Origin of the sequence: Streptomyces sp. NPDC018045, from assembly GCF_044327445.1 — a bacterium.
Taxonomy (GTDB): domain Bacteria; phylum Actinomycetota; class Actinomycetes; order Streptomycetales; family Streptomycetaceae; genus Streptomyces.
Window position 1 is genome coordinate 1 of record NZ_JBIRFL010000022.1, and the last position, 110,446, is coordinate 110,446.

At 72.6% G+C, this 110,446-nt stretch carries 83 protein-coding genes and 1 pseudogene; 34 read left to right on the forward strand and 50 right to left on the reverse strand.

What is annotated here, in order from left to right; genetic code table 11:
• Nucleotides 1-49: 49 nt before the first annotated feature.
• The 4 genes from ACH4EB_RS30855 to ACH4EB_RS30870 form a co-directional block, all read right to left on the reverse strand.
• Entirely contained in the window at nt 50-340 is a 291-nt protein-coding gene (locus tag ACH4EB_RS30855) for a hypothetical protein (RefSeq protein WP_398351328.1), read from the reverse strand.
• Nucleotides 313-495, reverse strand: a complete 183-nt coding sequence (locus ACH4EB_RS30860) for a helix-turn-helix domain-containing protein (RefSeq protein WP_358976314.1) — start codon at nt 493-495, stop codon at nt 313-315. The genes ACH4EB_RS30855 and ACH4EB_RS30860 overlap by 28 nt, the downstream gene beginning before the upstream one ends.
• A gap of 160 nt (nt 496-655) precedes the next feature.
• Nucleotides 656-1,762, reverse strand: coding sequence for a tyrosine-type recombinase/integrase (locus tag ACH4EB_RS30865; protein ID WP_398351330.1), 1,107 nt, complete (start codon nt 1,760-1,762; stop codon nt 656-658).
• Between the two features lie 254 nt (nt 1,763-2,016).
• The gene (locus ACH4EB_RS30870; RefSeq protein WP_398351332.1) at nt 2,017-2,487 is read right to left on the reverse strand and encodes a hypothetical protein; all 471 of its coding nucleotides are present in this window, start codon (nt 2,485-2,487) and stop codon (nt 2,017-2,019) included.
• 91 nt (nt 2,488-2,578) lie between these two features.
• Here ACH4EB_RS30870 and ACH4EB_RS30875 point away from each other — a divergent pair, with 91 nt between their 5' ends.
• From ACH4EB_RS30875 to ACH4EB_RS30890, 4 genes are all read left to right on the forward strand, one after another.
• Nucleotides 2,579-2,662: a hypothetical protein gene (locus ACH4EB_RS30875; RefSeq protein ID WP_398351442.1), complete on the forward strand. Its 84-nt coding sequence runs from the start codon at nt 2,579-2,581 to the stop codon at nt 2,660-2,662.
• 142 nt (nt 2,663-2,804) lie between these two features.
• Nucleotides 2,805-3,551, forward strand: a complete 747-nt coding sequence (locus tag ACH4EB_RS30880) for a phosphotransferase family protein (RefSeq protein WP_398351334.1) — start codon at nt 2,805-2,807, stop codon at nt 3,549-3,551.
• A 190-nt stretch (nt 3,552-3,741) separates the two neighbouring features.
• Nucleotides 3,742-4,293 (forward strand): FAD-dependent oxidoreductase, encoded by a 552-nt coding sequence (locus ACH4EB_RS30885; protein WP_398351446.1) that lies wholly within the window; start codon nt 3,742-3,744, stop codon nt 4,291-4,293.
• Nucleotides 4,203-4,592, forward strand: coding sequence for an FAD-dependent oxidoreductase (locus ACH4EB_RS30890; protein ID WP_398351336.1), 390 nt, complete (start codon nt 4,203-4,205; stop codon nt 4,590-4,592). Before ACH4EB_RS30885 ends, ACH4EB_RS30890 begins: the two co-directional genes overlap by 91 nt.
• Here the strand turns inward: ACH4EB_RS30890 and ACH4EB_RS30895 are convergent.
• Nucleotides 4,509-4,946 carry a RidA family protein gene (locus ACH4EB_RS30895; RefSeq protein ID WP_398351337.1) on the reverse strand — a complete coding sequence of 146 codons (438 nt, stop codon included), beginning with the start codon at nt 4,944-4,946 and terminating at the stop codon, nt 4,509-4,511. The two genes, ACH4EB_RS30890 and ACH4EB_RS30895, sit on opposite strands and share 84 nt — an antisense overlap.
• Before the next feature lie 41 nt (nt 4,947-4,987).
• The gene (locus ACH4EB_RS30900; RefSeq protein ID WP_398351339.1) at nt 4,988-5,818 is read right to left on the reverse strand and encodes a phytanoyl-CoA dioxygenase family protein; all 831 of its coding nucleotides are present in this window, start codon (nt 5,816-5,818) and stop codon (nt 4,988-4,990) included.
• Nucleotides 5,819-5,915: 97 nt separating this feature from the next.
• Here ACH4EB_RS30900 and ACH4EB_RS30905 point away from each other — a divergent pair, with 97 nt between their 5' ends.
• A complete protein-coding gene (locus ACH4EB_RS30905) occupies nt 5,916-6,587 on the forward strand; it encodes a TetR/AcrR family transcriptional regulator (RefSeq protein ID WP_398351341.1) in 672 nt (223 codons plus the stop codon).
• A 64-nt stretch (nt 6,588-6,651) separates the two neighbouring features.
• Here ACH4EB_RS30905 and ACH4EB_RS30910 read toward each other — a convergent pair whose 3' ends face one another.
• Nucleotides 6,652-7,950, reverse strand: coding sequence for a flavin monoamine oxidase family protein (locus ACH4EB_RS30910; protein WP_398351342.1), 1,299 nt, complete (start codon nt 7,948-7,950; stop codon nt 6,652-6,654).
• Between the two features lie 269 nt (nt 7,951-8,219).
• Between ACH4EB_RS30910 and ACH4EB_RS30915 the strand changes: the two are divergent.
• Together ACH4EB_RS30915 and ACH4EB_RS30920 are read left to right on the forward strand one after the other, a co-directional pair.
• A pseudogene (locus tag ACH4EB_RS30915) lies at nt 8,220-9,974 on the forward strand (glycoside hydrolase family 15 protein).
• 221 nt (nt 9,975-10,195) lie between these two features.
• Nucleotides 10,196-12,910: an AAA family ATPase gene (locus ACH4EB_RS30920; RefSeq protein ID WP_398351343.1), complete on the forward strand. Its 2,715-nt coding sequence runs from the start codon at nt 10,196-10,198 to the stop codon at nt 12,908-12,910.
• Nucleotides 12,911-12,974: 64 nt separating this feature from the next.
• On the opposite strand, the gene ACH4EB_RS30925 is transcribed toward ACH4EB_RS30920, so the two are convergent.
• The 11 genes from ACH4EB_RS30925 to ACH4EB_RS30975 form a co-directional block, all read right to left on the reverse strand.
• Nucleotides 12,975-14,336 (reverse strand): NADase-type glycan-binding domain-containing protein, encoded by a 1,362-nt coding sequence (locus tag ACH4EB_RS30925; protein WP_398351344.1) that lies wholly within the window; start codon nt 14,334-14,336, stop codon nt 12,975-12,977.
• The gene (locus tag ACH4EB_RS30930) at nt 14,333-14,890 is read right to left on the reverse strand and encodes a phage tail protein (RefSeq protein ID WP_398351346.1); all 558 of its coding nucleotides are present in this window, start codon (nt 14,888-14,890) and stop codon (nt 14,333-14,335) included. The genes ACH4EB_RS30925 and ACH4EB_RS30930 overlap by 4 nt, the downstream gene beginning before the upstream one ends.
• A gap of 28 nt (nt 14,891-14,918) precedes the next feature.
• Complete coding sequence (locus tag ACH4EB_RS30935) at nt 14,919-16,877, reverse strand: putative baseplate assembly protein (RefSeq protein WP_398351347.1); 1,959 nt, start codon at nt 16,875-16,877, stop codon at nt 14,919-14,921.
• Nucleotides 16,877-17,344: a GPW/gp25 family protein gene (locus tag ACH4EB_RS30940; protein ID WP_398351349.1), complete on the reverse strand. Its 468-nt coding sequence runs from the start codon at nt 17,342-17,344 to the stop codon at nt 16,877-16,879. The genes ACH4EB_RS30935 and ACH4EB_RS30940 overlap by 1 nt, the downstream gene beginning before the upstream one ends.
• 69 nt (nt 17,345-17,413) lie before the next feature.
• A complete protein-coding gene (locus tag ACH4EB_RS30945; RefSeq protein WP_398351350.1) occupies nt 17,414-19,357 on the reverse strand; it encodes a VgrG-related protein in 1,944 nt (647 codons plus the stop codon).
• Entirely contained in the window at nt 19,357-20,079 is a 723-nt protein-coding gene (locus tag ACH4EB_RS30950; RefSeq protein WP_398351352.1) for a LysM peptidoglycan-binding domain-containing protein, read from the reverse strand. The genes ACH4EB_RS30945 and ACH4EB_RS30950 overlap by 1 nt, the downstream gene beginning before the upstream one ends.
• Before the next feature lie 34 nt (nt 20,080-20,113).
• A complete protein-coding gene (locus ACH4EB_RS30955; protein WP_398351353.1) occupies nt 20,114-20,536 on the reverse strand; it encodes a phage tail protein in 423 nt (140 codons plus the stop codon).
• 3,709 nt (nt 20,537-24,245) lie between these two features.
• A complete protein-coding gene (locus tag ACH4EB_RS30960) occupies nt 24,246-24,404 on the reverse strand; it encodes a DUF6760 family protein (protein ID WP_398351354.1) in 159 nt (52 codons plus the stop codon).
• Nucleotides 24,401-24,907, reverse strand: a complete 507-nt coding sequence (locus ACH4EB_RS30965; RefSeq protein ID WP_398351355.1) for a hypothetical protein — start codon at nt 24,905-24,907, stop codon at nt 24,401-24,403. The genes ACH4EB_RS30960 and ACH4EB_RS30965 overlap by 4 nt, the downstream gene beginning before the upstream one ends.
• Complete coding sequence (locus ACH4EB_RS30970; protein ID WP_398351356.1) at nt 24,907-25,350, reverse strand: phage tail protein; 444 nt, start codon at nt 25,348-25,350, stop codon at nt 24,907-24,909. The genes ACH4EB_RS30965 and ACH4EB_RS30970 overlap by 1 nt, the downstream gene beginning before the upstream one ends.
• A gap of 65 nt (nt 25,351-25,415) precedes the next feature.
• Nucleotides 25,416-27,011 (reverse strand): phage tail sheath subtilisin-like domain-containing protein, encoded by a 1,596-nt coding sequence (locus tag ACH4EB_RS30975; RefSeq protein WP_398351357.1) that lies wholly within the window; start codon nt 27,009-27,011, stop codon nt 25,416-25,418.
• 325 nt (nt 27,012-27,336) lie between these two features.
• On the opposite strand from ACH4EB_RS30975, the gene ACH4EB_RS30980 reads away from it, so the two are divergent.
• On the forward strand, nt 27,337-28,734 hold the full coding sequence (locus ACH4EB_RS30980) for a hydrolase (RefSeq protein ID WP_398351358.1): 1,398 nt from the start codon (nt 27,337-27,339) through the stop codon (nt 28,732-28,734).
• Nucleotides 28,735-28,771: 37 nt separating this feature from the next.
• Here the strand turns inward: ACH4EB_RS30980 and ACH4EB_RS30985 are convergent, their stop codons facing one another.
• The 5 genes from ACH4EB_RS30985 to ACH4EB_RS31005 form a co-directional block, all read right to left on the reverse strand.
• Nucleotides 28,772-30,808 (reverse strand): ATP-binding protein, encoded by a 2,037-nt coding sequence (locus ACH4EB_RS30985; RefSeq protein WP_398351359.1) that lies wholly within the window; start codon nt 30,806-30,808, stop codon nt 28,772-28,774.
• Nucleotides 30,805-31,482, reverse strand: a complete 678-nt coding sequence (locus ACH4EB_RS30990; RefSeq protein WP_398351361.1) for a DUF4255 domain-containing protein — start codon at nt 31,480-31,482, stop codon at nt 30,805-30,807. The genes ACH4EB_RS30985 and ACH4EB_RS30990 overlap by 4 nt, the downstream gene beginning before the upstream one ends.
• A 163-nt stretch (nt 31,483-31,645) precedes the next feature.
• Entirely contained in the window at nt 31,646-32,302 is a 657-nt protein-coding gene (locus tag ACH4EB_RS30995) for a LuxR C-terminal-related transcriptional regulator (protein ID WP_398351363.1), read from the reverse strand.
• 723 nt (nt 32,303-33,025) lie between these two features.
• Nucleotides 33,026-33,580 (reverse strand): FABP family protein, encoded by a 555-nt coding sequence (locus ACH4EB_RS31000; protein WP_398351365.1) that lies wholly within the window; start codon nt 33,578-33,580, stop codon nt 33,026-33,028.
• 433 nt (nt 33,581-34,013) lie between these two features.
• Complete coding sequence (locus tag ACH4EB_RS31005; RefSeq protein WP_398351366.1) at nt 34,014-34,805, reverse strand: sirohydrochlorin chelatase; 792 nt, start codon at nt 34,803-34,805, stop codon at nt 34,014-34,016.
• Nucleotides 34,806-35,026: 221 nt separating this feature from the next.
• Between ACH4EB_RS31005 and nirB the strand changes: the two genes are divergently transcribed.
• The 3 genes from nirB to ACH4EB_RS31020 all read left to right on the forward strand — a co-directional run bounded on the left by nirB (nt 35,027) and on the right by ACH4EB_RS31020 (nt 39,949).
• Nucleotides 35,027-37,921: a nitrite reductase large subunit NirB gene (nirB, locus tag ACH4EB_RS31010; protein ID WP_398351368.1), complete on the forward strand. Its 2,895-nt coding sequence runs from the start codon at nt 35,027-35,029 to the stop codon at nt 37,919-37,921.
• 111 nt (nt 37,922-38,032) lie between these two features.
• Complete coding sequence (locus ACH4EB_RS31015; protein WP_398351370.1) at nt 38,033-38,836, forward strand: alpha/beta fold hydrolase; 804 nt, start codon at nt 38,033-38,035, stop codon at nt 38,834-38,836.
• Nucleotides 38,837-39,490: 654 nt separating this feature from the next.
• Entirely contained in the window at nt 39,491-39,949 is a 459-nt protein-coding gene (locus ACH4EB_RS31020; protein WP_398351372.1) for a hypothetical protein, read from the forward strand.
• A 33-nt stretch (nt 39,950-39,982) separates the two neighbouring features.
• Here ACH4EB_RS31020 and ACH4EB_RS31025 read toward each other — a convergent pair whose 3' ends face one another.
• Both ACH4EB_RS31025 and ACH4EB_RS31030 read right to left on the reverse strand, forming a co-directional pair.
• Nucleotides 39,983-40,369, reverse strand: coding sequence for a VOC family protein (locus tag ACH4EB_RS31025; protein WP_398351373.1), 387 nt, complete (start codon nt 40,367-40,369; stop codon nt 39,983-39,985).
• Nucleotides 40,366-40,659 (reverse strand): ArsR/SmtB family transcription factor, encoded by a 294-nt coding sequence (locus ACH4EB_RS31030; RefSeq protein ID WP_398351375.1) that lies wholly within the window; start codon nt 40,657-40,659, stop codon nt 40,366-40,368. Before ACH4EB_RS31030 ends, ACH4EB_RS31025 begins: the two co-directional genes overlap by 4 nt.
• A 116-nt stretch (nt 40,660-40,775) precedes the next feature.
• Here ACH4EB_RS31030 and ACH4EB_RS31035 point away from each other — a divergent pair, with 116 nt between their 5' ends.
• Together ACH4EB_RS31035 and ACH4EB_RS31040 are read left to right on the forward strand one after the other, a co-directional pair.
• Nucleotides 40,776-41,795 carry a helix-turn-helix transcriptional regulator gene (locus ACH4EB_RS31035; protein ID WP_398351376.1) on the forward strand — a complete coding sequence of 340 codons (1,020 nt, stop codon included), beginning with the start codon at nt 40,776-40,778 and terminating at the stop codon, nt 41,793-41,795.
• A gap of 122 nt (nt 41,796-41,917) precedes the next feature.
• The gene (locus ACH4EB_RS31040; RefSeq protein WP_398351377.1) at nt 41,918-43,156 is read left to right on the forward strand and encodes a multidrug effflux MFS transporter; all 1,239 of its coding nucleotides are present in this window, start codon (nt 41,918-41,920) and stop codon (nt 43,154-43,156) included.
• A 128-nt stretch (nt 43,157-43,284) separates the two neighbouring features.
• Here ACH4EB_RS31040 and ACH4EB_RS31045 read toward each other — a convergent pair whose 3' ends face one another.
• Both ACH4EB_RS31045 and ACH4EB_RS31050 read right to left on the reverse strand, forming a co-directional pair.
• Nucleotides 43,285-44,502 (reverse strand): FxsB family cyclophane-forming radical SAM/SPASM peptide maturase, encoded by a 1,218-nt coding sequence (locus ACH4EB_RS31045; RefSeq protein ID WP_398351379.1) that lies wholly within the window; start codon nt 44,500-44,502, stop codon nt 43,285-43,287.
• The gene (locus ACH4EB_RS31050; RefSeq protein WP_398351381.1) at nt 44,495-44,713 is read right to left on the reverse strand and encodes a YxD-tail cyclophane-containing RiPP peptide; all 219 of its coding nucleotides are present in this window, start codon (nt 44,711-44,713) and stop codon (nt 44,495-44,497) included. The genes ACH4EB_RS31045 and ACH4EB_RS31050 overlap by 8 nt, the downstream gene beginning before the upstream one ends.
• A gap of 144 nt (nt 44,714-44,857) precedes the next feature.
• On the opposite strand from ACH4EB_RS31050, the gene ACH4EB_RS31055 reads away from it, so the two are divergent.
• Together ACH4EB_RS31055 and ACH4EB_RS31060 are read left to right on the forward strand one after the other, a co-directional pair.
• Nucleotides 44,858-45,544, forward strand: coding sequence for a 2'-5' RNA ligase family protein (locus tag ACH4EB_RS31055; protein ID WP_398351382.1), 687 nt, complete (start codon nt 44,858-44,860; stop codon nt 45,542-45,544).
• A gap of 33 nt (nt 45,545-45,577) precedes the next feature.
• Nucleotides 45,578-46,375, forward strand: coding sequence for a MerR family transcriptional regulator (locus ACH4EB_RS31060; protein WP_398351383.1), 798 nt, complete (start codon nt 45,578-45,580; stop codon nt 46,373-46,375).
• Between the two features lie 134 nt (nt 46,376-46,509).
• Here ACH4EB_RS31060 and ACH4EB_RS31065 read toward each other — a convergent pair whose 3' ends face one another.
• The 4 genes from ACH4EB_RS31065 to ACH4EB_RS31080 form a co-directional block, all read right to left on the reverse strand.
• The gene (locus ACH4EB_RS31065; protein ID WP_398351384.1) at nt 46,510-47,607 is read right to left on the reverse strand and encodes a methyltransferase; all 1,098 of its coding nucleotides are present in this window, start codon (nt 47,605-47,607) and stop codon (nt 46,510-46,512) included.
• Between the two features lie 139 nt (nt 47,608-47,746).
• The gene (locus ACH4EB_RS31070) at nt 47,747-48,634 is read right to left on the reverse strand and encodes a helix-turn-helix domain-containing protein (protein WP_398351385.1); all 888 of its coding nucleotides are present in this window, start codon (nt 48,632-48,634) and stop codon (nt 47,747-47,749) included.
• Between the two features lie 171 nt (nt 48,635-48,805).
• Nucleotides 48,806-49,765 (reverse strand): alpha/beta hydrolase family protein, encoded by a 960-nt coding sequence (locus ACH4EB_RS31075; protein WP_398351387.1) that lies wholly within the window; start codon nt 49,763-49,765, stop codon nt 48,806-48,808.
• Nucleotides 49,766-50,379: 614 nt separating this feature from the next.
• Nucleotides 50,380-50,748: a helix-turn-helix transcriptional regulator gene (locus ACH4EB_RS31080; protein ID WP_398351388.1), complete on the reverse strand. Its 369-nt coding sequence runs from the start codon at nt 50,746-50,748 to the stop codon at nt 50,380-50,382.
• Nucleotides 50,749-51,013: 265 nt separating this feature from the next.
• Between ACH4EB_RS31080 and ACH4EB_RS31085 the strand changes: the two genes are divergently transcribed.
• Together ACH4EB_RS31085 and ACH4EB_RS31090 are read left to right on the forward strand one after the other, a co-directional pair.
• Nucleotides 51,014-51,862, forward strand: coding sequence for an ANTAR domain-containing protein (locus tag ACH4EB_RS31085; RefSeq protein WP_398351390.1), 849 nt, complete (start codon nt 51,014-51,016; stop codon nt 51,860-51,862).
• A 186-nt stretch (nt 51,863-52,048) separates the two neighbouring features.
• A complete protein-coding gene (locus ACH4EB_RS31090) occupies nt 52,049-54,697 on the forward strand; it encodes a SpoIIE family protein phosphatase (RefSeq protein ID WP_398351391.1) in 2,649 nt (882 codons plus the stop codon).
• 109 nt (nt 54,698-54,806) lie between these two features.
• On the opposite strand, the gene ACH4EB_RS31095 is transcribed toward ACH4EB_RS31090, so the two are convergent.
• Nucleotides 54,807-55,619 (reverse strand): AraC family transcriptional regulator, encoded by an 813-nt coding sequence (locus ACH4EB_RS31095; RefSeq protein ID WP_398351392.1) that lies wholly within the window; start codon nt 55,617-55,619, stop codon nt 54,807-54,809.
• A gap of 6 nt (nt 55,620-55,625) precedes the next feature.
• Between ACH4EB_RS31095 and ACH4EB_RS31100 the strand changes: the two genes are divergently transcribed.
• The gene (locus ACH4EB_RS31100; protein ID WP_398351394.1) at nt 55,626-56,198 is read left to right on the forward strand and encodes a class I SAM-dependent methyltransferase; all 573 of its coding nucleotides are present in this window, start codon (nt 55,626-55,628) and stop codon (nt 56,196-56,198) included.
• 39 nt (nt 56,199-56,237) lie between these two features.
• Here ACH4EB_RS31100 and ACH4EB_RS31105 read toward each other — a convergent pair whose 3' ends face one another.
• A complete protein-coding gene (locus ACH4EB_RS31105; RefSeq protein WP_398351395.1) occupies nt 56,238-56,486 on the reverse strand; it encodes a TipAS antibiotic-recognition domain-containing protein in 249 nt (82 codons plus the stop codon).
• 49 nt (nt 56,487-56,535) lie between these two features.
• Nucleotides 56,536-56,988, reverse strand: a complete 453-nt coding sequence (locus tag ACH4EB_RS31110; protein ID WP_398351444.1) for a winged helix-turn-helix transcriptional regulator — start codon at nt 56,986-56,988, stop codon at nt 56,536-56,538.
• A gap of 102 nt (nt 56,989-57,090) precedes the next feature.
• Here ACH4EB_RS31110 and ACH4EB_RS31115 point away from each other — a divergent pair, with 102 nt between their 5' ends.
• Nucleotides 57,091-58,422, forward strand: coding sequence for an MFS transporter (locus ACH4EB_RS31115; RefSeq protein ID WP_398351397.1), 1,332 nt, complete (start codon nt 57,091-57,093; stop codon nt 58,420-58,422).
• Between the two features lie 81 nt (nt 58,423-58,503).
• On the opposite strand, the gene ACH4EB_RS31120 is transcribed toward ACH4EB_RS31115, so the two are convergent.
• The 12 genes from ACH4EB_RS31120 to fabG form a co-directional block, all read right to left on the reverse strand.
• Nucleotides 58,504-59,040 carry a hypothetical protein gene (locus tag ACH4EB_RS31120; protein ID WP_398351399.1) on the reverse strand — a complete coding sequence of 179 codons (537 nt, stop codon included), beginning with the start codon at nt 59,038-59,040 and terminating at the stop codon, nt 58,504-58,506.
• A gap of 185 nt (nt 59,041-59,225) precedes the next feature.
• Complete coding sequence (locus ACH4EB_RS31125) at nt 59,226-59,897, reverse strand: hemopexin repeat-containing protein (RefSeq protein ID WP_398351401.1); 672 nt, start codon at nt 59,895-59,897, stop codon at nt 59,226-59,228.
• A 257-nt stretch (nt 59,898-60,154) separates the two neighbouring features.
• On the reverse strand, nt 60,155-60,910 hold the full coding sequence (locus ACH4EB_RS31130; protein ID WP_398351402.1) for a 2-hydroxychromene-2-carboxylate isomerase: 756 nt from the start codon (nt 60,908-60,910) through the stop codon (nt 60,155-60,157).
• Nucleotides 60,907-61,896: an acyl-CoA thioesterase gene (locus ACH4EB_RS31135; RefSeq protein WP_398351403.1), complete on the reverse strand. Its 990-nt coding sequence runs from the start codon at nt 61,894-61,896 to the stop codon at nt 60,907-60,909. The genes ACH4EB_RS31130 and ACH4EB_RS31135 overlap by 4 nt, the downstream gene beginning before the upstream one ends.
• A gap of 158 nt (nt 61,897-62,054) precedes the next feature.
• A complete protein-coding gene (locus ACH4EB_RS31140; protein WP_398351404.1) occupies nt 62,055-62,927 on the reverse strand; it encodes an alpha/beta fold hydrolase in 873 nt (290 codons plus the stop codon).
• Nucleotides 62,924-63,853 carry a beta-ketoacyl synthase N-terminal-like domain-containing protein gene (locus ACH4EB_RS31145; RefSeq protein WP_398351405.1) on the reverse strand — a complete coding sequence of 310 codons (930 nt, stop codon included), beginning with the start codon at nt 63,851-63,853 and terminating at the stop codon, nt 62,924-62,926. The genes ACH4EB_RS31140 and ACH4EB_RS31145 overlap by 4 nt, the downstream gene beginning before the upstream one ends.
• Entirely contained in the window at nt 63,850-64,989 is a 1,140-nt protein-coding gene (locus tag ACH4EB_RS31150) for a beta-ketoacyl-[acyl-carrier-protein] synthase family protein (protein ID WP_398351407.1), read from the reverse strand. The genes ACH4EB_RS31145 and ACH4EB_RS31150 overlap by 4 nt, the downstream gene beginning before the upstream one ends.
• Nucleotides 64,964-66,106, reverse strand: coding sequence for a beta-ketoacyl synthase N-terminal-like domain-containing protein (locus ACH4EB_RS31155; RefSeq protein ID WP_398351409.1), 1,143 nt, complete (start codon nt 66,104-66,106; stop codon nt 64,964-64,966). The genes ACH4EB_RS31150 and ACH4EB_RS31155 overlap by 26 nt, the downstream gene beginning before the upstream one ends.
• A complete protein-coding gene (locus ACH4EB_RS31160) occupies nt 66,103-67,311 on the reverse strand; it encodes a beta-ketoacyl-[acyl-carrier-protein] synthase family protein (RefSeq protein WP_398351410.1) in 1,209 nt (402 codons plus the stop codon). The genes ACH4EB_RS31155 and ACH4EB_RS31160 overlap by 4 nt, the downstream gene beginning before the upstream one ends.
• Nucleotide 67,312: 1 nt before the next feature.
• Nucleotides 67,313-67,570 (reverse strand): acyl carrier protein, encoded by a 258-nt coding sequence (locus ACH4EB_RS31165; RefSeq protein WP_398351411.1) that lies wholly within the window; start codon nt 67,568-67,570, stop codon nt 67,313-67,315.
• Entirely contained in the window at nt 67,567-68,583 is a 1,017-nt protein-coding gene (locus tag ACH4EB_RS31170; RefSeq protein ID WP_398351413.1) for a 3-hydroxyacyl-ACP dehydratase FabZ family protein, read from the reverse strand. Before ACH4EB_RS31170 ends, ACH4EB_RS31165 begins: the two co-directional genes overlap by 4 nt.
• On the reverse strand, nt 68,580-69,344 hold the full coding sequence (gene fabG, locus ACH4EB_RS31175) for a 3-oxoacyl-[acyl-carrier-protein] reductase (protein ID WP_398351414.1): 765 nt from the start codon (nt 69,342-69,344) through the stop codon (nt 68,580-68,582). The genes ACH4EB_RS31170 and fabG overlap by 4 nt, the downstream gene beginning before the upstream one ends.
• A gap of 542 nt (nt 69,345-69,886) precedes the next feature.
• On the opposite strand from fabG, the gene ACH4EB_RS31180 reads away from it, so the two are divergent.
• From ACH4EB_RS31180 to ACH4EB_RS31195, 4 genes are all read left to right on the forward strand, one after another.
• Nucleotides 69,887-71,374: a UbiD family decarboxylase gene (locus ACH4EB_RS31180; protein ID WP_398351416.1), complete on the forward strand. Its 1,488-nt coding sequence runs from the start codon at nt 69,887-69,889 to the stop codon at nt 71,372-71,374.
• Nucleotides 71,375-71,449: 75 nt separating this feature from the next.
• Entirely contained in the window at nt 71,450-72,211 is a 762-nt protein-coding gene (locus tag ACH4EB_RS31185; protein WP_398351417.1) for a hypothetical protein, read from the forward strand.
• 140 nt (nt 72,212-72,351) lie between these two features.
• Complete coding sequence (locus tag ACH4EB_RS31190) at nt 72,352-73,752, forward strand: hypothetical protein (RefSeq protein ID WP_398351418.1); 1,401 nt, start codon at nt 72,352-72,354, stop codon at nt 73,750-73,752.
• Between the two features lie 518 nt (nt 73,753-74,270).
• Complete coding sequence (locus ACH4EB_RS31195; RefSeq protein WP_398351419.1) at nt 74,271-74,879, forward strand: hypothetical protein; 609 nt, start codon at nt 74,271-74,273, stop codon at nt 74,877-74,879.
• A gap of 273 nt (nt 74,880-75,152) precedes the next feature.
• Here ACH4EB_RS31195 and ACH4EB_RS31200 read toward each other — a convergent pair whose 3' ends face one another.
• On the reverse strand, nt 75,153-75,800 hold the full coding sequence (locus tag ACH4EB_RS31200) for a class I SAM-dependent methyltransferase (protein WP_398351421.1): 648 nt from the start codon (nt 75,798-75,800) through the stop codon (nt 75,153-75,155).
• A gap of 483 nt (nt 75,801-76,283) precedes the next feature.
• On the opposite strand from ACH4EB_RS31200, the gene ACH4EB_RS31205 reads away from it, so the two are divergent.
• From ACH4EB_RS31205 to ACH4EB_RS31225, 5 genes are all read left to right on the forward strand, one after another.
• Complete coding sequence (locus ACH4EB_RS31205) at nt 76,284-76,979, forward strand: dienelactone hydrolase family protein (RefSeq protein ID WP_398351422.1); 696 nt, start codon at nt 76,284-76,286, stop codon at nt 76,977-76,979.
• Nucleotides 76,969-78,318: an erythromycin esterase family protein gene (locus ACH4EB_RS31210; protein WP_398351424.1), complete on the forward strand. Its 1,350-nt coding sequence runs from the start codon at nt 76,969-76,971 to the stop codon at nt 78,316-78,318. The genes ACH4EB_RS31205 and ACH4EB_RS31210 overlap by 11 nt, the downstream gene beginning before the upstream one ends.
• Nucleotides 78,319-78,375: 57 nt before the next feature.
• The gene (locus tag ACH4EB_RS31215) at nt 78,376-79,152 is read left to right on the forward strand and encodes a phosphoribosyltransferase (RefSeq protein WP_398351426.1); all 777 of its coding nucleotides are present in this window, start codon (nt 78,376-78,378) and stop codon (nt 79,150-79,152) included.
• Nucleotides 79,153-79,476: 324 nt separating this feature from the next.
• Entirely contained in the window at nt 79,477-81,168 is a 1,692-nt protein-coding gene (locus ACH4EB_RS31220) for a glycoside hydrolase family 13 protein (RefSeq protein WP_398351427.1), read from the forward strand.
• A gap of 191 nt (nt 81,169-81,359) precedes the next feature.
• A complete protein-coding gene (locus ACH4EB_RS31225) occupies nt 81,360-82,997 on the forward strand; it encodes a carboxylesterase/lipase family protein (protein ID WP_398351429.1) in 1,638 nt (545 codons plus the stop codon).
• Nucleotides 82,998-83,043: 46 nt separating this feature from the next.
• Here the strand turns inward: ACH4EB_RS31225 and ACH4EB_RS31230 are convergent, their stop codons facing one another.
• Nucleotides 83,044-85,458, reverse strand: coding sequence for an excinuclease ABC subunit UvrA (locus ACH4EB_RS31230; protein WP_398351430.1), 2,415 nt, complete (start codon nt 85,456-85,458; stop codon nt 83,044-83,046).
• A gap of 260 nt (nt 85,459-85,718) precedes the next feature.
• On the opposite strand from ACH4EB_RS31230, the gene ACH4EB_RS31235 reads away from it, so the two are divergent.
• On the forward strand, nt 85,719-86,852 hold the full coding sequence (locus ACH4EB_RS31235; RefSeq protein WP_398351431.1) for an amidase domain-containing protein: 1,134 nt from the start codon (nt 85,719-85,721) through the stop codon (nt 86,850-86,852).
• Nucleotides 86,853-87,046: 194 nt separating this feature from the next.
• Nucleotides 87,047-88,321 carry a hypothetical protein gene (locus ACH4EB_RS31240; protein WP_398351432.1) on the forward strand — a complete coding sequence of 425 codons (1,275 nt, stop codon included), beginning with the start codon at nt 87,047-87,049 and terminating at the stop codon, nt 88,319-88,321.
• A gap of 111 nt (nt 88,322-88,432) precedes the next feature.
• On the opposite strand, the gene ACH4EB_RS31245 is transcribed toward ACH4EB_RS31240, so the two are convergent.
• Together ACH4EB_RS31245 and ACH4EB_RS31250 are read right to left on the reverse strand one after the other, a co-directional pair.
• Entirely contained in the window at nt 88,433-90,478 is a 2,046-nt protein-coding gene (locus ACH4EB_RS31245) for a transglycosylase domain-containing protein (RefSeq protein ID WP_398351433.1), read from the reverse strand.
• Nucleotides 90,479-90,916: 438 nt separating this feature from the next.
• Complete coding sequence (locus ACH4EB_RS31250) at nt 90,917-91,444, reverse strand: hypothetical protein (protein WP_398351435.1); 528 nt, start codon at nt 91,442-91,444, stop codon at nt 90,917-90,919.
• A gap of 169 nt (nt 91,445-91,613) precedes the next feature.
• Here ACH4EB_RS31250 and ACH4EB_RS31255 point away from each other — a divergent pair, with 169 nt between their 5' ends.
• The 4 genes from ACH4EB_RS31255 to ACH4EB_RS31270 all read left to right on the forward strand — a co-directional run.
• Nucleotides 91,614-92,267, forward strand: coding sequence for a response regulator transcription factor (locus ACH4EB_RS31255; RefSeq protein WP_398351437.1), 654 nt, complete (start codon nt 91,614-91,616; stop codon nt 92,265-92,267).
• A gap of 11 nt (nt 92,268-92,278) precedes the next feature.
• On the forward strand, nt 92,279-93,529 hold the full coding sequence (locus ACH4EB_RS31260; RefSeq protein ID WP_398351438.1) for a sensor histidine kinase: 1,251 nt from the start codon (nt 92,279-92,281) through the stop codon (nt 93,527-93,529).
• A 215-nt stretch (nt 93,530-93,744) separates the two neighbouring features.
• Nucleotides 93,745-104,781, forward strand: a complete 11,037-nt coding sequence (locus ACH4EB_RS31265) for an amino acid adenylation domain-containing protein (protein WP_398351440.1) — start codon at nt 93,745-93,747, stop codon at nt 104,779-104,781.
• Nucleotides 104,769-110,446, forward strand: a 5,678-nt coding sequence (locus ACH4EB_RS31270) for an amino acid adenylation domain-containing protein (protein ID WP_398351441.1), incomplete at its 3' end; no start/stop codon positions are given. The genes ACH4EB_RS31265 and ACH4EB_RS31270, both read left to right, overlap by 13 nt.

Consider the following 110,446-nt stretch of genomic DNA (forward strand, 5'->3'; position numbering starts at 1 on the left):
CCAGGAACCAACCGCGCCTCAGATCCCATCAGCATCACGTTCTCACAGTTCACAAAAACGTGTCTATTGCAATGAAACAGGAGAAAACGACCTCTAAGAGGGCATTCGCAATCAGCGGCATGGAACCGACCCCCCCTGCTGCCTCCACCGCGCCGCGCGCGTGAAGCACGAGTTCGCTGACGTTTTTGCCCCCTCGCAAGGCCAAGCTGCCCAACTGATTGAGACCGCCGAACTGCTCCAGTCCGCTTCCGGCCGCGATCACCCGGACCTCGTACCACCGTGGTGGACGCTCATCAAAGAGATCAGCTCTGACTACTCCATTTTTTGCTGTTGCACCCATGCCTGAACATCAGTCACTTTGAACTGAATCTTTGCGTTCCGTCCACGTCCGAACTTGTATGGAACCAAACCTGAGCGTGCGGCATCTCGGTACAGCCAGGTTATCGACATGTTCAAGTATTCGGCGGTCTGTTTCGCGTCCATGAAGTGCGTCATTTGTCCTCCCTTTGGTGCCGTGCTCACTGGTCAGGTGGGCGAGCCGCGGCAAGTAACCAGTGTGGGAGGGAACGCCGGTTTGGCTAACCGGCGATCTGCTGCTATGTAGGGATCGTGCGGGCCGTGGAGCGCCCTGTGCGTCGTGCAGGTGTGGACCTACTCAAGCCGCCAACCCGACGTTGAGGATCTTCGCCGCTCTGCCGATCGACCCCGGCATCAAGAACCTATAAGTCTTGAAGGTCACTTCGATGGAGCTGTGCCCCATCCATTCCGCCACGTCTGTGATGGGTATGTTATTCGAAAGGCAATTCGAAGCGAAGTAGTGGCGCATTGAATACAGGCGTAGGTCGTCGGGCAACCTCGCGGATTTCCTCGCCTTCCTCCACCGGAGGCTTGTGATGCTATTGGTCCAATAGTTGTCGCGTGTTGTGCGTAGGAGGAAGCCGTCTTCGTCGATCCCGAAATCTTCAGCATAGCGAAGTATGGACTGCCGTGTTTTGTCCGGCAGTGGCACTTCGCGAAAATCGCCTTTGCTGCGGTGCTTCAACGGTGCTCGTACCCCAGACTTGCAGCTGATCTGCTCGGTCACGCGATACACGTCATCAGCCACGATGTTGTTGACGTTCACCGCACATGCTTCCGCGGTCCTGAGGCCGCAACCGGACATGATGTCTACGAGGAGCTTGACCTCTGCGTCGCCGTGCTCACGCACCCGGGACAGCTCCTCGAAAGAGGGGATGGTCACCCTGTCGGGGGTGTACCTGGGAGGCATGACTCCCTTCATCACGCCCGGAGCCGTGGCTCCTTGCTGTTCGGCCGCCCTGAGTACGGCTCTGAGTGTCTGGAAGGACCGCGATTGCACGCTGGCGCTGGCCCGTTCTCGTTCGAGCCCGAGAAGGAACGATTCTGCGACGCGAGGCGTAAACGTGTTCATGCGTCGGCTCCCCAGTCGGGGAATGAGCCAGTTGTGAAGAGACGGTTTGACGACTCGGTGCGAGCCCTCCGAGAGGTGGCGCTGCCGTTCCCACCATTCTGTAGCGAATGCGGCGAACCGCATCTCGCCGAGTTCCCGTCGCTGCTCGACGACATCCGCAGGCGTGCTGCGCTTCTCCGCGTATAGCGCATTGAGTCGCGCAATTGCCTCGTCTTGGGTGCTGTACCCGCCCTCTTCGCGCTGCTTCCCGGGTGCGTCCCGATACCTGATCACGTACGAGTGGGGGCACCGGGTGGGGGCTGAGCAGTGGCAGTTCTTACGGAACGTGCCCATGCCGCGGGCGAGCTTCTTGCTGGCGATGCTGACTACCTCCGGACCGATGCTGGCATTTTGCTGACCTGCTGACCCGAAACTGTTCTCTGACCTGCTGCTTTGCCACTGTAACGGGCAATGCGGGGGATCGTCCGACTCAGGCGGGTACGGGGTCGGTCACGCGCCGGTGATCTGCCCCGGCAGGCGCGTGGTCACGAGGCGCGTTCCCTTCCGTGGCAGCGTCCGCCGTCCCGTCCTTCTCGTTTTCGCGCAGGTCAGAGGGGCCGCTGGTGCGATCTCGCATCGTATTCGAAGAAAGGTCGGCGGCGCCGGCGCCCGCTCGTCCGGGCGGAGTGCAGCGCCGTGGGGTGCAGCGCAGACAGGCCATCCGCGACGCGGCCGAGGCGCTCGCCGTGCGCGGCCATGAGACCGCCACTCTCAAGGCGATCGGTCAGCGGGCGGGTGTTCCGACCGCCTCCGTTCACCCCTACTTCCCCGACCGGCATCAGGTCGAGGCCGGGCTGCTGCGGCGTCAGGCGCACGACCTGGACGAGCGCATCGGCGCTGCCCTGGACGATCCGGAGCTGCGCATCCTGCGCGACGCCGTGGACGCCGTCATCGACCCCGTACTCGACCACTTCCGCCGGCACCCGAGCTGCGCCGAACTGTGGTTCCCCGGACGCCGGAAGACGCTCGACGACCTGATCCGCGCCTTCGACGAGAGGCAGGCGGAGAAGCTCTGGCACACCCTCGTCGGGCGAGACCTCGCCCCCGCCGACGCCCCCCCCCCGCCTCGTCCTGCGGATCGCCCTCGAAGTCGGCAACCGGCTCTTCGACATCGCGTTCCGCCGTGCACCGCCCGGCGACGACCTCACGATCGCCGAGGCCAAACGCCTCGTCACCGCCTACCTTGCGACCTAGCCGCACAAGGGCCGACGCCGCGCGACTGACGCGGGCGATCCGTCAAGGAGCCGGCCGGTCCCGGGGCGCACGGCCGGTCGGCCGCGCAGGCGCGCACGATAATCCCGGGCGGCGTGGACGGTCTTCCTGGATCCTGTGCGCCATGGATGAGGTCGAGGTTGTCGTCGCCCATTCCGAGCGCGCGACTCTGCGCGTCGGCGACGTGTTCCTGAAGGTGGACGCCGATCGGGCGCGCATCGATGTCGAGGTCGAGGCGATGGCCCTGGCGCCGGTCCCGACCCCGGAGGTCCTGTGGCGCGAGCCGCCCGTGCTCGCGATCGCCGCGGTCCCGGGGACGGCGCTCGGCCGCCTCGGCGAGCCGTCGACCGCGTCCCCGGCGGCGTGGGCCACGGCGGGTGCCGCCATCAGGAAGCTGCACGACGCGCCGTTGCCGCCCTGGCCCGGCCGGGCCGGCCGGAGCCTCGACGCGTTGGCGGCGGAACTCGACGGCGAGTGCGAGTGGCTCGTGGCGAACGGCGTCCTGCCCGCCGGCCTGGTCACCCGCAACCGTCAGGTCGCCGAGGCCACGTTCCGGCCGTGGACTGCGATGTTCACACACGGCGACCTCCAGGTCACTCACGTGTTCGCCGACGGCGACGAGATCACCGGCATCATCGACTGGTCCGAGGCGGGCCAGGGTGACGCCCTGTACGACCTCGCCACCTTGACGCTCGGACACGAGGAGCGCCTCGGTGACGTCATCGCCGGCTATGGCGCCGACGTCGACCTCGACGTGATCCACGGGTGGTGGTCGTTGCGAAGCCTGCTGGGCGTCCGCTGGCTGGTCGAGCACGGCTTCGACCCGTTCGCGCCGGGCTGTGAGGTCGACGTGCTGAGATCCCGGATGTGAGGCCGCGCGGGTTCGACTGCTGCGAGTGCGTTCCGGGAGTGCGTTCTGTGACATCGAGTGGGCCTCCTGCTGGAGCGCATTGCCTGCCCTTGCTCCCTGCGAAGTGCGGTGGCGCGGTCGTCGTCGGCGGATGACGGCGCGGCTGAGGGTGATGAACGGGTGTGGAGGGCGTCGCGGAACTGGTGCGGTGTTGACAGGGGCGGAGGGCGGAGCCTTGAATTCGAACTCGATTCGAGGTCGCGGCGCCGATGTCGTCCTTCTGGAGTCCGGCTTCTGCGGCTGGGGCGGCAGCTCGCGCGACGCCGGTTGTCTGACGAACGCGCTGGCAGGCGGCCCGCAGCTCCTGAACGCGCTGCACGCGCGCCGCCTGCCGGATCTCATCCGCTACGCGGACAGGGCGGCTCATTTCACCGGGAAGCTGATCGGACGGCTCGACGTCGACTGTGAGTACGAGCCGACGGGCAACGTCATCGCCGCCGTCACACCGGGACAGCTCCGGCGCGCCGGCTGGACGAGGCGCATCGGCATCGTCACCCCGCACGCGATCCTGGAGAATGACCGGCCCACACAGCGCGGCACGCTCATGTTCGGCACCCGCCGGCTGCGTCGGCGCGCGGAGCGCTGGGCGCCCGCGAGGCGGACGACGCGGTCGTGGCCGACCTTGTCCGCGGCTTCCACGAGCGTTTTCCGTCGCTCGGCGACGTCGCGCCGCAACGGGCCCGGGGCGGGTGGGCCGCGATGACGCCGTCCCTGTTGCCGGTCGCCGGAGAGGCGACGAAGAACGTCTTCTACGCCATCGGCTGCAACGGCCACGGCCTCGCCCGGTCGCCTTACCTCGGAACGCCGATCGCCGACCGGCTCGCCGGCGATCAGATGCACGAAGACCTCGCCGCCGTATGGCTGGACGTACGCCAGGGCATCCGTGCACACCCAACCGCCGCCCACCGCCGTCCGCCGTCAGTAATCGGTGTGGACGTGCGCGCCGGTGCGAGAATCGGCGCCGCTGCCGGCCACGGCGACGGCGCGGATCTCGACCAGTAGTTCGGAGAGGGCGAGCTGGGTGACTCCGACCGCGGTCCACGACGGGTAAGGGCCGTTGATGTACTCGTCCTTGACCCGGCTGAATTCCGGCATGTCGCCCCGGAGATCGGTGTGGAACGTGGTCAGTTCGACGATGTCATCCAGGCTCGCTCCCGCGGCTTCGAGGACGGTCCGTACACCTTCGAACGCGAGCCGGGCCTGGGCGTCCATGCCGTCGGCGGGCGTCATGCTGGTGGTGTCGACCCCGACCTGGCCCGACACCCAGATCATGTCGCCGGCGCGGGTCGCCTGCGAGAAGTGCAGCCGGTCGTACAGCGCTTCGGCGCGAGGCGGATTGACCGATCGGCGCTTCATGGTGGGGATTTTCATGTCTCGGTCCTCATCGCCGGGCCTGGTCAGACGAGTTGTCGGAAGACGGGGGAGCGGAACGGGTCGCCCGGACTCAGCTTGGCCATCTCCTCGACGAAGAGGAGGCCGTTGCGGGCGAAGTGCTGGTTCTTCTCCGGAAGGGGGCGGAATGTAGCGTCGTCACCGAAGAAGCGCAGGACCAGCGTGTGGCGGTCCGGGCACGCGGCGTCGACGTGCGCGCCGCCGTGCAGCGCGCGGGGGTGGAGGGCGACGACATCGCCGGGCTCGGTCGCCCAGGAGAGCACTTCGTAGGCGTCGGGGTCGAGCGCGCGCTCGGCGTCGATGTCCGGCAGGCGAGGCAGGACACCGCCGCCGTGGAGGGGTTCGGTCGGGTCGTCGGGGTTCGCGAAGGTGGTCCCGTCGTACTGGGTGCCGCGGTGGGAACCGCGGATGATTTCCAGCGAGTTGACCTTCGGGAGCGGTTGGAAGCTGATCCAGGCATTGGCCCAGTGCTCGCCGGCCCACGGCAGATACGCGGTGTCCTGGTGCCAAGCCGTGCGGCCGCCGTGTCCGCCGGCCTTGAGGAATATCTCCTCGGCGAAGTACCAGACGTGCTGCGAGCCCCACAGGTCGGCGAACAGTCGGCCGAACGGGATCGATGACACCAGGTCGTCCAGGCGGGACTTGGCGAGCGGATTGGCGTTGTCGACGTGTGATTGCTGCCGGGTGCCGTTGAACATCCGGGTGGCGTGCGGGCCGTGGTTCTCGACCGCCCACTGGTACGCCTCCTGGCACCGCGCCAACTGCGCTGTGTCCAGGCAGCCTTCGAGGAGAACGGCGCCGTCGTCGCGGAATGCTTCCCTTGCTGGCTCCTGCATGGGTGTTCCTCCCGTACGTCAGGTGGTGGAAGGACCGTAACGGGCCCCAGTCATTTACACAACGCTCGTTACGGTAATTCTGTGGCAGAATCGCGGGGTGTCCGAGAATTCGACCCGACGAGTGCGCCGCGATGGTGGAACGGCGGCGGTCGTGCGGCGGGGCCGCCCGACGGGCGACCGTGCGGCGAAGCGAGCCGAACTGCTGGCGGCGGCGGCCTCGGTGATCGCGCAGGAGGGCTACGCCAACACGTCACTGCGGAAGGTGGCCCAGCGTGCGGGATGCACGACCGGGGCGGTGACGTACTACTTCGCGAACAAGGAGGAGTTGGTCACCGCGTTGGCCGAGAGCCGGTTCGACAGTTTCGACGCCATGCTCGCGACCGAACGGTCCCAGCCCGACATCAGGGCCATCCTGGAACGGTGGCTGTTCCGGAACACCGGCGATCCCGAGTTCTGGCCCGTGATGTCCCAACTGCTCGTCCACGCACGGCACGAACCGGCGTTCGCCGCCGTCATCGAGCGGCGTTACGCCCGCCTCCGCGACGTGCTCGCCGCGCTCCTCGCGACCGGGCAGGCGCAGGGGACCGTCCGCGACGACATCCCCGCCGACCTGCTCGCCGACCAAGTCGGCGCCCTCGGCGACGGCTGGATGCTGATGCTCCCCATCGAGCCCAAGAGGTTCACGGCGAGCCGGGTCCAGGTGCTCCTGGATGCCGCCATCACGTTGATCTCTCCGCCCCCGGGCGCCCGCCGCACGTCCGGCTCGTGATCCACGGGCTCGCCGCCCGGGGCAGGGCGGCGAGCGGCGGGGCGGCAGGGATCGTCGGGCGCGGTCAGTCCTCGGCGGCCAGCGCGCGAGCGATGGCCCGGGCCGCCTCGGCTCCGGTCTCGATGGCGCCGTCGATGCCGCCGACGGCGATGGCCGCGATGTCGCCGCCGGCAAAGCGGATGCGTCCGTGGGGCTCGCGCATCAGGGGTACGGCCCGGGTCAGGTTCCCCGGCCGGTGATGCGCCCAGGTGCCCTGCGCGAACTCATCGGACACCCAATCGTGGCAAGCGGTGTCGACCACCTCGATGCCGGGGACGAAGGTCCGCAGCGCGCGTTGCACCGCCTCGCGGTCACCGCCGTCGATCGCCGAGGCGTCGGAGCAGAAGCACACGACGAGCGTGTCACCGTCGTGGCGGTACTCCGTCCTGGCGGCGTTGACGGGGTGCTTTCCGATCGGGGCGCCGGCGGCGAAAGGCGCGATCTCGCCCCTGACCCTCGCCCAGATCTTGCTCGTTCGCATCGGGTGTTTCTGGTCGATCAGGGTGCGCACCGGCGGGGCGACCGGCGGCGTGATGGTCACGTCGCTCAGGGTGTTGAGCGGGAGCGCGACGACGGCGTGCCGTGCCGCGATGTGCTCGTTCTCGCGGGTGGTCACGGTGACCCCGGTGCCGTCGTCCTCGATCGCCGTCACCGGCGTGGACAGCCGTAACTCGGCCTTCGACTCGCCGGTGATCGCGTCGAGCAGCCGCTTGGTCCCGCCCTCGACGGGCCAGGTACCGGCGGTTTCGAGGAACGCGCCCCAGTCGCCGAAGGTGGTCGCGGCCCACAGGAGGAACTGGGCGAGGCCCTGCTCGCTGTAGGAGTGGACCAGCGGCGCCAGCATGCCGTCGAGCACGTCCCGGTCGTGTGCGCAGAGGTGCAACGCGTCGAGCCGGTCCCCGAGTGTCTCCTTCTCGATCGCGCTGGTGTCGGCGGTGGTGAGGTCGAACGGCTGCGGGATGCGCGCCCGCGCGTCGGCCATGTACCGAGCGACCAGCGGGCCGCCGATGCCGGCGTACTCAGCCGGGGTTCCCGAGTGCACGAGGCCGTCGGCGAGCCAGTGGACCGTCCCGGTCTCCGGTGGTGTGGACAGGCCGATGCCGTACCGCTGGAGTTCACGCCAGACGTACGGCTGGGTCCAGTGGGCGTATGTGCCGCCGAACTCCACCGAGCGGCCGAACGCCTTCCCGGTGTAGGTCCGGCCGCCGATCCTGTCGCGCGCTTCGCACAGCACCACCGCGTACCCCTCGGCGCTGAGGTCCCGGGCGGCGACCACGCCGGCGAATCCGCCCCCGATCACTGCGACGTCATACAGGGTCAACACGGCTTCCCTCTCGTGAGTACCTGAAGGTGTCGGCACCGTAGCGGGGCGCGAGAATTTACACAACAGCCGTTATGAAAAAGCTGGCCGCCCTGTCACGCCCGCTCTCCCCGACCGCGTTCGACCGCGGCCGCAGGGCTCGACGAGGTGTGGCGCGGCGGCGGTTCGCGGGCCGCGGACGTGACGCCGGTGAGCGAGGGTCATTCCGTGGGGATGACGGGGTACCGGTGGGTCATCCGTACGATCCGCCCGCCGCACGAAAGCGCACCACGATGGAAGACCTTCTCTCCGCGGCCGTACCGGCCCCCGCCGTCCTGCGGGACCACGCGTTCCTCGGCGACGGTGAGCGTGGAGCGGTCGTCGGGCCGCAGGGCGAGGTGGTGTGGCTGTGCGCGCCGCGCTGGCACGACGACGCCGTCTTCGCCGCGCTGATCGGCGGCCCGGGGCACTACACCGTACGGCCGCAGAACGCCTGGCGGGTGCGCGGCGGCCACTACGAGGACGGCACGCTGATCCACGTCAGCCGCTGGGTCACCGACGAGGCCGTCATCGAATGCCGGGAAGCGCTGGCGCTGCCCGGAGCGCGGGACGCACTGGTACTGCTGCGCCGGGTGCGGGCGGTGCGCGGGGACGCCCGGGTCCAGCTCGCCCTCGATCCCCGGCCCGGATTCGGCGCCGAGGCCATGTCCGAGGGGCGCGGAGCGGGGCACGGCCACACCGCCCGGGGCGGCGGTCTGCACCTGTGGTTCGGCGGGGCGTCCCTCCGGCGCAGCCCCGGCGGTGGCCGGCAGGCCGCCTTCACCGTTGCGGAGGGGGAGGAACGCGACCTCGTCCTGTACATCGGCCGGCGGCCGCCGGACGCCGCGCCGGACCCACGGCGGCTGTGGCGGGAGACGGAAGAGGCGTGGCGCACGGCCGTACCGGACTGCCTCGACACCGCCGCGCCCCGCGACGCCCGTCACGCCTACGCCGTACTGCACGGACTGACCAGCGGCTCCGGTGGCATGGTCGCGGCCGCCACCACCTCCTTGCCCGAGCGCGCCGAGGCCGGACGCAACTACGACTACCGCTACACCTGGATCCGCGACCAGTGTTACGCCGGGCTCGCGGTGGCCGCCCACGGCCCGTATCCGCTCCTGGACCGGGCCGTACGGTTCGTGAGCGCGCGGCTGCTGGAGGACGGTGACCGGCTCCGGCCCGCCTACACGGTGGACGGCGCCCCGGTCCCCGACGAGCGTCCGCTGCCGCTGGTCGGCTACCCGGGCGGCAGCGACTTCGCCGGCAACCGAGCGGGCCGGCAGTTCCAGCTCGACACGTACGGAGAGGCCCTGCAGCTCCTCGCCGCGGCGGCCCGGCACGGCCGGCTGGACCGGGACGGGCAGCGGGCGGTGGAGGTCGCGGCGCGGTGCGTCGGACAGCACTGGCGGCGGCCGGACGCCGGGGTCTGGGAGCTGGAGAACCGCTGGTGGACGCATTCGCGGCTGAGCATCGTGGCCGGGCTGCGCGCCGTGGCACGCGAGCTTCCGGGGCCGGCGGCACGCGGCCGTGCCGAGCTGGCCGACGCCGTCGAGGCGGAGACGCGGCGGCGCTGTCTGCGGTCCGACGGCGTATGGCTGCGTGCGGAGGACGACGCGGGTGCCGAGGGCGCCCTGCTGCTCCCGATGGCCCGCGGCTGCTTGCGCCCGGGGGACCCCAGCACGTACCGCACCCGGCGCTTCATCGAGGAGCGACTGGCCCAGGACGGATACCTGTACCGCTTCCGCCATGGTGACCGGCCGCTGGGCGAAGCCGAAGGGGCGTTCCTGCTCTGCGGATTCATGATGGCGCTCGCCGCACATGCCGGGGGCGACCGGATCGCGGCCTTCCGCTGGTTCGAACGGACCCGCAGCGCTTGCGGTACGCCCGGGCTGTACGCCGAGGAGTACGACGTGGAGCAGCGCTAGTTGCGGGGCAACCTCCCCCAGGCGTTCGTGCACGCCCTGCTCCTCGAAGCGGGTGCCCGGCTGGCCGGGCCCGACCCCGCCTGATCCCAGATCCCGCCCTTGATCGAGAACCTGTCGGCCGTGACCGTCGTCTCCTAGACGTGAGATCAGTCAGGAAGGCGCGGCGGGAAGGCACCGGTTGAGGAACCGTACCGGCACGCCGCGGGCGGGGGCTCGGCCGCGCCGGCGGGCAGGGCGTCACCGAGGCCGCGCGGGAGGGCCCGGACTTGGCGTCATATGGACGAGAGCGTGAGAAACCTCTAGCAATGTCGACTCGGAGGACGATTCCGGTGCAGCTCGTGGCCCGACATGGGGAGCGGCGTGAGTTCGATCGGTTAGTGACCTCGGCGGCCGCCGGGCGTGGCGGGGCACTCGTGGTGGCCGGGGAAGCGGGCATCGGCAAGTCGGCGCTCATCGACGCCGTGGTGGGGGGACTGGACGGCTTCGAGGTGCTGCGGGCAGCCGGTACGGAGTTCGAACGCGACCTGCTCTACGCGACGCTGCACCAGTTGTGTGCCCCGGTCCTCGACCACCGAAGAAGGCTCCCCCTGGTCCAACGCAGGGCACTGGAGGCGGTGTTCGGCCTCGGCGCGCAGACCTCGCCCGATCCGTTGACGGTCGGTCTCGCCGTCCTGGGGCTGCTGCACGAGGTGGCGCGGGACCGGCCCGTGTGCTGTGTGGTGGACGACGCCCAGTGGATCGACGAGGCGTCGCGGCGCGTGCTGGTGTTCGTGGCCCGGCGGGTGGCCGCCGAGCGGATCGCGATGGTGTTCGCCGCGCGCGATGCCGGCTTGCCGTCCGGGCTCTCCGAGCTGCCGCGCGTGCCCCTCGCGGGGCTGGGGGACGAGGACGCCCGGTGCCTGCTGGGAGCGGCGGATCATGTCGGGCCGGATGCCGAGGTCATCGACCGGATCCTGGCCGAGGCGCACGGAAACCCGCTGGCGCTGCTGGAGTTCGCCCACCACGCGGAGCCGTTCGGCGTCCCCGGCCCACGGCGCTTCCGGGCCAGCGTGGTGGACACGCTGGAGCGGCAGTTCGTCCAGCGCTTCGAGCGGTTGCCGGACGCGACTCGGTCGCTGGTGGTGCTCGCCGCGGCGGAGCCGGTCGGCGATCTCGACCTGTTGCGCCGCGCGGCGCGGCTCCTCGGGCTGGACGCCGCCGGGTTCACTCTCGCGGAGGACGCCGGGCTGCTGGCTCTGGGGCCGCGGCTGCGCTTCCGGCACCCGTTGGTGCGCTCCGCGGTGTACGCGTCGGCCACCCCGGAGAAACGCCGGCGGATGCACGGCGCTCTCGCGGAGGCCACCGATCCGGCGACCGACCTCGACCGCCGGGCGTGGCACCGGGCCCACGCGGTCATCGACGCCGACGAGAACGTCGCCGCGGAGATGGAACGTTCCGCCGACCGGGCGCGCCTGCGCTGCGGATTCGCCGCGGCCGCCGCGTTCATGGAACGGGCGGGGCAGTTGACGCCGGCCCCCGACCGCCAGGCCGAGCGGCTGCTCGTCGCGGCCCAGTTGCGGCTGCAGGCCGGGGCGCCCGACGCGGCCCGCGCCCTCGTCACCCGGGCGGAACGGCGCCCGATCGACGACACCGGACGCGCCAAGGCACGCCTGCTGCGGGCCCGGATCGACTACCAGCTCTCGCACGGCCCGCAAGCCACCGCCAGACTCGTCGACGTCGTCACGGAATCGGCCCCCGAACAGGCGAGGGAGACCTACCTCGAAGCGTTCGCCTCGTTCATGTACAACGAGAACCGCCCCGGCCTGCTCAAGGAACTCGGCGCCCGGATCCGCATGCGCGCGCCGCAGCGGGAGTCCGCCCGGCCGGCCGACCTGCTGCTCGACGCGCTGCTGGACCAGAGCATGCTGCCGGTCGAGCAGGCGGTGCCCGCGATGCGCGACGCGGTGACGGCGTGCCGTACGGCGGCCCGCTCGTCGGGCCCGTGGCGGATGAACCTGCTCTGTCAGGTCGTCATCGACCTGCGGGACGACGAGGCGATGGAGGAGATCTCGGACCACCAGGTGGACGTGGCGCGCCGCCAGGGCTCGCTCGCCTCGTTGCCGCAGGCCCTGCGGTACCAGGCGGTCGCCAGGGTCTCGGCCGGCCGGTTCGACGAGGCGGCCGGCTGCCTCGGCGAGGCCCGGGCCGTCGACGAGGCGGCGGGCACGGTGCCGCTCCTGGGGCCGGAACTCGTCCTCACCGGCTTCCGCGGTGACCAGGGCCGGTTCGCCGAGCTGCGGGGGCTGCTCGGCCGCGACGGACGCCCCTTCGAGGCCGCCGGTGAACACTACGCCAGGGCGGTGCTGCACAACGGGCTCGGCAACTACGAGGCGGCGCTCGACGCCGCGCTGGCGGCCCAGCGCCGGCACCAGGCCGGCTCGTACTCGATCTGGGCCGTCTACACCGAACTCGTCGAAGCCGCCGCGCGCGCCGGGCGCGCCGCGGACGCGGCGGCGGCCATGGAACACCTGGAGGCGCTGGCCCGCACCCACCCCGTCCCGTGGGCCGTCGCCGAATGGCTCCAGGCACAGGCCCTCCTGGAGTGGAGCGATGACTGCGAGACGTTGTACCGGCAGGCCATCGACCACTTCGCCCGGACCCGGGTCCGGGTGCTCCACGCGCGCGCCCGGCTGACGTACGGGGAGTGGCTGCGCCGCGAGAACCGGCGGGCGGAGGCCCGTGCCGAGCTGCGGGCGGCGCACGACATGCTGTCCCGCATGGGTGCCCGGGCTTTCGCCGAGCGCGCGGCCCGGGAGCTGCGCGCCACCGGCGAACAGCCGCGCCGGCCCGGCGAGGACCCACTGGGCCGGCTCACCGCGCAGGAACGGCTCATCGCCGGGAAGGTCGCCGCCGGAGCGACGTCCAAGGAAGTGGGCGTGATGTTGTTCCTCAGCCCCCGCACCATCGACACGCATCTGCGCAACGTGTACCGCAAACTGGGCATCTCCTCGCGCCGCCAGCTCCGCGAGATGTCGCTGTGACCAGCCGGCCCCGGGGCCCGTCGGCACACCGGCGCGTGCGGCGTGCCGACGTACCCCGGCCGCTTCAGGAACGGTCCTCACCGGACCGGCCGAACAGCTCGATCTCGGCGATGGCCACCTGCTTGCCGGCGGACGCGGCGTGCGCCGACTCGACGGTGAAGCGGACCTTGGTGGCCGCACCGACCCGGAAGGCGCGGCGCTGCCCGCCCGCGCCCGGATCCAGGGTGAGTTCGCGGGTGACGGTCTGTCCGTCGGCCGTCGTGACCGTCGCCTTGACCCGGTGCGGCAGGGCGGACTTGTCGAGCTGGTCGGCGCGAGTGGAGACACCCGGCGTGATGATGACGTCGAGCAGCCGCGCCGGGCGGGCGAACCGCACCTCGATCCACTCGCCCTGGCCCGACTGCTCCACCCCAGGGCCCCACCAGGTGTTGTTGAGCTTGTCGAAGACCAGCTTCGGTCCGTGGCCGGGGTAGGAGCGGGAGGCCCGGATCTGGTCCGGCTCGACCGGAGCCCGCTTGGCGAAGTGGTCGCGGGTGGCCTGGATGCCGTCGGGGAGGTACAGCACGCCGAGAATGATCAGCGTCACGGTGACGGCGAGGGTGACCCAGGTGCCGACGCGGTCGAACGCGCGGCGCAGGCGGGGGCGGTCCCCGGCCCAGGGTGTCTCCTCGCCGCCGGGGCCGAAGAGGCGGCGCCACCAGGGGCGGTGCCCGGGCGCGGCGGGGGCGCCGCTCTCGGTGAGGGGCATCGCGCAGTGGCCGCAGAAATGGCGGTCCGGGTGGTTCGGTGTGGCGCACCAGGTGCAGGGCGGGCCGTGCCCCGTCCTCTGGGGGCCGGGGACGCGTACGTGGGGCCGGTCGGTGTCGGGGCGGCCGGGCAGGACCGGGGCCACGGCGGGGGCAGGCGCGGCAAGGGCGGCCTCCTGCTCCGGGACGGGCACGACGAGGGACCGGGCGCGGTCGGCCGTGGTACTGCCCGCAGTAAAACCGTCCTGCCTCGCGGGCAGCGGGATGCTGGGGTCGGTGTCCTCCTGATCCGGGGCGCCGGACGTGGGCCCGGGCGCGGACCGGGTCGCTCCGGCCGCCCGGGCCCCGTCGCGTTCCCCGGGGTGCTCCGGGGCCGCCCCCGACGGGCGGTGCCCGCTCAGGGCGGACGGAGCCGCCGGGACGCCGGCCCCGTGGGGGTCGGTCCTGGTGCCCTGCGCCGTCGTCGGGGCCGGCGCCGCGTTCCGAGGGCCGTTGGCCCGGCGGGCCGGGCCGGCGCCGTCGGGGCGGGCGGCGGCCCGGGCGGAACCGGCGTCGGACGGTGCCGGGGCGCCGGTACGGCCACCGGCGGCGTCCCAGCGGAGGACGGCGCCGCAGGCGTCGCAGAACGACTGCCCAGGCTCCGCGCGCGTGCCGCATTCGCCGCAGTCCGGCGTGCTCATCTCTCCGGGGTCCTTTCGATGGTGGTCACCGTGACGGTGTAGGGCATGTGTGCGGGACGGGCCGCTGCCACGAGCGTGTCGAGGCGGTGGGTGTCGGCGGGGCCGGGGTCGGGCAGCCGGAGGACGACGTGCAGATGGGGGCGGGCACTTCCGGGGAAGGCGCCGCGGGGGCGCGCGCTCCAGGTGGCGCCGCCGCTCTCGGTGACCTCCGGTTCGACGCCGAACGCGAGGCGTACGGCTTCCGACAGGCCGCGCCGGGTGCCCCGGACGCGGTGCAGGCCCGTCGCGGCGGCCACGGCGGCGCGCAGCCGCGGCTCGGGTTCGCTGCCGTCGGTCTCGGCCCCCACCCAGGTACCGAGCCACCGGGCGAAGTCGGCCGGGGTGAGCGCGGGGTCGAAGTAGGAGTCCAGGCAGTCGAGCACGTTCAGGATCGGCGCGAGGACGTCGTCGAGCCCCGCGACGAAGCGCTGGGCGAGATCGTCGTCGGCGAAGACGGCAGGGAGCATCATCCCGATGGGGGCGGAGGAGCCCAGGCCGTCGACGGAGCCCCTCATGAGCGGCCTCCTGAGCACATCGTTCGCGTCACGTCCCGTCCCCGATCACCCGTACGCGGTGGTCGAACGAGAAGACCAGGGCCGGCGGTTCGAGGTCGATGCGGTCGGTCGGGTCGCCGCGCCGGCCGGTCAGCGGGTCGGCGGGGTGCAGCACGACCTCGTCGACCAGCTCCACGCCGGGGACGCGTTGCAGGATGGCGAAGACCTCACCGGCCTGGACCGGGCGGCCGAAGGGCCAGCCGCGGCCCTCCGCGCCGCCGGTGAGCGGGTCCAGGTGCCGGTAGAGGGCGTCGTGGGCCCGGCGGCGCACCCGGTCGGTGTCGGTGCCGCGGAAGGCGTGGACGGTGGCGACGACCGTGATGCCCTGGTAGTAGGGCGGGCCGACCGCGAGCCGGGTGCCGATGAGGCGGCGCTCGTCGAGGTGGCGGGTGATGCGGTCCAGCAGCCGGTCGCCGGGGACGAGCTGTTCGAAGCGGAGCCGGCCGCCGGGGTCGGGGACGGCCTGCGGTACGACCAACACCCGTACCGCGTAAGCCCCGTGCTCGTCCCGGTCGCCTTCCAGGCAGGTGATGCGGGCGGTCTCGGGCGCGGCCCGGCGGGCGAGTTCCTCGTAGTCGCGCAGGGTGACGGCGCGCTCCTGGGCGCGCAGCGTGATCGGGGCCCGGACCTTGGCCTCCTCGACGGTCTCCCCGTCGACTCCGCCGCGGGCGGCCTCGCCGTTGACGACTTCGGAGACGTAGGGGATGGAGGTGCGCAGGACCCGTACGGCGCCCCGGGTGACGTTGCCGGTCCGGCCGCCGCCGGTGCGGTAGCGGCGGGCGCGGATGACCGCGCCCTTGGGGGCGACCATGCCGTACTGGCGCAGGGAGCCGTCGGCTTCCCGGACGGCGGGGCCGAAGGCGATCTCCCCGGTCGTGGCGTCGAGGGTGATGTGGCGGTCGTCCGGCCGGGACGCGGCGAAGTGCGGTACGACCTGCCAGTCCTGCCATCCGTCGTGTTCGGCGGTCTGGAGCAGCACCGGCGGGTCGTCGCCGACGACGGGCGCGTGGGCGAGCCGCCGCCGCTGCCCGGGCAGGCCGCTGGACTCGCCGAGCGCCTCGTCGTACACGGTGGCGGCGTGCACGACGCGGGTGGTGCCGCCGATGGTGCAGGCGTCGGCGGACCGGATGGTCGGGGACGTGGTGTAGAAAGGCTGGCCGGACAGAGGGGTGGCCACCCGGCAGCGCAGCCAGCCGGCCTCGTGGCCGCCGTTGCGGGACAGGACGTGGCCGCCGGGGACGTGCAGGACGACGTCGCCGGCGCGGTTGAGGCCGCCGGTGCCGTCGCGGTCGACGTCACAGGGCTGCCAGCCGTCCTCGGTCCACGCCTCCCACACCAGGGGCGGCTGCCTCGGGTCGACGCCGACACCGTCCACCCGGCTGTCGAGTTCGAGGGCGACGGCGCAGTGCGGGACGGCCGCCGTCAGACCGATCAGCATGCAGTCGCCGGGGCCGGGGACTTCGGCGAAGCACCGTATGTCGGTGCCTTCGGCCAGCGCGGCGGTGCGGTCGGTGACCGGCTCGCCCCGGTGCTGCACCATCAGGCGGCTCAACGCGCTGGGCACGATGGACAGTTCGCGCTCGGCGGCAAAGACCACCGCCTCCTCCTGCTCCGTGCGCAGGGTGGCCACTTCGGTACCGATGGGCACCGCCACGGTCTCCTCCTGGGGCGCGGACAGCCAGAAGGTGACCTCCGTACGGGCCGCCGACGGCGGGAAGAGGGTGACCCCGGCGAGGTCCAGGAACGCCAGGTGGTTCTTCTCGGGGACCCGGTTGAGGCGGTAGACGATCTGGTCGGCCATGTGGGCGACGGTCTCGACGAGGGTGACGCCCGGGTCGGAGACGTTGTGGTCGGTCCACTCCGGCGCGCGCTGCTGGATGTAGCGCTTGGCGTCGTCGACGAACTGCTGGAAGCGGCGGTCGTCGAGGTTGGGGGAAGGCAGGGACATCAGCGGTCGCTTTCGAAGGGGTCGCCGGAGCCGTCGTCGGAGCGGCCGCCGCCGGGGCCGCCCTCCTCGTGGGACTCGTGGGAGGGAATGACATAGAAGGGGAAGACGAGGCTGCGCGGGTTGTTGGTGCCACGGATCTGGTAGCGGATGTCGATGTACAGGACGCTGCGGTCGGTACCGGTGGTCACCTGCACGTCGGTGACCTCGATACGCGGCTCCCAGCGGTCCAGGGTGGCGTACACCTCGTGCTGGATACGGCCCGCGGTCTGCTCGTTGACCGGGGCGAACACCAGGTCGTGGATGGCGCAGCCGAATTCGGGCCGCATGGGCCGCTCGCCCGGCGCGGTCGCGAGGACCAGCCGGATCGCCTCCTCGATCTCCCGCTCGCCGCTGACCAGCGCGATACCACCGGTCGGCCCGACCCGCAGCGGGAACGACCACCCGGAGCCGACGAACTGTTCGGCCATCAGAACACACCCGCTTTCCACGGACGGGGAAATGGACACAGGAACGGGGAACGGGGCAGGACGCGGTGCTCACCCCATCGGCGGTACGGGCGGTGTGACGGAGAAGAACAGCGGCGTCGTGACGGTGGTCTTGGCGCCGTTGAGCATGTTGGCGACCGAGGTGAGCTGGAGGCTGCCCCCCGCGGTGAGGGTCGCCACGCCGCCGGCGGTCATGTTCAGGGCTCCCCCCGCGGCGATCCCGACCTGCCCCAGTGTCTTGAGGTTGACCACACTGGCGGCGTCGAGACTGAGCGGACCGCCGCTTCGGACACTGAGCGGGCCGCCGCTCTCCAGGGACAGCCGGCGCCGGGCCCGCAGCGTCAGGTCCGTGCCGGCCTCCACGGACACCGACCTGCCGCCCTTGATGGTGACCGACCCCTTGCTGTCCACCACGATCTCGGTCTTCGTCCGGTCCAGGTCGATGGTGAGCCGCTTGTCGCCGGACGTCAGCCGGACGCCCTGCTTGCGGCCGCCGGTCTTCTGGCTGAGCAGGTCCATGCGGTTGCCGTCCCGGTCGGAGACGGTGTGCCGGCTCGCCTTCTTCCGTACGGTGTCGTGCAGCGGGACGTCACCGACGGTCGGTCCGTCCTTGCCGTTGTAGAGACCGCCGATCACGAACGGGTGATCCAGGGCGCCCCGGTCGAACCCGACCAGCACCTCGTCGTTGACGTCCAACGGGAACACCCCGCCGCCCCCGAGGCCGCCCATCTGCACCGTCCGCGTCCAGTCGCTGACGTACGTGTCGTCCAGCCACGGGAACCGCAGCTTCACCCGGCCCTGCTTGAGCGGATCGTTCACATCGGTGACCAGGGCGTTGGCCACCCCCGGCAGCTTGGCGCCGGTGCCCGTGCCACCCCCGCCGGAGGCCAGCCCGAACAGCGAGCGCCACTGCCGGCCGCTGACCGTCACCCACGACTCGTAGTGCTTCGCGTCGCCGAAAACGTGGCGTACGGAGGTCGCCGTGTACTTGCCCTCGAAGGGCGCGCCGGTGTCCGTGAGCGTCACCGGCACCCCCGGCCGCAGCTTCGTGTTGCCCAGCGCCACGACTTCCACCTCGGCGAAGGCCGCGGTCACGTCCTCGGCGAGGGCGTCGGAGGCGAACCGCACCTCGGCCGACTTGTCGTACGGGGTCGAGGTCTCGACCAGCTTGCCCGCCGGGAACTTCCCCGCGGCCCGGCCCGGTGTGTCGCCGATGGCGAAGCCCGGATTGCTCGTGGCGGGCGAGACGGAACTGAGCGCCTTCTTCTGGGTGACGTCCCAGCCGCGCGTCTCCACCTTGCCGATCTGGTCGGCGGCGGTGACCGCGGCCCGCAGCCGCAGGATGTCCTGCCCGGCCTGGAGCACGAGCGGGTCCTGGTCGCCTTCCTTGCTCGTCGGGGGAGCCCCAGAGGCGGGCTTCGGCCGGACGAACTGGAATCTGCCCTTGGCGTCGATGGACATGACCGACTCGTTCTCGTCGGCCAGCCGCGCCAGGAAGTCCCAGTCGCTCACATTGGACTGGCTGATGAACTCGTACACCGTCTTCGTCGACTGGATCGTGCCGATCGGCACGCCGTCCCGCGCGGCCAGCTTCCTGGCGATGTCGGACGCGGACTGGTTCCGGTACGCCGCCACCCGGCGCTGGCGCATGAGCCGGTGCCCGAAGTCGTAGCCCCGGATGACGGTGAACGTGCCGGTGCCGTCGTAATCGGCCTCGAAACCGGTGATCTCACCGGTCAGCAGCGTGTCACCGGAGCCCTGGCCGTCGGTCACGGTCGCGATGGTGACCGGGGTGCCGAAGGTGGCGCCCAGCCGGCCGAGCATCAGCCGGTAAGGGTCCCGGAAGGTGAGCTGGAAGGCGGCGGGAACCCCGGCGCCCTGGTCGACCCAGCCGTCGACGAGGGCGTGGAGGGCGTCGTCGGGCAGTTTGCCGCCGCCGATGGACACCTGGAGGACGGCGGACGTGGCAGGACCCATGGTCGGTGACGCACCCATCAGTGACGCACCTCCTCGGCGGCGGGCAGGACGAGTTCGGTGCCCGTGGGCAACCGGGACGGATCGTCGATGCCGTTGGCCTCGGCGATCGCCCGCCACGAGGTGGCGTCCCCGTACTCCCGCCAGGCGAGGGACTGGAGCGAGTCACCGGCGACGACCTGGTGCACCCGCCGCGCGGTGAGCGCGCCCGATGTCGGGTTCTGCCGCTGGGTCTTGCGGGGAATCTCGTGCAGGCTCATCTGGCAGGTGGCCCGGATGGGCACGCCGGTGGTGCCGAACAGCGTGTAGGACGCCTCGACGGAGCTGACGTACGCGGTGAACCGGGCCGTGGAAAAGGACCCCCACTGGAAGATCACCCACGGCGGAGAGGGCTGATCGGCCGCCATGCTCTTGGCGGTCACCACGCAGCAGCTCATCAGCGCCGCCACTTTCTTCAACACCGAGTTGCTGGTCGGACGGTCGGAGGAGTCGAGGAAGACCTCCAGGGACATCGCCCGCGGCTCCGCCCCCATGAACTCCAGTTTCGCGCCGTCCCGTACGGAGATGGCCGGCGTCATCTTCCACTGGGCGGCACGGCTGAGGGAAAGCTGCGCCGGGTTGAAGTCGAAGCCGAACGTCTTGATGAGCGCGCCCGGGCTGGTGCCGGTACCGAGCGGGGGCTCGTGGATGGCGAGGGCGGCGCGGACCAGGCTCTTGCCGGCGCCTTTGCTGCTCTTGGGCATGGGGGTCGTCTCTTCGCTCCTCGATCAGTGGCCGTCAGTCGGTGAATCCGTGATGGGCGATCTCCAGGACCTCGGTGGCGACGGCCGGACTGGCCGGGTCGAGGGCGGGCCCCTGCCAGCTCACGGGCAGCACGTCGATCAGGCCCCAGCGCGCGACCTCCGAGCCGTCCGCGCGCAACGCCGTGATCTGCGCGGTGGGCCGCTCGATGCCCGTCTGCACGGACGAGATCCACTTGGCGACCTTCGTGGTGTCCGGAGTGAGCGGACGGGTCAGCCGGATGGTGGAGAAGGTGACCCGGGTCGGCAGCCGCCAGACGAAGCCGTTGTTGCCGCCCTCCTGCCGCTGCTCCGTCTCCACCTGCGACGACAGTCCGTCGCACCCGTTGAAGTAGCCGAGGCTCTCGCCGTCGATGGAGAGGGTGAACCAGAGGGCGGAACCCGGGTCCTGGCGGGACATCGCGGAGGGCCTTTCTTTCGGCGGTGCGGCGGCGGTCGGTCGGCGGGTCGGGGGCGGTCGGTCACTGGCGGGGGTCGCGGAGCCTGCCGATCCGTTCGCGGTCCAGCCGCAGTTCGGTACGGATCAGCCGGGTGACGCGGCCGATGATCCGGTGCACCAGCTCGTCGAGCTGGAAGTCGGTGAGGCCGTGCGGGTCGAAACCGCCGGCAGGGGTTTCCGAGTAGGCGGGCGGGGAGTGGCTCCCCGGTTGCCGGCTTCCCGGTTGCTGGTTCCTCGGTCGCTGGCTCCCCGGCGGCTGTTCGTACGAAGGGGACTGTTCGTATGAAGAGGGTGGGCCGTACTGAGGACGGGAGGGGTGCGGGGGAGGGGGGGCGTACGGAGTCGGGGGCTGGCCGGGGGCCGCCGAGCGGCGCGAAGGCCGGACTGGGCGCGGCGTGTCCGCCACCGTGGCCGCGGTCGTGGGGGCGGCGAGCGTCCCGGTGGCCGAGTTGGGGACACGCTGGACGGTGACGGGGGGCGCGGCAGGGGCGCCGCCGGTTCCGGGAGTGCGCGGGAGCGGCCGCTGCACCGGGGACGAGGCGAAAGAGGCCACGGGGAGCGGGCGGGGAGCGGTGGTGGCGTCGCGCGGGGCGGGGCGGTGCGGCGGTACGCCCTTGGGGGGCGCGGTACGACGCTGGACGGTGACGGGGGAGGGGGCGGAGGGCGCCGGAGGCCGCGGGGTGGAGGGTGTCGGAGGCCCCGAGGCGGCCGGAAGGTTCGCGGCCGGAGGTGCGGGGAGGGGCGCCGGAGCGGGCGCGGCCACCGCGCGGGCCGGGAACCCGGCGGTCGGCGGGTCGACGGCACGCTGAACCGAGGTCCTGACCAGCGGTGTTGCGTCCGCGGGCGCACTGGTGACCGGGGCGCCCAGCGGGGAACGGCGTCGTGCGGTGGCTGCCGGAGCGCTCTGGCCCTGGGGCGTCGTCAGCGCGGAACGCGAGATGGGGGTGGGGCCGGAGCCGGCGGCGGGTACGTGGTTCGGCGGGGTGGGGGCTGCTGGAGTGGGGTCCGATGAGGTGGAGTCCGACTGGGGGTGGGGTGGGGCGGCGGGCTGCGCGAGGCTCCTGGGCGTCCTCGGCGTGCTGCCCGGCAGCGCCGTCACGGTGTGTGGGCGCGCGGGGGCGGTGGGATGGGATGAGGGAGGCTGGGGCGGAGAAGTCCGGCGCACGGTGGACAGCGCTGCGGGCGCGGGCGCCGATGAGACCGGTGCGCCGAGGCCGGTCCTGGTGACATGACGGGTGACGTCGCGCTGAATACCTGTGCTTTCCGAACTACCCGAACTTCGCGGGTTTGTGGGGCTTTCAGGGGTTCCGGGGCTCCCCGCACTTCCCGAGCTTCCGGAGGGTGCAGAGGGTGCAGAGGGTGCAGAGGGTACGGCGGCAGCCGGGGGTGATTGCCTGCCTCGAAGGGCCCGCTGAACAGGGGTAGTTTCTGCCGGTGAGGGTGAGGGTGAGGGTGAGGGTGAGGGTGAGGGTGAGGGTGAGGACGGCGCGGCTGCCGGCTGGGTGTTTTCGGCCGATCCGACGCCTGTGACCTGGTGAGTGGCGGGTGTCTGCCCTGAGGGGGTGATGGGCCGGGCCGTCGCGGCGTCCCGTCCCCGGGAGAGTGCGCGCGGCGGAACGGCCGAGGTGCCGGCGCTGGGGCCACGCGGAGCGGGCGCCGGATCGGTACGGCGTGCGCTCTGTGCCGGTCCTGTCGGCAGACCGGCCGTCGGGCCACGTTCCGCCGTAATGGCAGGGCCGGCCGGTTCGGTTACGCGCCGGGTGACAGAAGACTGGAGCGGGTTCGGAGCCGACCCCGGCGACGTTCGGGCGGTGCCGTCATGGCCGGGCGACGTCGCAGGCGTCGCGTCGGCGGAACCGGCGGCCCGCGTGATGGGGGACACCGCCTCGTCGGGCGCGCTGCCGGGGGCGGACGCTACGGCGTCGCCCTGCACCGTGGCCCGCTGTACGCGGACCGGGTCGGAAGCGGGCGTGCCAAGGGGCGCAGCGCTGGGAGCCGCCGTACCGGAGGCAGCCGTACCGGGGATCGCCGTACCAGGAGGAGCCGTTCCGCGATGGCCGTGCGCATCGCCGGTCGAGGGAAGGGCACCGGTCGCGTTGTCGCTCCTGTCGCGTGCCGGGCCCGGGGAAGCGGCGTCACCGCGAGGTGCGGCCGCTCCGTCACGTGGGCCGGATGCCGCGTCGGCGCCGGGCGCTGCCGGTGCGCGGTCGCGGTGGACGGCCGACCGCTGTACGGCGGTGCCGGCCTCCGCTCGCCCAGGCGCTGTCCGTCCCTGCGCTGTCGGCGCTCCGCCGGGCATGGGCGGACCGGCCTGCGCGTCCTTCGTCGACGGCGTGCGGCGATTGAGGGGACGGCGAGGGGCAGCCGCGCCATCATCCCCTCGGCCGTCCTCGACCGGTGCCGCGACCCCTGACTCGCCGGGATCACCGCCGGATTCCCGTGCGGCCTTGGCGGTGCACACCTGCGCCCCCGGGGCTTCCGTAGCCGTACCTGTGCCCCTGGCAGCCGTAACCCTGTCCCTGGCAGCCGTAACCGTGCTCCCCACAGGCGCGAAGTCCTGCCGCGCCACCGGCAGGATCCGCCGCTGTACGACCCCCCGCCCGGCCGGCGCCTTGATCAGGGGCGTCCGGCCCGGGGCGGACGGGACAGGCAGGCTGGGGGTCACACGAACCCCGCGCGCCGGGAGCGGGGCAGGTACGTGGGCATTCCGAGGTGTCGAAGACGCGGACGCGGCGGCCGGTGCGGCCGAAGCCGGTGGTGTGGCCGAGCGCGTCCGCTGGACCACGGCAACCGGCGGACGCTCCCGCGTCGTCGGCGCCTCCAGGACGGCCGACTCGCCCGCTGCCGTGCCCGAATTCCCCCGAGTACCAGCCGTGCCCGAATTCCCCTGAACACCAGCCGTATTTGTATCCCCCTTAGTGCCAGCCGTATCCAGATCACCCCTGGCACCAGTCGTACCCGTGCCCCCCTGCGCACCAGCAGTGGCCCCGGCGGCCGGAGTGGACGCCGGGCGCGAAGCCGCCGCGACCGCCCGGGGCCTGGCAGCAGGCGCAGGCCGGTGCGCACCGGCGGAGGGCCGGGCCGACGGAGGCCGCGGGGCCGAAACGTCAGACCCGGCAGCCCCGGAAGACTTCATACTCACGCCAGCCCCGCCGGCCTCATCAGCCCCCGCAGAGGAATCCGACGCCGCCATCACCGGTGGCACCGCCCGCAGCGGCGCCACCGGCACCCGCTGCACCGCCGCCACCTCCTGCTCCGGTGCCGCCGGCGTCCAGGACAGCGTGTTCGACGGCCGTTCCAGCCCGGTCACCGGCCGGGCCGTGTCGGTCATCGGCCCCGAAAGCAGGCTGCCGGGAGCGGTGGCGAGGACGGCGAGGCGGGGCGGCGCACCCATGAAGGAAGGGTTCTGCCACGTCGGCAGCCGCTTGCCGAACCCGGCGTCCGCGACTTCGGCCCGGCCGTCGGCCACGGACCGCTGAATGGACGGCAGCGTTCGCCAGGCGGTCACGGATGCCGTACCGCCGGGCACGCCACCGGTCACCGGTGGTCCCCCGCCGACGCCGACGCCGTCCCCACCCCGTTCACCGTCAGAAGAGTGCCGGGCCTCCGCCGCGTCGCCACCACTGTCACGACCCCTCCGGCCCCGCAGCCGGTCCAGGAATCCCATGGCTCAGTCCTCCACCCCGGCGCGCGCCACGAAGGACGCGATCCGGTCCGTGTAACCGCGGCGGTCGTGGTGCTCCAGATCCAGGATCGTCTCCAGGTCCCAGTGGAAGTGGTAGGCGACGTACGCGATCTCCTCGTGCAGTCGGTCGGTCGCGTACGTCACGATTCCCCCAGGCGGCTCCCGCCGAGTTCCACCTCGAACGGCTCGGAGCAGTGCGGACAGTCCACCGCGGCACGGGTGTGGCCCTCGGCGTTGATCTGGCGGTAGAAGTCCTGGAGGAACGCGAGGTCGGACGCGAACATGTTCTCCACGATCCCGTCGTGCACCATGGCCAGCGTGCCCAGGCGCGTGATGACCCGGCCGAGGAGGACCACCGACAGGTACGCGGGGTTCTCCTGGACCCGGACGTCGCGCAGCGGGACGAGTTCGTCCCGTGCCGTCGACAGGCGCATCACGCCGTCCCGGTGCACGGTGCCCGCCTCGTCGACATATCCACGCGGCAGTTGGAACGGGAACTCGGTGCGCAGGGCGCGGGAGGCCGCGTCGGCCGGAGCGGCGGCGGGGGGCGGAGAGGGGGCCTCCGCTCCCGCCGCCGCTGTCCGAGGAGCCGGTGGCGCCGGCGCGGCCGTGCCCGCGCCCGGCGCACCGGCAGCCGTGCGCCGCATTATTCGATGACCAGTTCTTCGAAGACGATGGTCACGGTCTCGCTGAGCACGGAGGCCTCGCCGGCCTTCAGGGTGCTGGCGTCGATCTTGCTGCACCAGGCGTTGCGCAGGTTGTACCGCTTCACCGGGTTGTCCTCGTAATCCATCATGATGATGGAGGCGTTCTTGCGGGCCGTGCTCATCCGGCCGTTGATCGAGTCGTTGATCCACTGGGTGAACGAGGACGACTGGGTCATGCCGCGCACCACGGTGCACTGCCCGTTCTTCTGCACGCCCGGCAGGATGTTGATGTCGACCTTGCCCTGTGCGGTGTTCTGCGGGCTGACGATGACGTCCTGTTCGATGGTGAGGCCGCTGACCTCCGAGAGGTACTCGACCATCACACCGTCGATCTGGAGGCCGAAATTGTGTGAGGTGAGGGAGTCACCCTGCATGAGAGCCATGGGTTCGCTGTCTTTCTGGGCTTCTTGGACGGTGGGTACGGGGGCTGAGGGCGGCGCCGGACGGCCTACTCCTCCAACTCACCGCTGCCGCTGGAGAACTGCGACAACCGGAAGATCACGAACTCCGCGGGTTTGACGGGGGCGACACCGATCTCGCACACGACCCGCCCCAGGTCGACCGACTCCGGCGGGTTGGTCTCCTCGTCGCACTTGACGTAGTAGGCCTCCTGGGGCCGCTGGCCGAAGAGCGCGCCGCTGCGCCACTCGGTGACCAGGAACGCCGAGATGTTGCGCCGGATGCGGGCCCACAGCGCGTGGTCGTTCGGCTCGAACACCACCCACTGGGTGCCGATCAGGATCGACTCCTCCAGGTAGTTGAAGTACCGGCGGATGTTCAGGTAGCGCCACTCGGGGTCGGAGGAGAGGGTGCGGGCTCCCCAGACGCGGACGCCCCGGCCGGGGAAGGCCCGGATGCAGTTGACGCCGACGGGGTTGAGCAGGTCCTGTTCACCGCGGGTGATCTGGAGCTCCAGGTCGACGGCGCCGCGTACGACCTCGTTGGCGGGGGCCTTGTGCACACCGCGCTCGGAGTCGTTGCGGGCCCAGATGCCGGCGACATGGCCGCTGGGCGGGACCATGCGGGCCTGGCCCGTCGCCGGGTCGAAGGACTTCAGCCAGGGGTAGTAGAGAGCGGCGTACTTGGAGTCGTAGCCCGCCGTCTCCTGGCGCCACACCCGTATCTGCTGGGCGTTCAGGCCGGGCGGCGGGTCGATGACCGCCACCCGGTCGCCCATCAGCTCGCAGTGCGCGATGAGCCCGAGCTGCACGGCCTTGACGGCCTCCAGGTCGATCGCTCCCCGCTGGTAGGCGGCCATGAGGTCGGGCACGGCCACCATGGACACCTGGTCGATGGCCTCCAGGCCGCCGAAGCCGGTGCGGTCCGCGGAGTCGCCGAGGTACTGGGCCGGGCCGGGGTTCGCGGTGGTGTCCTGCCGGGTGGCCGGGGGCGCGGGAGCCGGGGCAGGCGGCGCGGCCAGGGTGACGGTCTGGTTCTCCGGGCGGGTGAGCTGGGCCGCCGACGCGGTCTCCGTCACGGTGATGAGCTTGGAGCGCTCCTTGACCTGGTTGACGATGTAGGACCGGTTGCTCTTCTTGGCGCTCACGTCGAACGTCTCGACGGGCTTGTCGCCGTCCTTGACGATCAGCTTGAAACGTTCCGCGGGGCCTTCCCCCTCGGGATCGGCGACCTCCACGGTCAGGGGCCCGGCCGTGCCCTGGGCGATGGCCGCCACGGAGAACGCGCCGAGCTGCTTCGGCTCGGCGGCGGGCAGCTCGGCCGTACGGGCCGCGCCGGTCATCCCGGCGGGGCCCTCGCCGTTCCCGGAGGCGCCCTCGGCACAACCGCCGACCCGCACCACGTACGCGGCGGAGCCACCGTTGTTGAAGAACCCGTAGACGGAGTGGGCGAGGTAGTACCCGTCGGTGAAGTCACCGAAGGAGGCGACGTACTGGGTCCAATTGGTCACCAGCGTGGGCTCGTTCAGGGGCCCGGCCGGCGCGAGCCCGACGAAGGCCGCCACGGAGGTGCCCACCCCCTCGATCGGACGCGACCCGCTGGCCACCTCCTCGACGTAGACGCCGGGTGACAGGTAGGACGGCATGCTCTGCTCTCCTCGGGGTACGAGACGGGACGTCCCCACCTTCGCCGTGCGCGCCGCGCCGCCGAAACGTCCCCGGGTGCCGGGCCCCGGGCACTGCCGCTGCCCCCAAGGGCGTGGTGCCGTGCCTCCGCGGTGCGCGGCCTGCCGCACCTCGGTGGGCGGCGCCCGGCAGCCGCGCCGGTCGGCCCGGCCGGGGTGGACGGTGGTGGCTCCGGGGGCCGGGGTGCCGTGTCGCGGGCCGGGGCACACGTCACCGCCCGTGCGGGCAACCGGGTCTGCCCGGAGGGCTCCTGACGGTACCGGCGGTCTCTCCTAGCGTCGTGGCGTGAGCCCTTGGACTTCTTTGGAACCCGCCTCCGCGACCGTCGAGCCCGGCAGCAGCACCACGGTGCGGCTGCGGGTGCGCAACACCGGGGACATCGTCGACGAGTACCGCTTCGAACCGGTCGGTGATCTCGCCCCGTGGATCACGGTGGAGCCGCGGGTGCTGCGGCTCTACCCGGGAACGACCGGCACGGCGGAGCTGACGTTCGCGCCACCGCGTACGCCGGACGCGACCGCAGGACCGAATCCGTACGCGGTGCGGGTCACGCCGACGGAACACCCGGACGCCGTCACCGTTCCCGAGGGCAACCTCACCATCACCCCCTTCACCGAGGTGCGCGCCGAGCTGGTGCCGCCGACGGTGAAGGGGCGGTTCCGGGGGCGGCCGCGACTGGCCGTGGACAACCTCGGCAACACCAAGGTCACCGGCTCGCTCAGCGGCAAGGACGCCGGCGACCGGCTGTCGTACGACCTCCAGCCGGGCAACGTCCAGATCGAGCCGGGCCGGGCCGCCTTCGTGAACACGACGCTGCGGCCCCGGCAGATCACCTGGTTCGGCTCCAAGCAGGAGCAGCCGTACGCGCTGACCCTGCGGCGCTCCGGCACCGAGCCGCTGGAGGTGAACGGCACCTTCGTGCAGCGCGGCGTCCTGCCGGGCTGGCTGGCCACCACCTTCGGTCTGCTGCTCGCGCTGACGATCGCGTTCGTGACGATCTGGCTGGCGTACCGGCCGCAGGTGCAGAGTGTGGCGAGGGAGAAGCCCGAGAAGGCCGGTCAGCTCGCGCCGCCCCGTCCGTCCGCACCGATCAGCAGTCCGCCCCCCAAGCCCGACGAGAAGGCGGGCGAACCGTCCGGGAAGCCCGACAAGGGCGGGCAGGAGAAGCCGAAGGGCGACGGTGGCGGCGGAGGCGGTGAGCCCGCGAAGGAGCCGCCGGAGGAGACCGCGGCCACCGCGGTGCGCGCGCTGGCCGCCCGCAGCGAGGGCCGCCACATCTGCTACCGCGCCTACGTCGGCGACGGCTGGCAGGACGCGGTGTGCGACGGGGCCGAGGCCGGCACGGTGGGCAAGGGCGAGCCCATCAAGGCTCTCAACATCGCGGTGTCCGGCACCAACGGCGTCACCGGCGCAGGAGCCTACGTGGTCGAGGGCTGGCGGGAAGGCGATACGTGGGAGAAGGCGGCCGACGAGGAGGACATGGTCCTCGGCAGCACCGAGAGCGCTGACTCCCCCTTGCAGGGATTCACCCTCCAGGTCTTCGACGGCTTCGTCTGCCACGACGCCTACGTGAAGGACCGGCACTGGATGGGCCAGGGCTGCACCGACCCCGGCAAGTGGAAGTACGGCGGCAGCCCGATGGAGTTGAAGCTCCAGATGGAGGCGGTCCGTTTCACCGTGTGACCACGGGGCGGCCGGAAGGCCGGGCGAGGCCACGCTGTCACCAGCTCGTGTCGCCCGGCACCAGCCGCCCCGCCTTGCGGTATTCGCGGCGGGCGCCTTCCCACAGGTCGCCCGCCGCGACCGGCTCGTCCCGCCCGGCCGCGAGGTAGGCGGCGGTGACCACCGCGCTGCGGATCGAGCCGCCCGCCAGCTCGAAGTCCCGGGCCAGGGCGTCGATGTCGAGGTCGGCGACACGGGGTACGTGCGACAGGCCGTGCCGCCACAGCGCGAGCCGCTGCCCGGCGTCCGGGAAGGGGAAGTCGATCACCAGATCGAGGCGGCGGGTGAACGCGTCGTCGATGTTGGCCCGCAGGTTGGTGGTCAGCAGGGCGATGCCGTCGAAGGACTCCAGACGTTGCAGCAGGTAGGCGCTCTCCATGTTGGCGTACCGGTCGTGGGAGTCCTTGACCTCCGAGCGCTTGCCGAAGACGGCGTCGGCTTCGTCGAAGAGGAGCACGGCGTCCGTACGGTCGGCCTCCGTGAAGATCCGTTCGAGGTTCTTCTCGGTCTCGCCGACGTACTTGTCCACGATCGAGGACAGTTGGACCATGTACAGGTCCACTCCCAGGTCAGCGGCGATCACCTCCGCGGACAGCGTCTTGCCGGTGCCGGACTCGCCCGCGAAGAGGCCGAGGACGCCGTGGCCGCGGCCGCCGCCGGCGCTAAGCCGCCAGTCGCCGAGCACCCGGTCGCGGTGGCGGGCGCGCAGGGCGAGTTCGCGCAACTGGGCGAGGGGCCCGTCGGGCAGGACGAGGTCACGCCAGTCCACCGCGGGCCGGATCCGGCGGGCGTGCCGTTCGAGTCCCGAGGCCGACTGCTGCCGGGCGGCGAGCCGTACGTGTTCGGCGGTGAGTTCCGTCCCGTCGAAGGCGGCGAGCGCCGTCGCGGCACGTGCCGCGCGGGTGATGCGGTCCCCGCCGAGGTGGTACGGGGCCACGGTGGCGGCCAGGTCGAAGCCGTCCGCCGCCGGCCCCAGCGCGGTCCGCCAGGCAGCCGTCCCCCCGGCCGGCAGCCGGGGAGCCTGGAGCGCCAGCGGATCGTGCGGGGACCACTGCGGATCGTACGGACGGGAGTCGGCCAGCAGCACCGGCACATCGGTGGCCGCCGCCAACTCGGCCACCATCGCGCCCGGTTGCTCGGGCAGACCGCACACCACGACCGCCCGGCCGGTCAGCCGGGCCTCCCGCAACAGCTCCGGTACGCGGTCCGGGGGACCGGCGAACCGCAGCGCGTCGACGCCCGCCTCGCGCAGCGCGGACGCGAGGGTGGCCAAGGCGTCACCCGTACGGTGTTCCCGCAGATAGGCGGTGAACGGCGCGCCGCCGAGACAGGCGGCCAGCCGTCGGACGAAGCTCTCGTCGCGCGCTGCGGCGGGCAGCGGGTCCGGCATCGGACGCAGGTGGCCGAGGAGCGCGGCATCCGGGGTGTCGTCACCCAGCAAGTGCGCGGTGAGTCGGTCGGGCACGGACAACGAGCGGGTGAGCAGCGGCCGGTCCGCCTCCTCGACGGCCAGCAGACCGAGCGCGCGCAGCGGCGCCGAGGGATGGAACCGGGCGCGGGCCTCCGGCAGGTGCGCGGGCGCTCCGCACAGATCGAGGGCGAGTCCCACGGTGGCGCGGCGCCGGCTCACGTCGTCGTTGAGATAGCCGTAGAGCGGCTCGAAGGTGCGGTCGAGGTCGGGCGCGAGGGCGATGAGGACCACGGCCGTGTCCAGCTCGGTCAGCCGCAGCCCGGCGGCCGTCCGGGCCAGCCGGTCGTCGGCGTCCTCCGGCCACCCCGTCGGCGCGCCCGGCCGTACGTCCGCCTCCCGCACCGTACGCGGCCAGGTGCGCAGCAGATGGCCCACGGCTTCCTCGGACACGTACAGACCGCGCAGCGGGTCGTGCGCGGTGGGGTCGCCGGCGGAACGGTGTTCGACCAGCGCGGTCACCGCGTGCCGCAGCCCGGCCAGCCGGTCGAGCAGGGCGCGCGCCGGACCGGCGCCCCCGGGCCCGGTGGCCGTGGACAGCAGGTCTTCCATGGGCGAGGCGTTCATGTCCGTTCCCTGCGGCGGGCCGCCGCCTGCTCGTGTGCGGCGCGGGCTGCCGCGACCTGATGGGGCCGGTGGGCGCGCTCCTGCGACCGGGGCGGGCCGCCGTCGGCACCGCGCAGCCGGACCGTCGCGCCCTCCGTGACCGGGGGCCCCGCGTCGTAGTCGGGGAACGCCGGGAACGGCACGGTCAGCGCGACGTCCAGGGAGGGCTTGAGTTCACCGCCCAGCGCGGACCAGATGTCGGCGAGGGAACGGGCCTCCGGCTGGCTGCCGCCCACCGTCACCGGCACCGCCAGCCCGAGGCGCCCGAGCGGCTCCGGCAGTTCCCCGACGGGGAGCAGTTCGTGCGGCAGCAGCGTGGCCAGCACCGCGGACAGCAGCCGGTGTTCGTCCTGCGGTGTCTTCGTCCAGGCCGTCACCAGGTAGGAGAGCCGGAACCAGCGCGGCGGGCGACGGCGGCGTACGACGATGTCCCGCTCGTCGCGCAGCGCGGTGCGGCCGCGCTGCCGCCGGGCCACGTCTTCCCGGATGTCGTACAAGTAGGCGTTGACCACGGGCGCGTTGCGCCGGCCCGCCCAGTCCCGGGTGGGCACATCGAAGGACACGTCGATACCGGCCCCGGCCAGTGCCCCGCCGCCGATGAGGCCCTTGAGGACCTCGTCCACCTCATGAATCACCTACGCGCTCCCACCTGCCGGCCGCCCCTGCCGGTTCCCGGCATCGGCTCCTCGCGGCCCTGCCGCCGATCGTGGCCCCCGCGCCGCCCGGGGCGCAGGCACGGCAGGGACGACGGCGGGGCAGCGCCCGTGCCTCAAGGGGCCGCCTCCGCCACCCGGCCGGTCAGATGTAGCCCTCACGGAGGGCGTACGCCACCGCGTGCGAGCGGTTGCGCAGGTGCAGGCGGGTGGTGAGCCCGTGCATGACGTTCTTGACGGTGCGTTCGGAGTAGGACAGCTTGGTGGCGATCTCCGAGGTGTCGAGCCCCTCGGCCACCAGCCGTACGACGTCCACCTCGCGTGGCGTCAGGCCCAGGAAGGCTCCCGGGTGGTCGGCGCCGCCCCGGTGCAGGCGCCCCACCTGGCTGATGAGCCGGCCCAGCAGGTCGGCGGGCAGGTCGCCGCCGCCCTCGGCCGCGGTCAGCACCGCCTGCACCAGCCGGTGCGCGGTGGCCTCGCGGCGCCAGACGATGGCCCCCGCGCCGCACTCGATGACGTCCAGCAGTTCGTTCTCCCGGATGGTTCCCACGACGAGCACCACCCGGGCCCCTTCGCTGCGCACGACCCGCCGCAGCCGGGCGAGCGCGGTCTCGTCGAGCACGTCCTCGACGAGCACGGCCACGGTGGCGGAACCGGAGTCCGCACTGAGGTCGACCTCCGGATGCCGGCGCAACTGGCTGAGGACCCCCTCGCGGCTGATCGGATCGGGTGCGGTGACCGCCACCCGTACCCGGGTCACGGTGGGTACGGATGCTGTGGCGGCCGGAAGCGAGCTGAGCAAGCGATTCCCCTTTTTCTGTCTCACCGGCACGCCTCCGGCGGGAGCCGTCGGCCGGCCGGACGTGATCCGCGCGTCTGCGACGGCCACGCGGCGCGCCACGCACCGTGCCGCCGTCGGCAGGCGGCCGGCCCGGGTGCCGGTCTTCGTCGTCGGTGCGGTCACCCACCGCCTCCGAGCAGCGCGGGCGGCCGCCGGCCCGCGCCTCGACGACGCCGGCCACGTATCCGTATCCGTCCGGAACCGGTACTTGACTGCGGTACGACCATGCCGCCGGGAGGGGAATCGCCGCGTCGGCGAAAACTACGTAGCCAGGCCCCTACGTAATCCGGCGCCGGGCGTCGGGGGCTTCCGGCGGGGCCGTGATCAGGGCGGCCGAGCCCTGGGCGAGGGCGTCGGCGTGCACGCGCGCAGAGGAGATCGTCCGGCGCGCACCTGCGTCTTCCGCCCGGTGCGCACCCTGAGCGTACGCGCGTCTCTCCGCCCACCCGTGGAGCGGCGGAGGTCAGGCTCCCTGTCTAAGGCCCGCGCCCTGCGCGGGAGAAGGGACGGGAGGGCAGAACGCCTGCTCCCCGGGGCAGAGACGCCGCACCGGACACCGCCTGTGCCCCGACCGGCCGGAGTTGTGATGGGCCCAAGCCGCTGCCGGGATGCCGACGGCAGCGGCCTGCGCGTCAGGTGCGGGCGGGCTCGCCGCGCTGCCCGGTGCGGCCGCCCGCGCCGCTTTCAGGCGCCGGGCCTGCGGAGCAGCCGTGCCGAGAGGTGATGTCGCAGCCGGTGGCCGACCGCCGCCAGGTCGTGGACGAAGTCGAGCGCGTCCTCGTCGGCCAGGGTGTAACGGCGGCGGGTCGCGGTGACCTCCTTGGCCGTGGGGGTGCGCGCCACCTCTTGGGTGGCGAGGTCGACGGTGCCGCCGTCCGCGCGGCCGACCGAGATCTCCGCGATCCCGGTGGGCTGGGTGATCAGGGCTTCCACCCGCCCCTCGGGCTGCAACCGCCACCAGCCGCTCTCCCGGGCCGACGGCCGCAGCGGAGCGCCCTCCGCGTCGAGCAGCCAGGCGCGCGCCTCGTAATGGAGGAAGGGGCGCCCGTCATGACTGAAGGTCACCTCCTGCGCGTACGTGAACTCCTCGGCCAGCGTCGGGTACTCGCCCCGCCCCCGGCCGGCCCAGGTGCCCAGCAACCCGGTCACCGGCGCGAGCAGGGGATGTGGCGCGGGTACTCCGTCCGGCCGCAGCGCATCGGGATACGGGTGCCGCGGGGCGGGATCGAGGTCGGACATGAGGTGCGCTCCTGGGTCGGGGCCGGTGCCGGAGGGCAGCCCAGGGCCCGCCGCCCCGATCGTCGCGGCGTACAGGCCGCGAAGGGACCTCGACGGCCTTGCGGGCCGGTGGACTTCGGTGCGAGCACTGCCCGGGGCAAGGAGATGGCCCTTCGCGACGGGGGATGCACGAAGGGCCGTGCAGCAGTCTGCCAGATCCAGGTGCACTTGCAAAGGATGATGCGGAGGTTGAGGCCGCCGATGCCCGGAGAGTGGGTCCACGCGGCGCCTTCCTGACGGGCGAGGCCGTTGTGACGAGGCGTCTTCGCCATGAGCTGACGGGCGTCTCGGTGGGGAGGGGGAGGAGGCCGGGGTCCGGGGGCTGTGGGGGTGCAAAGCCGAGGGGCCGTCGCCACGGCGCGCGGCCGGGGGCCTTCTCCGAGCGGACGCCGCCCTACGTCCAGGAGTCGGCGGTGAAGGGCCGATCGGGCACCGGCGGAAAGGCCCCATCCCGCTGCCGGGCCTCATCGAACCGGGCGAGAACGAGGCGCGCCACGGCGTCTTGCGCGCCGAGCGGGCGGGCGGCGCACCCGCACCCCGCGCGGCCGGCCTCCGTGTCGAGGAGGTCGGAGAAGCGGCCGGTGGCCATCAGGTAGGGGAGCACCGCGATGCGCGTACGGCCCTCACCGCGCAGGTCCGCTGCCGTACGGGCCAAGGACCGGGCCTCCCCGTGGCCGGCGCCGGAGCCGGCACACAGCAGTGCGGGCCGTACCGGGACGACCGCCCGCCGCCGGTCCCGCAGGACCGCGCCCAGGTGCCGGGCAGTGGCGTAGCACCTGTCGTTGCCGCCCGGCCGACGGGAGCCCGCGGCGGCCAGGATCACGGCGTCCGCCGTGAAACCGGCGCGCGACTCGGCCTCCCGGAGGCGGTACGTCAGCGCCTCGGTCAGCAGCGGGTGGGGAGACAGGGGTTCCGCGGCGCGGGCGGGACCGAGCACCGTGGGGAGGTCCACGGTGAAATGAAAGCCCGCCCCCAGCAACAGAGGCACCACAATCGCCGGCGTGCCGCGCAAGGTTGTCACGGCTTCGTCGACCGTGGGGCGATGGATGTCGAAGTACGCGCTTGCCACCCGCAGCGTGGGACGCAGCGCACGCACACGTGCCAGCAATTGATGCGTTTCCCTTTGCGCCCTGGCCTCCCGACTGCCGTGAGCGGCGACTATCAGCACAGGTGAAAGGCGGGACATACCGTCACGGTAAGGACGACTGCCGTGCGCGATAAGACGCCGCTGGTCCCGGGCGCACGGGGACGACCGGCCCTGATCAAGGGGCCGTTCGGCGCGAGGTGCGGGCTCGGAGCGGGCATAGCCTGAAAACGCTGCGGCCCGAGAAGGCGCGGGCTTCGGGCGGCAGTCGTGGAACACGGAAATACGCGACCCGTCGCCCAGCAGTTGGCAGGAGAGCTCTCATGGTGTCATCCACCGACCGGCCCACTCTCGTTCTCGTCGGTCACGGCATGGTCGGCCAGCGGCTGCTGGAAGAGCTGGCCGTACGGGACGCGCTCGCCGGCCCGGACGGAACAGCCGGCCCGGAAACAGCCGTCGACCCGGGCGGCGCGGACGACACGGGCGGCCGCAAGCGGTGGCGCGTCGTCGTCCTCGCCGAGGAGGAGCGCCGCGCCTACGACCGCGTCCACCTGTCCTCCCTGTTCACCGGAACCACCCCGGAAGAACTGAACCTCGCCGACCCCGACTTCCTCGAACGCCACGACATCACGCTGCGCCTCGGCGACCCCGCCACCACCATCGACCCCGCCACCCGCACGGTGACCACGCGCAGGGGCGCGGCATGGCACTACGACGCGCTGGTGCTGGCCACCGGCTCGTACGCCTTCGTTCCGCCGGTTCCCGGCCGGGACGCGCCCGGATGCTTCGTCTACCGCACCGTCGAGGACGTCCGGGCCATTCAGGAGGCGGCGCGCGGTGCCCGTACCGCAGCCGTCGTGGGCGGCGGGCTGCTGGGCCTGGAGGCGGTCGGGGCCCTGCGCTCACTGGGCCTGGAGACCAGCGTGGTGGAGGCCGCGCCACGGCTGATGCCCGGGCAGGTGGACACCGGCGGCGCCGACGTCCTGGCCCGCACCGTCGAGGCGATGGGCGTCCGGGTGCACACGGACGCGGCGATCACCGAGGTGTGGACCGGCGCCGACGGGCGGGTCCGCGGCTTGTCGCTGTCGGACGGCGGAAGCGTCCCGGCCGACATCATCGTCTTCTCCGTGGGCGTACGGCCCCGCGACGAACTCGCCAGGACGGCCGGCCTCGATGTCGCGGACCGCGGCGGCATCGTGATCGACCCCCGGTGCCGTACCTCCGTGCCGGAGATCTACGCGCTCGGCGAATGCGCCCGCGCCGCCGACGGCAACGTCTACGGTCTCGTCGCGCCCGGTTACCGGATGGCGGAGGCCCTGGCGGACACCCTGGCCGGCGGGCAGGGCAGCTTCACCGGCGCCGACACCTCCACCAAACTCAAGCTGCTGGGCGCGGACGTCGCCTCCTTCGGCGACCCCTTCGCCCCGGACGCCGGCGGCTCGGTGCTCTGGGCCGACTCCGGCTCCGGCGTCTACAAGAAGCTGGTGCTCGGCCCGGACGGGAAGCTGATGGGTGGCATCCTGGTCGGGGACGCGGACGCGTACGGCACCCTGCGCCCTCTCGTGGGAGCCCGGCTGCCCGGCCCGGCCGCCGCCTTCCTGCTGCCCGCCGGGGAAACGGGCCCGGCGGACACCACCGCGGTGCTCCCCGACGACGCGGTGATCTGCTCGTGCAACGGCGTCACCAAGGGCGCCCTGCGCGACGCCGTACGGTCCGGGGCCCACGACCTGGCCGCCGTGCAGAAGTGCACCGGCGCCGGGACGCAGTGCGGCGGCTGCCTGGGCGCCGTCGCCTCGATCACGGAGGCGCACCTGGCGGCCGAGGGGGTCGAGACCGGGGCGGGCGGGCTCTGCCCCGACTTCCCGCAGACCCGCCGGGAACTGTACGAGATCATCCGGGTGGCCGGCATCGACAGCTTCACGCGCCTGGCGCGGGAGTACGGCGTCCCCGGCCCGGACGGCACACCGCCGCACGGCTGCGCGGTCTGCCGCCCCACCGTCGCCTCGCTCCTCGCCACCCTCGGACCGGAACTGGGGCTGCACCACATCCTGGACGGCGAGCAGGCCGCACTCCAGGACACCAACGACCTCTTCCTCGCCAACCTCCAGAAGGACGGCACCTACTCCGTGGTGCCCCGCCTGCCGGCCGGCGAGATCAGCCCGGCCCACCTCGTCGTGCTCGGCGAGGTCGCCCAGGAATTCGGCCTCTACACCAAGCTCACCGGCGGACAGCGCATCGACCTGTTCGGCGCCACCGTGGACCAGCTCCCGGACATCTGGCGCAGACTGGTCGACGCCGGCCTCGAATCGGGCCACGCGTACGGCAAGTCCCTGCGGACCGCGAAATCCTGCGTCGGCTCCCGCTGGTGCCGCTTCGGGCAGCGCGATTCCGTCGGCATGGCCGTGGAACTGGAACTGCGCTACCGGGGACTGCGTTCCCCGCACAAACTCAAGCTGGCGGCGTCCGGCTGCGTCCGCGAATGCGCCGAGGCCCGGAGCAAGGACGTCGGCGTCATCGCCACCGCGAAGGGCTGGAACCTCTACGTCGGCGGCAACGGCGGCAGCACACCCCGCCACGCCGACCTGCTGGCCCAGGACCTGGGCGACCGGGAACTGATCCGTGTCATCGACCGCTTCCTGATGTTCTACATCCGTACCGCGGAACGTCTGGAACGCACCGCGACCTGGCTGGAGCGGATCGACGGCGGCATCGAGCACGTCCGGGACGTGGTCCTGCGCGATCGCCTGGGCCTGGCCGAAGAGCTGGAAACCCAGATGCAGCGGCACGTGCAGGCGTACCGCGACGAATGGCAGGCCGTCCTGGCGGACCCGGCGAAGCTACGGCGCTTCACCAGCTCCCTCCCCGCCCCCGTCGGCCCGGCCGCCCCCGGCCACGTCCAGGTCCGTACGCACGAGGGCGCGTGGCAGTCGGTGTGCCTGCTGGAGGAGCTGGAACCGGGGCGCGGCGTACCGGTCCGCGTCGGCGCCGCGGCGGAACCGGTCGCGCTCTTCCGCTCCCCGGACGGAGAGGTCTTCGCCGTCTCCGACACCGACCCCGTATCGAAGGCCGGCGTCATCTCCCGTGGCATCTACGGGGCCGTCGACGGAGCCCCGGTGGTGACGGCACCCATGTACAAGCAACGCTTCGACCTGCGTACCGGCGACTGTCTGGACGACGAGAGCCAGCACCTCGCCGTGCACGCCGTCCGGGTGCTCTGACGAGCGGGCGCGACGCGACCGTGGCCCGGAGGGCGCTCGCGATCCATACGATCAAAGCGCTTCCGACGGAACGCCGGTGGACCGGCGGGCCGAACGGCGCAGACTGGGCGCATGGCTGAGCTTCTCGCGGTATCCGAGGACGGCACGCCCGTCACCGCTCTCGACGACGGCCGGGGGCCGGCGCTGCTCCTCGTGCACGGGGGTGGCGGGAGCCCCGCGAACTGGGACGGCGTCGTACGCTCGCTGGTGGGCGACTTCCGCGTGGTGCGGATCGCCCGTCGCATCTACCTCCCCGGGGCGAGGGTCCCGCCGGCGTACTCCATGGCCGTCGAGGCGGCGGACATCCTGGCGATCGCCGGACTCCTCGACCGGCCCGTGCTGCTGGCCGGGTACTCCTCGGGGGCGGTCGCCGCGCTGGAAGCCGCCGTACGGGCGCCCGGGCCGTGGGCGGGCCTGTTCCTCTACGATCCGCCGGTGCCCACCAGGTCACCGGTCGGAGCGGAGGCGGCCCGGCGCGCCCGCGAGGCGTTCGCCGCGGGCGATCCCCGGGAGGCGATGCGGATTCATCTGCGCGACATCGCCGGGGAATCCGCGGAGCTGGTCGACACGCTGACCACGCATCCGAAGGCCGTGGCCGCGTTCACGGCGAAGGCGGTCGCGGGGTTCGCCGACATCGCCGCGATCGACGCGCTCGGGGTCGGCGTCGACCGCTTCCAGCGGCTCGACGTACCGACCACCCTGGTGCAGGGGGAGACCAGCCCGGCCCACCTGCGAGAGCGCCTGGGCGACCTGGCGTCCGCGCTGCCGAACGCGCGGATCGTCACGCTCACCGGGCAAGGGCACGCCGCTCACCTCACGGCCCCCGGGGCACTGGCGCAGGCGATACGGGAGGCGGCCGGGCGGGCCTCTCGTTGACGGCGCACCGCGTGTGACGATCACGGCCCGGACGCCGCTGAGGGGCGGGGTCCGGTCCTGCCTCTGATCGTCCGGGCAGCGGGACGGCGGGGCAGCCAGGTAACCGGACCGCCGGGAGCCGCCTGCCGGGGAGGCCGAGGCCGTCCCGAGCAGGTCGCCCCCTCCCGGGCCAACTCACGGCCAAGGGTTGTCTCCGTGTTCCCCATGAACGGACAAAGCTCTCGGAATCAGGGTGCGCGGCCGGTGTCGCGGGGCGCGGTGGGGAGGACAGTGGAAGCGTCACGGCGGCCGTCGTTCTCGGTCGGCGGTCGCCGCGCCCCGGGGCGGTCCTCCTCGCGTCTCCGGGCGGGCGTCCTCGCCGGGGCGCCGGGGCGGCGGTAACGCCTCGGCACCCGGCGAGGACGTGCCGCGTTGAGTCGGCCGTGCCGAGCCGGCCGCATCGAGCCGCCGGTGCACCGAGGCGACCGCGCCGTCGATGTCGCCGTGCCCCTTCGGCCGGGCCGGGCGGCCGAGGCGCGCAGGGACCGTGCCGGGGGCACGGTTCCGTGCCGCTGAAGGGGAGTGGGGCTGGCCCCACCCGCCCGTGGGTCCAGACCCGTACCCCACCGCTGACGTGCTCCGTAGCGTCGTCCTCACGACACGACGGAGGAAGACATGACCAACATCAGCGACATCACGGGCCGGACGGCGCACCTCGACCGGCCCGACGTCCGGCAGGCCTTCGAGACGGTGCGCACGTGCGTCAAGCTCTACGGCGCGCTGTGCGCCGTCGCTCTCCTGACGGTGGCCGCGGTGGCGGTCGGCGGCCATACGGTGAGCACGTTCATGTGGGTCCGGGCCGCCCTTCTGCTCGCGATCGCACCGGTGATCCACCGGCTGGCCGGCCGCGCCGCACAGGGATCGCGACGGCACTTCGAACGCGTGGGCACCCTCACCGCCGTCATGCCGATCGCCATCATCGCCGTCGACGCGATCCCCGGCGTCTGTCCGCTGTGGTACGCCGTGCTCCAGGGCGTGTGCGCCCTGCCCCTGATCGGAGCCGCCTTCCTGACCCGTGGACCCGTACTGCGTACGGCGTTCCCCAAGGCCGGTTCGGCGGACGGCCGATCCTGACCAGGGCCGGAGTGACCGGGCGCGGGGCGCGCCTCACCCGCCGTGCATGATCTGGATCAGGTTGCCGCAGGTGTCGTCCAGGACCGCGGTGGTGACCTCGCCCATCTCCAGCGGCTCCTGGGTGAAGCGCACCCCGAGCGCGCGCAGCCGGTCGAACTCCGCCCGGACGTCGTCCACGGCGAAGGAGGCGGCCGGAATGCCGTCCTGGACCAGCGCCGTCTTGTACGGCTGCACCGCGGGGTGGCCGGAGGGCTCCAGCAGCAGCTCGGTCCCGTCGGGTTCTTCCGGCGAGACCACGGTCAGCCACCGGGCCTCGCCCAGCGGGACGTCGTGCTTCTTCGCGAAGCCCAGTACGTCGGTGTAGAAGTGTGCGGCCTTCTCCTGGTCGTCGACGAAGACGCTGGTCAGGTGGATTCTCATGGGGTGCCCTCCGGTGCGCCGGGGCTGAGCCATCGGGTCACGATGTGCTCCAGGGGTTCGGTGTTCAGGTCGTGGAACTTGTAGCGGCCCTCGCGCCGGGAAAGGACCAGGCCCGCGGATTCGAGTACGGCCAGGTGCTGGCTGACGGCCTGGCGGGACAGCCCCAGGCCGTGTTTGGTCACCAGCCGGGCGCATATCTCGAACAGGGTCTGGCCGTCCCGTTCCACCAGTTCGTCAAGGATGCGCCGACGGGTGGGGTCGGCCAGCGCCTTGAAGACATCCTCCGCCATGACCGCCACCATAGGCAAGCGGCGGCTTGCCTAACAAGCCGGGGTGCTCCGAACGGGCCGGGCGGCCGTCCGCCGGGCCTGACCAAGGAGCCGGAGGGGCGTTAACCTGCGGAGTCGTGACCAGGGTGCACCAGCTCGCCGGCGCGGCCGGCTCGGCCGTGTCGGAAGCGACGTCCGCGGCGTACTACGCCTCGATCGCACAGGCCGAGGAGAGCCGCGACGGGACCGTACGGCATCGGCTGCGACCGGAGGTGGGGGACGGGACGATCGAGGTGACCCCACTGCGCAGCGGGTTCCACATCGTCCGCTACGACATCGCGTTCACCGGAGGACACCGGGTCGGATTCACGTTCCCGGGCGACCACTTCGAGCTGGAGCACTGCGTCGAGGGGCGTATGTCCATCAGCGAGCGCGGCGCCGGCTCCGGTGACCTGCGCGCCCGCTCGGTGGCGCTGAGCCCGCGGGGCGCCGTCGACGGCGTCGTCGCGTACGGCGCCGGCGAGCGGTACCGGGCGGTGTCGGTCACCGGCACCTGGACCGGACTGGAGTCCCACCTCGGCGGTCTCGGCGCGGGCGTCCTGCCGCCCACCGGGCCGGAGAGCGTCGCCCGCGAGCGGTATCTGGGCCGGTCCGCCGCGTTGCGCCCGGCGGCGGGCCCGCTCGAAGAGATCTTCACGCACCGGCGCTCGTCCCCGGGCCGCCTGCTGTTCATGGAGTCGCGGCTCGTGGCGGCGCTGTCCGCGCTGGTCGACGGACTCACGGACACCGCGCCACCCGACGCCGAGGACTCCCTCTGCCCGGCACTGGACGACCACGAGGTTGCCGCGCTGCACCGAGTCCCCGACCTGCTGTGGCGACAGCGCCACGCGCCGCCGCCCCTGGCCGAGCTGGCCCGCGCGTCGTCGATGTCGGTGCGGCGACTGACCACCGGGTTCCGCGCGCTGTACGGCACGTCGGTGCGGGAGTACCACCGGCGACGCTGTCTCGACCGGGCCGCGGCGCTGCTCGTCGAGACCGACTGGCCGGTCTCACGGATCGCGCACGAGGTCGGTTACGCCTCGGCCGGCAACTTCGGCTACGCCTTCCGGCGCGACCGGGGCACCACCCCCGCCCGGTTCCGGCGGGCGCACTCCTGACGACGCCCGTCCGGCGCGCAGCGCGCTCCACATTCCCGGGCCCGGCGCTCCACACCACGGCGTGTGCACGGCGCCGACGATGGGGCCGCACGCAGACACCCAGGCCCCTCGGACGGAGACCGATGACCGTCAGCACTGATGCCGCGCCCGCACGGACCCGAACCGGACTGATGGTCATGGTTCTCGGTGGACTCTCGGCGGTGTCGCCGTTCGCCATCGACATGTACGCACCCGGCTTCCCGGAGATCGTCACCTCCTTCGGGACCTCCAGGACGGCCGTCCAGCTCTCCCTGACGGCCTGCCTGGCCGGGCTCGCCGTCGGCCAGGTCCTGCTCGGCCCGGTCAGCGACGCGATGGGCCGGCGACGCCTGCTCCTGGCCGGTTCCGGCCTGTTCGGCGCACTGTCCCTGGTCTGCGCGTGCGCCCCGTCCATCGCCGTGTTCGACGTGGCCCGGCTGCTGCAAGGGATCGCCGGCGGCGCGGGCATCGTCATCGGGCGGGCGGTCGTCAGCGACCGGTTCACCGGCACCCACGCGGCCCGTCGGCTCACCACGCTGAGCGTGATCGGATCGACCGCGCCGGTTCTGGCGCCGGTGGCCGGCGGCCTCCTCCTCGGCGTCGGCTCATGGCGGCTGGTGTTCGTGGCGCTGGCCGTGACCGGGCTGCTCCTGCTCGCCGCGATCTGGGCCTGGGTGCCCGAGTCGCTGCCCGCCGCGCGGCGCCGGACCGGGGGCCTGCCGGCCGTCCTCGCCGCGATGGGCCGCCTGCTCCGGCGCCGCGTCATGGTCGGCCATCTCCTGGTCATGGGGTGCGCTCTGGCCGCGCTGTTCGCCTACATCACCGGCTCGCCCTTCGTCTTCGAGAACCTCTACGGCCTGTCGCCCACCGGGTACGGCCTCGTCTTCGCCACGAACGCCGTCGGCACCGTGGTGACCGGGACGGTCTTCGGGCGGCTGGCCGGGCGGGTGCGTCTCAACCTGCTGCTCACCGTCGGCGTGGCCGTCACCGTGGTCTCGCTGGTCACGCTGGTGACCCTGCTCGCCGTCGGCATCAGCACGTTCCCCACCACATGGGCCTGCCTGTTCGGCCTGACGTCCGGATTCGGGCTGGTGCTGCCCGCGTCGACCACCATCATTCTCGCCGTCGGCAGCGACGCCCCCGGAGCCGCCTCCGGCATGCTCGGGGGCGCCCAGTTCGTCCTCGGCGCCGCGGCCGCGCCGCTGCCCGGCGTACTGGGCGACACCACCGCCATGTCGACGGCCGTCGTGGTGCTGGGCTGCGTCCTGCTGTCCGCGACGGCTCTGCTCACGCTCGCCCGACCGTGGCAGGGTCACGGCGAGCCGGCCGTCGGCCCGTCCTGACGGGCCCTTCCTGATCGGCAACGCGTCCCGTCCCGGTCCCCGGCAGCGCATCCAGACCTCCCTCGCCACGGCCGGGGGGGGGGGAGGGAGAGATCGCAGGACGCCACCGCCGTACCGGCGCCGGGTCCCTACGAACCCGGCGGCCCGGCGTGCGGGCCCTCGCCGCGTACCGCGTGCCGAAGCCGCTCGCCGATGTGGCGGATCAGATGTTCCAGATCCGCGCAGTACACCGAAGGGTGATCGAAACCCGAGCCGTGCCGATAGCGGTCGGTGTACCTGCCGCCTCCGCAGACGCCGACGACGGGGCAGTGCCGGCAGCTCTCGCAGAGCGTGTCCAGCCCTCGCGCCTGGGCGGCCACGGTGTGCGGATGGTGCAGGGCATCCTCGAAATCGTGCCGGAAGACGTCCAGCCCCAGGTCGGGCGCGCCCGCGTACGCGGTCTTCAGGGAGTCGATGCGCTGGAGGGAGCCGTCGGTGTCGACCACCACCACGGCCAGCGGGGACAGCCCCACCGATTCGGACCTGCTCGCCGCCCCGAGCAGCAGCGCCACGATCTCGCCGAACAGCCGGACCGGTACGGGCCGGTGGCCCGGCGGCGTGTCCCACCACAGGTCGAAGACGCGCGCCAGCCAGGCCCCGTACGGAACGGGGCGCGCGGCCCGGCCCGCAGGCTCCGCGAACGGGCCGATGCCGGGCGGAGGCTCGCTCCAATTCCCGTACGGAAGCAGGAAGTCGAGGCTGGTGGGGCCCAGCGCGACCAGCGACCGGTAGATCTCCGCGGGGTCGGTGTGCACGTCGATGGTGCACAGGATGCCCCCGTAGGCGGCGGGCGCACCGGCCAGCAGCCCGGCCGCCCGCCGGACTGCGGGCCACGAGGACCGGCCCGCGTGGTCGACGCGCCGGCGGTTGAGCCGGGCGCTGCCGCCGTCGAGGCTCAGGCCGACGGTGATGCCGGCCCCGCTGAGCCGCTCCAGGGCATCCGCGGTGAGCAGGGTGCCGTTGGTCTGCACCGAGACCGCTGCGGCGCAGTCCCCGGGCAGGGCGTCCCGGACGGTCCGCGCGTAGCCGATCAGCGCGGCGGGCCCGGCGAGCAGAGGTTCCCCGCCGTGCAGATCGACCCGCACCGAACGCAGTCCGTGTGCGGTGACGTGCTGGGCGATCCGTTCCGCGGTACGGCGTACGGTGCCCTCGGCCACCCGGCCCGGGCGCTCGCGCCAGCTCTGGTCGGGACCCTCGTACACGTAGCAGTAGGTGCAGGCGAGGTTGCACCTGCTGTGCACTTTGAGCACGAACTGCCGGAAGGGGACGGGCCGCCGGGACGGAAGGGGGCGGCCGGCTTCACGCATCCGGGGGAGGGGGCCCGTCGTCGTAGAACGCCACAACGTCCGGGCTGTCCATCCGGTCGCACACGCCGGGCAGCAGCGTGCTCAGCACCGGGTGTTCCGTACGGGCTGACAGCTCGTCGAGTGGCAGGGCGGTGAAGTCGGGCAGCCGCGCATCACTCGGCTGTACGGGCAGTGGTACGGGCGGATGCACAGGCAGGCAGGTCTTGGTCATGCCCTGGGCCTCTCTCGCTCGTCGGTCTCCCCAGGTTTCCACGGGCCGGTGGCGATTCCAGCGCATCGTTCCGGCCAACACGGGGGGTGCCCGCGGCCCACCCGGGAACAGGGCGGCGTCCCGCCGATGCGATCATGACGCCTGATGAACGCAGACGCAGACGCAGACACCGGCATGAGCGGAGACGCAGCCGCAGGTATGGGTACAGCCGCCGATGCGAACACGGGCGGAAGCGCGGACACGGACGGTGGCGCCGGCCTGGTCACGGATGAGCCAGCGGACGCCGACTGGCCGGACATATCGGGCGATACCGCCCTCACGATCAAGGTCCCGGAAGCCGACCCGCTGGTCCGGGCCGGGTTCCCCGCCCACGTGACCGTGCTGTACCCGTTCGTCCATGAGAGCCGTATCGACGCCGCGACGCACCGCGAACTGGCCGGTCTCTTCGCCGGGCACGACGCCTTCACGCTGACCTTCGAGTCGTTCGGCCGCTACCCCGGCGTGCTCTACCTCGACCCGTGGCCCCACGGCCCGGTGACCGCGCTGACCAAGGACCTCACCCGGCGCTGGCCGGAAGCCGTGCCGTACCGCGGAATATTCGGTGCGGGACTCGCCCCGCACCTGACGATCGCGAACCACGAGGGCCCGGCGACCCAGGAGGCCGCGTACGACGCGTTGCAGGCCGAACTGGCGCCCGCGCTGCCGCTGAGCTGTTCCGTCGAGGCGGTCCAGCTCATCGCCTGGGACGGCCGGCGGTGGCAGGACCGGACGGCGTACCGCCTGGGCGCGCGCCGGCTCACTACCCGAGCCGCCGCCCCTCCCGACGTTTGACCTTGCCGCAGCGTCAACGTTTTTACTGAAGCCATGCGTATCGGAGAACTCGCCGGCATCGTCGGCGTCACCACCCGTGCCGTACGGCACTACCACCGCACCGGGCTGCTGCCCGAGCCGCCGCGGCAGCTCAACGGTTACCGTGCGTACTCGCTGCGCGACGCCATCGAGCTGGCCCGCATCCGCCGGCTGACCGAACTCGGCCTGACCCTGGGCGAGGTCAAGGACGCACTGGCGGACGACGCGGGCAAGGACCTCGTCGAGATCCTCACCGAGCTGGACGCCGACCTGGCGCGCCAGGAGGAGGCCATCCGGCAGCGCCGCGCCCGGCTGGCCCGGCTGTTCGAACAGGCCGAGCGGACTGGCCGGCTCCCGGACGAGGCCCCCGTCTCGCCCGAACTCGCGGCCGTCTTCGACGACATGGCCCGCGCCTCGGAGCTGGTACCCGGGCCGGAGCCGGCGATGGCGGCCAAGGAACGGCAGCTCCTAGCCCTGCTGGAGACCGGCACGCCGGGCGGCGACCGCGGATGGTTCGACGCCCTGATGCACGGCCTCCGAGCCGACCCGGCGGCCATGCGGCGGGCGTACGCGGTCTATGCCCGGATGGATGAGCTGGCCGAGGCCGCCGAGGACGACCCACGGGTGGAGCGGGCCGCCCGGTCCATCGTCGACAGCATCCCGGACGAGGCACTACGGGCGATCACCCTCCCGGACGACGGCGACGCGGGCGAGGGCACCGGTTTCACCGACGCCTTCTTCGCGGACTTCGCACCCGCCCAGGCCGCCGCCGTGCTCCGCGCCATCGAACTGCTCAAGGAGCGCGCCGGGTGAAGACGCCGGGACGGACCGTGCGCCGGACCTCCGCCGCCCGCTGTCCGGCGAGCTGATACCCGCCCTGTGCGTGGCCGGCGGAGTGCGCGTCGGCCCCGCCGTCCGCCTGGCCACGGAACCGGCCGTGCTCGCGGTCACGGCTGCGGCTGCGGTGCCCCGGCCTCGATGAGGGAGTAGGGGGCGGCCTCCGCGAGCGGAGTGACGCAGATGAGGGACAGGCCCGCGCGGTGGCACAGGTCCGCGAATTCCTTACGGGTGCGCTCCCTGCCGCCCACGTTCACCAGCATGTTGAGGTCGCTCAGATAGGTGACTCCGTTGTCGGCGGCGTGGCTCCCGACGCGGTCCTCGCTGCCGGTGGAGGAGGCGACGACTTCGGGAAGCACGGGTTCCACGATCAGGACGCGGCCGCCGGGCGGCAGCACCTCGCGGCAGTGGGTCAGGATCGTGACGGCCCGGTCGTCCGCCCAGTCGTGCAGAACGCTCTTGATCAGGTAGAGGTCCGATCCCTCGGGTACGGAACGGAAGAAGTTCCCGGCGGTCACGGAACAGCGTTTCGCGAGCCCGCGCCGCTCCAGCGTCCGCCGCGTCTGCGCCAGGCCCTCCACTGTGTCGTAGACGACGCCCGTGACGCCCGGATGCGCGTCGAGCACGGCGGCCAGCAGCGTCCCGTCGCCGCCGCCCACATCCGTGACCGTGGTGAACCGGCCGAAGTCGAAGGCGTACGGCAGCACGGCGGCGGTCTCCGTGACGGCTTGGCTCATCGCCGCGTTGAACACCGCGGACAGTTCGGGGTGCTGAGCGAGGTGGCTGAAGAAGTCCGTACCGAAGACGGTGTCGAACGCGATGCCGCCGGTACGGACACTGTCGTCCAGGTGCTCCCAGGCGCGGATCATCACCGGTTCGGTGAACATCCGTACAAGAGAAGTGAGCGAATCGGCGCGGGAAGAGTCGAGGAGTGTTCCGGCGGAGGTCACCGAGAAGCAGTCGGGAGCGTGTTCCCTCAGCAGGCCGAGCCCGGCCAGGGCGCGCAGCAGCCGTGACATGGGCTGGTGTGCGGCTCCGGCGTCGGCAGCCACGTCCGCGGCCTGACGCCGTCCGTCGCCGATCAGCTCGACGACCTTCAACCGGACCGCCGCCCGCAGGGTTTGCGCGGCCATGCTCCCGAAGGCCAGCCGGCCGATCAGCTCGCGGTCGGCGATGGCGCCGGGCGTCAGGACATCGGTGTTCGTCAAGAGTTTTCCTTCTTTCATGCTTCGGGGACCCTCCTCCGGATGGACGCGGGCATGGGCACGGGTACGGGTATGGGCCCGAGTACGGGTACGGGCACGGGCATGCGCCGGGGCTCGGATGGTGTGCGCAGAGGACTGTGGCTCAGCCGGCGGATGTCGCCCCGCGGGCCAGGGCGCCGGGCGTGCACCCGGCGAAGGCCAGGACATCGCGATAGAGGTGCGGTTGATCCACGTATCCGCAGGCCATGGCGACATCGGCGGCATTGCCGCCCGCGCGCAGGGCCCGGGCGGCGCAGTCGAAGCGGACCAGCATGGCGGCACGCTTGGGCGTCAGGCCGATCTGGGCGCTGAATCCCGACCACAGCCGCTTGCGGCTCCATCCGCAGGACGCGGCCAGGTCGCCTACCCGTACCCGGCCCCGGTGGGCCACGATGTCGTCCCAGGCCGCGGCGACCTCCGGCGCCATCCCCGGCGCCCGCGCGGCCCGCTGCGCGAGGAACTCGTTGGTCAGCCTGAGGCGTTCCTGCCACGTGGTGGCGACGGTGAGCTGTCCGCGCAGGCGCCGCTCGTGCCGCCCCCACAGGTCCTCAAGGCTTGTGACGGACCCGAGTTCGCGCGGGGAGACCCCCAGCAGGGCGTAGGCGGCCCGCGGAGACAAGCGCAGCTCGACGCACTCGACATGCTCACCGCGGATACGGGCCGGGCCGGGCGCCAACGGGGCAACAAGGCTCCTCAGCGCTTGCTGCCCCGTTGCCCCCTCGACCCGGTACGGGACGTCCCCGAGCTCGATGACGACGATCACCGCGGGCTGCGGGAGGACCCGCATGTCCAGGCCTGCGGCGACGCGGTCCCGGAACCCGGCCATCCGGACGCCGGCGAGAGCCGTACCGCCGACGGGACGGGCGACCTCCCAGCCGTCCCCGGTGCCCCAATCGTCTCCCGCACCGGGTGCGTCCCGGGCGCTTTCGGCGTCCCCGGCGTCCCCGGTATCGCGAACCAGGGCGCCGGCCCCCGCGTCGTAACTGCGCATGCCTCTACCGTCGCCGACTTCGTCGCTCCTGTCTTGGACGAATGTTCCGGGACGGCGCCACCCGGGCCGCCTCGGCCGCTGTCCTCAGCCGCTCTCCCGGGTCGCCCTGCTGGTCCGTCCCCTCCGATCGTCCTCGGCGACTGCCCTCCTGAGCCGCCCTCCTGAGCCGGCCTACTTGGATTCGATCCGTCCCAGCGGGTCGGGGCCGGATGCCAGCGCGTCCCGCGCCGCCTGCCAGGCCGGGTCCCCGGGGTAGAGCTCGGAACGCAGGTAGGCCCAGGTGAGCCGCTGTACCGCGGACACCCGCTCGGGGTTCTCGTCCGTGGTCTCGGCGACGTCGTAACCGGCGATCCCGCCGAGCCCGTGGTCCGCGCCGAACAGGGTGAGCAGGGACTTGGGGCCGGGGGAGAGGACGTACGGATCGGCGTGCCAGTCCGGGCCCCGGGCCGTCAGGTGGGGGGAATCGTCCTGGTCGCCGGCGACCACCAGCGTGGGGGTGGCCATCTTGGAGAAGTCCATGGCCCGGAGGAACGGGAGCACCTCGGCGATGGACTCGGTGAGGGCGTCGCCGCCCCTGCCGGGTGCGGCGAGCAGCACACCCGCCGTGATCCGGGGCTCGGTCAGGTCCACCTCCGTTCCGTCGTCGGGGTCGGTGGCCCGGGCACCCAGCAGCAGGCTCGCGGTGTGCCCGCCCATCGAGTGCCCGGCCACGGCGACCTTGCCGCGGTCCAGCCGCCCGAGAAGCTGCGGAACGGCGGCTTCGATCGCGTCGAGCTGGTCGAGGATGTGCCGCATGTCCTCGGCCCGCGACCGCCAGAACATCGGCGCTCCGGGCGTGGCGGGGTCCAGGGTCAGTGTCCGCGAACTGAGGTGGGTCGGCTGGAGCACGACGAAGCCGTGCGCCGCCCAGAAGTCGGCGAGGGGAGCGTAGCCGTTCAGCGAGGAGAGGTGGTTCGACTGGCCCTGACCATGCGAGAGCAGGAGGACCGGCAGGTCGGTCCCGGTCATCGGCGCGGAGACCCGCACCTGAAGGTCCACGGCCCGGCCGGGTACGGACAGCACCACCGGACTGACCGAGAGCACAGGGGCGGGGGAGCCGAGAATGCCGGCGGGGTGAGTCGTCGCGTTCATGAAGCCATGTCCCTTCAACGGCCTCGGGCCGCGGCCTGGTTGGGCCGCGTCCAAAGAGGCGGGCAGGAGTGTCCGGCTTCGACGGAAAGCCAAAGCGGAACTCTGTTCCGTTTACGATATGGAGCAGTGTTCCGCTTTGTCAACGAGGTCTTCTGTGGGGCGGGGGGCGGGGGGTGTGGGGCGGAGGTGGGGTCCGGGCCAGGGAGGGTGGGCGCGAGGAGCGGGCCCGCGAGTCTTCGGGGGTGTATGTGTTCGGTGCGGCCTTCCGGTGCGGCCTTCCGGTGCGGCCTTCTCCGTGGTGGGCCGGCCGTCGGAACTGGGTGCGCTGAATGCCTGGGGTGCCTGGCGGAGTTGGCGCGACAAGGTCGTCGACCGCTATCGGGGCCGGGGTCGGGGTCCCGGCTTCCCGGTCGGAACGGCCATGCGGAAGCGGCCCTCGGTCCGGGGATCGGGTTCCTGTGCGGTTCGGGGGTGGAGGCTCCGGCTCGGCCCTCTGTCACCGGCGTCGCGCCGACGGGCGGTGCTGCCTTGCCTCGTAAGGGATGCGGGCTCTTGCGGCGCCGCGGCCCGGGCCGGCCCCGCTCGGGGGCCGGTGCTCCTCAGGCCATCGCTCCTCAGGCCGTGCTGTGGTGACGTCGGTCGTCGGGGAGGGTGGTGCGGTCCGCTTCGTCCTGGACGAGCAGGGAGAGCAGGGACGCCACGGTCAGGCCGGCTTCGGCCGGATGGCGCAGCACCCTGCTGGGGTCGATCCGATACGTGTTGCTGCGGCCCTCGCGGGTGTGGGAGAGGTAACCGTCGCGCTCCAGATCGGCGATGATCTTCTGAACGGCGCGTTCGGTCAACCGGCAGTGCGCCGCGATGTCACGGATACGGGCGTTGTGGTTGTCGGCGATGGCGGCCAGCACTCGGGCGTGATTGGTCACAAATGTCCAGCCGCTGTGCGGTTCGGGCACCCCATTGTTCGACTCGGTCAGTCCATCCATGCTCCAACTCTACCGACCGAACATTCACGCGTCTCGATACACGCAACGGTTTTCGTGTATTAGTTGACGGGTATCCGACGATGGGTGAGCCTGAGACGGACGCCGGTCGAGTCGATGACAGGAGAGGAAGGCCATGCCGGAAGCTGCGCATTGGGCGCGCCTCCCTGAGGGCTCCCCTGAGAGCAACGGGAGCGACGGCACCTGGGTCACGCCCTCGCCGGGTTCGGCATGGATCGAGGTCATCCGGAGGGGTGGCCGCACAGAGGTGGCGGTATACGGCGAGCTGGATCTGAACGCCTGTGAGGGGATCGAGCGCGAGTTGCGCGAGGTCTTGAGTCGCTCGTTCCGAGGACTTGACCTCCACCTCGACACAGTGCCGTTCTGTGACTGCATCGGCCTCAACATGCTGTTGCGTCTGCGGCTACGGGCCGTCGCACAGGGCAAGGCCGTCACCATCGCCTCCAGCAGCCGCGCGATCGAGCGGCTGCTGGAGCTGGCAGAAGTCCGTGAGCTGTTCGTCGTCCCGGAACCGGGCCCGGAACCGGGCCCGGAACCGGAACCGGGCCCGGACGGGAAGCCGTACCTGAGCCCGGATCGGGCGAATCGGGCAGCTCGGGCGGGTCGGACCAACCGTGACACGAACCACGCCCCCAGCCGCGATCCGATCCACAACTCGGAGCCCGCCCCCACCCACAACCCGAACCCCGCCCCGAACGGCGACCGGACGACGTTCCCCACCGTCGACGGACCGGCCCCGTACGACGACGCTTCCCGGGGCCTGCCCACGGAGGTCGAGCAGCTTCGCCGCGCCATGCGGACGCGCCCGGCCATCGATCTGGCCCGCGGCATCCTGATGGCCACGTTCACCCTGAGCCCGGAGGCGGCCTGGTCCGTACTGGTCAGCGCTTCACAGAACACCAACATCAAACTGCACCGGCTCGCTCAGGACCTGGTCAACAGCGTTCAGGGGGCCGCGCTTCCCGAGGCGGTGCAGGGGCACCTGGGGACCGCGGTCGCCAAGGCGAGAGCCGCTTCGACGGTTCCGGCGCAGCCGGGCACGGCCACCGTCCGGAACACCGTGCCCGATCCCTGGCGCACCGCCCCCGGCGAGTAGCCACGTCCGCCCGGGGCCTTCCGGCCGCCAGCCTCGCCCGCGACGCCGGTCACCTCGAAGCCTCGCGCCTCGCGGACCCGGCAGGCGTGGCCGCCCCTCACCCGGTTGATGGATTCCGGCGAGCACGTTGACGCGATACCTCGGGAGCTGGGCACTGAGGGGTGTCGTGTGCCGCACACTGACGGCATGGACCACATCAGTCAGCCGGGGGCGGCGGCCACACAGGGGTTTCCGCCGCGGCCGGAGAGTGTGGGGCAGGCCCGGCGCTTCGTGCGGACCGCCTTGGCCGATGGCGCGCCGGATGCGGTGGAGACCGCTGAGCTGCTGGTCAGCGAGCTGGTGACCAACGTGGTCCTGCACGCGCGTACGGAAGCCGAGGTGACGGTCCGACTGGTCGGCCACCAGGGCCGTCGCGCGGTCCGGGTGCAGGTCAGCGACCACCGGCCGTGCCACCGGCCGGTGCCGGGGGAGCCCGGCCGGTTCGCCGGTCAGGGACATGGGCTGGCGGTCGTCCGGGAACTGGCCTCCCGGTATGGCGTCGACACCGGCGACGAACGCAAGACGGTGTGGTTCGAGCTCTGGCCGGACGGCCGGACCCCGCCGCCCTCCACATGGCGGACCGCTACGCCGTCCTGCGGCCCGACCCGCACGGTGACGCTCGTCGACCTGCCCGGCACGCTGTACCTGGCGGCCCGGCATCATCAGCACGCGCTGCTGCGGGAGCTGTCCCTCGCCGCGTACGCCGGTGAGGACACCGGCCTGTGCCCGGAAGACCTGACCGCCGCGCACGACGTGCACCACCTGATCGGCGCCGGTGTCTCCGCTGCGCTGGAAGCCCACCCCTCGACAGCTCACGTCCACTCCCTCCACGTCTCCCTTCCGGCGGACGTCGCACGGGCGGCACGGACCTTGGACCGGGTCCTCGACGTGGCCGACAAAGCGGCCCGGGACGAGCGCCTCCTCACCTGGCCGTCGCTGCCCCAGAAGCGCGTCTTCCGCCGCTGGCTGCTCGACCAGATCACCGTTCAGCTCAACGGCGGGCCGCCCGCCGCGTGGACGATGGTGCCCCGTGAGCCGAGCGCCAGCCCCTCGGAGCTGGTGCCCTGGGACGCCAGTCACGTCTGGGCCAGCAGGGTGCCCACCATCGCCGCCGACGACGAGAACCGCATCGTCGTGGCGAACGGGCCGGCCGCGGACATGCTCGGCTGGCAGGAAGGCGACCTCGTCGGACGACGGCTCACCGTACTGATCCCGGAACACCTGAGGGAACGTCATGTGACGGCTTTCAACCGGCTGTTGCTCACGGGCCAACCGCACATCCTGGGCCGCTCGGTACCGCTTCCGGCGCTGCACCGGGACGGCAGGCTGGTCCCCGTCAGGCTGTTCGTCCAGACCCAGGTGACGGCTGACGGCCGTACCGTCTATGTCGCCCAGCTCGCCCCCAGGACCGCCCCACCCGTCCCCGCCCCGCTCGCCTCCGGGGAGAGCCGGGCCATCCCGCCGCAGCAGCCCGGCGGGCCGGAGCTGTCCCACGACCCGGAGCGCGTCACGGGTGCGGGCAGTGACGAGCCCGACGGGCCGGCCCGGGAACGCCGGCTGCTGGCCGACATCGGGGAGTCGCTGAGCAGCACCGCGAACCTGGACGAGGGAGTGCAGCGGGTCTGCAAGATCCTGACCCAGCGGCTGGCCGACTGGTGCGTGGTGGACCTGCTCGACGAAGGCGACGTGCTGGAGCGGTTCTGCGTCGCCCACCACAGCTCCACCGAGCTGCCCACCGAAGCGTACGCGGGCCGGCTCCCGCCGGTGACCGGCGCGGCGCGGGGGCCGCTGGCCCGGGTGCTGCGCGGCGCCGGGCCGCTGCTGCTGACCGAAGGTCCGTCGCCGAGCCAGGTCAAGAGCCCGCTCGACGCCCACGACCGTGAGCTGTTCGAACGGGTGGGGGCGAACAGCGCGGTCATCGCTCCGCTGCGGACCCGCGGCGCCGTCTTCGGGGCCCTGACCCTGCTCCGTACCGGCGCGGAACGGCCCTTCACCGAGGAGTCGCTGCCCCTGATCGGCGACCTGGTCCGCAGCCTTTCCCTGGGGGTGGAGCACGCCCGCCTGTACCAGGAGACCCGGCACATCGCCGAGCGTCTCCAGCGCTCCCTGCTGCCCGTACTGCCCGAGATCGAGCACCTGCGGATGGCCGCGCGGTACGCGCCCTCCTCCACGACCGCGCAGATCGGCGGGGACTGGTACGACAGCTTCGTCGTCCCCGGCGGCCGGACCGCCGTGGTCATCGGCGACGTCACCGGGCACGACCTGGAGGCCGCCGTCGCCATGAGCCAGCTCCGCAGCATGTTGCGCGGCATCGCCATCGACCGCCAGGAACCGCCCGAAGAGGTGCTGCGCCGCCTGGACGTCGCCAACCACAGCCTCTCCGAGGAGGCCACCGCGACCTGCGTCTACGGCCTGGTCGCCGGCCCCGCGAGCGGGCCCTGGGAGCTGACCCACTCCTCCGCCGGGCACCTGCCGCCGCTGCTGACCACCAGAGAGGGCGACACGCGCTACCTCGACGCGGGGGCGGGGCTGTTGCTGGGCATGGAACCCGACATGCCGCGCCCGTGCGCCACCGACCCGATCCCGGCCCACGCGACCGTCCTGCTGTACACCGACGGCCTGATCGAACGCCGCGACGAGTCCCTCGACCACGCCATGGACAGGCTCCGCCGGCACGCCGCCGCCCTGGCGGGGGAGCCCCTAGACGTCTTCTGCGACGAACTGCTCATCGCCCTGAGCGCCGACAGCGCCGACGACATCGCCCTTCTCGCCTTCCGCCCGGTACCGCAGGACTGAACGCCGACACGCAGGGCCGGAACAAGGGCGCGTACGGGGACGAGTGGGCACGCGATGGCCTGACAGGCAGGGCAGTACACAGCGGCCCCCGGTACCGTCGCCGGCTCCTTCACGGCGAGAAATAGGCCCCGGGCGGCACTCCGACCACGCGCCGGAACGCCGCCACGAACGCGCTCGGCGACGCGTACCCGACCCGGCAGGCCACCGCCGCCACCGTCGCGCCGCCCGCCAGCAGCGGCATCGCGGTCTGGAGGCGCACCCGGGTACGCCACTGGCCGAACGTCATCCCCGTCTCCGCGGCGAACGCGCGCGCCAATGTCCGCGCGCTCGCCCCGACCTCCGCGCCCCACTCCGCCAGCGTCCGGTCGTCCGCCGGACACGCGCGCAGGGCGTGGGCGACGCGCCGCGCCCGGGCGTCGCGGGGCGGCGGCGCGAGCACCGTCGCCACCGACACCGGGCGCAACTGGTCGAGGACGACCGCTTCCGCGCGTTCCCGGGCGCTCTCCGTCAGGCCGTCGTCCGCCAAGTACGCGATCAACTGGCGCAGCAGTGACGAGACGCCGATGACGGTGGGGGCCGACCAGCGCACCGGGCAGCGGTCGGGCGCGTAGTACAGACTCCGGCCCATGACCGGGCCGGTAGCTCCCGTCGCGTGCTCGATGCCGGCCGGTATCCACAGCGCCATCGACGGCGGCAGGACCCAGGTGCTGCCCCGGGCACGTACGGCGATGACGCCCTCCTCGGCCCAGGCCAGTTGGTGCGCCGTGTGCCAGTGCCGTCCGTACCACTGGCCGTTGCCGACCACGAAGCTCCCCACCACCACCGCGGCTTTTGGAAGCCCCCGCCCCGGTACGAGATGTCCGTACCGCGACAGGATGTGTCCCCCTACCTCGTGGTGGACGTCGCCCGCGCTTCCTAGCATCGCCGTATGACCTCCATGAATCGCTTGCACCAGTGGATATGCAGTTCCGACAGGTGGGCACGGGGGGTGGAGCGGGACCTGTTGCCCTGGGCCCTCGACGGAGTGGAACTCGGCACCGACACCCTGGAGATCGGCCCCGGCTACGGCGCCACCACGCACGGACTCACGCGCCGCGCACCGGGCCGGCTCAGCGTCCTCGAAGTCGACGCGGAGTTCGCCGGGAAACTTCAGGACGCGTACGCGGGGCGGGTCGAAGTCGTGCACGGCGACGGGACGTCGATGCCGTTCCCCGACGGCGGGTTCGACGCCGTCGTGTGCTTCACCATGCTGCACCATGTGCCGTCCCCGGCACAGCAGGACCAGCTCTTCGCCGAGGCCCGGCGGGTACTGCGCCCCCAAGGCGTCTTCGCCGGCTGTGACGGCCGGGCGAGCGCGGCCTTCCGGCTGCTGCACCTGGGCGACACATACGTACCCGTCCCGCCGGAAACCCTGCCGCGGCGGCTGCGGGCCGCCGGGTTCGGACCGGCCGAAGTCACCCTCGGCAAGGGGAGGTTCCGGTTCCGCGCCGTACGGGCATGAGACGCGGCAGTCAGTGGCGGGCGCCGGTGGCCGGTCGGATCAGCTCACCCGGTCCGAGGCGTACACCAGGATGGCGTTCCGCTGGTACGCGGCCGGCCCCGGTGCGATCGCCTCGTACGTGGCCCGCCGCTGCTCGTTGTCCACACAAGCGCGTCCGATGGCGCGGTGTTCCTCGGCGGAGACCGGCCGCGGCCGGGCCAGCTTCCCGTACTGGGCAGCGACCTCGGCCTGTACCTGGTCGGCGTCGGCGGGAACGCCGACGGCCATCAGATCGGCCAGCCGGATCATCTGGACGGTGCGCCGGCGCAGGGCCCCCGGCGCGGTTTCCCGGCCCGGATCACCGGTCGGAGACCTTGTGGACGGCGGTGTCCTCGGGGGCCAGCCGTCGCCCGTCGGCGGCCACCACTTCCAGTGCGCGGAGGCGCTGCCCTCGTCGGCGGTCGACCAACTCCGAGTGCGGTTCGCCGGGGGCGAAGAAGTTCTGTTCGCCCCACTGCCGCAGGGCCACGATGACGGGGAAGAGCGCCTTGCCCTTCGGCGTGAGCACGTACTCGCGGTAGGCGCTGCCGTCCGAGGCGGGGACGGATTCGAGGACGCCGCCGGCGACCAGAGTGCGCAGGCGCGCGGTGAGGATGTTCTTGGCCACGCCGAGGCTGCGCTGGAACTCCCCGAAGCGCCGGCTTCCGTCGAAGGCGTCCCGGACGATCAGCAGGGACCACCAGTCGCCGATCGCGTCCACCGACCGGGCGACGGGGCAGTCGCTGTCGTCGAAGCGTGTCCTGGTCACCAAAGCGTCCCTCACTCTCACAACGGTTGCAACATGCTACCGCAGGGGTTACGGTCGCCCTCATTGGTCAGTGGTAGCAAGTTGAAACCAGATGTGGGGGTGCCGATGCCCGGCAACGATGAGGCCGTGACACGGCGGTCCGGACGGTGGTCCGGGCGCTGGACCGGACGGCGGACCGCGGCCCGGGGCGGCGAGGGGCCCGCGTCCGCTCCGTCCCGTGGCGTCGTCGTCCTGTTCGCCGTCGCCTGTGGGGCCGCGGTGGCCAACGTCTACTTCTCCCAGCCGCTCCTGGTGACCATGGGGCACGACCTCGCCATGAGCCCGGCCCTGGTCGGCAGCGTGGTCACCCTCACGCAGATCGGATACGGACTCGGGCTCTTCCTCCTCGTGCCGCTGGGCGACGTGACCGACCGCAGACGGCTCATCGTGGCCCAGTTGCTGCTCCTGGTGGTGGCACTGACCGTGGTGGCCACCGCCCACACGGCGGCGGTCCTGCTCGCGGGCATGGCCGCGACGGGGCTGCTCGCGGTCGTCACCCAGACGCTGGTGGCCTTCGCGGCGTCACTGGCCCCGCCCGCCGGGCGCGGACGGGTCGTCGGCCTGGTCACCAGCGGTGTGGTCATCGGAATCCTGCTCGCCCGCACCGCGTCGGGCCTCATGGCCGACCTCGCGGGCTGGCGCTCGGTCTACCTCGCCTCGGCGTCGCTCACCGCACTGCTCGCCCTGGTCCTGCACCGAGTGCTGCCGCCCCACGGTGACGCTCCGTCAACGCCCCCGCGCTACGGACAACTCCTGCGCTCGACGATCACCCTGTTCGCGCGGGAACGGCTGCTGCGTCTCCGGGCCCTGTTCGGCCTGCTGGTTTTCGCCGCCTTCAGCACCCTGTGGAGCAGTGTCGCACTGCCGCTCAGCGAGGCCCCGTACTTCCTGTCCCACAGCGCGATCGGCGCGCTGGGGCTGATCGGCGTCGCCGGCGCCCTGGCCGCGACCGTGGCGGGCCGCCTGAACGACCGCGGACTCTCCCGGCGGACCACCGGCATCGCCCTGGCGCTGCTCGCCGCCTCGTGGCTGCCCCTGGCCTTCACCCGCAGTTCGCTGTGGGGCCTCTTCGTCGGAGTGGTCCTCCTCGACCTCGCCGTGCAGGCGGTCCATGTCACCAACCAGACCCTGATCTACGCGCTGCACCCGGACGCGGGCAGTCGCCTGATCGGCGGATACATGGTCTTCTACTCGATCGGCAGCGCCACCGGCGCCATCGCCGCGACTTCCCTCTATACGGCGGCCGGCTGGGGCGCCGTCTGCGCACTGGGCGCCGCGTTCAGTTGCCTCGGGCTCGCCCTGTGGGCGCTCACGGGACGCGGCAGCCCTGGCTCTGCCACCAGGCGCGCTGCCTCAGCGGTAGTTGAGCGTCCCCGCCGACCGCGTACGGCCCCGTGATCGCGTGCCCCGTGATCGCGTGCCCCGGACCCCGGACCCCGTGCCCGGGGTCCGGTCCACGAACCGCACCCGCCCCACACCTCACCGCTGCTGGGCCGGCGGGCAGTAACCGGTGTCCTCGCCGATGGAGTTGATTTCGGCGTTGGAGCGCGGGTCGCTCGCGTAGTTGATCTGGTTCGTGCACTTCATTCCGGGCTTCTTCGGCGTACCGGCGGGCGTGCCGCCCTTCTCCCGCTTCGGCACCGGGCAGCTTCCGGTGTCCTGGCCGATGGAGTTGATCTCCGCGTTGGAGCGCGGGTCACCCGCGTAGTCGGCCTGGTCCGTGCACTTCTTCCCAGGCTTCTTGGCGGCACCCGACGACGCACCGTCGGTGGCGTCCCGGGTGGCCTTGCCGCTGGGGGCGGGGGCCTGCCGCACACTCGCGGAGGCGGACGAGGGCGACGCACCGGAGCCGCCGTCCTGACAAGCGGTGAGCCCGAACGCCGCCGCGGCGACCACCACGGCGGCGGCAGCCTTGCGGCAGTGGCGGAGTGTGGTGCGGTGCGACATGTCGTCCTCGTTCTCTTCTCGTGAGGCATCGGCGATGCCTCGGCTGATGAGGACAAGCCTGTCGACCACCACTGATGATCTATCGCTGTACGACTAACGTCTCACTAACGACTGGCCGCATTGGCGGCGTTGAGCGGGGAGGACACAGCCGCGAGCAGGTGGCCCGCAGGGCAGCCCCGGGCACCCACATGGACGCCCCGCCCGGATTCAGCCGGGCGGGGCGCCGTGCTGCCACGAGCGTCATGCTCCGCGGCTCACGCGAAGAAGTTCCAGTTGCCCTCGATCGGCAGCGGGTAGCCGCTGTCGGTCCTGTCGCTGACCAGGTCGTACCGGACGTACTGGTCGTCCTTGAACAGGTACACCTTGTCCGTGTCGAGCACCGAGTTGACGGCCGCGTCGACACCCCGCTGGAAGGTCTCCGGCAGCCCGCGCCAGCCCCGCAGGATGGGCGTCGGTCCGCCGAGGAGCTTGTCGTTGGGGACGTCGTAACGGATGTACAGATCGTCCTTGAAGAACCAACTGACGTTCGGATTGCTCTGGTGGTTGACCGCCGCGTCGATGCCGAGCTGGAAGTCCGGCGGCAGCCCCTTCCACCCCTCCGCGATGCTCAGCGGATAGCCGGGCTCCATCTTGTCGGAGTCCAGGTCGTAGCGGACGTACTGGCTGTCCTTGAAGAGGTACACGATCTGCGGCTGGTCACGGCGGTTGAGCGCGGCGTCGATACGGCGCCCGAAGGTGTCCACCAGACCGGGCCAGTTGCCCTCGATGAGCTTCGGGTACCCGTCGAAGCCGTGGTTCTCCCGCATGTCGTAACGCACGTAGGAGTTGTCCTTGAGGAGCCACGTGATGGGGTCGTTGCCCTTGGCCCTCACCACGGCGTTGATGCCCCGGTAGAAGGATCCAGGTGCAGCGGTCTGCTCTGCCACGTTCCACACCCTCTCGCAGTCGATGTCGATGGGTCTGGTTGACGCCTGCCGGCCGGCGGCTGTCCGAGCTCGTCCCGTCACCTTGCCAGCCCACCACGGTCGTGTCACGACACCATTACGCATCGGCTCATTCCTCCCCATCCCGCCATTCGGATCGAGCCATACCACACCCACCCAAACTCCCTCGGCAGCCCCACATTCCCCCCGCACCCCTGGAACGCCGCCCGGAACCCCGGCCCCGTACCGGCCACTGCCAGTCAGCCACAACCCCCGGCAGTGTCCGAGTCGTACGCACCCAAGCGGTCGAGCAGTTGATGTGGCGGCGCGGTGAGCGGCACGGTGCGTTCGTCCGGCCCCGCAGGCCCGGTGTGTACGTCCGGTCCCGTGGGCGCGCTCGGCTGCTGGCCGGCCAGCTCCGCGGCGAAGTCCTCGACTCGGTCCAGCCCCCAGAACCGGTGCCAGCCGACGGCGAAGTACGGGATGCCGAAGACCTCGTCGTCGTACGCGGTGGCCAGTGCGTCGACCGCTTCGGCGCGGATCTGCGGGTCGTGCACCGCCTCCACGAGAACGGCCAGTTCCTCGCCGCCCGCCGCGAGCGCCTGGCGCAGGGTGACGGCGTCGCAGATGTCCTCGCCGCGTTCCCAGCGGGCGGCGGCCATCAGCACGTACGCCTCGTGGTGCCGTCCGATGTGCCGCGCCTTGAGCCAGGCCAGGTGCGGCAGGTCCCACCAGGGGCACGGTCCGTCCACGGGCCAGACCATGCGGTAACCGAGGCGGGTGGCCAGTCGTCTGGTGTCCTGCAGGATGTAGCGGTGTTTGGCACGGCTCATCTGCGCATAGTGGAAGCCGTGGCCACGGGCCGTGAGTTCTTCGGTGATCTGTTGGCCGGGTTCCCAGAACGGCCGGTGGTCGATGTGCTCGCGCGCCTGGGGATACAGCTTCTCCAGGCGCCGCAGGGCCATCCAGCTAAAGGGGGACCGCAGGCTGAAGTAGAGGCGGGGCGGGGGTTTCATCGCGGTTCTCCCAGGAGGGCCTTGACGATGGGTTCGTCCAGCTCGGCCGGCGCGCCGGTGCGTTCACCCGTCGTGTGCGCGTAGCCGTGGGTGATGGTCGCCGTCGCCGTCGGGACCAGTGCGTCGCCGCGCCGGACGTAGCAGTCCATGCGGGCGTCGAAGAGGGTGCCGCGGATGATGTCGGTGACCGCGAAGACGGTGTGGAGGCGCTCCTCCATGAACGCGTCCGCGAGCATCCGGATGCGGGTGCGGTGCACGACGGGCACCAGGCCGCGCGTGGCCAGATGGTCGCCGATCGCGATGCCCCGGGCTGCCAGGTATCGGTCGACGACGTCCTCCAGGATCCGCACGTATCCCGCGTGCTGCATGCGGCGGTCGTAGTGGCAGTGGAAGTACGGGACGCGCCGGCGCCACAGGAGGGCATTCGACCCGGGGTCGGGCAGGACGGGTTCGGGGGCGGTCGGTGACGGCAGGCGCAGCGGTGTCGGGGGGCTTCCGGCGGGGAGGGCCGGATGGGCCACGGCGTCGACGGAGTCCACGGCCAGGGGGCGGAGTTCGGGCGGTAGGGGCTGGAGTTCGGGCGGCAAGGGTGGGCGGTTCGTACGGTCCCGGTCGGCGACGAGGGCCACCCTGGCCGTGCCACGGAAGACCGGCCGGGCCTGTTCGGGGGCGTTGATCGTCATCCGGGCCTTCAGGCGCAGGCCCTGGCGCGGCACCGGTTCGGTGGCGGTCAGCCGGGTCCGGGTGGTCTCGTCCAGGAGCAGGGGCGCGGAGTAGGTACCGGTCGACTCCACGATGTCGAGTCCGTGGCCGAACTCCTCGTACAACCTGCGCGCGCCGGGGCCGGAGCGGTGGAAGTGGTCGAGTACGGCCTCCTCCAGGAGGCAGAGGTACTGTCTGAATCCGGCCCAGGTACGGACGTTGACGCCCTCGTGGCGCGGGCGGCCGGCTGTGGTGGTGTCGAAGGTGTGGCGCGGCGCGTTCACGGTGGTCTCCATGAGGTGCTGTGCGGCCGGTCCGGATGAGCCGAGGGGAGGCGGACGTACGGGCCTGTCGGAGGGGACGGACATACGGGCCCGACCAGGGGAGGCGGACGTGCGGACTTCGTCGGACGCGGCGCCCGCACAGCCGGCGGTGGGGTGATTCACGGGTACGTCCGGATTCCTGGAACTGCCCCCGCCGGGAGGCCGTTGAGAAGAGAGAGCAGGGGGGAGGCGGCGGTTTCGGTTTCAGGGAACAGGGTGAGGAGTGTTTCGATGTCTGCTGCGAATGGCTCGGGTGCCTGGTATGTGAGGAAGTGGCCGACGCTCGGATGGACGCGGAGCGCGGCGGTGGGAAGACCTTCGGCCAGGGCGCGTCCTTGGTCGACGCCGGCTGAGGGATCGTCCTCGCCGGCCACCACCAGAACGGGGACCCGGACCGCGCGCAGATCGAGGGTGCCGGAGGTGCGGTAGCTGTCGCGGAGTGCCACGAGAGCCTGCGGGGGCAGCCGGGCGGCAGCCGTCCGCGCCATGGACGCGAGTACGGCTTCCCCCAGGCCCTGGGCGCGGTGCCCGACTCGGCCGCGTACCGCTTCGGCCATGAGGACCTGGAGGGTCTCGCGGTGGCGTGCGAAGGCGTCCCGGTCGGCGGGAGCGTTCGAGGTGCGGAAGAAGGGCGCCGCCAGCACCGCGGCCCGCAGGCGGCTCGTCCCGGAGTGTGCGCGCGTCAGGTATCCGAGCGCGGCGTTGGCGCCGAAGGAATGGGCTACGAGAAGATCGGGGCGCTCCGGCAGTGTGCGGAGGGCCTGCGCCAGGTGCCGGGGTGCGTCGGCGGTACGCCGCCAGCGGTAGTCGTTCCCGGCGCGCCACGGCAGGTCGAGGGCGTAGACGCGGACGTCGGCCGGCAGGTGCCGGGCCAACGGCTCCCACATGCGCCAATCGCCCTGTAGCCCGTGGGCGGCGGCGATCACCCCGGGACGGGGAGTGGCGCGGGCGGCGTTCCCTTGGAGCGGGTGCCATGCGGACCGACGGGTCATCCTCGGTCTGCCTTTCGCCGCCGGTCGGCCTGTCCGGGGCGCCGGAGCAGGGCCGAGACGTAACCGTCGGCGTGGTCTCCGCTGGTCACGCGTACCCAGCCGGAGCCGGCACACCCGCGCAGCCAGGCCGCCGCGACCGCCGCCCGTACGACGCCGTCCGCATCGTCGGCCGGTCCCGGCGGGGGCGGCACGATGCTGTCGGGTCGAGCTGCCGAGGAGCCGTCCGGCGCGGGCAGGGCGGGGGGCCGGGAGCCGTGCCGGGTGAACCGCCCCAGGAGCAGCGCATCGGTGCGAGGCCGGGTGGCCGCGGGTTCGATGATGACGCAGGCGGCCTGCGCGCGGTGGCGCGTCCCGTGGCCCGCCGGGGCGTGGGCGGCCCGGAGAGCGCGCGCGGTGGCGTCGTCCGGCTCCACGCCGACCACGACCACCCGCTCGGCGCGGCTCGCGCGGAGCAGCAGGACGGCCAGGCGCAGGGCCGCCAAGCCGCTGGTGGTTCCGGAACAGACCGTGAGGTTCGGGCCGGTCAGGCCGTAGCGCAGGGCGATGGTGGCGGCGATGACATTGGCGGACATGTTGGGTCCGGACAGCGGGCTGATGTCCCGGTACGAGCCGTGGCGTACGGCGTGGGCGGCCCGGCGGACGCTGTGCACGTTCCCGAGGTGGGAGCTGACCACCACGGCGGTACGCTCCGCCGCCGGCGGCGGGGACGCCGGCCGGCCCGGTGGCAGCCCCAGCGCCAAGTGCGCGGCGCACAGGGCGAGCCGGGTCGCCGGTTCCTTGGCGAGCAGCCCTTTTCGCCCCAGCAGCAGGTGCGCTTCCTCGGGCGTGTGCCGCGCGACGGGCAGGCCGCCGGGCAGGCGCGGCCCCTGCCCCGGGAGGGCGAGGGCGAAGGCCGTCACGGCGGCCTCGTCGTGCGGGGTGGTCATGGCGTCGCCTCCAGTACGCCGACGGCGTTGATCCCGCCGAAGCCGAACCCGTTGATCTGCGCCCGGCGCACCGAGGCGGTGCCGGCGTACCCGATCACCGGTCGTACGCCCCGCAGTTCGTCGATGGGCCGGCGCAGCCCGGTGACGGGCGGAACGCGTCCGGTGCGGAAGATGTCCAGTGCGACGGCGACGCTGTGCAGCGCCGAGCTGCCCGAGGTGTGGCCGATGGCGCCCTTGAGCGCGGTCAGCAGAGGACCGGCCGGGGCGGCCGAGGCGAAGATCTCCCGCAGGACGGCGGCTTCGACCGGGTCGTTGAGCGCCGTGCCCGTGCCGTGAGCGATGACCAGGTCCACGTCCCGCGGGGTGACGCCGGCCCGGCGGTGGGCGTCCCGGACGGCACGGGCGATGCCTTCGGGGTCGGGGGCGGTCGCGTGACGGGCGTCGCAGGACAGGCCGACACCGCGTACGCGGGCCAGCGCGTCGCGGCCCTCGGCGGCCACGGTCGCCTCGGGCTCCAGCACCAGGGCGACCGCCCCCTCGCCCAGCAGGACGCCCCTGCGGTCCCGGTCGAAGGGGCGGACCCGTTCGGCGGGGACCGCGGCCGTGCGGCCCACCAGGGCGAGCATGCTCGCGGCGAGGCCGTCACTGCCGGCGACGAGCACCGCGTCCGCGTCTCCGAAGTCCAGCAGATCGCAGGCGAGGGCCAGCGCGTGGCCGGACGCCGCGCAGGCGTTGGCGAGCGTGACGACCTCGGCCGCCTCGGGCAGGACCGACCGGACGGCCTCGGTGAAGTGCAGGGTGGCCGGGTGCGGTGGCTCGGCGTCCGGCTCCCACCGCTCCAGCTCGCGAATCTCCCGCAGACCGGTGCCCACCAGGGCGCTGATCCGCCGGCCGGTCGTGTCGAGCCCGGAGGCACGGACCGCGGCGGCCACACAGCGGGTGAGCCAGCGGCTGGGGCGCCGGGGGAGTTCCTCGTCGCCGTCCGCCACCTGGTAGCCGTGTGTGACGCCGAGCCGGGCGCCGTCCAGGTGGCGGAGCGGGGCCGCTCCGCACCGCCCGTCCAGCAGGGCCGCGAACGTCTGCTGCCGGTCGCCCCAGCAAGTGAGCGCTTCACAGCCGGTGATCACTGCGGTCATCGGGGCACCTCCTGAGTACGGCGGCTCCGGCCGCTCCGTCCCAGCCGAGTGAGGTGACCAGGGCGACCGACCGGTCCGGACTGCGTTCCGGAGAGCCGAACCGGGCCAGAACGGTGGCCAGTTGCACTCCGGCGGATGCCGCCAGGCAGTCTCCGGCCGTGTCCGCGACGCGGAAGCGGCGGCAACGCGCTTGCGCGAGCAAGCGGTCCAGCACCTCCTCCTCGGCCCGGGTACGGGGACACTCCGCCGGGCCGCCGCAGGTGACGGCCAGGTCGACCTCCTCCGGGGCCACCCGCGCCAGGGCCAGCGCGCGCCTGGCGCAGCCCTCCACGGTCGCGGACACCGCCTCCGGGGCCGGTTCGCCGCCGGCCAGCTCGACGGCGAGCAGCTCCGCGCGCCCTCGGCCCGTGGCCCCCTCCGCCGCGGGCTCCAGGGCGAACAGGGCCGCGGCCTCGCCCAGCAGCCGGGCCTCCCGGCCCCCGTGCCAGTGGCGGGCGAGCCAGGCGTTCTGCGGGGAGTACTCCTCGGCCGCTCCGGCGATCATCGCGGTGGCGTGTCCCCCGCGCAGGGCGTTGCGGGCGTACCGCAGTGCCGTCAGGGCGGCCGGCGGCCCCGCGGCGAGGGTGGCGTTGACCCCGCGCAGCCCGTACCGGATGGCCGCCTGCCCGGCGGCGCAGTTGATCGCCGCGTTGGGGAAGAGCTGCGGACTCACCAGATGGGGACGGCTCCGCAGATAGGTCTCCCGGCCGAACTCCCAGGTGGAACGGGCGCTCCCCAGGTTCGTGCCGAGGGCGAGACCGGTCTCCTCGGTCGCCGGGCCGGGTGCGTGGAGCCCCGCGTCCCGGAGGGCCAGACCGCAGGCGACGACGGTCAGCGCGGTCACCCGGTCGTAGGCGGAGGTCCCCTTGCGGCCGAGGTGCTCCCGGACGTCGAAGCCGGGCAGGACGCAGGCGACGTCACGGGGGAGGGGCTCGTCGAACATGGCGGAGATGTCGACCGCGCAGCCCGCGCAGCCCGCGCCGCTGAGCACGGCCTCGGTGAACGCGGCCGCGCCGATGCCCAGTGGGGAGACGACGCCCCAGCCGGTGATGACCGGTGGTGCCGTCAGGGCCCTCATTCCGGCCTCCCCAGCACGGTGACGGCGTTGTTGCCCCCGAAGGCGAAACCGTTGTTCTGCACCCGGCGCAGCCGGGCCGGGCGGCCCCGGCCCGGCACCGGATCGAGGTGGGGGAGGCCGGGGTCGGGCTGCCGGTGGTGCGCGGTGGGCGGCAGGAACCCCTCGGCCAGCCCGACGGCACAGGCGAGCACCCCGAAGGCACCGGCGGCACCCATGGTGTGACCGAGCATCGACTTGACGGAGCTGGTGGGCGGCGGGCTGCTGCCGAAGACATCGAGGACGGCGCGCCACTCGGCCGCGTCGTTGGCCGGTGTTCCGGTGCCGTGGGCGCAGATGTAGTCGATCTCGCCGGCTGCCACTCCGGCGTTGCGGTGGGCGCGGCGCATGGCCGTCGCCATGCCGCCGGTGTTCGGCGCGACCATGTGGTCGGCGTCGCAACTGAGGCCGTGACCGAGCACCTCGGCATAGATGCGCGCCTGCCGGGCGCGGGCGGACTCCAGCGGTTCGAGGAGCATCGCGGCGCCGCCCTCGGCGAGCAGCATGCCGTCCCGGTCGCGGTCGAAGGGCGCGCAGATCCGCGCGGCCATCGTGCCCAGCCGGTAGAACCCGGCGTACCCCCACCGGCTGAGGGAGTCCGCCCCGCCCGCGATCATGTAGTCGGCCTCCTCGTGGGCGACGGCGTCATAGGCGTGACCCACCGCGTAGTTGCCCGCCGCGCAGGCGCTCGCGATGGTCACCGCCTCGCCGGTCCAGCCGAACTCGCGGGCGACGCCGTCAGCGATCCGGGAGGCGGGGAGCCGCCGGGCCAGATGCGGGTCGAGGCGGCCCAGCCCCTGGGCGTTCCACCGGACCACGCCCTGGTCGACGAGACCGCTCTCGCCCCCGGTCGTCCCCATGCTCACCCCGGCGCGGTGACGCGGCAGCCGGGCCGGGTCCAGGCCCGCGTCGCGCACCGCGAGCCGCGCCGCGGCCGCCCCGAAGAGCGAGGCCCGCCCCCACTGGTCCGGGGAGAGCCGCGCCACCATGGAGGACGGGTCGGCGTCCGTGACGGCTCCGGCGTAGCGGGTGGGGAAGTCGGCGAAGTCGGCGCCGGTCAACTCCGCGGTGCCGCTGCGGCCCTGGCGCAGCGCGTCGGTGAAGGCGCGGACCCCGATGCCGATGTTCGACACCGGCCCCACGCCGGTGATGACGACCCGGCGGGCCATGTCACCCCCGCCGTCCGGAACACTTCTCGACGATGTCGTACACCGCCTGGAGGTGGCTCATGTTCGCCAGCTCCTCCTGCGGGATCTCGATGTCGTAGCGCCGTTCGATGCGGGCGAGCAGCTCGATCGCCTGGAGCGAGTCGGATTCGTGGTCCTCGACGAAGCGGCTCGTGGGGGTGAGTTCCGCGGGGTCGACCTCCAGTACCTCGGCGGTCATCTCCCGCAGTTCCTCGAAGAGCTGTGTGGCGGCGGTGGTCATGGCGTCTCCCTGGGGTCGTCGGGCGGTGGCAGGGCGGCGACGGTGCGCCTGCCGCCCGTCAGAACGGATACCGGACGTACGACGGCCAGCGCGAAGCCGACGGACAGCACGCGCCGGCCGTCGACCCGGCTTGTGCCGCTGAGCGTGACGGCGGCGCCGCGTGCGTGCTCGACGCACACCTCGTGGCGCACCGTTTCGCCCGGGAACACCGGGCGGTGGAAGGTGCAGGCGCGTAGGTGGCCCAAGACCGGTACGCCACGCGCACGGTCGTCAGGAGCGCCGCTCCGCAGCCAGAGCACGGCGCCCGCCTGGCCGAACGACTCGAACAGCAAGGACGGCGGGTAGGCGAACCCGTCGGGAGCCGTCCGCCCGTCGAGTCCGGCGTAACACGGCTCACCGCGGTCGACGGTCTTCTCTGCCGTCAGGCGCCGTCCGGGGCCCAGTGCGACGACGCGGTCCACCAGCAGTGCGGGGTGCCGGTGCGGCAGCACGTCCATCAGGTCGCGGTACGCCAGAACGGTCCCGCGTGGCTCGGCCCCACCCGGATGCGAACAAGGGGCGGCGGGCCGGGGGCCGGGAGGGGAGCGCAGGCAGAAGTCCAGCCGGAGGGCTGCCGACTGCCGGCCGTCACGGCGTCGGCACCGGGCATCGATACGGAGCAGATCCGGGGCGTCGGCGTGGAGCGTGCCGGTCGCCGACAGGCGGAGGGTGTCGCCGGCCGGCAGCGGCGCGGTGAACCGGGCCGAACGCACGGCGGACAGTACCGTGCGGGCGGCAGGCCCCCAGTGGTGCCGCACCAGCGCATGAACCGCCTGCCGCACTGCTTCCAGTACGAACGTCCCTGGATAGAGGGGGAACCCCGGAAAGTGCCCGGACAGGTAGGGATCGCGGTGGCGCACCACCTTGGTGGCCCGCACCGTGAGCCCGGGCAGGCAGCGGACCTCGTCGAGAGCGTTCCAGGGGAGGGCCGCGCCCCGTGCCGCGGCCGTCGCGGGGAGACCGACGGACGTCACAGGACGATGCCCCCGTCCACCTGGATGACCTGCCCGGTGAGGTACGAGGACCGGTCGGAAACCAGGAAGGCCACGGTGTCGGCGACGTCCTCGGGGCGGCCGTAGCGGCCGAGCGGAATCCTCTCCAGCGCCGCCTTGCGGGCCCGCTCCGGCAGGCCGGCCGTCATGTCCGTCTCGATGAAACCCGGCGCCACGACGTTGACCCGTACCCCGTACCGCGCCATTTCCTTGGCCATGGCCCTGGACAGGCCGATGATTCCCGCTTTCGACGCCGAGTAGTTGCACTGACCGGCAATCCCGTGAATTCCGCTCACCGACGAAATGTTCACCATCACGCCCTGGCGCCGCTTGGACATACGTAACGCCAGGCTGCGACAGAAATGGTAGGTGCCGCCGAGATTGGTGTCGACAACGGTGCGCCACTGCTCTTCCCGCATGAGGGCGAGCGAAGCGTCCCGTGTCATTCCCGCGCAGTTGACCAGCGCCTGTACGGGGCCGAACGCGGATTCCACCTCGGCGACGAACACGTCCACCGCACGGTGGTCGGTGACGTCGACGCGCGCGCCACGGCAACGGGTGCCACCCGCTTCGACCTGCTCGGCGAGGTGCCCGGCCGCTGCTTCCGCGGCCCGGTAGCAAAAAGCCACATCGAACCCGGAACGGGCCAACCGCTCGACAATACTCCGCCCGATACCCCGGGACCCGCCGGTCACCACCGCGCAAGGATTAACCATGAATCGCCGTCCTGTTGCCGATGTCATCTGCGGACTCGCCGATTCCTTCCGTGTTTCCGGCGCCTTCTCATGAATGCATGTACGGCATCGAACAGTAAAGGGTGGCCGATGTTGAATGTCCCGACCAGCAGGTTTCAACACGTTCAACACCGGACACTTTTCCGGGCCGGTGAACCCGGGTAGGCACTGGTGAGGACTCGCACGGATAAAGGCGGGGCGCGCAGGGCGGGATACCGGGCCACGTCGAGTGCGCGCCGGGCCATGCTCAATGGCGCTGTCACCGGCATCGCGTGGGAAACCCGTCTCCCGGAGCCGTGGAACGGGCGGACCTGTCACCAGCCGGTGCGCCTGCTGCGGCGCCGCGCCGCCCGGCCGAAGACGGTCGGCGGGCCGGTTCCCCGTACGGCGGTCCGGTGCCACGTGCGGTGAGCCGCACCCCGAAACTGCCGTCGAGTCGTCCAGCCGCTTTCCCTCCCACAGCCGCTTTCCCTCCCACGGGGAAGGGCATCCGTCGCGAGCGGCACCCTGCACGGGTGCGGACGCGCGGTACTTCGCTCCGGAGGTGTCCGATGAAGCATCTGCGTTCGCTGCGCGAATTCCTCACGGTCCTGGAGGATCTGGGAGACCTCCAGCCCATCGATGTGGAGGTCGACTGGAACCTGGAGATGGGCGCGGTGATCCGGCGCTCGTACGATCTGCGCGCCCCCGCCCCGCTGTTCACCTCGATCAAGGGCATCGCGCCGGGGCACCGCGTGCTGGGCGCGCCGGGCGGCCTCAGCGACCGCCCCGGCCTCACATTCTGCCGGATCGCCTGCGCGCTGGGCCTGTCCCCGTCCGCGTCCGGCCGGGAGATCGTGACGGGGCTGGCCCGCTGCCGGTCCCTCGACGGAATCCCGCCGCTGATCGTGACGCGGGAGGAGGCGCCGTGCAAGGAGAACGTCCACCTCGGCCCGGACGTCGACCTGCTGCGGCTGCCCGTACCGTTCCTGCACCAGGGCGACGGCGGACGGTATCTGCAGACCTGGGGCATGAACGTGGTGCGCACCCCGGACGGGACGTGGACCAACGCCTCGGTGAACCGCATGATGCTCGTGGACGGCCGGCGCCTGGCGTGCCTGGTGCCCCCGGTCCAGCACATCGGCATGATCAAGGCGCAGTGGGAGCGGCGGGGCGAGCCGATGCCCGTCGCCGTCGCCCTCGGCGTCGAGCCCGGCCTCCCCTACGTCGGCGGAATGCCCGCCGCCGCGGGCGTCAGCGAACTCGACCTGCTGGGCGGGTACTTCGGTGAGCCCCTGGAGACCGTGCGGTGCGAGACCGTACCGCTGGAGGTGCCGGCCACCGCCGAGATCGTCATCGAGGGACACATCTCGCACACGGAAACGGCACTGGAGGGCCCGATGTGCGAGTACCCGGGCTATCTGACCGGTGACGCCGTACCGCGACCGGTGCTGAACGTCACCGCCGTCACCCACCGCGACGACCCGATTCTGCCCGTCGTCACCGCCGGCCCACCGGTGGAGGAGAACCACACGGCCTGGGGCATCCCGCACGCGGCCGAGTGCCTGCACCTGCTCCAGGCCGAGGGGTTGCCCGCCACCCTGTGCTGGATGGTCCCCGAATCGGCCGGGCACTGGCTGGCGGTCGGAGTGGACCCCGACTGGCACCCCGAACTCGGCATGTCCGCCCGGGATCTGTGCGACGCGATCGCCGGCACGGTCTTCGGCAGCAAGACCGGCATGGCCATCCCCAAGATCCTCGTCATCGAGGACGACGTCGACCTGACGGACGTGCGCCAGCTCGTCTACGCCTTCGCCAGCCGCGCCCACCCCGGAAACGGCGCCTTTCCCTACCCGGGCCGCCTGGCCTCGTACCTGCCGGTCTTCATGGACGGCGCGGAGCGCGTCGCGTGCAGCACCACGAAGGTGGTGCACAACTGCCTCCTGGGGGACCGGTATCCGCCGGGCGAGCGTCCCGTCGTCGCCGACTTCCGCCACGGCTGGCCCCCGGAGGTACAGCGCCGCGTCCTCGACAACTGGCATGCCTATGGCTATCGCTAGGGCGCTTCGGATGGACCTTCGCGGTGTCGCGACGCCCGGTACGCACCCTGGCCGCCCGTCGACCGGGAGGTCGCTGTGACAACGGACGTACGTTCCTGTCTGGCCGGCCCGGCGGACGAAGAGGAGACCCACTCCGTCGTGGTGCCCGCCGAGGCAGAGGCGGTCTGGGAACTGCTCCACCGGGTAACGGTGCAGGACGTACCTGTCGCCAGGGCCCTGTTCGCCGTGCGCGCCCTGCCCGCGCGGCTGACGGGGCGACGTCCCCGAGCCGCCGGAGGCCGCGTCCCGCTGCTGGAACAGCTCGTCACCGCGGGCTTCACCCCGCTGGCGGGCGACCGCCCGCACACCGTGGCGCTCGGCCGGATCGGCACCTTCTGGAAACTCGTCCCGGAGTACCGGATCGTGGCCACCGGCGAGGAGTTCACCCGGTTCGATACGCCGGGGTACGCCAAGGCCGTCATGACGTTCGACCTCTTTCCGCACGCCGGCGGCACACGGGTCTCGACGACGACGATGATCCGGGCCACCGACGAGGCGGCGCGGAGGAAGTTCCGGTCGTACTGGCGGGTGATCCGCTGGGCCGGCGGGGTGATCCGTAAGGGGGTGCTCCGTGCCGTCGTGCGGCAGGCGAGGTCCCGGGCCGGTACGGCCCCGGCGCCTGGGGGTACCGGCGCGCGGGACGCCCCCGCGGTCCGTGGGACGCCGGGGCAGGCCGAACGGCTGCCGGACCCGTCGACGCGCCCACCGGCCGGAAGCACCTTCTCGCCCACCCCCACCCCCACGGTGGCGTCGCGCATGCCGCCCGACACGCCACCGGGGCCGGACCCGTGCCCCTGATCCGCTGATGTGTCCCTGAACGCCTGCGATTCCCGCAGCAAGCTCCCTATATTCACATATGGAGGGCATTCTCCCCGGGCCAGGACCACGGTCCTCCCCGTGGCGTTCGCCCCCGGTGGTGAACACGCTCAGGAGGCGCCGTGCACGGCAGTCGGCGAGCCAACCTCCGGCTGCGCGCTCTGCTCCAGCAGTCGGCGATGACGCAGGAAGCACTGGCGCGTGCGGTCAACGCCGCGGGCCGTGAGCGAGGGTTGCGGCTCTTCTACGACCGCACCAGCGTCGCGCACTGGCTACGCGGTGCCAGACCGCGCCCGCCCGTCCCCGACCTCATCGCCGACGTGCTGACCCGCCGACTGGGCCGTCCGATCACCGTCGCCACCACCGGACTGACCGCTCCGGACGACGTCCGGCAGGGCATTGCCGACGGCGTCGAGGTGGCCGAACGACTGGCCCGGCTGAGTGACTGGGACGCCGTGCCAGGATACGGCGAGGACCTGCCCGGCACGCCGCACACCACGCTCGCCGCCCCCGGCACTCGGCCGGACCACGAGGCGGGGACGCCTGCCGCACACTCCACGCGCCCATGGGGCCGACGGCAGGAGGCCGACTCGGTCCGGATGATGCTCACCTGTTTCACCACCCTGGACGCCGTCTACGGAGGCGGGCACGCGCGCACCGCCCTCGTCCAGTACCTGGCCTGCGACATCGCCAACCGGTTGAAGACCAGGGCGGGCGGACCGGCCTGGAAGGAACTGTGCGGTCTCACCATCCGGCTCACCGCACTGTGCGGGACCATGTCCTTCGACTCACAGCTCCATCACGTGGCGCGGAGTTACTACCGGACGGCTCTCGACCTGGCCGAGCAGGCGTCGGATCAGGAGGCCAAGGCCCTGGTGCTGCACCGGATAAGCGTCCACGCCCGGTTCCTGGGGCAGCGGCGCGAAGCGCTGGGCCTCGCCGAGGCCGCCCTCGAAGCGACACCTCCCGGCTGCGCGAGCACCGTACGCGCGCGGCGGACGGGACACCTCGCGGCCTGCCTGGCAGACCTTTCCGACCACCGTGGCGCCCTGTCCCGGCTCCGCCGCGCCGAGGAACTGCTCGGCGAACAGGGCCACGCCGTCGGCGAGTCTGAGGATCAGGCGGAGAACCAGGCCGTCGGGCGGGCCCATGTGCATTGGCGGAAGGCCGAAGTCCTGGGAGCGCAGGGGACCTTGCCCGAGGCCGTCACCGCCATGCGCACCGCCGTGCGGTCGCTGCCTCCCGGGCACCGCCGGGCCCGCTTGCTGGCCGGAGCGCGGCTCGGGTTCCTGCTGCTGGACGTGGGCGAGACGGCACAGGCCGCCGAGGTGATCGGCGCGTTCCTGGACGAGGCCGCCGGTGTCCGCTCCGCTCTGGTCGCCCACGCGCACGACGACCTGCGTTCCCGCTGTGCGTCGCTGCCCGACGACTGCGCGGGCGCGGCAGTGTGGCAGCGTCTGCTGGTGAGCAGGCCGTCCTGGGGCGCGGCGGACCCGGGCCGTCGCTGGTGCTGCCTGAGCTGAGCGCGCCGCCCCGGCACCTGACGAGCCGTTCCCGGCAGAGGGGCGCTCACCGCTGCCCTTTCGCTCGTGCCGCCCTTTCACTCGTTCGGATGGCGGCCGCATGAAGGGCAGTCGGCCGGGCATGCCTCACCTGCGAAGTCCCTGTCAACGCGCAGACACGGCCACGTCTACGGCAACGCCCGTACGGCAGGCGTCGTGCCGCTCGCCGGACCCCGGTCGGCCACCGTGCCGGCTCGGTGCCGCGGGGCGGCTGTGAGCCCTGTGCCGGTTCCGTAAGCAGCTCAGCAGCCCACGCCCGGCGCCCAAGCCGCCGAGGCCATCAGGCCGATCCTCGCCGCCCCACGATCAGCTCTTTCGCCGCTGGGCCGTGCCCCGAGCCCCGGCCGGAAGACCGCCGAGAAAAGCCGAGAAGCCGAGAAAAGCCGAGAAGCCGAGAAGCCGAGAAGCCGAGAAGCCGAGAAGCCGAGAAGCCGAGAAGCCGAGAAGCCGAGAGAAAGCTGAGAGAAAGAGGTATCTCCATGCGTCGTCGATTCGTCCTCGCTGCCGTCGCGGTCACGGTGGTGGGGACACTGACCGCCGCCTACGCAGCCAACGTGTCCATCGGGACCATCGCCGAAGGGTCGGTGGAGTGCGCCTTGACGGAGCAGGCGGCGAAAGCCCTCAAGGACAAGGAGGTCAGCTTTGAAGCAGTCGCGCCCGCCGCGACACTGCCCGGCGACAAGGTCCGCTGGTCCCCGATCAAAGGCCGGGTCTCCATCCGCCTCGAAGGACAGATCTCCGGCAGCGGCGGCTTCGTCCTGCGCAACCGGGACGGCAGCAGCATGGAATTCGTCGACCCCTCGGGCACCGTGCCTTCCGGCACGGTCTCGCTCACGGTCACCACCAAGACCCGGGAGGGAACCCACGAGGACGACGCCCCCAGCCAGATCCTGTCCTACGACATCCCGTCCTCCAGCATTCACGGCAAGGCCGAGCTGACAGGCAAGTTCAAGGTCAGCGTCGACGGCGCCGATCTCCACCTCACGTCCTCCGCCGCTCAGCGGATCAACGACACTTTCGGCACCGACCTCACGTCGGACAAGCCCTTCTGGAGGTGCGAACTTGAGGCCAGCGGGCGCCTCGGGTGACCTGGGGCTGCCGATCGGGATCGACGGGTCCGGCGATGACGGTCTCCGGGTGATCTTTGTCGGTGCTGCCGTTGACGTAACTGGCCGCGCCGGGGGTGAGGAAGGTCACCGCGTAGGCGAACTCCCAGGCGTCGGCCAGGGTTTGCGGCGTTACGGATCTGTCGGCGGCTTCGGTTCCGGCATCGCCGCCCGGCGTCGTTGAACGCGACGCACGTCGCGCCGAGGACGTAGCCGACGGGAGGCGGGGGGGAGCCTTCCGGCCCTCGGGCCCGGTCACTGCCCCGCCGTACGCTCGGAGTTACGGAATACCAGGAGGTATCTCCAGAAGAGGAGGCGCCGCATCCGGCTCCGTGGCAGGTGGGCGGCGGCGGATTCCCGGATCTCCGTGAAGGACATGGATGGAGATGCGACGGGGGCAGGGGGATGTTGGTTGTTCGTGCTTGAGGGGGCCCCGGAGAACTTTTCCCGGAGGAACACCACGGTGCGGCAGATGGCGTTCACCGGAGCGGCCAGGAGGCTCATGGCGTGGTCCCGGAGAGCGGAATCCCGGTAGCAGCCGAGAATCACCAGGACGCCGTTCGCGCTCAGCGCGGTACGCAGCTTCTTCACCGTGTCGAACGGGACGTGGTGAATGCTGGCCACACACGCGATGTAGTCGTAGGTGTCGGGCCGCAGGGCCAGGTCGGTGATATCGGCCTGTTGGAAGTGGAGGCGCCCGGGGGGCCCGATCGCAGAAGTCTGTTTCTGTGCGCCGGCGATGACGGCGCCATCCGCGTCCACGGCGTCCACGTCGATTCCGCGGAGTGCCAGTTTCCGGGCCAACGTTCCGGTACCGCAGCCCACATCGAGGGCTCTTCGGCAGGGTGTGGGTAGCTCGCGGAGCAAGAGATCAAGATAGTGATCGTTGTGGATGAACGGCACGGCGCCATCTTGGCACGGGCTCATCCGCCTTCGTGCGCATGGTCAACAGATACCGGCCGGAGCCCACGGTGTCCAGGTAATCGAGTGGCTGCTGGAACGAGTGCGGGACGCTCTTGTACGACGCCGGGTGGAACACGAGACGCACCTCCGCGAGATCCCTTTCCTCCAGCGCCAGGTCGGGATTCCCTCTCCGACGCCAGGTCGGGTTTCTCCGGGAATCTCCCGGTGCCTTCCCGCAGGATCATCGGCGGTACCCGCAGGTCGTCCAGAACCGCGACCTCCTCGCCGGACGCCGCCGGCGCACGGGCGCGGTGGCGACCGACTCCGACACACTGACCCAGGCGATACATCCGGCCACGGCCCGGCACGCGTACGGTGAGGGCCGGAAATGCCGTGCCCCGGGCGGCCGCGGTGCGGTGTGGCGGGAGGGGCGCCGCGGCGGCGCGGGCGCTCGGCCGAACGACGGAACGAGGCGAGGACGCAGTGACAACGCACGAAACGGTGTCCGCACCCGGTGGGGTGGTGCTCGACGGCGACCTGGAACTGCCGGACTCGCCGCGCGCCGTGGTGCTCTTCGCCCACGGCAGTGGCAGCTCGCGGCGCAGCCCGCGCAACCGCGCGGTCGCCCTCGCCCTGCGCCGCTCCGGCCTCGCCGCCCTGCTGCCGGATCTGCTGACCACGCAGGAGGCGGAGGAGGACGCCGTCTCCGAGCGGCACCGGTTCGACATCCCGCTCCTGGCCGAACGGCTGGTCGCGGCGGTCGACTGGCTGTGTGAGCACCCGGCCACCCGGGACCTGCCGCTGCACCTGTTCGGTGCGAGTACGGGGGCGGCGGCCGCCCTGGTGGCGGCCGAACGGCGGCCCGCCCGGATCCGGTCCGTGGTGTGCCGGGGCGGCCGGCCCGATCTGGCGGGGGAGGCGCTGGAGCACGTACGGGCGCCCGTGCTGCTGCTGGTCGGGGAGCTGGACACCGAGGTACTGCGGCTCAACCGCGAGGCCGCCGCCGGGATCCACGCGCCGTGCGAGGTGGAAGTGGTGCTCGGGGCGACCCATCTGTTCGAGGAGCCCGGCACCCTGGAGCGGGTGACCGAAGCGGCAAGGGAGTGGTTCCTGCACCCGCCGGCGCTCTCCGGTGAAGCTTCCCGGCCGCCCGGCGCCAGGGGCGGCGATGGCCGCTGAGCCGCTCGACTCCGACCTGACGCGCATCCTCGACACCGCCCTGCCGCTGACCGGCCCCGCCACGCTGGACCCGCTGATGGAACGGATCGGCGACGCCCGCTACGTCCTCCTGGGAGAGGCGTCGCACGGCACCGCCGACTACTACCGGTGGCGGGCACAGCTCACTCAGCGGCTCATCACGGAGAAAGGGTTCTCCTTCGTCGGTGTCGAGGGCGACTGGCCCGACTGCCTCGACCTGCACTGCTCCGTCACCGCCGCGCCCGGCGCTCCCGAGGACCCGCGACAGGCGCTGGAACGCTTCAGCCGCTGGCCACGGTGGATGTGGGCCAACACCGACGTGGCGCGCTTCGCCCGATGGCTGCGGGCGCACAACACCGGCCTGCCGCCCCGGGAGCGCGTCGGTTTCCACGGCCTGGACGTCTACAGCATGTGGGAGTCGCTGGAGGCAGTGCTGGCCTACCTGGGCGAGCACCACCCGGACCAGGTGGGGCGGGCGGAGGAGGCGTACCGGTGTCTCGAACCGTACGGCCAGGACCCACGGACCTACGCCCTGGCCACCCGGATGCTGCCCTCCGGGTGCGAACCCGAGGTGGTCCGGCTCCTGACGGCCCTGCGCGAACGGGCCCGGCGGCCGGAGGACACGCCGTCCGTGGCGGACCTCGCCGCACTGCAGAACGCCGAGACCCTCGCCGGAGCGGAGCGCTACTACCGGGCGCTGGTCCGCGGCGGGCCCGAGCCGTGGAACATCCGCGACCATCACATGGCCGACACCCTGGACCGCCTGACGGCGCATCACGGGCCGGGTGCCAAAGCAGTGGTGTGGGCCCACAACACGCACGTCGGCGACGCGCGGGCCACCGCCATGGCCCCGGCCGGAATGGTCAGCGTCGGCCAGGTGGTACGGGAACGGCACGCCGCGGACGGTGTCGTGCTCGTCGGCTTCGGCTCGTACCGGGGGACGGTCGTGGCGGGCGGCCGCTGGGGAGCGCCGGCCCGGACGCTGCGCGTCCCCGAGGCCCGCCCGGGCAGCGTGGAGGAACTGCTCCACCAGGCTCTGCCCGAGGAGCGGGCGCTGTTCGTCTTCCCGCCGCGGGACACCGGCGGCGGCCTGCACCCGGAGGCGCCGGCGCCGGCCGGCTGGGCCGGTGTGCGACGCGACCACCGGGCCATCGGAGTCGTCTACCGGCCCGAGCGTGACGCGTACGCCAACTACGTCCCCACCACGCTCGCCCAGCGCTACGACGCCTTTCTGTACCTGGACCGCACCCACGCCCTGACCCCGCTGCACCCCGAACCATCCGCCGAAGGGGAGGAGGAGACCTGGCCCACGGGCCAGTGACCCGCCTCCTCCCGCACGCCCCCGAGGGCCCCCGACGACCGAGGGCAAGGAGCACCCATGGCACCCACGCGTTTCACCGACCGCCGGCACGCGGGCCGGGCCCTCGCCCAGTGGCTGCGCGCACCGGACGACGACGCGGCCGGTTCGTCCGACCGTACGGCTGATGGGACCGACCGTCCGGCTGGTTACGGGGCCGTGGCCGGGGCGCCCGATGACACGGCCGCCACGGCCGACGCCGCGACCTGGCCGTACGGCGCGGCCGACCCGCTCGTACTCGCCCTGCCGCGCGGCGGTGTCCCCGTGGCAGCCGAGGTCGCCCAGGAGTTCCGGGCGCCCCTCGACGTGCTGGTCGTCCGCAAGATCGGCGTACCCGGCTCGCCCGAGACGGGGATCGGCGCCATCGTCGACGAGGAACAGCCCGTCTTCGACCACCGGGCCCTGCGGTTCCTGGGCCTGGCCGAGGACCGGCTCGCCCCCTCCGTGGCACGCGAACGCGCCGAGCTGCACCGCCGGGAGGACCTCTACCGGGCGGGCCGCCCCGAGCCCCGTGTCACCGGGCGGACCGTACTCCTCGTCGACGACGGCCTCGCCACCGGCCTGACCGCCCTCGCGGCCCTGCGCCACCTGCGCCGCCGACGGCCCGCGCACCTGGCGCTCGCCGCCCCGGTCGGCTCCCGCACCGCCGTCGCGGAACTGTCCGAGGAGGCCGACCGGGTGTTCGTCCTGCGCCGGCCGGACCACTTCCGGGCGGTCGGCGAATGGTACGACGACTTCGACCAGGTCGGTGACGACGAGGTGATCGCCGTGCTGCGCGCCGCGTCCTCCACGGCGTGACGAGGCGCGACACGCGGCCGAAAGCGACCAGTGGATGTGTGCGTCGTCGGCGTGACGATCCCGGTGGTTCCGCATGGCCGCGGTGGGTACCACCTGGAGCGGGCCCTGTCCTGCGTCCCGGACACCGAGGTCGCCGCGCCGGATGCCGGTCCACGGCTCGCTCGGCGGCCTCGCGCGCGAGGCCGCCTGCCGGCCATCGGCTCGACCGGCGGTGAAGACGGGATGTCAGCAACAGTGGCGATGCCGCGGCGCGGCGGCCCTGGTTCCGGTCTGCGATGCGAGCAGGGGCCCTGACCTCCGTATCGCACACCGAAAGGCAGCCACGTGACCGCACAGCACCCCGCCGCAGCCACTGCAACGGCCGGCCGCGGCACCCGCGACTGGTGGCGGCAGGCCGTCGTCTACCAGATCTATCCGCGCAGCTTCGCCGACTCCGACGGTGACGGCGTCGGCGACCTGCCCGGCGTGACCTCCCGGCTCGGCCACCTCGCCGGCCTGGGCGTGGACGCCGTCTGGCTCAGCCCCTTCTATCCCTCCCAACTCGCCGACGGCGGATACGACGTGGCCGACCACCGCGCCGTCGACCCGCGCCTGGGCACCCTCGACGACTTCGACGCGATGGTCGGCGAAGCCCATCGGCTGGGCCTGAAGGTGATGGTCGACATCGTGCCCAACCACTCCTCGGACCAGCACGTCTGGTTCCAGGAGGCGCTGCGCTCCGCGCCCGGGTCCGCCGCGCGGGAACGGTACGTCTTCCGCGAGGGCAAGGGCGGGCACGGCGAACTGCCGCCCACCGACTGGGTCTCCTGCTTCGGCGGCCCCGCCTGGTCCCGGCTGCCCGACGGCTGGTGGTACCTCCACCTCTTCGCCCCGGAGCAGCCCGACTTCAACTGGGACCACCCCGAGGTGCGGGCCGACTTCCGTACCACACTGCGCTTCTGGGCCGACCGCGGGGTGGACGGCTTCCGCGTCGACGTGGCACACGGCCTGGCCAAGGACCTGGCCGCGCCGCTCCGCGACATCGGCGGAGTCGAGGCGTACGAACCGGACGACCTGCCCGAGGACGGCAGCCACCCCTTCTGGGACCGCGACGAGGTGCACGAGATCTTCCGCGACTGGCGCAAGGTCTTCAACGCCTACGACCCGCCGCGGGTCGCGGTCGCCGAGGCGTGGGTACGCAACTCCCGCCGTACCGCCTACGCCACGGCCCAGGAACTCGGCCAGGCCTTCAACTTCGACTTCCTCACGGCGGCCCTGCACGCCGAGGAACTGCGCGCCGCCATCGACACCGCGCTCGCCGACGCCCGTGCCGCCGGGGCCACCGCGACCTGGGTGCTCTCCAACCACGACGTGATCCGGCACGCCTCCCGGCACGGCCTGCCGGACGGCTGCGACGAGGAGGCGTGGCTGCTGTCCGACGGCCTGCGGCCCGCTTTCGACCGGGAGTACGGGCTGCGCCGGGCGCTCGCCGCGACGCTGCTGATGCTGGCGCTGCCCGGCTCCTGCTACGTCTACCAGGGCGAGGAACTGGGCCTGCCCGAGGTCGCCGACCTCGACCGCGCCGACCTGCGGGACCCGGTGTGGACCCGCAGCCAGGGCCGGTCGAAGGGCCGGGACGGCTGCCGGGTGCCGCTGCCCTGGCGGCGCGGCGGCACCTCGTACGGCTTCGGCAGCGGCGGCTCCTGGCTGCCGCAGCCGCCATACTGGGGCGAACTGTCCGTCGAGGCGCAGGAAGGGGATCCCGCCGCACCCCTGGAGCTGTACCGCGCCGCACTGCGGCTGCGCCGCGAACTGCTCGCCGACGAGACCCTGGAGTGGGCCGACGGCCCCGACGCGGCCGCCGACGGGCTGCTGCACTTCCGCCGCTCGGGCGGCTGGCACTGCCTGACGAACCTGTCGGACACGCCGCGGCCACTGCCCGGCGGCACACTGCTGCTGTCCTCCGCGCCCGTCACGGGCGACCGGCTGCCCCCGTGGACGACGGCCTGGATCCGTACGGCGACGGCCTCGGCCTGACCCGCACGGTGAGCGGTCGCTGATCAGGCGTTGACCGGGGGCCGCCGGCAGGAACAGGCAGAAGACGTCGCCGCCCCTCGGAAGAGTGACTCCGCCTCCTCGTGCCGTGGACCGCGCGTGTCCGTCGGATCGCCGTCGCCGTTCCTCTCACGACCGGTGCGGCCCGCACCACATCCGAGAGGAGACCGCTCATGAGGAGTCGCGGAGAGCCCAGGAGGAAGGCCGGAGCCGCGGCGGTCGTGGCGCTGCTGTGCGCGGGGGCCGCGGCCCCGGCCGCGCCTGACGCCGCGCGGCCGGGGCACGGCGCCGGGCCGGACACCGTCACCGTACGGATCGACACCGGCCAGGTGCGGGGCGTCCGGACCGCCCGGCACCGGATCTTCCAGGGCGTCCCGTACGCCGGGCCGCCCAAGGGCGCGTACCGCTGGGCGCCACCCCGCCCGGCGGCGCGGTGGCACGGGGTCCGGGACGCGACCCGGCCGGGGCCGCTGTGCCCACAGGTCCCCTCCCCGTACGCGCGGGTGTCCAGCGAGGAGGAGGACTGCCTCGTCCTCAACGTCACCGCGCCCGCCCAGGTCCGGCGCCCCGCTCCCGTACTGGTGTGGATCCACGGGGACGGCTCGGTCGGCGGCGGCAGCTTCTTCGACGCGCGCCGGCTCGCGGACCGCGGCCTCGTCGTCGTCACCGTCAACTACCGGCTGGGGGTGTTCGGCGGCTTCGCCCACCCGGGCCTGAAGGGTTCGGGGACCTTCGCCCTCCAGGACCAGCAGGCCGCGCTGCGCTGGGTACGGCGCAACGCGGGCGCCTTCGGCGGTGACGCGGGGAACGTGACGGTGGCGGGCTCCTCGTACGGTGCCTCGGCCATCACCGGCCACCTCACCTCGCCGGGGGCACGGGGGCTGTTCCACCGGGCCGCCCTGTCGAGCGGCGAGGGCATGATGGACATGCCGGCCGGGGTCATGGGGCCCGGTGTGCCCGGCTACCCGTGGTTCGTCTGGCGCTCGGCCCGGGAGATGGCGGACATCAGCGCGGAGATGACCTCCTCGCTGGGCTGCGCGGCGCCCGACCCCGCACGGACCCTGCGCTGCCTGCGGGCCCTGCCGGTCAAGAAGATCCTCAAGGTTCCGTACATCATGAACGCCTTCCAGGTGTTCGGTTACGGCAACGAGACGCTGCCGGACCTCCCGCCGAGGGCCCTGCGGGCGGGCCGCTTCCACCGCGTACCGGTGCTCTCCGGGGCGACCCGCGACGAACACCGGACGTTCGTGGGAATGCTGTACGACGCCGTGCACAAGCCGTTCACGCAGGAGGACTACGGCCGGGCCCTCACGACCGCGTTCGGCGGCCACGCGGAGCGGGTGCGCGCGAAGTACCCGCTGTCGCAATTCCCTTCCCCGGCCATCGCGTGGTCGGCGGTCGTCACCGACCGGATGTGGGCCCGGGGGACGCACGCGCAGCACACGGCGCTGGCGCGGCGGGTCCCGACCTACGCGTACGAGTTCGCCGACCGTGACGCTCCCATGTACCTCCCCCTGCCGGGCCGTTTCGACTTCGGCGCCTACCACGCGGGCGACACGCCGTACCTGTTCGAGGACGCGGCGGCGCAATCGCGCTTCACGGCGGCGCAGCGGTGGCTTTCGGGCGCCATGACGGACCACTGGGCCGCTTTCGCCCGGACCGGCACGCCCAACGGGCCCCGGCTGCCGGCCTGGCGCCCGTACCGGAACGCCGACGCGCGGCCGTACACCCAGTCCTTGGCGCCGGACCGGATCGCTCCGGTCGATTACGCCGCGGAACACGCGCTGGAGTTCTGGCGCCGGCTGCCGTGAGCGGCTCCGGCGGGGCGGGTGGCCCGCCCCGCCGGCCGCTCCCGGGTCAGGCGCCGACGTAGGCCGCCAGGTGCTCGCCGGTGAGGGTGGAGCGGGCGGCGACGAGATCCGCGGGCGTGCCCTCGAAGACGACCCGGCCGCCGTCGTGGCCCGCGCCGGGGCCGAGGTCGATGATCCAGTCGGCGTGTGCCATCACCGCCTGGTGGTGCTCGACGACGATCACCGACCTGCCGGAGTCGACGAGCCGGTCGAGCAGGCCGAGCAACTGCTCGACGTCGGCGAGGTGGAGGCCGGTGGTCGGCTCGTCGAGGACGTAGATCCCGCCCTCGCCGGCCGTGGGGCCACCGGCCGAAGGCGGGGGGAGCGTGGCGAGCTTGAGGCGCTGCCGCTCGCCACCGGACAGCGTGGTCAGCGGCCGGCCGATGCCGAGGTAGCCGAGCCCGACGTCGGCGAGCCGGCTCAGGATGCGGTGGGCCGCCGGAGTACGTGCCGCGCCGGCGCCGAAGAACTCCGCGGCCTCGGTCACCGGCATCGCGAGCACCTCGCTGATGTCGCGGCCCCCGAGGCGGTACGCGAGCACCGACGGCTGGAACCGCTTGCCCTCGCACTCCTCGCAGGTGGCGGTGGTGCGGGCCATCATCGCCAGGTCGGTGTGGACGACCCCGGCACCGTTGCAGTGCGGGCAGGCGCCCTCCGAGTTGGCGCTGAACAGCGCCGGCTTCACGCCGTTGGCCTTGGCGAACGCCTTGCGGATCGGGTCGAGCAGCCCGGTGTACGTCGCCGGGTTGCTCCGCCGCGAGCCGCGGATCGGCGTCTGATCGACCGACACCACACCCGCGCCGGCCGGGAGCGAGCCGTGCACGAGGGAACTCTTGCCGGAGCCCGCCACGCCGGTGACCACGCAGAGCACCCCGAGCGGGAGGTCCACGTCGACGTCGCGCAGATTGTGCTTCGAGGCGCCGCGGATCTCCAGCGCGCCGGTGGGCCTGCGCACGGTCTCCTTGAGGGCGGCCCGGTCGTCGAAGTGGCGGCCGGTGACGGTGCCCGAGGCCCGCAGCCCCTCGACGGTGCCCTCGAAGCAGACCGCGCCGCCCGCCGTGCCGGCGCCGGGGCCCAGGTCGACGACGTGATCGGCGATCGCGATCGTCTCCGGTTCGTGCTCCACGACGAGCACCGTGTTGCCCTTGTCGCGCAGCCGCAGGAGGAGGGTGTTCATCCGCCGGATGTCGTGCGGGTGCAGGCCGGTGGTGGGCTCGTCGAAGACGTAGGTGGTGTCGGTGAGCGAGGAGCCGAGGTGGCGGATCATCTTGACGCGCTGGGCCTCGCCGCCGGACAGCGTGCCCGACGGCCGGTCGAGCGCGAGGTAGCCGAGCCCGATCTCCACGAACGAGTCGAGGGTGCGCCGCAGTGCGGTGAGCAGCGGAGCCACCGAGGGCTCGTCGATGCCGCGGACCCAGGCGGCCAGGTCGCTGATCTGCATCGCGCACGCGTCGGCGATGCCCACTCCGTCGATCTTCGACGACCTGGCCCCTTCGGTGAGCCGGGTGCCGTCGCACTCGGGGCAGGTGGTGAAGGTGACCGCACGCTCCACGAACTCCCGGATGTGCGGTTGCATCGCCTCCTTGTCCTTGGACAGGAACGACTTCTGGATCTTGGGAATCAGCCCCTCGTAGGTGAGGTTGACGCCCTCGACCTCGACCTTGGTCGGCTCCCGGTGGAGGAAGTCCCGCAGCTCCTGCTCCGTGAACTCGCGGATCGGCTTGTGCGGGTCCAGGAAGCCCGACTCGGCGTAGACCCGTACGGTCCAGAAGCTGTCCGACTTCCAGCCGGGGATGGTGAACGCGCCCTCGGCGAGCGACTTGGAGTCGTCGTAGAGCTGGGTGAGGTCGATGTCGGAGACCGTGCCCCGGCCCTCGCAGCGCGGACACATGCCGCCGGTACGGCTGAAGGTGGCCTTCACCGCCTTCCTGCCGCCGCGCTCGACGGTGATCGCGCCGCTCGCCCGGACCGAGGGGACGTTGAAGGCGAACGCGCCGGGCGGACCGAGGTGCGGCCGGCCGAGCCGGCTGAAGAGGATGCGCAGTATGGCGTTGGCGTCGGTGACGGTGCCGACCGTGGAGCGCGGGTCGGCGCCCAGCCGCTGCTGGTCGACGATGATCGCGGTGGTCAGCCCTTCCAGGACGTCGACCTCGGGCCGCGACTGCGTGGGCATGAAGCCCTGGACGAAGGCGCTGTACGTCTCATTGATCATCCGCTGTGACTCGGCGGCGATCGTGTGGAACACCAGCGAGCTCTTGCCCGAGCCGGAGACCCCGGTGAACACCGTCAGACGGCGCTTCGGGATCTCGATGCTGACGTCCTTGAGGTTGTGCTCCCGCGCGCCGTGCACGCGGATCAAGTCGTGGCGGTCGGCCACGTGCGGCGCAGGCGACTGCGGGACCGGTCGTCCGGTCTTGCTCATCTGGGTCTCCTTCGTCGGGCGGGGCCGCCTGCGCGTTCGGTCGGGTGGACAGCGGCCGACGCCGTGACCGCACCGACGGAGAAGAAACGGCGAGCCGTTCGAAGCCGGGCGGATCGAGCCGGGCGACGCCGACGGCCGCGCGCGAGACACCGGGCGGCCGGCGATGTCGCTTCGCTCGTGGTCAGTGATCCATTGTTGGGCATTTTGTGTAAGGATTCCCTGCCCGGCCCGGGTGGGTCGGGGTGACAAGGGGAAAATTCGTGAAATCAACGATCCTCAGATCTGCCGTCGGCACGGTGCTCGCCGCGGCCGCGGCGGCCGTGTGCCTGCCCGCCTCGACCGCCGCCGCGGCGCCGCGGACCACCGGCGTGGACCAGGCGACGACGCAGACCTTCAGCCGTACCGCCGACGCCGTGCTGACGCAGCGGACGGCGGCGCTGCTCGACAACCGCTCGGGCCGAATAGCCCCGCTGCCCCGGAAACAGGTGCGCCTGTCGGCCCGCCTGGCGCGGGCCGAGGACACCGGGCTGTCCTCGCTGCGGGCCCGCAAACAGCGGCTCGCCGCCCTGGGGGAGGCGTACACTGCCGCCGACACCCACGTCACGGTGGACAGCGCCCGGCTCACCGGCCGGCACGCCACGGTGCAGGTCACCGAGAGCACCACCCTCACGTACAAGAAGATCCGCGGTGACGAGCCGGCCACGACCGGTTTCAAGGCCCGCCACGAGATGGACTTCGCCGCTGCCCCGGGCGGCACGTGGGAGCTGACGGGCATCCGGTCCAAGGACGACGGGCCCGGCGCGATCAACGCGCCCACGCTGCGCACCGCGGCGGTCGCGGACGACGGGAACACCACGCCCAGCGCGCCTCCCGCCGGCACGTCCCGGCCCGCGCGTCCGTCGCCCCGCAAGCAGCTCACCGGCGGTTACGACTACGCCGCCATGGCCGCGTACTCGGAGAAGTACTGGCGGAACTACAACCCGCAGTACCGCAAGTTCAACGCGGCCGGCGGCGACTGCACGAACTTCCTGAGCCAGGCGCTGAAGGCGGGCGGCTGGAAGACGGAGGGCGGCTCGGCCTCGGACTACCGCACCTGGTGGTACGACGCCGCCTACCAGTCGGACAGTTGGGTGGGGGCCAACGAATGGTCCTGGTACGCGCTGAACTCGAAGCGTGTGACCAGCCTGTCGAACGTCTACCAGATGGACGTCGGTGACGTCATGCAGATGGACTTCGACGGTGACGGGTCCAAGGACCACTCCATGATGACCACATACCGCAGCAGCTACGGCGTGCCGTACCTGACGTACCACTCGACCAACACCTACCGGAAGTCGGTGGCGAGCATCATCGCGTCCTACCCGGACTCGGTCTACTACGCCTACCGCACCTGACGGCCGGGCCGGGCGGAGCACACCGCGCCGCCCGGCTGCCGTTCCCGACGGCACCGCCGGTACGGCGGTCAGGCGGGCCCGGCCGGACGACGGCCCGCGGTGTGACGCAATCCGGGGTCCGGGGCCGATGAGCGGCATGACACCTCTGTGATACTTGGGTCAGAACACGTGTTTTGGTGCCAGGGGGTAGGGAAATGTCGAAGAGGAGCGTGCTCGGCGCGCCGGCTCTGGTCACCGTGGCGGCTCTCGCCCTCGGCCTGACGGCCTGCGGTGCCGACGACCAGGGCGAGGACAAGAAGGCGGCGGCGCCCTCGCGGGACGCCGCGCAGCCGAGGCCGGCCCCGCCGGGGGACGGTGCGGGCAAGGGCGGGGCGACACCGAAGCCCGAGGAGAAGTGGGACGGCAAGGTCAAGGTCCTCGGGGACGGTTCGACGTCCTACACCGGACCCCAGCCCCAGCAGCCCAAGCCCGCGAAGCTCAAGCCCGGCGAGAAACCGCCGCAGTTCGTGGTGTTCTCCTGGGACGGCGCGCTGGAGGGCGACGACCACCTCTTCTCGCATTTCCGGGAAGTCGCCAAGCAGCACAACGCCAAGATGACGTACTTCCTCACCGGCACCTATCTGCTGCCGAAAGCGAAGGCGACGCTGTACAAGCCGCCGCAGCACAAGCCGGGTGCCTCGGCCATCTCGTACGCGACCGACGAACACATCAAGGACACCCTGCGGCAGGTCCGGGGCGCCTGGCTGGAGGGCAACGAGATCGGCACCCACTTCAACGGCCACTTCTGCGGGGCCAAGGGGGGCGGTGACTGGAGCGTCGCGGAGTGGCGGAGCGAGATACAGCAGGCGTACTCCTTCGTCCAGAACTGGAAGACGAACACCGGGTACACGAGCCTGCCCCCGCTGCCCTTCGACTACAAGAAGGAGCTGGTGGGAGGGCGTGCGCCGTGCCTGGAGGGGCAGGAGAACCTGCTCACCGCGGCCAAGGATTTCAAGTGGCGCTACGACGCCAGCTCGCCCGGCGACTTCCAGATATGGCCGTCGAAGAAGAACGGCATATGGAACTTCCCGTTGCAGCTTCTGCCGTATCCCCGGAGCGAGAAGCAGGTCCTGTCCATGGACTTCAACTTCCTCTACAACCAGTCCGGTGACAACACCAAGGGCGACCCGGCGAAGTACGCGCAGTGGCGGAAGCTGACCCGGGACGGCTATCTCAACGGATTCAACCGCGTCTACCACGGGAGCCGGGCGCCGCTGTTCATCGGCAACCACTTCGAGGACTGGAACGGCGGCATTTACATGAAGGCCATCGAGGACGTCGTGAAGTCGGTGTGCACCCGGAAGGAAGTACGCTGCGTCACCTTCAAGCAGGTGGCCGACTGGCTGGACGCGCAGGACCCCGCGGTCCTGGAGCGGATGCGCGGGCTGGACCCGGCGCAGATCACGGACTGGGCGTCGGTGGTCAAGTAGCCCCGGCCCGCACGGCCGCCCGCACGGCGGCGGTCGGAGCGCGGAGCCGCGAAAGCCCCGGCCCGCACCCCTGAGCCAGGGGTGCGGGCCGGGGCTTTCGCGCCGCGGGCCCTACCGGGCGGTCATGTACCGCGTCCAGATGTCGATCGGGTACGGGCTGCCGACCGCTCCCTTCGGCCGGCCGCCGACGCCGTCCAGCGGCATCAGCTCCTGGCTCCGGGGGTCGATGCGGGCGAGTGAGACGGCGGTCGACAGGGTGCCGCGGTAACCGACGAACCAGGCGGACTTGTTGTCCTGCTCGGTGCCCGTCTTGCCGGCCGCGTCCGGGCCGGCCGCCTTCGCCGCGGTGGCCGAGCCCCGGTGGACGGCCTCCCGCAGGGCGTCGTCCACGGCGCCCGCCACGGCCGGGGGCAGCACCTGCTCGGCGGTCGGCTTCTCGACCGGCACGTCGCCGCCGTTGCGCGTGAGCCTGCCGACCGAGTACGGCTCACTGTGCTTGCCCCGGCCCGCGAACGTGGCGTACGCGTCGGCCATCCGGATCGCGCTGGGCGTGGCGGTGCCCAGGGCGAAGGACGGCAGCTTCTCGCCGAGGCTGCTCTCCAGCAGCCCGGTCTGCACCCCCACCTTGCCCACCCGCTCCAGGCCCACGTCCATGCCGAGCTGCATGATCGAGGTGTTGACGGACTGCGCGACCGCGCTCTTCAGCGGAATCTTCCCCCAGGACCGGCCGCCGTCGTTCTCCGCCTTGGCGATCTTCCCCGCGCGGTCCCAGTACGGGCCTTCCGGCGTCCGTAGCGTGATCTTGTTGTTGCCGTCGTAGACCGTGGCCGCCGTGACCGGGGTGCGGGGCTTGCCGCGCTCCCGCTCGACACCGTCGCGCAGCGCCGCCGCGTAGACGAACGGGGTGAAGGCGCTGCCCGCCGGCACCACCGAGGAATTGGCGTCGTTGAAGCCCTGCTTCAGGTAGTCGGGGCCGCCGTACAGGGCCACGATCCGCCCGTCCGTGGTCACCGAGGCCGCGCCGACGCGCACATGGCGGTCGGCCGCGCGGCTGCCCGGGTCGAGTTTGGCCCGTACGGACTCCACGGCCTTGGTCAGCGCCGTCATCCGGGGCTTTTCGAAGGTGGTGTGGATCTGGTAGCCGCCGAGGGCGAAGTCCTTCTCGGAGATGCCGGTGTGCGCGCCGACATAGGCCCGGGCGGTCTCCACGAGGTAGCCGTTCTGGCCGGTCAGTCCGGCGGGCCTGGGCGGGGCCTGCGGTTCGGGGAAGCGGGTGTAGCGGCCCCGCTCCTCCGGGGAGAGCTTGCCGATGGCCACCATCCGGTCCAGCACCCAGTTCCACCGCTCCACCGCGCGCTTGCGGGGCTCGGCGCCGAGCGCCGGGTCGTACAGCGCGGCGCCCTTGAGGAGGCAGGCGAGAAACGCGCCCTCGCTGGCGTTGAGCTGGGCGGCGTCCTTGCCGTAGTAGGCGTGCGCGGCGCGCTGGATGCCGTAGCTGCCACGCCCGAACCAGCTCGTGTTCAGATAGCGCTCAAGGATCTCGTCCTTGGTCATCTTGTTGTCGAGCTTGATCGCGATGAACATCTCGGTGAGCTTGCGGGTGAAGGTCTGGTCCTGGTTGAGGTAGGCGTTCTTCACGTACTGCTGGGTGATGGTGGAGCCGCCCTGGGTGTCGCCGCCGGTGACCATCCTGGTGGCGGCCCGGATGATGCCGCTGGGCGAGATGCCGCTGTCGGAGTAGAACGTCTCGTTCTCGGCGGCGAGCGCGGCCCAGCGGACGGGCTCGGGGACGGTGTCGAGCGGGGTGTCCTGCCGGTTGATGTCGCCGGTACGGGCCATCTCGGTGCCGTCGGCCCAGTAGTAGACGTTGTCCTGCTGGGTGGCGAAGGCGTTGAGGTCGGCGGGTATCTCGGTACGCGCGTACATGATCGCCACGAGGCAGGCCAGTACGCCGAAGCAGGAGCCGGCCAGCCCCAGCGTCTGGCGCCAGGACGGCACCCAGCGCCGGAAGCCCGAGCGCCCCGGGCGCGGGTAGGCCGGGCGGCGGAGCCGGAGTCTGCGGCGGTTCGCGGCCCACCACCGGACGAGGACGGACCAACGGTCGCCCGCGGTGGCGGCGGTGGTCCGGGCGTGTGCCCCTTTTCGACGTTCGATCACTGCTCGACCCTATGGGATGACTCCCCGTATGAATGTTCTGCCTTGCCACGGAAACGTTACGTTTCCGAGGCGCGGGGCTGGCGGGGCGGCGGACGGGGCGGCCGGCCCGCCGCCGACGGGCCGGCCGGCCGCGGCACGGACCGCCGGAGACCGGGGCGCGCCGCCCCGGCCGGTCGTCGTGCGCACGGGGGACGGCCGGGGTGGCCGCGCGGTCTCCGGCGGCCCTGGAGGGGGGTATCGAATTCGGCCACCGTCATGCTCGGGGAGCCGAATTGAGCCTGCTATTCGAACAGTGGCCGGAATTCATGGGCCGGGTCGAAACTTCCATGATGACGGGCGGGCGGTTACGTCGCGGTTACAGGTCCGATTCCATGGAATTCGGGCAGGCCGAGAATGTCCAACCGCCCAATGAAGGCGGTTGGACATGGTGCTGGACGGTCAGAACTCGGAAGGCAGACTCGGCGCCTTGGGCGCCGCGGGGCAGTCCTCGGTGCAGGTGAAACCGAGCGCCGGAGTCTCCGGCGTCACCGCGGCGGGCTCCTTCGGCAGGCTGCTGTCCGCCGGCAGCTTCGACGCGCAGGCCTTGGCCGCGGACCGGTACGCCTTGGAGACCGGGTTGATGTTGCCACCCGACTTCAACTGGAGCTGCCCGTTCTCCTTGATGGTGAGACCGGGGAAGTCCTTGACCCCGTTCTCCCGCATGCACTGCGTGAACGCCTCGGCCTGGCGCTCCCGCGTCGCCGTGTCACCGGCGGACTTGCCCGAGCCGTCCGAAGCCGACGACGAGGACGCGTCCTGCGCCGCACGGGCGCTCACGCTCGACGACGAAGCGGCCGGGGCGGCGGACGACGGGCCGGTCTGTAGGACCAGGACGGTCCCGCCGGCCGCCAGCGCCGCGACGAGCAGCGGGACGGCGAGCAGCCTGCGCTTCCTACGGGGTGTTTCCTCTTCGGACGGTGCCGACATGTCAACTCCTCTGGGACGCTGGACGTCTGGATGCCAGTGCACCAACCGGGCGGTTACCGCGACGGAACATCGGGTGTTAAGCGCCTGTAACCCCGATCAGCCCTTACGCCGCTGTAACCGCCCCCCGGGTGAGATCACAGGCAACGGCGACGGACCGACGGTGGGGGCCATGCGGATTCTGGTGGTGGAGGATCATCGCGATCTCGCGGAGACGCTGGCCGCGGGCCTGCGCCGGGAAGGCATGGCGGTCGACGTCGCCCTGGACGGGACGGCCGCGCTGGAACGCACCGCGGTCAACCGCTACGAGGTCGTCGTTCTCGACCGCGACCTGCCCGGCCTGCACGGCGACGAGGTGTGCCAGACCCTGATCACCGAGGGCTACCCGGCGCGGGTGCTGATGCTGACGGCCGCCGCCACGATCGAGGACCGGGTCGAGGGCCTGACCAGCGGCGCCGACGACTACCTGCCCAAGCCGTTCGCCTTCGCCGAACTGGTCGCCCGCATCCGCGCCCTGGGGCGCCGCAGCCAGCCCGCGCTGCCCCCGGTCCTGCGCCACGCCGACCTCACCCTGGATCCCGGCAAGCGCACCGCGCGGCGCGCGGGCAGCCGGCTCGACCTCAGCCCCAAGGAGTTCGCGGTGCTCGAACTGCTGCTGGCGGCGAGCGGCCGGGTCGTCTCCGCCGAGGAACTGCTGGAACGGGCCTGGGACGAGGCCGCCGACCCGTTCACCAACACGGTCAAGGTCACCGTGAGCCGGCTGCGGCGCAAGCTGGGCGACCCGCCGCTCATCGAGACTGTGGCCCAGGCCGGTTACCGGATCTGAGGGGGGCCGGGATGCGCCGCACACACCGTCCGGGCCGCCGCACACCCGGCCGCCGTCCGAGCCGCCGCCGCACGCCCGGCCGCCCCGCGTCCGGCCCCTTCGCCAGGGTCCGCTGGACCATCCGGCTGCGGCTGACCCTGCTGTACGGGGCGCTGTTCCTGGTCACCGGCGTGCTGCTGCTCGCCGTGGTCTACCTGCTGGTGGCCGGCCGGCCGCCGTGGGCCGGTGTCGGCCCGCCCGCCCCGCCGGCCGCGTCCGTGTCCCCCAGCGGCCTCGGTGCCGCCGCCGGCGTACCGGCGCCGACGGTGGACCTGGAGCAGCAGTTGCGCCGGCAGCGCAGCGACTACCTGGAGAAGCTGCTCACCTCGTCCGGGATCGCGCTCGTGCTGCTGACCTTCCTGTCCGTATGGCTGGGCTGGCTGATGGCCGGCCGGGCGCTGCGGCCCCTGCGGACCATGGCCGACACCGCGAAGGCGATCTCGGCGAACGACCTGCACCGACGGCTCGGCGCGCCCGGCCCGTCCGACGAGATCAAGGACCTGGCCGACACGTTCGACGCGCTGCTCGACCACCTGGAGGGCGCGTTCGAGGCACAGCGCCGATTCGTCGCCAACGCCTCGCACGAGCTGCGCACCCCGCTCACCTTCGAACGCAGCCTGCTGGAGATCACCCTCGCCGACCCGGACGCGAGCGCGGCCGAACTGCGGGAGACGTGCGTCCGCGTCCTGGGCAGCAACGCCCGCCAGGAGAAGCTGATCGAGGCGCTCCTGACGCTGGCCCGCAGCCAGCGTGGCCTGGACCGGCGGGTGCCGCTGGACCTCGCGGCGTCGGCCGCCGAACACCTGGGCGGGCCCCGCCACGGCGACGGCCCGCCGGGCGTGCGGATCGCCGGTGAACTGGCCCCGGCCGCGGTACTGGGCGACCCGCCGCTGGTCGAGCGGCTGATCATCAATCTCGTCGACAACGCGGTACGGCACAACGTGCCCGACGGGCGGGTCCGGGTGTGGACGGGGCTGCGCGAGGGCCGCCCGGCGCTCAGCGTGCGCAACACCGGGCCCGAGGTCCTCCCGTCCCAGATCGAACTGATCTTCCAGCCGTTCCAGCGGCTGCGGGCGACCCGGCTCGACGGCCACGACGGGCAGGGCATCGGCCTGTCGATCGTCGCCGCCATCGCGGCCGCCCACGACGCGGATCTGCATGCCGAGGCACTGCCGGAAGGCGGCCTCGAAATCCGCGTCGAATTCCCACCTGTCGCACGCTGACGCCGCGCGGAATTCCCCTTCTTCTGGACGTCAATATTCCGCTGTCTGGACACTGCGCGGGCCCGTCGCGTTACGGGTATCTTCGCCGCAAGAGCTGCCGCCGCGCGCCCCGGATAACGGTGTGGTTGCGCGGCGTTGCAATTCCACGGGGGGAGCTCGGCGTGCGCGGAAACCGGAATAACCGCGGTGACCGGACGGAACCGACGGGGATTCCGTTGTCGTTCGGTCAGCAGCGGATGTGGTTCGTCAACAGGCTGGAGAACGCGGGCGCCGCGTACACGATGGCCATGGCGGTCCGGCTCGCCGGCGGGCTGGACCCGTCGGCGCTGGAGGCGGCGTGGACCGACGTCGTCGGGCGCCACGAGGCGCTGCGCACGGTCTTCGCCGAGGCGGACGGGGAGACGTGGCAGCGGGTACGGGACGAACCGCCGGCCGGGCTCGGGAAACGCGGCGTCTCCGAGGAGGAACTGGCCACGGCCCTCGCCGCCGAGGCGGGCCGGGAGTTCGACCTGCGCACCGAACCGCCGTGCCGGGCGACGCTGTACGCCCTGGCCCCCCGCGAGCACGTCCTGCTGCTGGTGGTGCACCACATCGCCGTGGACGGCCGGTCCCTGGAAATCCTGGCCCGTGACCTGTCCCGGGCGTACGCGGCGCGGTCCCGGGGCCGGGCGCCGGACTGGCCACCCCTGCCCGTCGCGTACACCGACTTCGCCCGGCGGCAGCAGGAACTCCTCGGCGCGGAGCAGGACCCGCAGAGCGTGTACGGGCGGCAGCTCACCTACTGGCGCCAGGCCCTGGCGGGGCTGCCGGCCCAGCTCGACCTGCCCTGCGACCGGCCGCGTCCCGCCGAACCCCGGCACGAGGGGAGTTCGGTGCCGGTCCGCATCCCGCCGGGTGTCCATCAAGCCCTCCTGGAGATCGCGGACGGCTGCGGCGCCACCCCGCTCATGGTGGTGCGGGCCGCCCTCGCCGTACTGCTCTCGCGGCTGGGCGCCGGCGACGACATCCCCATCGGCTCCCCGGTCGACGGGCGCACCGACGAGACCCTGGCAGAGCTCGTCGGATTCGTGGCCAACACCTTCGTCCTGCGCACGAAACTCACCGGTGACCCTGCCTTCACCGACCTGGTACGGCGGGTCCGGGACACGGAACGCACCGCCGAGGCGCACCAGGACCTGCCCTTCGAGCACCTCGTCGGCGTACTGAACCCCGACCGCTCGCTGGCCCGGCACCCGCTGTTCCAGGTGCTGCTGGTGATGGAGGACTCGCCCGGCTCCGCCTGGAACCTGCCCGGACTGACCGCCGTACCGGAGCGGGTCGGCATCGAGGCGGCGCGCGACGACCTGACGTTCGGCCTCTTCGACCTCTATCTCAACCTGACCGAACGCCGTGACGCGGACGGGCGGCCCCGCGGCATCGACGGCGGACTCTGGCACAACGCGGAACTCTTCGACCGGGAGACGGCCGCCCTGCTGGCAACCCGACTCACCGCGGTCCTCGCCCAGGTGACGGCGGACCCGGCGCTGCGGGCGAGCGAGGTCGGTGTGCTGCTCGACGGTGAGGCGGAACGGCTGCTGACCGAGGTGAACACCGGCCCGCGGGCCGCCCCGGACACCACCGTGCCCGCACGGTTCGCCGAGGTCGCCGCCCGCTGCCCGGCCGCGGCCGCCGTCGTCTCCGGCACGGACACCCTCACGTACCGTGAACTCGACGCACGGGCGAACCGGTTCGCCCGGTACCTGCACGCCGGGGGGGTGCGGCCGGGCCACCGCGTCGGCGTCGTGCTGCCCCGCTCCGCCGGGCTGATCGTCGCCCTCCTGGGCATCGCCAAGGCCGGCGCGCTGGCCGTGCCGGTGGACCCGGCCTACCCGGCCGAGCGGGTGCGCCACCTGCTGACGGACTCCGCCCCCACGCTGGTCGTGAGCGCGGAGGAGGCGACCCGGGAAGCCGCCCTGCGGGACTTCCCGGTCACGCCGCTCCCGGTACGGATCGCGCCGGAGTCGGGCCTGTACGTGATGTACACCTCCGGCTCGACGGGCGTGCCCAAGGGCGTGACCGCCACCCACGGCAGCGTCGCGGCCCTCGCCCGCGACACGTGCTGGGACGACATCGGCACCGGGCGCGTCCTCTTTCACGCCCCGCACGCCTTCGACGCCTCGACGTTCGAACTGTGGGTACCGCTGCTCAACGGCGGGTGTGTGGTCGTGGCACCGGAGACGGACCTCGGCGGGAGCGCCCTGGCCCGGCTGATCGACGCCCACGCGCTGACGGCCGTCCACGTCACGGCCGGGCTGTTCCGCGTGCTCGCCCAGGAGACCCCCGACTGCTTCGCGGGCCTGCGGCACATCCTGACCGGCGGCGACGTGGTGCCCGCCGAAGCCGTCGCCCGGGTCACCGCGGCGTGCCCGGACGCCACGCTGCACCACCTGTACGGGCCGACGGAGATCACCCTCTGCGCCACCACCTACACCGTCCCCCCGGGCGGGCGGGCGCCGACGGTGCTCCCGATCGGCGGGCCGCGCGACGGCGTACGGGTCTTCGTCCTGGACCGGGCCCTGCGCCCCGTACCGGTCGGCGTCGCCGGTGAACTGTACGTCGCGGGGCGGGGCGTGGCCCCCGGCTACCTGAACCGCCCCGCGCTCACCGCCGAACGCTTCGTCGCCTGCCCGTACGGCGGCGGGCGGATGTACCGTACCGGCGATCTCGTCCGGTGGGACCGGCACGGCGACCTGGTGTTCCTGCGCCGCGCCGACGACCAGGTAAAGGTCCGAGGTTTCCGGATCGAGCCGGCGGAGGTCGAGGCCGTCCTCGGCCGGGCCCCGGGCGTACGCCAGGCCGCCGTCGTCGTCCGCGAGGACCGGCCGGGCGACAAACGCCTCGTCGCCTACGTCGTCGGTGACGCGTCGGGGCTACGGGACTTCGCCGCCGAGCGGCTGCCGGACTACATGGTCCCCGGCACCGTCGTCCCCCTCGACGCGCTGCCGCTGACCACCAACGGCAAGGTCGACCGGGCCGCGCTGCCCGCCCCCGACCACGCGGCCGCCACCTCCGCCCGCCCGCCCCGCACCCCGCAGGAGCGGATCCTGGGCCGGCTGTTCGCCGAGGTCCTCGGCCTGGACCGGGTCGGCGTCGACGACCGGTTCTTCGGCCTGGGCGGCGACTCCCTCCTGGCGATGCGGCTGACCAGCCGGGCTCGTACCGCCCTGGGCGTCGAGATCCCCCTCACCGTGATGTTCGAGTCGCCCACGGTCGCGGGGCTGGCCGGGCGGCTGAACGAACTGGGCGCCGGCCGCCCGCGCGTGGTCGCGGCGCGGCGGCCGCAGGTCCTGCCGCTGTCGTTCGGACAGCAGCGCATGTGGTTCGCGAACCGGCTGGAGGACACCGGCGGCGCCTACAACATGGCCATGGCCGTCCGGCTGGCCGGCCGCCCGGACCTGCCCGCGCTGCGCGCCGCCTGGGCGGACGTGATCGCCCGGCACGAGCCGCTGCGCACGGTCTTCCCCGAGCGCGACGGCGTACCGCACCAACTGGTGCTGGACGCGGGCCGGCCGGAGCCGGGGGACCGGCCGGACACTCCCGACCTGCCGGTCGTCCCCGCCACCGAGGAAACGCTCGACACCGTACTGGCCGAGCACATCGGCCGCCGGTTCGCGCTCGACACGGCACCGCCCCGGCGGGCGGCCCTGTTCACCCTGTCCGCCGACGCCCACGTCCTCCTGGTGGTCGTGCACCACATCGCCGCCGACGGCTGGTCGATGGGCGTCCTCGCGCGCGATCTCTCGACGGCGTACGCGGCGCGGAGCGCGGGCCGCGCGCCCGCCTGGGCGCCGCTGCCCGTCCAGTACGCCGATTTCACCCTGTGGCAGCACGCGCTCCTCGACGGCGACAGCGCCGGCGGCAACGGCCTGCTCGACGCGCAACTCGCCCACTGGACCGAGGCCCTGGCCGGCCTGCCGGACCAGATCGAGCTGCCCACCGACCGGCCGCGGCCGGCCACCGCGAGCCACCGCGGCGCCGTGCTGCCGTTCACCGTCGACGCCCGGGTGCACGAGCGGCTGAGCGCCCTCGCCCGCGCCTGCGACACCACCCTGTTCACCGTCACCCAGGCCGCGGTCGTCCTGCTGCTGTCGCGGCTCGGCGCCGGTGAGGACATCCCCCTCGGCACCCCCGTCACGGACCGCACCGACGAGGCCCTGGACGGCGTGGTCGGGTTCTTCCTCAACACGCTGGTGCTGCGGACCGACGCCGGGGGCGACCCGGCCTTCACCGAACTGGTGGCCCGCGCCCGGGACGCCGACCTCGCCGCGTACGCCCACCAGGACCTCCCGTTCGAGCACCTCGTGGAAGCACTGAAACCCGCCCGCTCGCCCGCCCGGCACCCGCTGTTCCAGGTGCTGCTGGTGATGGAGGACGAGGTGACCCCCTCGTGGGACCTGCCCGGTCTCAGCGCGGCACCGGTCCGGGTGCCGCCCGCCACGGTCGAGTTCGACCTGGTCTTCGGCCTGGGGGAGCGGGCCGCCGGCGCCGGTCTCGACGGCTACCTGGAGTTCGCCACCGACCTCTTCGACCCGGACGGTGCACGGAGCCTGGTCACCCGGCTGCTCACGGTCCTCGACCAGGTCGCCGACGACCCGGAACTGCGGCTGAGCGAGGTCGAACTGCTGGCTCCCGAGGAGCGCCGACGGCTCCTCACCGGCGTCAACGTCGGAGCGGCGGACGCCGGCGGCCGCACGCTGCTGGACCTGTTCGACGCCACGGTGCTGCGGTCCCGTACCGACACCGCCGTGACGGCGGACGGCACGTCGCTGACGTACGGGGAACTGGACGCGCGGGCCGACCGGTTCGCCCGGTACCTGCACTCCAGGGGTGTGGCCCCCGGCGACCGGGTGGGGGTGACGCTGCCCCGGTCGGCGGATCTCGTCGTCGTGCTCCTGGGTGTCGCGAAGGCGGGGGCCGTCTTCGTGCCGGTGGATCTGTCCTATCCGGCGGAGCGGGTGCGGTGGCTGCTGGCGGACGCGGCTCCGGTGCTGGTGGTGGGGGAGCGGGAGGTGCGCGAGGCGGCCGCAGGGGAGTGCGCCGCCACGCCGCTGCCGGTGGTGGTCACGCCGGAGTCGGCCTTGTACGTGATGTACACCTCCGGGTCGACGGGTGTGCCCAAGGGCGTGGTCGCGACGCATGGGGGCGTCGCCGGGCTGGCGCTGGACTCCTGCTGGGGTGACATCGGCGCGGGCGGAGTGCTGTGCCACGCTCCGTACGCCTTCGACGCATCGACGTTCGAGCTGTGGGTGCCGTTGCTGAACGGCGGGCGGGTGGTCGTGGCACCCGAGACGGTGGGCTTGGACGGCGGCACGGTGTCCCGTCTGGTGGGCGAGCACGCGCTGACGGCCGTCCACGTGACGGCCGGGCTGTTCCGGGTGCTGGCCCAGGAGACGCCCGACTGCTTCGCGGGCCTGCGGCACGTCCTGACCGGCGGTGACGTGGTCCCGGCCGAAGCCGTCGCCCGGGTCGCCGAGGCGTGCCCCGGCGTCGAGATCCGCCACCTGTACGGGCCGACCGAGACCACCTTGTGCGCCACCACGTTCGTCGTCGAGCCGGGCGCGAAGGTGCCGCCGGTGCTGCCGATCGGCGGGCCCCGGGACGGCCTGCGGGTGTTCGTTCTGGACGCTTTTCTGCGGCCGGTTCCGGTGGGTGTGGCGGGGGAGTTGTATGTGGTGGGGCGGGGTGTCGCGCGGGGGTATCTGGGGCGGGCGGCGCTGACGGCGGAGCGGTTCGTGGCGTGTCCGTACGGTCGCGGGCGGATGTATCGGACGGGTGACCTGGTGCGTTGGGACCGGGACGGGCATCTGGTGTTCCTGGGGCGGGCGGACGATCAGGTGAAGGTGCGGGGTTTCCGTATCGAGCCGGCCGAGGTCGAGACCGTCCTCGCGCAGTGCCCCGGCGTGGCGCAGGTAGCGGCCCTCGTGCGGGAGGATCAGCCGGGCGACAAGCGGCTCGTGGCGTATGTCGTCGGGGATGCCTCCGGGTTGCGGGATTTCGCGGCCGAGCGGCTGCCGGACTACATGATTCCGTCCGCCACAGTCGTACTGGACGACCTGCCGCTGACGGCCAACGGCAAGGTCGACCGGGCCCTGCTGCCCACACCCGACCGTACGGCGGAGTCGCCCGGCCGCGCGCCCCGCACCCCACAGGAGCAGATCCTGTGCCGGCTGTTCGCCGAGGTGTTGGGACTGGGCCCGGATCGGATCGGTATCGACGACGGGTTCTTCGATCTGGGCGGGGATTCCCTGTTGGCGACGCGGCTGGCGAGCCGGGTCAAGGCCGCTTTGGGTGCGGAGATTTCGGTGCGGGTGTTGTTCGAGGCGCCCACGGTGGCGGGGCTGGCGGGGCGGCTGGACGAGTTCGAGGCGGTGCGGCCGGCGCTCGTGCCGGTGGACCGGCCCGATCCGCTGCCGCTGTCGTTCGGGCAGCAGCGGATGTGGTTCCTGCACAACCTGGAGGGGCCGAACGCGACCAACAACATTCCGCTGGCCGTCCGGCTGACCGGCGCCCTGGACGTCTCAGCCCTGGAGGCCGCTTGGGCCGACGTCGTGGCCCGGCACGAGACGTTGCGCACCCGCTACCCCGAGCACGGCGGAGGCGCCCGCCAGGACATCGTGGACGCGGCAGAGGTGCCCGTACACCTCACCATCGTCGGGATCGGCGCGGACGGCGTGCGGCGGGCGCTGGCCGACGGAGTCGAGCGGGGCTTCCGGATCGAGCGCGAACTGCCGTGGCGCGTCACGCTTTTCGAGGTGACGCCCGCCGATCACGTCCTGCTGATCGTGGTGCACCACATCGCCGCCGACGGCTGGTCCATGGGCGTCCTGGCCGACGACCTGGCCACCGCCTATGCGGCACGGGCCGCCGGCCGCGCGCCCGGCTGGGCGCCGCTGCCCGTCCAGTACGCCGACTTCACCCTCTGGCAGCGCGACCTGCTCGCCCAGGACACCGACGGCGGCCTGTTCGCCAGGCAGGCCACGTTCTGGTCCCAAGCCCTCGCCGGCCTGCCGGAACATCTGAAGCTGCCCTTCGACCGGCCCCGCCCGCCGGTGGCGACCCACCGGGGAGCGTTCCTGCCCTTCTCGGTGGACGCCACGGCGCACCGGCGGCTGGCGGAGATCGCGCGCGAGTGCGACGCCACGCTGTTCATGGTCGCGCAGGCCGCCGTCGCGGTGCTGCTGTCCCGGCTCGGCGCCGGGGAGGACATTCCGCTCGGCACGCCCGTCGCGGGCCGTACGGACGAGGCCGTGGACAACCTCGTCGGCAACTTCCTCAACACGCTGGTGCTGCGTACGGACATCGGCGGCAACCCCACCTTCACCGAACTGGTCGGCCGGGTACGGGAGACCGACCTCGCCGCCTACGCCCACCAGGACCTGCCCTTCGAGCACCTGGTGGAGGTGCTGAACCCGGTCCGTTCGCTGGCCCGGCACCCGCTCTTCCAGGTCGCCTTCGCCCTCCAGAACGCCCCCGAGACCCACTTCGACGCCCCGGGGCTGCAATCCCGGCTGATACCGGTGGAGATGTCCACCTCGAAGTTCGACCTGTCGGTCCTGATGTGGGAGCGCCGGGACGCCGACGGCGCCGCCGCGGGCCTCGACTGCTACCTGGAGTTCGCCACCGACCTCTTCGACCACGACACGGCGGACCGCCTGGTGGCCCGGCTGCTGCGGGTGCTCGACCAGGTCACCGCGGACCCCGCCGTACGGGCCGGGGCGGTGGACGTGCTCGGCGAGGACGAGCGGACCCGCGTCACGACGGCGCTGACGCCGCACCGGACGGACCCGCGGGACGAGACCGTGCCGCGGTGCTTCGAGCGGATCGTCGCGCGGCACGGCGACGAGGTGGCGGTGGAGGCCGCGGACGGCACCCTGACCTACCGGGAACTGGACGCGCGGGCCAACCGCTGCGCCCAGTACCTGCACGCGAAGGGCGTCACCACCGGCGACCGGGTCGCGGTGCTGCTCGACCGCTCGGCGGAACTGGTCGCGGCGCTGCTCGGCATCGCCAAGGCGGGCGCCGTGGCCGTGCCGGTCGACACGGCGTACCCGGTCGAACGGGTGCGGTTCCTGCTGGAGGACGCCGACCCCGTCCTGGTCATGACGCGCTCCGAGGTGGCGGAGGCCCTGCGGTACTTCCCGGCCGTCCCGTCGCCCGCGCGGGTGGTACCGGACTCCGGGCTGTACGTGATGTACACCTCCGGCTCGACCGGCACCCCCAAAGGCGTGCTCGCGACGCACGCGAACGTCACCGCCCTCGCCCGCGACCCCCGCTGGCACGGCATCGGCACCGGCCGGACGCTCTTCCACGCCCCGCACACCTTCGACGCCTCCACCCTGGAGCTGTGGGTGCCGCTGCTCAACGGCGGGTGCGTGGTCGTCGCGCCGCCGCTGGACCTGGACGGGGCGACGGTGGCCCGGCTGATCGATGCGTACGCGCTGACGGCCGTCCACGTCACGGCCGGGCTGTTTCGTGTGCTGGCGCAGGACACGCCCGGCTGCTTCGCGGGCCTGAAAAACATCCTGACCGGCGGCGACGTGGTCCCGGCCGAAGCCGTCGCCCGGGTCGCCGACGCCTGCCCCGGCGCCACCGTCCACCACTTGTACGGGCCGACGGAGACCACCCTGTGCGCCACCACGTACACCGTCTCCCCGGGCGGGAAGGCACCGGCGGTCCTCCCGATCGGCGGGCCGCGCGACGGCGTACGCGTCTTCGTCCTGGACACGCTCCTGCGCCCGGTGCCCACGGATGTGGCGGGCGAGCTGTACGTGGCCGGGGGTGGCGTCGCGCACGGGTATCTCGGCCGGGCGGCGCTGACGGCGGAGCGGTTCGTGGCGTGTCCGTACGGCGGTGGGCGGATGTACCGGACCGGTGATCTGGTGCGCTGGGACCGGGACGGTGACCTCGTCTTCCTCGGGCGGGCCGACGACCAGGTAAAGGTGCGGGGTTTCCGTATCGAGCCGGCCGAGATCGAGGCCGTCCTCGGGCAGTGCCCCGGCGTGGTCCAGGCCGCCGTCGTCGTACGCGAGGACCGGCCCGGTGACAAACGGCTGGTCGCGTACATCGTCGGAAAAGCGGACGGCATACGGGACTTCGCGGCCGACCGGCTGCCGGACTACATGATCCCCGGCGCCGTCGTCACCCTCGACGCGCTGCCCATCACGGGCAACGGCAAGGTCGACCGGGTCGCGCTGCCCGCTCCCGACCACACGGCGGCCGCCGCGGGGCGCGCGCCCCGCACGCCGCTCGAAGCGCTCTTCTGCCGCTTCTTCGCGGAGGTTCTCGGACTGGTGCCGGCGGAGGTCCACGCGGCGGCCACGGCGGTCGTGCCCCCGGGCCCGACGGCTCCGGACGTGAGTGGCGCTCGACCCGCCCCGCACCCGGATGCCGCACAGCCGCCGGTTCCGCACCCGCCGGTTCCGGAACCCTTGGTTCCGGAACCGGCGGTCCGGCACCCCGATGTCCGGGCTCCGGTCGTCCCGCACCCGGGAGCACCAGGTGCCCCCGCCGCCCCGGACGTCCCCGCCGCACCGAACATCCCCGATGTTCTCGATGTCCCTGATATCCCCGATGTCCCCGATCCGATCGTCGGCGCGGACGCGAACTTCTTCGAACTCGGCGGCGACAGCATCCTCTCCCTGCAACTCGTCGCCCAAGCGGCCAGGGCCGGGTACCGGATCAGCGCGACGGACGTCTTCCGGCACAAGTCCCCGGAGGGCCTCGCCCGCGCCGCCCGGCCCGTCACGGAGGAGGAGAACCGGCACGACGACGGCGACGGCCCCGTACCCCTCACCCCGGTCATGCGGCAGCTCGCCGACCGGCAGGCGCTGGCCGGGCCGCTGCACCAGACCGTCATGGTCCGGACCCCCACCGGCCTCACCGCGGCCGAACTCACCGCCGCTCTCCAGGCCGTCCTGGACCACCACGGCGCCCTGCGGCTCCGGCTGGGCCCCGACGGAGCCGACACGCTGGAAGTCCGGCCGCCGGGCACCGTACCGGTGGCGGGCCTGCTGCGGACGGTACGGCTGCCCGGACCGGCCGAACAGATCGCGGCGACGATCGTCCGTGAGCAGTGCGCCGCCGCGACCGGCCGCCTCGACCCGCGCTCCGGTGCCGTACTGCAAGCCGTGTGGTTCGACACGGGCTCGCACCGGCCGGGCCGGCTCTTCCTCGCCGCGCACCACCTCTGCGTGGACAGCGCCTCCTGGCGGATCGTCCTGGACGACCTGGCTTTCGCCCGCGAGGCGGTGAAGGCGGGCACCACCCCGGCCCTGCCACCGGTCCGTACGTCCTTCCGCCGCTGGGCCGAACTGCTGCGCCAGGCCGCCCACGACCCCGCCCGGACCGCCGAACTGCCGCTCTGGGAACGGACCGGCGCGCCCACCGCCCCGCTGCTGCCGACGACACCCACCGGACCGGGCGGGTCCGGGGCACTGAGCATGACCCTGGCCCCCGACACGTCGGCGGCCCTGCTCACCACCGTCCCGGCGGCCTTCCACGCCGATGTCACCGAGGTGCTCCTCGCCGCGCTGGTGCTCGCGGTCGCCGACTGGCGCGGCCGGCCCGGCGCCGTCCTGGTGGACCTCGAACGGCACGGCCGCGAGGCCGGTCTCGCACCCGGCATCGACCTGTCCCGTACGGTCGGCTGGTTCACCAGCGTCCACCCGCTCCGGCTCGACCCCGGCGGCGCGGGACCCGGGGCCCGGGCCGCCGGCCCCGACCCGGGAACCGTACTCAAACGCGTCAAGGAGCAGGTCAGGGAAGTGCCCGAGCACGGCATCGGCCACGGCCTGCTGCGCCGCCTCAACGCGCGCACGGCCCCGGTCCTGGCCGAACTCGCCACACCACCGCTCCTGTTCAACTACCTCGGCCGCGTCCCCGCCGCGGACGAGCGCCGGGCGGCCGCCACCGCGTGGACCGCCACCGGCGACACCCACCCGCCCGAAGGCGTCCGCACCCACCCGGTCGACCTCGACGCCCTGACCGTGGACACCGACGACGGCCCCCGGCTGACGGCGCACTGGGCCTGGGACCCGGCGCTGGTCTCCGAGGCCGACATGCGGCGGCTCGGCCACGCGTGGTTCCGGGCCGCCGAGGCCCTGGTGGCGTGCGCCGCGCAGACGGACGCGGGCGGCCGTACCCCGTCGGACCTCGACCTCGTCTCCCTGACTCAGGACGACATCGACCAGCTCGAAACGGAATGGGGAAAGTAGCCGTGAGCAAGCCCGGACTGGCCGACATATGGCCTCTCGCGCCGATGCAGAAGGGCATGTTGTTCCACGCCCTGTACGACGCCGAGGCCACGGACATCTACCGGGGCCAGGTGGTCCTGGACCTGGACGGCCCCCTCGACACGGACGCCCTCCGGTCGGCGGGACACGCGCTGCTGCGCCGGCACCCGACCCTCAGGGCCGGGTTCCGCACCCTGAAGTCCGGCGACACGGTGCAGGTCGTCCCGCAGCGCACGGACCTCCCGTGGCAGGAACTGGACCTGCGCCCGGTCCCGGCCGGCCGGCGTGCGGACGCCCTGGACGAGGCGGTGCGCGCGGAATGGATCCGGCGCTTCGACCTCGCCGCGCCGCCCCTGCTGCGCCTGACCGCCATCCGCGTCGGCGACACCCGCACCCGCGTCGTGCTGACCGTCCACCACATCCTCTGCGACGGCTGGTCCACCTCGATCGTCGCGAACGAACTGGTCGAGCTGTACCGCAACGGCGGCGACGAACACGCCCTGCCGCCGGTCACCCCGTACCGCAGCTACCTCGCCTGGCTGGCCCGCCGCGACGGCGCGGCCGCCGCCGAGGCGTGGCGGCAGGCGCTCCACGGGGCGCGGCCCACCCTCGTCGCGCCGGAGACGGGCCACCGCGCGCCGGTCGACCCCGACGAGGTGCGGGTCGAACTGCCCGCCCCGCTGGTGGCGGACCTCGCGGGCCTGGCCCGCCGCAACGGCGTGACCATGAGCACCGTGATGCGCGGCGCGTGGGCCGTGCTGCTCGGCACGCTGACCGGGCGTGACGACGTGGTCTTCGGGGGGACCACGGCCGGGCGCCCACCGGAGATACCGGGCATCGACACCACCGTCGGCCTGTTCATCAACACCCTGCCGGTACGGGCCCGCTGGTCGGCCACCGACACTGTCGCCCGGTTGCTCACCCGTCTCCAGGACGCGCAGGCGGCCCTGCTGCCGCACGAGCACCTGAGCCTGGCCGAGGTCCAGGGCATCGCCGGGACCCGGACCCTGTTCGACACCCTGACTGTCTTCCAGAACTACCCCGTCGACCTCCTCGACCTGACCGGGACGACCGCACGGTCGGTCTCCGGGGACCTGAACCTGGCGAGCGTCGGCGGCCGGGACGCCGCGCACTACCCGCTGACCTTCACCGCGATGTCCGAACGCTTCCGGCTGACCTACCGTCCCGACCTGTTCACCCGCGCCGACGCACAGCTCCTGGCCGACCGCCTCGTCCGCATCCTCGGACAACTGGCCACCGGCCCGGCCACCCGGATCGGCGACCTCGACGTCCTCGTCGACGGCGAACGGGACCGGCTGCTGCGCGGCGTGAACACCGGCGCGCCGGGCGCCGCGCCGACGACCGTCACCGGCCTCTTCGAGCGGACCGCGCGGCGGTACGCGCACGCGACGGCGGTGGTCTCCGAAGAGGAGTCCCTGACCTACGAGGAGCTGGACGCGCGGGCGAATCGATTCGCCCGAGCGCTGCGCGCGCGTGGCGTGACCGCCGGGGACCGGGTGGGGGTGACGCTGCCCCGGTCCGCCGCCCTGGTGACCGCGCTGCTGGGCATCGTGAAGGCGGGGGCCGTCTTCGTGCCGGTGGATCTGTCCTATCCGGCGGAGCGGGTGCGGTGGCTGCTGGCGGACGCGGCTCCGGTGCTGGTGGTGGGGGAGGCCGAGGTCTCGGAGGGGCTCGCGGGCTTCTCGGCTGACCCGTTGCCGGTGGAGGTATCGCCGGAGTCGGCCTTGTACGTGATGTACACCTCCGGGTCGACGGGTGTGCCCAAGGGCGTGGTCGCGACGCATGGGGGCGTCGCCGGGCTGGCGCTGGACTCCTGCTGGGGTGACATCGGGTCCGGACGGGTGCTGTGCCACGCTCCGTACGCCTTCGACGCCTCGACGTTCGAGTTGTGGGTGCCGTTGCTGAACGGCGGAACCGTGGTGGTGGCGCCGGAGGCGCTGGATCTGGACGGCGGGACGCTGGCCGGGCTGGTCGGTGCGCACGCGCTGACGGCGGTGCACGTGACGGCCGGGCTGTTCCGGGTGCTGGCCCAGGAGACCCCCGCCTGCTTCGCCGACCTCCGGCACGTCCTGACCGGCGGTGACGCGGTCCCCGCCGAAGCCGTGGCGCGTGTCATGGACGCCTGCCCCGGCGTGACGGTGCGCCATCTGTACGGCCCCACGGAGACCACGCTGTGCGCCACCACGCTCACCCTCGCCCCCGGGGCGAAGGTGCCTTCGGCCCTCCCCATCGGCGGGCCCCGGGACGGCCTGCGGGTGTTCGTTCTGGACGCTTTTCTGCGGCCGGTTCCGGTGGGTGTGGCGGGGGAGTTGTATGTGGTGGGGCGGGGTGTCGCGCGGGGGTATCTGGGGCGGGCGGCGCTGACGGCGGAGCGGTTCGTGGCGTGTCCGTACGGTGGTGGTCGGATGTACCGGACGGGTGACTTGGTGCGTTGGGACCGGGACGGGCATCTGGTGTTCCTGGGGCGGGCGGACGATCAGGTGAAGGTGCGGGGTTTCCGTATCGAGCCGGCCGAGGTCGAGACCGTCCTCGCGCAGTGTCCCGGCGTGGCGCAGATCGCGGTGCTGGCGCGCGAGGACCGGCCCGGCGACAAGCGGCTGGTCGCGTACGTCGTCGGGGACGCCTCCGGGCTGCGGGACTTCGCGGCCGAGCGGCTGCCCGACTACATGGTCCCTGCCGCCGTCGTCACGCTGGACACCTTGCCGCTGACCGTCAACGGCAAGACCGACCGGGCCGAACTCCCCGCACCCGACTACGCGGCAGCCGCCTCGGACCGCGCGCCCCGCACTCCGCGGGAGCAGCTTCTCTCCCGGCTGTTCGCCGAGGTGCTGGGGCTGGATCGGGTCGGTATCGACGACGGGTTCTTCGATCTGGGCGGGGATTCGTTGTTGGCGACGCGGCTGGCGAGCCGGGTCAAGGCCGCTTTGGGTGCGGAGATTTCGGTGCGGGTGTTGTTCGAGGCGCCCACGGTGGCGGGGCTGGCGGGGCGACTGGACGAGTTCGAGGCGGTGCGGCCGGCGCTCGTGCCGGTGGACCGGCCCGATCCGCTGCCGCTGTCGTTCGGGCAGCAGCGGATGTGGTTCCTGCACAGCCTGGAGGGGCCGAACGCGACCAACAACATTCCGCTGGCCATCCGGCTGACCGGCGCCCTGGACGTCTCAGCCCTGGAGGCCGCCTGGGCCGACGTCGTGGCCCGGCACGAGACGCTGCGCACCCGCTACCCCGAGGACGGTGGGAGTGCCCGCCAGGAGATCCTGACGTCCGTCCCGGCCCGGATGTCCGCGACCGCCGTCACCGAGGAGACGCTGGACGAGGCGCTGGCCGCCGGGGCCGCCCAGGGGTTCCGGCTCGAAACGGAACTGCCGTGGCGCGTCACGCTGTTCGAGGTGACGCCCGCCGATCACGTCCTGCTGATCGTGGTGCACCACATCGCCGCCGACGGCTGGTCCATGGGCGTCCTGATGCGGGACCTGTCGGCGGCGTACGCGGCACGGGCCGAGGACCGCGCGCCCGGCTGGGCGCCGCTGCCCGTCCAGTACGCCGACTTCACCCTCTGGCAGCGCGACCTGCTCAGCCAGGACACCGACGAAGCCGGGGAAGCCGGTGCGGCAGGAAACGCCGCAGCGACCGGGAACGCCCAAGAGGCCGGAAGTACCGAAGAGCCGGGGAACGCCCAAGAGCCCGGAAATGCCGAAGGACCCGGGAACGCCGAAGAACCCGCAAACACCACCGACGGTCTCTTCCGCAAGCAGCTCGACTTCTGGACCCGTACCCTCGCCGGCCTCCCCGAACAGTTGGAGCTGCCCTTCGACCGGCCCCGCCCGGCCACGGCGAGCCACCGGGGCGCGATGCTTCCGTTCCGTGTGGACGCCGCTGTGCACCGGCGGTTCCTGGAGATCGCCAGGGAATGCGACGCCACGCTGTTCATGGTCGCGCAGGCCGCCGTCGCGGTGCTGCTGTCCCGGCTCGGCGGGGCCGAGGACGTACCGCTCGGCACGCCCGTCGCCGGCCGTACCGACGAGAACCTCGACGGTCTCGTGGGCAACTTCCTCAACACGCTGGTGCTGCGTACGGACATCAGCGGCAACCCCACCTTCACCGAGCTGGTCGGCCGGGTACGGGAGACCGACCTCGCCGCCTACGCCCACCAGGACCTGCCCTTCGAGCACCTCGTGGACGTACTGAACCCGGTCCGCTCGCTGGCCCGGCACCCGCTCTTCCAGGTCGCCTTCGCCCTCCAGAACGCGCCGGACACGGCCTTCACGGCGCCCGGGCTCGGCGCCGAGGTGGTCCCGGTGGGGCTGGCCTCCTCGAAGTTCGACCTGTCGGTGGTGCTACGGGAGCGCCCGGACGGCGGCGGCCTCGACGGCCTGCTGGAGTTCGCCACCGACCTGTTCGACCCGGCCACCGCACAGGCCCTGGCCACGCGGCTGGTGGAGGTGTTCGGCCGACTCGCCGACGATGCCCGCGCCCGGGTGGGCGATGTGGACATTCTGCTGGACGGGGAGCGGGAGCACCTCCTCTCCGGGGTGAACGTCGGCAAACCCGGCACCGGCGCCGCCGGCCGGACGGTCCCCGCCGTGTTCGAGGAGGTCGCGGCCCGTCACCCGGACGCGCCCGCCGTCGTGTCCGGCGCGCTGACCCTGACCTACCGGGAACTGGACGCGCGCGCCAACCGGTTCGCGCACCACCTGCACGGGCAGGGCGTCGGCGCGGGGGACCGGGTGGCCGTGCTGCTGCCGCGGACCGCCGAGCTGGTGACCGTGCTCCTCGGCATCGCCAAGGCGGGCGCCGTGTTCGTCCCCGTCGACACCGCCCACCCGGCCGAACGGGTGCGGTTCCTGCTGGCGGACTCCGCGCCCGCGCTGGTGGTGACCGAGGCCGGGGCGCGGGAAGCGCTCGAAAACTTCCCCGCGTCCCCGCCTCGCGCGCACGTGTCACCACAGTCCGGCCTGTACGCGATGTACACCTCCGGCTCGACCGGGACGCCCAAGGGCGTGCTGGTGACCCACGGCGGCGCGGCGGCCCTCGCGCGCGACGCGTGCTGGGGCGGCATCGGCTCGGGCCGGGTGCTGTTCCACGCGCCGCACGCCTTCGACGCGTCGGTCTTCGAGCTGTGGGTGCCGTTGCTGAACGGCGGGTGCGTCGTGGTGGCGCCGGAGGCGCTGGATCTGGACGGCGGGACGCTGGCCGGGCTCGTCGCGACGCACGAGGTGACGGCGGCACATGTCACGGCCGGGCTGTTCCGGGCGCTGGCGCAGGAGACCCCCGAGTGCTTCGCGGGCCTGCGGCACGTCCTGACCGGTGGCGACGTGGTGCCCGCCGAAGCGGTCGCCCGGGTGGCCGACGCCTGCCCGCGCGCCGAGGTGCACCACCTGTACGGGCCGACGGAGACCACCCTGTGCGCCACCACCCACACCGTCGCACCCGGCACGCAGGCCCCCGCCGTCCTGCCGATCGGCCGCCCGCGCGACGGCTTCGAGGTCTTCGCCCTGGACCGGTTCCTGCGGCCCGTCCCGGTGGGGGTGCCGGGCGAGCTGTACATCGCCGGGCAGGGGGTGGCGCGGGGGTATCTGGGGCGGGCGGCGCTGACGGCGGAGCGGTTCGTGGCGTGTCCGTACGGTGG

Bases quoted from the DNA above. Each gene is read 5' to 3' on its own strand.
- ACH4EB_RS30855 (WP_398351328.1), bottom strand. From the start codon at position 340: ATGGGTGCAACAGCAAAAAATGGAGTAGTCAGAGCTGATCTCTTTGAT.
- ACH4EB_RS30860 (WP_358976314.1), bottom strand. From the start codon at position 495: ATGACGCACTTCATGGACGCGAAACAGACCGCCGAATACTTGAACATG.
- ACH4EB_RS30865 (WP_398351330.1), bottom strand. From the start codon at position 1,762: ATGGGCACGTTCCGTAAGAACTGCCACTGCTCAGCCCCCACCCGGTGC.
- ACH4EB_RS30880 (WP_398351334.1), top strand. From the start codon at position 2,805: ATGGATGAGGTCGAGGTTGTCGTCGCCCATTCCGAGCGCGCGACTCTG.
- ACH4EB_RS30895 (WP_398351337.1), bottom strand. From the start codon at position 4,946: ATGAAGCGCCGATCGGTCAATCCGCCTCGCGCCGAAGCGCTGTACGAC.
- ACH4EB_RS30900 (WP_398351339.1), bottom strand. From the start codon at position 5,818: ATGCAGGAGCCAGCAAGGGAAGCATTCCGCGACGACGGCGCCGTTCTC.
- ACH4EB_RS30920 (WP_398351343.1), top strand. From the start codon at position 10,196: ATGTCGACTCGGAGGACGATTCCGGTGCAGCTCGTGGCCCGACATGGG.
- ACH4EB_RS30925 (WP_398351344.1), bottom strand. From the start codon at position 14,336: ATGAGCACGCCGGACTGCGGCGAATGCGGCACGCGCGCGGAGCCTGGG.
- ACH4EB_RS30930 (WP_398351346.1), bottom strand. From the start codon at position 14,890: ATGAGGGGCTCCGTCGACGGCCTGGGCTCCTCCGCCCCCATCGGGATG.
- ACH4EB_RS30935 (WP_398351347.1), bottom strand. From the start codon at position 16,877: ATGTCCCTGCCTTCCCCCAACCTCGACGACCGCCGCTTCCAGCAGTTC.
- ACH4EB_RS30940 (WP_398351349.1), bottom strand. From the start codon at position 17,344: ATGGCCGAACAGTTCGTCGGCTCCGGGTGGTCGTTCCCGCTGCGGGTC.
- ACH4EB_RS30945 (WP_398351350.1), bottom strand. From the start codon at position 19,357: ATGGGTGCGTCACCGACCATGGGTCCTGCCACGTCCGCCGTCCTCCAG.
- ACH4EB_RS30950 (WP_398351352.1), bottom strand. From the start codon at position 20,079: ATGCCCAAGAGCAGCAAAGGCGCCGGCAAGAGCCTGGTCCGCGCCGCC.
- ACH4EB_RS30955 (WP_398351353.1), bottom strand. From the start codon at position 20,536: ATGTCCCGCCAGGACCCGGGTTCCGCCCTCTGGTTCACCCTCTCCATC.
- ACH4EB_RS30965 (WP_398351355.1), bottom strand. From the start codon at position 24,907: ATGCGGCGCACGGCTGCCGGTGCGCCGGGCGCGGGCACGGCCGCGCCG.
- ACH4EB_RS30970 (WP_398351356.1), bottom strand. From the start codon at position 25,350: ATGGCTCTCATGCAGGGTGACTCCCTCACCTCACACAATTTCGGCCTC.
- ACH4EB_RS30975 (WP_398351357.1), bottom strand. From the start codon at position 27,011: ATGCCGTCCTACCTGTCACCCGGCGTCTACGTCGAGGAGGTGGCCAGC.
- ACH4EB_RS30985 (WP_398351359.1), bottom strand. From the start codon at position 30,808: ATGAACGCCTCGCCCATGGAAGACCTGCTGTCCACGGCCACCGGGCCC.
- ACH4EB_RS31000 (WP_398351365.1), bottom strand. From the start codon at position 33,580: ATGTCCGACCTCGATCCCGCCCCGCGGCACCCGTATCCCGATGCGCTG.
- ACH4EB_RS31005 (WP_398351366.1), bottom strand. From the start codon at position 34,805: ATGTCCCGCCTTTCACCTGTGCTGATAGTCGCCGCTCACGGCAGTCGG.
- nirB (WP_398351368.1), top strand. From the start codon at position 35,027: ATGGTGTCATCCACCGACCGGCCCACTCTCGTTCTCGTCGGTCACGGC.
- ACH4EB_RS31015 (WP_398351370.1), top strand. From the start codon at position 38,033: ATGGCTGAGCTTCTCGCGGTATCCGAGGACGGCACGCCCGTCACCGCT.
- ACH4EB_RS31020 (WP_398351372.1), top strand. From the start codon at position 39,491: ATGACCAACATCAGCGACATCACGGGCCGGACGGCGCACCTCGACCGG.
- ACH4EB_RS31025 (WP_398351373.1), bottom strand. From the start codon at position 40,369: ATGAGAATCCACCTGACCAGCGTCTTCGTCGACGACCAGGAGAAGGCC.
- ACH4EB_RS31030 (WP_398351375.1), bottom strand. From the start codon at position 40,659: ATGGCGGAGGATGTCTTCAAGGCGCTGGCCGACCCCACCCGTCGGCGC.
- ACH4EB_RS31040 (WP_398351377.1), top strand. From the start codon at position 41,918: ATGACCGTCAGCACTGATGCCGCGCCCGCACGGACCCGAACCGGACTG.
- ACH4EB_RS31045 (WP_398351379.1), bottom strand. From the start codon at position 44,502: ATGCGTGAAGCCGGCCGCCCCCTTCCGTCCCGGCGGCCCGTCCCCTTC.
- ACH4EB_RS31050 (WP_398351381.1), bottom strand. From the start codon at position 44,713: ATGACCAAGACCTGCCTGCCTGTGCATCCGCCCGTACCACTGCCCGTA.
- ACH4EB_RS31055 (WP_398351382.1), top strand. From the start codon at position 44,858: ATGAACGCAGACGCAGACGCAGACACCGGCATGAGCGGAGACGCAGCC.
- ACH4EB_RS31060 (WP_398351383.1), top strand. From the start codon at position 45,578: ATGCGTATCGGAGAACTCGCCGGCATCGTCGGCGTCACCACCCGTGCC.
- ACH4EB_RS31070 (WP_398351385.1), bottom strand. From the start codon at position 48,634: ATGCGCAGTTACGACGCGGGGGCCGGCGCCCTGGTTCGCGATACCGGG.
- ACH4EB_RS31075 (WP_398351387.1), bottom strand. From the start codon at position 49,765: ATGAACGCGACGACTCACCCCGCCGGCATTCTCGGCTCCCCCGCCCCT.
- ACH4EB_RS31080 (WP_398351388.1), bottom strand. From the start codon at position 50,748: ATGGATGGACTGACCGAGTCGAACAATGGGGTGCCCGAACCGCACAGC.
- ACH4EB_RS31090 (WP_398351391.1), top strand. From the start codon at position 52,049: ATGGACCACATCAGTCAGCCGGGGGCGGCGGCCACACAGGGGTTTCCG.
- ACH4EB_RS31095 (WP_398351392.1), bottom strand. From the start codon at position 55,619: ATGCTAGGAAGCGCGGGCGACGTCCACCACGAGGTAGGGGGACACATC.
- ACH4EB_RS31100 (WP_398351394.1), top strand. From the start codon at position 55,626: ATGACCTCCATGAATCGCTTGCACCAGTGGATATGCAGTTCCGACAGG.
- ACH4EB_RS31105 (WP_398351395.1), bottom strand. From the start codon at position 56,486: ATGATCCGGCTGGCCGATCTGATGGCCGTCGGCGTTCCCGCCGACGCC.
- ACH4EB_RS31115 (WP_398351397.1), top strand. From the start codon at position 57,091: ATGCCCGGCAACGATGAGGCCGTGACACGGCGGTCCGGACGGTGGTCC.
- ACH4EB_RS31130 (WP_398351402.1), bottom strand. From the start codon at position 60,910: ATGAAACCCCCGCCCCGCCTCTACTTCAGCCTGCGGTCCCCCTTTAGC.
- ACH4EB_RS31140 (WP_398351404.1), bottom strand. From the start codon at position 62,927: ATGACCCGTCGGTCCGCATGGCACCCGCTCCAAGGGAACGCCGCCCGC.
- ACH4EB_RS31145 (WP_398351405.1), bottom strand. From the start codon at position 63,853: ATGACCACCCCGCACGACGAGGCCGCCGTGACGGCCTTCGCCCTCGCC.
- ACH4EB_RS31150 (WP_398351407.1), bottom strand. From the start codon at position 64,989: ATGACCGCAGTGATCACCGGCTGTGAAGCGCTCACTTGCTGGGGCGAC.
- ACH4EB_RS31155 (WP_398351409.1), bottom strand. From the start codon at position 66,106: ATGAGGGCCCTGACGGCACCACCGGTCATCACCGGCTGGGGCGTCGTC.
- ACH4EB_RS31160 (WP_398351410.1), bottom strand. From the start codon at position 67,311: ATGGCCCGCCGGGTCGTCATCACCGGCGTGGGGCCGGTGTCGAACATC.
- ACH4EB_RS31165 (WP_398351411.1), bottom strand. From the start codon at position 67,570: ATGACCACCGCCGCCACACAGCTCTTCGAGGAACTGCGGGAGATGACC.
- fabG (WP_398351414.1), bottom strand. From the start codon at position 69,344: ATGACATCGGCAACAGGACGGCGATTCATGGTTAATCCTTGCGCGGTG.
- ACH4EB_RS31180 (WP_398351416.1), top strand. From the start codon at position 69,887: ATGAAGCATCTGCGTTCGCTGCGCGAATTCCTCACGGTCCTGGAGGAT.
- ACH4EB_RS31195 (WP_398351419.1), top strand. From the start codon at position 74,271: ATGCGTCGTCGATTCGTCCTCGCTGCCGTCGCGGTCACGGTGGTGGGG.
- ACH4EB_RS31210 (WP_398351424.1), top strand. From the start codon at position 76,969: ATGGCCGCTGAGCCGCTCGACTCCGACCTGACGCGCATCCTCGACACC.
- ACH4EB_RS31215 (WP_398351426.1), top strand. From the start codon at position 78,376: ATGGCACCCACGCGTTTCACCGACCGCCGGCACGCGGGCCGGGCCCTC.
- ACH4EB_RS31225 (WP_398351429.1), top strand. From the start codon at position 81,360: ATGAGGAGTCGCGGAGAGCCCAGGAGGAAGGCCGGAGCCGCGGCGGTC.
- ACH4EB_RS31230 (WP_398351430.1), bottom strand. From the start codon at position 85,458: ATGAGCAAGACCGGACGACCGGTCCCGCAGTCGCCTGCGCCGCACGTG.
- ACH4EB_RS31240 (WP_398351432.1), top strand. From the start codon at position 87,047: ATGTCGAAGAGGAGCGTGCTCGGCGCGCCGGCTCTGGTCACCGTGGCG.
- ACH4EB_RS31250 (WP_398351435.1), bottom strand. From the start codon at position 91,444: ATGTCGGCACCGTCCGAAGAGGAAACACCCCGTAGGAAGCGCAGGCTG.
- ACH4EB_RS31255 (WP_398351437.1), top strand. From the start codon at position 91,614: ATGCGGATTCTGGTGGTGGAGGATCATCGCGATCTCGCGGAGACGCTG.
- ACH4EB_RS31260 (WP_398351438.1), top strand. From the start codon at position 92,279: ATGCGCCGCACACACCGTCCGGGCCGCCGCACACCCGGCCGCCGTCCG.